Origin of the sequence: Streptosporangium subroseum (genome assembly GCF_900188345.1) — a bacterium.
In the GTDB taxonomy this organism is placed as follows: Bacteria; Actinomycetota; Actinomycetes; order Streptosporangiales; family Streptosporangiaceae; genus Streptosporangium; species Streptosporangium subroseum.
The window spans coordinates 1-83,993 of sequence record NZ_FZOD01000044.1 but is presented as its reverse complement, the minus strand read 5'-3'; the positions used below and the strand labels follow the sequence as shown (position 1 = coordinate 83,993).

Here is an 83,993-nt window from a genome sequence, read left to right as displayed (position 1 = left end):
GCCAAGGCCGGGCGCCTGCTGACCATCCGCCCGCACCATGGCCTGATGGCCGCCGCCCGCCACCAGGCCGCCACCGATGCGCCCTGGCAGGCCGACTACCGGCGCTGGCGAGCACCCGTCGAACGCGCCGTCGCCTGGGTCGTGGCCCGCGGCAACCGCCGCCTGCGCTACCTCGGCGCCATCAAAAACGACGCCTGGCTGCACACCCGCGCCGCCGCCCTCAATCTCCGCACCCTGATCAGCCTCGGACTGACCCGCACCAACGGCACCTGGGCGATCGGCCCTTCCAGCGCATAGCGATGAGGGGCATCCCGGCTCGAGACACCCCTCTACCAGCAAGATTTTCAGTGCGCTTCTAGGCGGAATCTCGTACCAGTTTCCGCAGGCGGCGGGTGGCGCGGCTGAGGAACGAGCGTTCCTGCGCCTTGCGCAGGGCCACGGCCTCCAGCCGGCGCTGTTCGGCCTTCTCCCGCCATCTGGAGGTGTCGCGCTGGCCCCTGGCCACCGAGGCGCGCAACTCCTTGAGCTCGGCCCTGAGCGCCGCGACCTGCCGCTGGGCCCGTTCGGTCTCCCGTTTGCGGGACTCGGCCTCCGCGCGCCAGCGCACGGCCTCGCGGTTGCGGTTAGAGGCCCAGGCCGGATAGGCCCGCGCGGCGGGCCGGAACTTCCACGACTCGGCGTCCAGCCAGGTCGCGCCGTAGAGGTCGGCGATCACGTCGTCCAAGGACTCGTCGTCGCGGGTGAAGCGCATCGCACGGGCGACGGCGGCCGTCCGTTCCAGGCGGGCGGTCACGACCCCCGACTCGTTCTCCTCCAGCGCCACGAGAAGCAGGCCCTCGTCGTCCTTCTCCGCCTGCTCGACCAGCAGGGCCAGCGACTCGGCGCCGGGAACCCATCCGGCCGGGCAGGTGAGGCGGAACGGCGCGGGGGCCGAGGTCGGGGGAACCTCCTCGGCGAAGGAGACACGGCTGTCGTGGGCGTACTGTCCCTGGATCAGCCGCAGGTCCAGCAGCGGATCGTCCAGCGGCGCCCGGCGTCCGCCGGTCAGTGACGACCACGGGCCGACCACCGTGACCCGCAGGTCGGGCAGGGTGCTCGCCAGCGCTCCGTCCACGCTCGCCCGGACGTCCTCGAAGGCGGCGCCGAGGGTGTCGACCACGACCTCGACGTAGGGGACCAGCCACTGGCGGCCCGGGTCCGAGCGCAGGTGCCGCCGGTAGGGCACGCGGTCGGCGATGAAGGGGTCGTTGTGCCGCCGGACGTCCTTGGCCCTCCTCATCGCCGTCGTCGTACCCAGGTGCCAGCTCAGCGCGCCGGTCTCCGGGACGAACACCGCGCCCGTCTGGGTGAGCCGGTAGCCGAGCTCGGTGTCCTCACCGAGCGTCAGCGACGGGTCGGTCCCTCCGACGGCCCGGAACAGCGCCGCAGGCAGCGAGACGGTCGCGCCCACGTGGACCCGGTGGAGGAGCGCGCTGGGCGCGTCGCGGAAGCCGCGGTGTCCGGCGACGAGCTCGTCGATCCAGTCGTGCCCGTGGTCGGGATCGGCCTCGAAGAGGGAGGCGGCCCTGTCCTTGGCGACGGCGATCTGGACCTCGGAGGGGGTGGGCGGGGTCCCGGCCATGGCGGTGAAGCGCAGCGTGCCCATGACCACCAGGTAGTCGGCGAGGTGGTGCCAGCGCATGTGCGCCTCGATGTGGTCCCGGTAGGAGACGATGTCGGAGTCCATCCGGTGGATCACCTCGCCGTCCGCGACGGCCGTGCCGGACTCCAGGGCCCAGGCGATGCCCCAGCCGCCGGGAGCGCCGCCGATGAGCCGGGTGCGCTCCGGGGCGATCTCGGGAAGGCGGAGCGGGGGCGCGCTGCCGTCGTCCACGACGATCACTTCGAGAAGGTGCGCGGGGTAGGTCTGGGCGGCGAGGGCGGCCAGCGTGAGGTCGAGCTTCTCCTGGTTCTGCCTGGCGGGGATCACCACGCTCACCGACATGCGCGGCTCCCACGCGCCGATGGCGGGCGGGTCGAGCACGCCGTAGTCGTTGCCGGGGATCCGCGGTGCGCTCACGCCGGGGTGGCCGGTGCCCATGCCGTGGTGGCCGGGAGTCGGTGGTGGTGTGCTCACGCCGTGATGGCCGGAGGGTGGTGCGCTCATGCCGGGGTGACGGGGAATCGGCGGTGTGCTCACGCCGTGATGGCCGGGGGGCGGCGGTGTGCTCACGCCGTCTCCACCGGGAGCTCCATGAGGGCGTTGGGCCGGAAACCGCGCCACTGGCGTCTGTTGCGCCGCAGGAACGTGCCGATCGGCTCGCGCCAGGTGTGGTTGGCGGCGTTGCCGCGACGCAGGATGTATCCCAGACCGTGGGTGCGGTAGATCTGCCCCCCGGCGGCCTGTACGGCGTGCTGGAACTGGGCGTCGATCGTGCCCGGCATCGGCCTGAAACCGCCTACGGCCTCGAAGGTGGAGCGTTCGGCGAAGATGGTTCCCCCGGCGATGAAGTTGGTGATCTGCTCGGTGACCTGCTCCCGGTGGACGGTCACCCCGATCGACGCCAGATAGACGAACTCCGGGACCATGCCCACGACCTCGGCCCCCGAGTACGAATGAGCCAGGAGCAGATCCGACAGGAAGTCCGGCCCGTACCAGTCGTCGTCGTCCACCTTGACGAGGAATGTTCCCGAGGCCCTGGAGGCGGCCTCGTTCAGCACGGTCCCGAACACGGTCTCCTTGCCCGCCTCGAACACGGTCACCGGCCGGTCGAAGGAGGCCAGCGCCGCCACCACGTCGGGATGCCCAGAGGGGATCCCGTGCAGGGTGAGGATCATCTCGAATTCGACGCCGCGCTGCCTGGCCATCTGCTCCAGCGCGAAGCGCACCATCTCCGGGCGGCGGGTGGTGAGCAGTACGGAGATCAGCGGTGTGGGCGCGGCGGGGGCGCCGAGCTGCTCCCAGCGTGCGCGGACACCGTGGGCGCGCAGCGCCTCGCGCCGGAGCCGGATGCTGTGCTCCTCGCGTTCCAGGTCGTCCGCCAGGCCGGGCTCGCCGACCGAGGTCAGCAGCCTGTCCAGTTCCGGCCCGAGAGCTCCCGCCCACCTCGGCACGGCGTCGGAGATCAGGGGCACGCCGGCCGCCGCCAGTCCGGTGACGACCCGGAGCGCGGCCACGGGGCCGCTGTGGCTCCGCCGCCAGTCCACGCGGACCCCCCGGAGCCGCCTGATCCGGTTCACGTCCACGTCGGTGACGCACCCGGAGGTGGCGAAACGGACGAGCGTCTCGCCGTCACAGGTGATCGCCCAGCGGCCGGATTCGACCGACAGGTCGGCCATGCCGAGGGACGGCACGGTGAGGAAGCCCATCGGGTTGACCGAGCGGTCGTCGACGGGCGGGATGGTCCGGGGCTCGGAGAGGTCGCCGAAGGCGGTCTCCAGGATCTTGGCCCCGCCGGGACGGCCGAGCTGTTCCCAGCTCATCAGCTCGGCGACCGGGCGATCCGCCGGGATCTCGTCGCCGGCCCAGGGATCCGGATCCTGACCGGTGACGCGCAGGACCAGGTCGCTGCCGCGGGCGCCGAACCGTTCGGGGACCGGGCCGCTCGCGCCGGCCGGGGCCGCGTTCGGGTCGCCGGGACGCCAGTGGGCCGCTCCGGGACCGGACAGGCCGGCCACGGGCGCCGCGACGACGTCCAGCCGGTGCGCGGCGAACGCCCTGGCGGTCGCGGCGAGGGGCCGGCCGGCGGGCGTGGGCTTGGAGAACCTCGCGTGCACCACCCACGACGGCCGTTTCGGCTGGTGCACGCGTAGCTCGGTCAGCGCCCGCCAGCGATGGGCGGGGGTGGGGGACAGGACCGGCGCGGTGTACCACGGGGGAGTCTCCTCCACGGCGACGACGACCCGAGACGCCAGGGGGAGCAGGGACTGCAGGGTCGCGGCCCTGCGGAGATCGGTCGGCGTCCGGGCGAGCACCAGGATCTCGGCGGCGCTCCCGTCCGGCCGCGGGGCGCCGTCGAGGTCCCCGTCGAGGTCCACCACCTCGTACGGTTCCAGCTCGGTGAACGTCTCGAAACCGGCGTGGTAGACGAGGACGCGCTGCTTGCCGTTGCGCTCCACGGCGGCGCGGACAAGGTCGATCAGAAGAGACATCAGCCGGTTTTCCCCTGGCTTATGGCCGTCGCGATGATCTCTCGCAGAGGGCCGCGCGGCCGCTTGCCCTCCAGCTGCCCGATCTCCGCCCGGAGGCGCTCGGCCTCGGCGCGAAGATCCTTGACCTCGCCCTCCAGCCGTTTCGCCTCGCGCCGCCACCGCGCTGAGTCGGCCCGCCACTTCGCGGGATCCCCGGTGACGGGCTCGGCCTTCCCCGTGGTCGTGAGGTCGAACTGGTCCGCGCCCGCCCAGAACGAGCCGAACAGCTCGTGCACCACGCTGTCGGTGGCATCGGTGGTGAGGGTGTCGTCACCGTGACCGCCGGCGATCAGCAGGGCCGCCCTGGCGAAGGCGGCCGTGCGTTCGAGCCTGATCGCCCTGACTCCCTCGGCTCCCTCGTCGAGCACCACGCTCAGCAGGCCGTACTCCTCGCGCTCGGCGAGTTTCACCAGTTCGGCCAGGCTGTCCGCCCCGAGCACCCACCCGGCGGGGCAGGTGAGGCGGAACGGGGCGGGGGCCGAGGTCCGGGGCGCCTCCTCGGCGAAGGAGACGCGGGGCTCGTGGGCGTAGAGGTTGTGCGTCAGGCGCATGTCGAGCAGCGGCTCGTCCAGGGAGGAGCGACGCCCGCCGGTGAGCGCCGTCCACGGGCCGACGACGGTGACGGCGACGTCGACGACGGTTCCGGCGAGCGCGGCGTCCACGGTTGCCCGGACGTCCTCGTAGGAGGCGTCGCGGGCGTCGACGACGACGTGGACGTAGGGCACCAGCCAGTGTCTGCGCGGGTGGGAGCGCAGCCAGCGCAGGTCGGGGATGAGGTCGGGCAGCACCGACCAGTTGTGCCGGTGCACCTCCTTCTCCCGGCGCATCACCGTGGACGTGCCGAGATGCCAGCCGCGGGCCTGCGGATCGGGGATGAAGACCGCGCCCGCCTGCGCGAGGCGGAAGCCGAGGTCGGTGTCCTCACCCATGTTCAGGGTGGTGTTCACCCCGCCCACAGACCGCAGGAGGGCGGTGGAGACCGAGGTGGTGGCGCCGGAGTGGAGCCGGTAGGCCCCCGCGCCCGCGTCCCGCAGCCACCGGGTCTCCTCCAGCACGCCCGCTCTCCACGTGTGCGGAGCCGACGTCGCGAACAGCTTCTCCGCGTCGCCGGACTCGACGGCCGAGAAGACCTCCTGCGCGGAGGGCCCCGCCTCGTCGGGGGTGAAGCGGACATCGCCGAGAACAACGGCGTAGGAGGCGAGATGGTGCCAGCGCATGTGCGCCTCGAGGTGCTCCCGGTCGAGGATCATGTCGGAGTCGATCCAGTGCAGGACGTCGCCGCCCGCCGTCGCCGCGCCGGTCTGGCGGGCCCAGCCCCGCCCCCAGCGGCCCTCGGGCACCCGGACGAGCCGGGTGTTCACCGGGGCGAGCTCGGGGATTCGCAGCGGCGGATCGCTGCCGTCGTCGGCGACGACCACCTCGGTCAGATGCGAGGGGTAGGTCTGCGCGGCCAGGCAGGCGAGCGTGCGGTCCAGCGCCTCCTGGCAGTCGTACGCCGGGATCACCACGCTGACCGTCAGCCGCGGCTCCCCGTCGCCGAGATCGTGCGGCCGTAGCGATCCGTAGTCGTTGTGCCTGATCCGGGCGTCGGCAGCGGCGTCACGACCCTCCCGGGGGAGATGGGGGGCAGGGGTGCCGGGGGGAGCCTCCGTCATGCCTTCCCCTCTGCTTCGGCCCTGGCCTCGACCGCTTCCAGACGTGGCAGCAGCTCGTGGACCATCTCCTCCATCTCCTGACGCTGGGGCAGGGAGGTGAGCCGGTCCTCTCCGAGGGAGATCAGGATCGCCTGCAGATCCTCGTCGCGCTTGAGCTCACGGTTTCTGAGCAACTCGACGATCTCGTCGAGCCGCCGGTCGAGCCGCTCTGTCACCGCCTTGACATCGGCCAGCTCGGTTTCGTACCGCTTGACTCGGTTGTCAATGCGCATGGCCTTGCCGTCGACTCTGCGGACGCTCATGACCGTCAGAACCTGACAGGCGAGCACTACCGCGATCGCGCCGAGCACGACGGCCGCCGTCGCCGAGATGACATCCGCGCCCGTGAGCAGCGTCAACGCGATCAGCGCACAGAGGCCGATGCTTGCCGCCAGGATTGTCAGTTTTCTGGGCGTGGGCATCCGCGCTTACCTTCCGTACCGCTTCTATCTAAAGATCGTCGACGAGGTAATAATCGAGGCTATCTGCTGTTGAAGTGGAAATATGGCCGTAAAGCGGAAACTCTGAGCTTCCCGTGACCTGGGTAACAGCTGTGAGTGATCGTTTGTAAGCTCCCGCGTCAAATTGCGGGCACTCACGTCAAGTCGAAGTAGGACGAGACGGACTCCTCGGGCATCGCTATCCTTCGCTCGTGCCTGTACAGCCGACTTTCCCCCTTCCGACGCCCGTCGGTTTCCTGCGGTCGGCGGCCGAGGGGGCGGCCGAGCTTTCGTGGACCGGGCAGGGCTGGCTGGCGGCCGGCGAACCGCTCGGTGACCGACTGGACGCCGACGGCGTCGCCCGCCTGAGGCCGCTGCGGGGACTGAACGTCCGATGGCCCTCCTCCCGGGTTCCGGTCGAGGTGATCACGGACCTGGTGGCGGCCGGGGTTCCGCTGCACGCCGCCGACACACCGGCGTGGGTGGAACCCGAACTGGCCGGCCTGCTCGCCGCGTGGACGCCCGAGGAGGGTGACGGCAGCCGGCGGTCCGTGACCGACCTGCGGCGGGAGGAGCACAGCGTACGGCTGCGCCGCCACGGGCTCCGCAGCCGGGCGGGGGCGGCCGCGGAGCCCGTGGCGGCCCTGCCCACGGTGAGCGTCGTCATGTCGAGCATGCGTCCGAACCTGCTGGCTTCGGCACTCGGCCAGATCGCCCGGCAGCGGCGGGTGGAGGTCGAGGTCCTGCTGGGCCTGCACGGCGTCCCCGCCGAGCACGAGGCGGTACGGCGGGCGGTGCGGGAGTTCGACCTGCCGATCACCGTGGTCGAGGCCGGAGCGGAGATCCCCTTCGGGGAGGTGCTCAACCGGGCCGCGTCCAGGGCGAGCGGCGATCACATCACCAAGTGGGACGACGACGACTGGTACGGCCCCGAGCACCTGGCCGATCTTCTCCTCGCGCGGTCCCACACCGGCGCGGACATCGTGGGCACCACGGCCGAGTTCTTCTATCTGGAGCCGCTCAACGCCACGATCCGCCGTACCGACTACACCAGCGAGATCTGGTCCGAGCACGTGGCCGGAGGCACGATCCTGCTCGACCTGGCCGCCTTCCAGGAGCTCGGAGGGTTCCCAGCGCTGCGCGGCGGGGTGGACGCCGCGTTCCTGAAGGCCGCGCGCGGGGCGGAAGCGCGCATCTACCGGACCCACGGCCTCGGCTACATGCTGCGACGTTCGGTGAGCACCGAGCACACCTGGCAGCTCTCACTCGCCCATTTCCTGCGCGTCGCGTCGAACCAGTGGCGCGGTTTCCGCCCGAGCCTGATTCTGGAAAGACCATGACCGCACGGATCACCGGTAACGACTACCGGAGCCTCACGCCCCCCGAGATCGGCGCCTGGACGCCGTCGCTGCGGGTCAGCGTGGTGGTGCCCGCCTACGGCGGCCAGGACAAGCTCGACCTGGTGCTCGCCGGGCTGGCCGGACAGACCTACCCCGCCGCGCTGACCGAGGTCATCGTGGTGGACAACGGCAGCCGACCGCCACTGCGCCTGCCCGACCTTCGCCCCGCGGGGACCCAGTTGATCGTCTGCCCGGTGCCCGGCCGGGCCCACGCCCGAAACGCCGGTCTCCTGGCGGCCACCGGCGACGTGATCCACTGGCTGGACTCCGACGTGGTCCTGGACCGCAGGTCGGTCGAGGCGCACATGCGCTGGCACCACGCTGCGCCGTACCTCGTGGTGACCGGCTACCTGCGCTTCACCCCGGCGGAGCTGCCCGCGCCCGGCGTGGTGGCCGCGGCCGACGACCTGGCCAAGATCTTCGAGCCCGCCGAGCCGCACGCCTGGCTGGTCGACCTGGTCGAGCGGACCGGCGGCCTCGTCGACAATCCGCACCGCGCCTTCAGCCTGCACGTGGGCGGCGCCACCTCGGTCAACGCCGCGCTGCTCGCCCAGGCGGGGCCGATGGACGCCGACCTGATCCTCGGCCAGGACACCGAGATGGGCTACCGGCTGGCCCAGGCGGGCGCCGTGTTCGTGCCCGAGCCGCTGTCCCGCGCCTTCCATCTGGGCCCCACGATGCGGATGCGCGACAAGGCCTCGATCGACCGGGTCAGCCACGCGTTCGTGGCCGACCGGATCCCGGCCTACCGCTGGCTCCGTTCCCACCCGGCCAGGCAGTGGAAGGTGCCCTATCTGGAGGTGGTCGTCGAACTCACCGGCCGGCCGGGGGACGAGTTCGGCTACGACGAGGTCCGCGCCACCGTGGACGCCGTGCTCGCGGGCACCCTGCCCGACGTCGTGATCACCCTCACCGGTCCCTGGGACCGTCTCGGAGCCGAGGGGCGCGCGCCGCTGAAGGACCCGGACCTGGACCTCGTGCTGATCCGCGGCCACTACGCCCACGAGCCCCGGGTGCGCTTCTCGCTGGAGGCCCCCGATTCGGTACGGCCGGCTCCGCCGTACCCGGCGACCGGCGACGGACGGCAGACGGCCGCGGTGCCGTACCGGCTGAGGCTGCCCGCGGGATGGGTACCGGGCGAGGACAGCCTGGCGCGACTGCTCGACCTGGCCAGGGACGACGGCTACGGCCTGGTCTCGGTGCTGCTGGCCGAGGGTTCCGTGAACACCGGTGGAGCCAAGGGCGTCGAAGGTGCCGAGAGCATCGGGGATTCCGCGAACGCCGGGGGCGTCAAGAGCGCTGAGGGTGTCGCGGACGCCGGGAGCACCAAGAGCGCTGAGGGTTCAGGGAACCCCGGGAACGCCCGGGATACCGAGGACCTCGGGGACGCGGGAAAGGCCGGTGACGCCGGGGGATCGGTCCGGGGAGATCGGCGGATCGTCGCGGCCCGGCTGGAGCGGGCGGCGGCGTTCGCCCGCGCCGAGATCGTGCTGGCGGAGGGCGAGGACCTCGACGACGCCGTGGATGACGTCTTCGGGGTGCTGTGGGTGGACGGCGAGACCTACGGGTTCCTGCCCGAGGCCCGGCCGATCGTGGGCCGTCGCGGCTCCTACCGGGCCAGGACCGAGGCGGAGGCCGAGGTGGCCCGGCTCACCAAGGAGGCCGAACGGCTCCGCGGCCAGGTGACCAAATGGCGCGGCGAGGCGGGAACCTGGCGCAAGAGCGCGGTCGAACTGCGGCGCGAGGTCGGCGGCCTGCGCAGGGAGCTGGCCGCCGCGAAGAAGGTCGTCCAGTACGGCCTGCTCTCCTCCGTCAAACGGGCGATCACCCGTCGCCGATGACCACGCCGGCCCCGCCGGGAAGCTCCTCCACGGGTTCGGCTCGGTCGCTCAGCCGGATCGGGGCCTGGTACGGAGCCTGCCGAGCCAGGACTCCGGCCTGGCCTGAGCGGGCTTCTGCGCCGAAGAACGGGCCGGGGAACCGGTTGGCGAGGGCGCGTTCTGGGCCGGGGCGTCCTTCACCGGTTTCCGCACGGGGGGCACGGGCTCCTTCACGGGAGCCGGGGGCGCGGTCTTGACCGGCCAGAACTCCGATCGGTCGCCGTGCCGTACGCCGTGGGTGGCCTTGATCGAGGTGGCGACGTCGCCGGCGCCGAGCAGCTTCGCCCGGCCCAATGCCTCGGTCCGCTCCAGCGTCGCCGTGCCGTCGCCCGCGAGGTCGACGACGAGCATGCCCGGCCGGTCGCTCCCCTGCATCGCGCCGATCATCCGCTCCAGCGAATCGGCTCCCAGCGGGACCGAGACCGGGCCCGTGTAGCGGAACGGGATCGGGGCGGGGGTGTCCGCGACCGTGTCGGCCAGCCGTACCCGCTCGTCGTGGGAGAAGTGCTCACGCAGCAGCCGAAGATCGAAGAAGGGGTCGTCGATCACCGGGTGGCGGCCCTCGGGCAGCTGTGACCACGGGGCGACCAGGGTGACGATCACGTCGCCGACCGTTCCCTCAAGGGCCGCGCTCACCGCCTCGCGCACCCGATCCCCGGGCGCGTCGACGTGGAGCACCACCTCCACGTACGGCACCAGCCACCGCCTGCCCCGGTCCTTGCGCAGGTCACGGCGGAGCGGCACGCGCTGGGCGAGGTAGGGGGCGACGACCTCGACCGCTCGCTCCCTGTCCAGGCGCTGCGCGGGAAGCCCCAGATGCACGGCCTCGGCCGCCATGTCGGGAATGAAGACCACGCCCGCCTGGGCCAGCCGGTAGGCGAACTCGGTGTCCTCACCCCTGAGCACGCCGGGGTCGACCCCGCCCACGGCGTGGAAGGTCTCGCGCCGCATCGACACCGTCGGCCCCGTGCACACGTGGTAGGGGTTGCGGCTGGCCCGCAGGCCGTTGGTGCGCTGGATCGTCTGCTCGGTGGAGCTGGCCAGGGCGTTCGACAGGTCGAAGATCGCTTCGAGCGAGCCTCCGCGCACTCCGTCGTGCACCCGGGAGGCCGAGATCACCGGCTCCTCGACGAACTTCTTCGCGCCGATGGTCACCAGGTAGTCGGCCAGGTGATGCCAGCGGGCCAGCGCCTCGATGTGCTCCCGGCAGACGACCATGTCGGCGTCCAGGCGCTGGATGATCCGGCCCTCCGAGAGGTCGGCGCCGGTGTTGACCGCGTTGGCGGTGCCCCAGCCCGCGGGGTCGGCCATCTCGATCCGGGCGCCCGCCGGAGCGATCTCCGGCAGTCGTAACGGCGGACCGCTGCCGTCGTCGACCACGATCACCTCCATGAGGTGATCGGGATAGGTCTGCGCGGCCAGGGCGGCGAGGGCCAGGTCAAGCCTGTGCTGACCGCCGTACGCCGGAATGATCACGCTGACCGAGAGGCTCGGATCCCATTCGCCGAGTGCGGGCGGATCCAGGGGGGAGTAGTCGTTGTTCCGGATCGGCGGCTGGTCGATCACCGCTTCGTCCGTCATGGTGGGGTGCCCCTTTTGCGCGTATAAGTGTCTGTCAACTCCTGTCAAGGGCTGATGACCCTACCGACCGTTGCTTAGAGTTTCCTGATAGCAAGACATCCGACTTGTCCAATTGGTGGACAACGCATCCCGCTGCCGAGACCGTTGCCCGTAGACTCTTTTCTCAATACCGCAGGTAGTAGGTCGCGCACGGTCTGTCCGCGCGCGGGAGGAGTAATCATGACCAGGGCGTGGCGTGGCCTCATCGAGGAGTACCGTGACCGACTTCCGGTGACCACGGCGACGCCCGTTGTCACGCTTCTGGAGGGCGGCACGCCGCTCATCCCGGCGAACAGGGTTTCGGCGCTGACCGGCTGCGAGGTCTATCTCAAGGTCGAGGGCCTGAACCCGACCGGCAGTTTCAAGGACCGTGGCATGACCATGGCCATCAGCAAGGCCGTCGAGGACGGCGCGAAGGCCGTCATCTGCGCCTCCACCGGCAACACCAGCGCCTCCGCCGCCGCCTACGCGGTCCGTGCGGGCCTGACCTGCGCCGTGCTGGTGCCCCGAGGCAAGATCGCGATGGGCAAGCTGGCCCAGGCGCTGGTCCACGGGGCCAAGCTGCTCCAGGTCGAGGGCTCGTTCGACGACTGCCTCGACATGACCAGGAAGCTGTCGGAGAACTACCCGATCGCGCTGGTCAACTCGGTGAACCCGTTCCGGCTCCAGGGCCAGAAGACCGCCGCCTTCGAGATCGTGGACACCCTGGGCGACGCCCCCGACATCCACTGCATCCCGGTCGGCAACGCCGGCAACATCTCGGCCTACTGGATGGGCTACACCGAGTACGCCGGGGACGGCATCGCGTCCAGGACGCCCCGGATGTTCGGCTTCCAGGCCAGCGGCGCCGCGCCGATCGTCAACGGCGCGCCGGTGACCCACCCGCACACGATCGCCACCGCGATCCGCATCGGAAACCCCGCCTCCTGGCAGCTCGCCGAGGCCGCCCGTGACGAGTCGGGCGGAGTCATCCAGGCCGTCACCGACCGCCGGATCGCCGCCGCCTACAAGCTGCTGGCCCAGGAGGAGGGCGTGTTCGTCGAGCTCGCCTCGGCCGCCAGCGTGGCGGGCCTCCTCCAGGCCCACGAGCAGGGACTGGTCGAGCCCGGCCAGCGCATCGTGTGCACGGTGACAGGAAACGGCCTCAAGGACCCCGACTGGGCCATCTCGGGCGCTCCCACCCCGGTGACGATCCCGATCGACGCCTTCGCCGCCGCCACCGCCCTCGAACTCGCCTAAGCGTTAGGCCTGAGCGTTAAGGAGTAGGGGCGTGATCCTCCTTTCGGAGGGGTCACGCCCCGGAATCTCGATGACCGACAGCAGCAGAGTCGTCGTCCGGGTCCCGGCGACGTCGGCCAATCTCGGACCCGGGTTCGACACGCTGGGGCTGGCCCTCAGCCTGTACGACGAGGTCGAGGCCTCGCTCTTCGAACCCTCGGAAGATCCCGCCTCCCCGGGCGTCGTCATAGAGATCGAGGGCGAGGGGGCGGGCGAGCTCGACCTGGGCGAGGGCCATCTCATCGTGAGGACGATGCGCGTGACCTTCGACGAGATGGGGGTTCCGCAGCCGCGCGGCATCCGGCTGCGCTGCCTGAACCGCATCCCGCACGCCCGCGGCCTCGGATCCTCCTCGGCGGCGATCTGCGCGGGAATCCTCGCCGCACGCGCGCTGGCCGGCACGTCGTATCCGGCGGGTTCGGGCCGGCCCCTCGTACGGCCCGAGTTCACCGATGACGACGTCTTCGCGCTGGCCACCGAGATCGAGGGCCATCCCGACAACGTGGCGCCGTGTCTCGCGGGCGGGCTGACCATCGCATGGACGGATCAGTCGGATGCGCCGCATATGGTGAAGCTGATTCCACATGCCGACATCCGGCCCGTGGCCATCATTCCCCGGAACAGGCTCTCCACAGAGGTCGCCCGGGGGCTTCTCCCCAAGGACGTGCCGCACGTCGACGCGTCCGCCAACGCCGGCCGGGCCGCGCTGCTGATCGCCGCGTTGACCGGAAGGCCCGAAGCGAAGCTGCTACTGGCCGCGACGGAAGATCGTCTCCATCAAAATTACCGCGCGCCTGCGATGCCGCGGACCGCGGATCTGATAGAACGATTGCGCGGGATCGGCGTTCCCACGGTTGTCTCGGGAGCCGGTCCCACGATTCTTGCGTTTTCGACTGCGGATACGCAGGATTTGATCGCACCAGAAGTGGGTACTGACTGGCACATCCAGCCACTGGATGTCGAAACCCGCGGTGCTTGCGTTGTTTCTCCCGAGACACGCTGATACCTCTTCGACCTTCAGGGAATAGCTGTGTGCGCTGGTGATGTTAGGCTGATAGCCGCACCAGGTGCCCCGTGTTGGGTGCGTGCTTGTCAGTCACACATCGCTGCACCATGCCTCACTTCGTGAGACATGAGCGCCGCAGTGGCCTCCCCGAATCCGTCGCCTCCGAATGCTCCACATTCGGTTGGGGCAACGAGAGGCGGCGTTTTAGGGGACATGCGCGTTCGATCTACCTCGACATCTGGTTGCCGGTAACAATCCGGGGGGTGTCCTCCAAACCCCACCGCCGGCGAATCTCGCTGGTGGCGGTCTGGACAAGCCCTTCTCCGACAGTGGCGGCGGTTCTCATGGACCGTCGAGGATCGCAACGTGCAACCCGACCCGGTCTGTCCCACCGGGTTGATCGCACCACCGGGACGATTGGCTGATCATGGCCACGCCCGACCCCTGGGAAGGACCCATTAGTGAGCGACACCACCGAACTCCTCTCCGACACCGGCACACTGCCGGCGGCCGGCGACACCCCCATCCGCGCCGCGGCCAAGCCGCGTCGTCGCTCCGGCACCGGCCTGTCCGCCATGGTGCTGCCCGAGCTGCAAGCCATGGCGTCAGGCCTTGGCATCAGCGGGACCGGGCGGATGCGCAAGAGCCAGCTCATCGCGGCCATCCAGGAGAAGCAGGGCGTATCCACGGAGAGCGCCCCGGCTTCCACCCCCGCTCCCGCCACCGTCAAGGAGACTCCGGCGGCCCCGGCCGCCGTGGCCGAGCCTGCGGCCGAGCGGGTCACCGAGCGTCCGGCGCGCACGCGGAGGGAACGTTCCCGCCCCGTCGCCGCCGTCGCCGAGCCCGTCGTGGAGCAGGCGCCCCTCGCGCCTGAGCCCGTGGCCGCGGTCGTCGCCGCCGAGCCCGTCGTGGAGCAGCAGCAGCTCGACACCGGCCAGAACGAAGGCCGCGCCGAGCGTGGCGAGGGCCGTCGCGAGCGTAGCGACCGTCGTGGTCGCAACAGCGAGCGTGGCGAGCGGACCAACGACCGGCGTGAGCGCGGCGACAGCCGCACCGACCAGCGCGCCGCCGACCCCGGCCAGAGCCGCGGCGACCGCGGCAGCGACCGTGGCGAGCGCCTCAACACCGACCGTGGTGACCGCCTCAACGACCGTGGTGACCGCGGTGACCGCCTCAACGATCGCGGTGACCGTGGCGAGCGCCTCAACACCGACCGCGGCGAGCGCCTCAACGACCGTGGTGACCGCGGTGACCGCCTCAACGACCGTGGCGACCGTGGCGACCGTGGCGAGCGGACCGGCGACCGTGGTGACCGCCTCAACGATCGCGGTGACCGTGGCGAGCGGACCGGCGACCGTGGCGACCGTCTCAACGACCGTGGCGACCGCGGCCCGCAGAACCGTGGCCCGCAGGACCGCAACGACCAGCACGGCATCGGCGAAGACGACGACCGTCGCGGCCGTCGCGGCCGGTTCCGTGAGCGGAACCGTCGCGGCCGTGACCGCTTCGACAGCAACGAGCCCGTGGTGGGCGACGACGACGTCCTGATCCCGATCGCCGGCATCCTGGACATCCTCGACAACTACGCGTTCGTCAGGACCAGCGGCTACCTGCCGGGCTCCAACGACGTCTACGTCTCGCTGGCCCAGATCCGCCGCAACGGCCTGCGCAAGGGTGACGTCGTCACCGGCGCCGTCCGCCAGCCCCGCGACGGTGAGCGCCGCGAGAAGTTCAACGCGCTCGTCCGCCTCGACACGGTCAACGGCATGGACCCGGAGCAGGCGCGGCAGAGGCCCGACTTCAACAAGCTCGTCCCGCTGTACCCCCAGGAGCGGCTGCGTCTGGAGACCGAGCCGAACATCCTGACCACCAGGATCATCGACATGGTGGCGCCGATCGGCAAGGGCCAGCGCGGTCTCATCGTCTCCCCGCCCAAGGCCGGCAAGACGATGGTGCTCCAGGCGATCGCCAACGCGATCGCCCAGAACAACCCCGAGTGCCACCTGATGGTCGTCCTGGTGGACGAGCGTCCGGAAGAGGTCACCGACATGCAGCGGTCGGTGAAGGGCGAGGTCATCCACTCGACCTTCGACCGTCCGGCCGAAGATCACACCACGGTCGCCGAGCTCGCCATCGAGCGTGCCAAGCGTCTGGTGGAGCTCGGCCACGACGTCGTCGTGCTGCTCGACTCGATCACCCGTCTGGGCCGGGCCTACAACCTGGCGGCCCCGGCCTCCGGCCGGATCCTGTCCGGTGGTGTCGACTCGACCGCGCTCTACCCGCCGAAGCGCTTCTTCGGTGCCGCCCGCAACATCGAGAACGGCGGCTCGCTGACGATCATCGCCACGGCACTGGTCGAGACCGGTTCCAAGATGGACGAGGTCATCTTCGAGGAGTTCAAGGGCACAGGAAACCTGGAGCTCAAGCTCAACCGCTCGCTCGCGGACAAGCGGATCTTCCCGGCGGTGGACGTCGACGCGTCCAGCACCCGTAAGGAAGAGATCCTCATGGGCAAGGACGAGCTGCAGATCACCTGGAAGCTGCGGCGCGTGCTGCACGCTCTGGACATGCAGCAGGCTCTGGAGCTTCTCCTGGAGAAGATGCGGGAGACCAAGTCCAACGCGGAGTTCCTGCTCCAGGTCCAGAAGACGACGGTCAGCTCCGAGCGCGACTGACGGTCCCGCAACACCGATCATCCTGACGTACGGCGAACGCCCCGGTCACCACGACCGGGGCGTTCGCCGTCTCCGGGGTCTTGTGTGACCGGAGACTTCGGGATATCCCTACTTCAGAACGCCCGCCTGCCTCATTCTGCCCAGCCGGCACCCTCCAACAGGCTTGGATGGTCCGAGGCGAGGTCCGGGCGTCGGCCATAGCCGTGATCGCAGCTCGTGAAGACGGAGGGTGAGCGCATGGTGGCCGAGACCGCAGCAGGCCGACCGGTGACAGGGACGCCGCTCCGCCGACGCGTCCCGCTGGGGCCGAACGGGCCCGTGGGGATGCTCGTCGATCCGATGACCTGGCGGGCGGTGCCTTACCTCCTGGTGAGCATGTTGTACGGCATCGCCTGCTTCGCCGTCCTGGCATCGGCGATCCTGCTCTCCCTGGTCCTGGCGATCGTGTGGGTGGGGGTGCCGCTGCTCGCACTGACCATGCTGGCCTGGCGCGGCGCGGCGACGCTCGAGCGCCGGTTCCTCCGGCTGGCCTTCGGGGTCGAGATCCCCGTTCCCTACCGGCCCTCCGAGGGCGACAACCTGTTCCTGCGGTGGAAGGACATGTTCGTCGACCCCGCGACCTGGAAGGACCTTCTCTATCTTCTGCTGTTGCTGCCGATCGGGATCGGGGAGTTTGTCGTCTCGGTGGTCCTGTGGTGCTTCGCGCTCGGCCTGACCCTCGCGCCGTTGCCCCTGCTGCTCCTCGGCGAGCCGATGACGCCCGGCGGTGAGTTGCTGATCGACACCGTGCCCGAGGCACTGCTGTGCATGGTCGTCGGGACCGGGTTCTTCCTCGCCGCGCTCTACGCGACCCGGGGGATGGCGTGGCTGCACGCGCTGTTCGGCCTCGCGTTGCTGGGGACGGGGGAGAAGAACCGGCTGGTCGCCCGTGCGGCGTATCTGCGGGCCAGCAGGGCTCGCGGGGTCGACGCGGCCGAGGCCGAGCGGCGCAGGATCGAGCGCGACCTGCACGACGGCGCTCAGCAGCGGCTGCTCTCCGTCGCCATGGACCTGGGCCGAGCCCAGGCCAAGATGGACTCCGACCCCGAAGGGGCCAGGGAGCTCCTGGCTCAGGCGCACACCGGCACCAAGGCCGCCATCGCCGAGCTACGTGATCTCGCGAGAGGGATCTACCCGGCGATCCTCACCGACAGGGGGCTGAGCGCGGCGCTCTCCTCGCTCGCGGCCCGTGCGCCCGTGCGGGTGGATCTGTCGGTGGAGGTGTCCCATCGCCCGCCGGCGGCCGTGGAGAGCATCGCCTATTTCATCGTGGCCGAATGTCTGACCAACCTGGCCAAGCACTCCGAGGCCACCGAGGCGTTCATCCGGGTCAGCCGCCAGGATCAGCGGGTGATCGTCGAGGTGTACGACAACGGGGTCGGTGCCGCGGTGCCGCGTTCCGGGGGCGGTCTCGCGGGGCTGGCGGACCGGGCGGCGACCATCGACGGCACCCTGAGCGTGGACAGTCCGCTCGGGGGTCCCACGATGATCCGGGCCGAACTGCCCTGCGAGTGGTGAGGGCCGAGCGCATGCGGGTAGTGATCGCCGAAGACTCGGTGCTGCTGCGTGAGGGATTGGCCAGGCTGCTGGCCGACGGTGGGATCGAGACCGTCGGGGTGGCGGGGGACGGCCCGGGGCTGGTGACCGCGGTGGCCCAGTATGATCCCGACCTGGCGATCGTGGACGTGCGGATGCCGCCGACCCATACCGACGAGGGCCTGCGCGCGGCCCTGGAGGCCAGGTCGCGGCGGCCGGGGCTGCCGATCCTGGTGCTGTCGCAGTATGTGGAGGAGCAGTACGCCACCGAGCTGATCGGCGGGGGCGCCGCGGCGGTCGGCTACCTGCTCAAGGAGCGGATAGCGGACGTGGCGGAGTTTCTCGACGCGGTGCGCCGGGTGGCGGCCGGAGGGACGGTCATCGACCCCGAGGTGATCGGGCAGCTGCTGAGCCGCCAGCGCAAGGGGGACCCGCTGGAATCCCTGACCGTCAGGGAGGGAGAGGTCCTGGCCCTGATGGCCGAGGGCCGCTCGAACACGGCGGTCGCCGGGCGCATGCTCGTCACCGAGGGCGCGGTGGAGAAGCACATCTCCAGCATCTTCACCAAGCTCGGCCTCGAACCCGCCTCCGACGACCACCGCCGGGTTCTCGCCGTGCTCGCCTATCTGGGCAGGTGACCTCGGGCCCGCCTCCGACGGCCGTCGCAGGGTCCTCGCCTACCCGGGCAGGTGGCCAAGATGAAGAACAGGCAAAGATGAGGTGCGGGGATCTGCGCCCGATGCCGCCCGTGCGACCCGCCTGCGGACACGGGTCATGGCCGCCGGGGAATGTCTTGTGGCCTGGGATGGTTGGAGGATCTGGCACACTGGTAGCCGAACTGCAGTGGTTCCGGTTCCCGCCCGCGCGCACCTCGGTGTGCTCAGCGCGCAAGCCTTACAGGCGAGAGACAGTGGCGACCCGGCGACCGTGCTTTGGAGAGGATCGAAAAGACATGAAGCCCGACATTCACCCGGAGTACATCACTACCGTGGTGACCTGTACCTGTGGTAGCTCTTTCACCACCCGTAGCACCGCCAAGGGTGGCGCGATCCACGCTGACGTGTGCTCGGCCTGTCACCCCTTCTACACCGGCAAGCAGAAGATCCTCGACACCGGCGGCCGGGTGGCACGCTTCGAGAAGCGCTTCGGCAAGAAGCCCACGGCGGAGGCAGCAGCAGAGCCCACGCCGGGCCAGTAGCCTCGTCTCGACGCCGGCTCGGAACCACCCCTCCGTTTTCTGGAGGGGTGCACCCGGGTCGGCGTTCGTGGTGATTAGGCAGGCTTCAAAGCGCTTTCAAGGAAGGACGCACGGTGAACCTCGACGAGCTACTCAGTGAGTACGCCGAGCTGGAACTCAAGCTCGCCGATCCCACCGTGCACGCCAACCAGACACAGGCCCGCACCTTCGGCAGGCGCTACGCCGAGCTGACCCCGATCATCACCACCTATCGGGAGCTCGAAGGGGTGCAGGACGATCTCGGAACGGCCAGGGAGCTGGCGTCCGAGGACCAGGCCTTCGCCGAGGAGGCCAAGGAGCTCGAAGCCCGGATCCCCGAGCTGGAAGAGAAGCTCAGGCACCTGCTGATCCCGCGTGATCCCAATGATGACAAGGACATCATCATGGAGATCAAGGCGGGCGAGGGCGGCGAGGAGTCCGCGCTGTTCGCCGGTGACCTCCTGCGGATGTACCTGCGGTACGCCGAGCGAATCGGCTGGAAGACCGAGCTCATCGACGCCACCTACTCCGATCTCGGCGGCTACAAGGACGTCACGGTCGCCCTGAAGGCCAGGGGCGACGAAGGCGTCTGGTCGAGGCTGAAGTTCGAGGGCGGCGTTCACCGCGTCCAGCGGGTGCCGGTCACCGAGTCGCAGGGCCGCATCCACACCAGCGCCGCCGGCGTACTGGTCTACCCGGAGGCGGAGGACGTCGACGTCCAGATCGATCCGAACGACCTTCGCATCGACGTCTACCGGTCCAGCGGCCCCGGCGGCCAGAGCGTCAACACCACCGACTCGGCCGTGCGCATCACGCACGTCCCGACCGGCGTGGTCGCCTCCTGCCAGAACGAGAAGAGCCAGCTCCAGAACAAGGAGTCGGCCATGCGCATTCTGAGGGCCCGTCTTCAGGCCATCGCCGAGGAAGAGGCCAACGCCGCCGCGATGGCCGAGCGCAAGTCCCAGATCCGGACGGTCGACCGCTCCGAGCGGATCCGCACCTACAACTTCCCCGAGAACCGCATCTCCGACCATCGCGTCGGCTTCAAGGCCTACAACCTCGACCAGGTGCTCGACGGTGACCTCACCGCCGTCATCCAGTCCCTGCTCGACGCCGAGATGGCGGAGAAGCTCGCCGCTCACTCATAGAACGCGCCCATGACCTTTCTGCTGGACGAGATCGCCCTCGCCACCGCCCGGCTCGCCGAGGCAGGTGTGCCGTCGCCGCGCACCGACGCCGAGGAGATCGCCGCGTGCGTTCACGGTGTGCGGCGCAGTGAGCTGCACATGGTGAAGGACTCGGACTTCGACGCGCTGTTCTGGGAGGGCGTCGCCCGGCGGGAGTCCCGCGAGCCGTTGCAGCACATCACCGGGCGGGCGTACTTCCGCTACCTGTCCCTGGAGGTCGGGCCGGGCGTTTTTGTGCCGCGCCCGGAGACCGAGGTCGTGGCCGGTTGGGCCATCGAGCGGCTGCGGGAGATGGACGTCGCCTCGCCGGTGGTCGTAGATCTCGGCACCGGTTCCGGCGCCATCGCGCTGTCCATCGCCCAGGAGGTCGCCCTGGCCACGGTGCACGCGGTCGAGGTCGATCCGGACGCCTACCGCTGGGCCAAACGCAACATCCTGGAGCACGGTCAGGGCCGCGTCCACCTGCATCCCGAGGATCTGGCCGACGCTCTGTCCGAGCTCAACGGCCAGGCCGACCTGGTGATCTCCAACCCGCCCTACATCCCGCCGGGCGCCATTCCCCGCGACCCCGAGGTCCGTGACTACGACCCGCACCGTGCTCTGTACGGCTCGGGCAGCGACGGCCTCGACGAGGTCAGGGCGGTCGAACGGACCGCCAGGCGGCTGCTCCGCCCCGGTGGGTTCGTCGCCGTGGAGCACGCCGACCAGCAGGGCACCCCGGTCTATCTGATCTTCTCCGAGGACAACGGATGGCGCGACGTCCGCAGCCGCCAGGACCTCACCCGCAGGGACCGCTTCGTCACCGCCCGTTTTGGCCAGGAATAGGATGGCACGACGTGAGTGACCGTAGTGAGCCGGTGGACACCGCAGCCCTTGGCTCACTGACGGCGAGCCTTCAGGCGAGGAGGCGCGCGAGATGAGCGGACCAGTAAACACAGCAGCCCTAGGCTCACTGATGACGAGCCTTTAGGCGAGGAGGCGCGCGAGTGAGCGTAGCGAGTGAACCAGTAAACACAGCAGCCCTAGGCTCACTGATGGCGAGCCTTTAGGCGAGGAGGCAAAGTGAGCCGTAGTTATGACTGCACAGACCCCGAGCAGCGAGCCGCAGGTCTGACCGACGCCGCGTCAGCCGTACGGCGGGGCGAGCTCGTGGTGCTCCCGACCGACACCGTCTACGGCATCGGAGCGGACGCCTTCACCCCGGCGGCGGTCGCCTCGCTGCTGGAGGCCAAGGGACGTGGCCGGGACATGCCGGTGCCCGTGCTGGTCGGGACCGTGCGGGCCGCCAACGCCCTCGTGGAGAACCTCGGCCCGTACGGCCAGGATCTCATCGACGCCTTCTGGCCCGGCCCGCTCACGCTGATCTGCCGCGTGAACCGGTCGCTGTCGTGGGACCTGGGCGACAGCAAGGGCACCGTCGCCCTCCGGATGCCACTGCACTCGGTCGCCCTCGACCTGCTCAAGGAGACCGGCCCGATGGCGGTCTCCAGCGCCAACCGGTCCGGCGCCCCGGCCGCGACCACGGCCGGTGACGCGGAGAAGCAGCTGGGCGACTCGGTCTCGATCTATCTCGACGGCGGCCCGTGTGACGACAACACCCCGTCCACGATCCTCGACCTGACCACGGCGGTGCCCCGGCTGCTACGCCGCGGGGCCATCTCGGTGGAGAAGCTGCGTGGCGTGATCGGTTACGTCGCCACCGACGGCGGATCCGAGTCCGACGGGTGACGTAGACCCGGGCGCTCCACGCCGGCGTTCGGCCGGCGGGACCGGCCCGGGACGCCGGCCGTAACGCCTGGTCGGCAGGATCGGCGCGGGACGCCGGCCGTGACGCTCGGCGGCGCGCCGCCGAGCGCCGCCCGGCCTGTGCCCGTGATCCATGCCGTCTGATTATCACCGTGACGCGCGGCGTTCTCCCCGGTACCGTGAAGTGGGCCGACACCCTCCGGGAGACGTCCATGGGCAAGTTCGAAGGAATGGACCCCAAGCTGGTCCGTGACCTGCTGTCCGAGGTGCAACAAGCCGCGGTGCGGATGCGGACCGCCGAGGACCGGGTCAACCACCTGATGCGTGGCGCCGGCCTGCCCGCGCTGTCCACTCACCACCCGGCCCAGATCGCCGACGACTGCGAAAAAATGGTCCGTGACGTCTCCACCCGCGTGGAGTTGCTGGAGAAAAAGGTCAAGCAGGAGACCGGGGCCCCTCCCGGGGCACCGAAGGCCGGAGACGCGGGATCCGATTCACCCAAGACCGAGACCGGGTCCCAGGGCGGTGACGACAAGCCCCGCGTCGGCGACCAGTCGGCCGAGACCGTGCCACGCGACGATGCCAAGGACCAGCCCAGGGCGGGTGCCCCCAAGGGCGATGACGCGAAATCCGAGGCCGGTTCCAAGGGTGACGATGCGAAATCGGAGACCGGTTCCAAGGATCAGTCCACATCGGACACGCCCAAGGGCGACGACGCGAAATCCGGGTCGCGCGACGATCCCAAGGATCAGCCCAGAGCGGACGCCCCCAGGGGCGATGATGCGAAATCCGAGACCGGTTCCAAGGGCGACGAGTCCTCTCCACGGGATGACACGAAGGAGCCCTCCCGAACCGATCCGCGAGACGACTCGAAGGCGCCTTCTCACACCGACGACCCCAAGGATCAGCCCCGATCGGACGCCCCCAAGGGCGACGACGCAAAACCCGAGACCGGTTCCAAGGACGAGTCCTCTCCACGGGACGAGGCGAAGGAGTCCCCTCGAACCGATTCTCGGGATGACTCGAAGGCGCCTTCTCAAACCGACGATCCCAAGCCGGAGACCGGTTCCAAGGGCGACGAGATCTCCCCACGCGAGGGAGACGAGCCCAAGGAGATCGTGACGCCGGAGACGCCGAGCCCTGAGGCCGCGCAGGAGGAGCCGAGGGCGGACGACGTGCAGCCTCCGGCTCCGCGGGACGAGGATTCGGAGCCGGTGCTTCCGAGGCCGGATGAGAGTTCGCAGGGTGACGGGCAACCTGTCGACACCGCGCCTCGGGAGACGCCGAGCCCCGATGCCGGGCAGGAGCAGCCGAGGACGGACGAGGCGCAGCCTCCGGCTCCGCGGGTTGAGGATCTGGAGCCGGCGGTTCCGGGGCCGGGAGAGGACCCGCAGGGTGGAGCGGTTCCGGGGCCGGGAGAGGGTCCCCAGGGCGGGACGGCTCCGGCGCCGGGCGAAGGTCCCCAAGGTGGAGCGGCTCCAGGACCGGTTCCGGGGCCGGGCGAAGGTCCCCAGGGTGGAGCGGCTCCAGGACCGGTTCCGGGGCCGGGAGAGGGTTCTCAGGGTGACGGGCAACCTGTCGACACCGCGCCTCGGGATACCCCGGCGCCGAGTCCCGATGCCCCGCAGGAGCAGCCGAGGGCGGACGACGGGCGGACGCAGGTCGACCAGGTCGACAACCCGTCGCCGGGCACCGGAGACACCCCGACCGATGCTCCCGCGAACGACCCCGACGGCAAGGGCGATACCGGCTCCAAGGGCGACGAGCGCTCGCCCAGGGAGAACGGCGGCACGTCTGGCACCGACATCTTGGACACCGCGCAGAAGGACCATCCCGACGACATCGACCAGAGCGGCGACCTGAAAGCGAGGGTCGTGGAGGTCGACGGGGTGAAGGTGCTGCAGATCCCGCTCGACTCGCCCACGGCGGATGAGGTCAGCGAGCTGCTGAAGAACATCGAGGACATCCCGCCGCTGGAGATGCCCGGAGTCGACGGCGTCTCCGACATCGGGGGCCAACCCGGCTGGGTCGAACCGAACGAACCGCTGGCTTCCGCGAAGCCCGACTACCCCCTCCTCGACACCGCCGAGCCGGCCCCCGGCCAGACGGTCCAGCCGCCGGACACCGGCGGGGACGTGGGCACGCAGTCGGCAGGTGCGGCTCCGGGGGGTGCCCCGACGCAGTCGATCGGAACGGCCGCCCCCGGTGACACCGGGACACCGTCGATCGGGACGGCTCCGGGGGGCGCGCCGGCCCAGTCGATCGGTACGGCCGTTTCCGTGGATCCCGGGACGCAGCAGGTAGGGGCGGCTCCGGGGGATGTTCCGGCTCAGTCGATCGGTACGGCCATCTCTGTGGATGCCGGACCGCAGCCGGCAGGGGATGCCCCGGCTCAGTCGATCGGTACGGCCGTTTCCGTGGATGCCGGGACGCAGTTGATGGGAACGGCCGCTCCCGGGGACATCGGGACGCAGGCCGCGGGGGCGGCTCCGGGGGATGTTCCGGCGCAGGCCGTCGGGTCGGGGGGCGAGGGGTCGGTCGCGCAGTGGGCGAACGACGGCAGCGATGTCGTCTCGGCCAAAGCCGACCCGCTGAACGTGGAGGCGTTCAGGACGCTCGTCGACAATGTCAGCGATGTCGAACCGCTGGACATGCCGGGCGTGCAGGTCGGCGGCGGAGAGACCGGGGGCGGGGGGTCGGTTGAGCAGTGGGCGAACGACGGCAGCGACGTCGTCTCGGCCGAAGCGGGCCCGCTGGACATGGACGCGCTGAGGACGCTCGTCGACAATGTCAGTGAGATCGAGCCGCTGGACATGCCGGGCGTGCAGGTGCCAGACGGCGAGACGTGGGGTGAGGGCGCCTGGGTGCCCAGGGACATCGCTCCCGACGGCCCGGCGGACGATGTGGATCCGGGTGATCCACTGCGGTCGATCCCGCCACTCGGCGGCGGGCAGTGAGGCCGGCAACGAGGCGGACAACGAGGCCGGCAATGAGGCGGACAGTGAGCGTGAGGAGCCTGTGATGTTCGTGGATCCACCCGCACCGCAGCCGCTGCAGCCGGGGGAGACCCCACCGGTCTCGGGAGGTCTCGGGCTGCCGTCTCCGGATACCGCCATGGCATGGGAGTTCAACCCCGACTACCAGCGGCTGGTCATGATGTGGAGACAGGTGATCCCCGTGCTCGACACGCTGACCGCCTCCCTGGACAAGGCCTACCAGCTCGCCAGGAGCAGGGACGTCTGGGACGCTCCTGTCTCGGGTCGCTACGTCGAGGACATGACCGCGTGGCGTACCCGTCTGGGTCTCTACCGGCAGGCGATTCTCACCTCGATCAGCGATCAGGCCGCCGACACGCCCAGGTGGATTCCCGCCGCCGCAGGGGCACCGCACGCATTCTCATGACGACGCGCGTCTGACGTGGGAAAATGGGGCCGATCAGGCTTACAGTGGGGATGAGTCGTCATCCCCAGGATGTGAGCCATGGGCGCAGAGCCGTACTACGGGCCCGATTTCGGTCTCCTGCAGAGGCAGGACCCGGAGATCGCGCGTGTTCTCCTCGATGAGCTGGACCGGCTCCGCGGCGGCATCCAGCTCATCGCGAGCGAGAACCTCGCCTCGCCCGCAGTGCTCGCCGCGCTCGGCTCGACGCTCACCAACAAGTATGCCGAGGGATATCCCGGCAGGCGTTACTACGCGGGCTGCGAGGTGGTCGACCGGGCCGAGCAGCTCGCGATCGACCGGGCCCGGCAGCTCTTCGGCGCCGACCACGTCAACGTGCAGCCCCACTCCGGCGCCTCGGCCAACCTCGCCGCGTACGCCGCCCTCCTCCAGCCGGGCGACACCGTGCTGGCCATGGCGCTGCCGCACGGCGGCCACCTCACTCACGGATCCCGGGTCAACTTCTCCGGCCGATGGTTCGACGTCGTGGCGTACGGCGTGCGCAGGGACACCGAGCTGATCGACTACGACGAGGTCAGGGAGCTGGCGCTGCGGCACCAGCCCAAGATGATCATTTGTGGCGCCACGGCATACCCACGCGAGATCGACTTCACGGTCTTCAGGGGGATCGCCGACGAGGTGGGCGCCTGGCTGCTGGCCGACGTCGCGCACACCATCGGCCTGATGGCGGGAGGCGCCCTGCCGTCCGCGGTGCCGTACGCCGACGTGGTGACCTTCACCACGCACAAGGCGCTCCGCGGTCCGAGGGGCGGCGGCATCATGTGCACGCAGGAGCTGGCGGGCAGGATCGACCGGGCGGTTTTCCCGTTCGTCCAGGGCGGTCCGCTCATGCATGCGATAGCGGCCAAGGCGGTGGCGTTCGGCGAGGCGCTCCAACCGGAGTTCGCACAGTACGCGCGGCGGGTGGTGGAAAATGCCCGGGTGCTGACCGACGCCCTGGCGGCCGAGGGCATGCGGCCCGTCTCCGGGGGCACGGACAGCCATCTGGCGTTGATCGATATGCGGGACGCCGGGGTCTCGGGCGCGGTGGCCGAGCAGCGATGCTCCGCGGCGGGGATCACACTGAATCGCAACGTGATCCCGTATGATCCGGAGCCTCCAACGGTGACGTCCGGAATCCGGGTCGGCACCCCCTCCGTCACGACGCAGGGGATGGGACCCGAGGAGATGAAAGAGGTGGCCTCGATGGTGGCGCAGGTCATCCGCAGCCCGGACACTGTTGGAGAGATAAGAAGGCGGGTCACGGCGCTGACGCAGGCCTATCAGGTATATCCCAGGGAACTATGAGCTGTTCTGTGTCGTTTTCCGGTCACAGTTGGCCGGACTATCCGCGAAACTAGGTCCGTGCGCGAATATCTACTTATGGCGCTGGTGGCGGCGGCGATGACCTATCTGCTGGTCCCGCTGGTCCGCGTTTTCGCCATTCGCATCGGTGCTATGCCCGAGGTCCGTGACCGTGACGTGCACACCACGCCCACGCCGAGGCTCGGTGGCCTGGCGATGTACGGCGGGCTCGTGGCCGGCCTGCTGATCGCCAACGAACTGCCCTACGCCGGAGGCAAGCTGGCCGAGGGCAAGACCGTGATCGCACTGATCGTCGCGGGCGGCCTGATCACGCTGACCGGCTTCCTGGACGACTGGTGGGGCATGGACGCCCTTATCAAGCTCGCCGGACAGATCGGCGCCGCCGGCATCCTGGTCGCGTTCGGGATCAATCTGCCATGGATTCCGCTGCCCTCCTCGCTCGGAGGGACGGTGATCCTGGACTCCACGCTCAGCCCTCTGATCACGATTCTGATCGTGATCGTTATGATCAACGCGGTCAATTTCGTCGACGGACTGGACGGCCTGGCGGCCGGCATCGTCGGCATCGCCGCGATGGCCACGTGGACGTACTCCGTCGCCCTGTCCAAGGACTACGGGGACAGCAGCATCAACGTCACGGCCGTGATCACCTCGGTGCTCATCGGCATGTGCCTGGGCTTCCTGCCCCACAACTTCCATCCGGCGAAGATCTTCATGGGTGACACCGGCGCGATGCTGATCGGCCTGGTGCTCGCGTCCACGATGATCACCGTGACGCCGCTCGACTCCAGCAACATCAACCGGTTCCCGGTGGTCCTTCCTCTCATCGTGCCGATCGCGATCCTGGTGCTGCCGCTGCTCGACCTGATCATGGCGGTGGTCCGGCGCACATCCAACGGCCTGTCGCCGTTCGCCCCTGACCGGGGCCATCTCCATCACCGGCTCCTGGACGTCGGCCATTCGCACCGGCGCAGCGTCCTGATCATGTACACCTGGACCTTCCTGTTCGCCTTCACGGTCGTGGGGCTGTCCATCGAGGGCGTCCCGCTCGTCCTGTTCCCGCTGACCGTGCTGCTGGCCGTCGGCGTGCTGGTGATGATGTCGTTGCCGCGCTGGCGTGCGCGCCGCGAGGCCAACGGGGGCGGGGGCGGGGGCGGGGCGCACACCACCGGGCGTCGCTCGCGTCACGACGCGGTGCCGGCCCAGTCTCCTCCGCTTCCCCCGGAGGCGCCGGGTCCCAGGCCGGCCGCCGCCGACGGTGACACGGCGATGCTGTCCGCGCTCCCCGACCTGTCGCTCACCGCTCCCCGGCAGACTTTCTCAAACCCTGAGACACGGCGCTGAACACCTTCTGGTAACCCAATGATCGTTTACTTGAAACGGCAGGTAAAGGCGGTCTTCCAGGAGCTTGTGATAGCTTTCACTAACAACGGCTCAACCAGATGAGCTTTGCAAGGTAGCAATCGCTCGCTTGATAACCGAACCAGGAGCGCCGATGCAGGACAACGATCTCCGAATTCTCAGGGCCGCTGCGATCCCCACGGCCCTGGTCGGTCTGATCGCTGTCATCGTCGCCGCGTTCCTCTCGGGAACCAAGGGGGCGCTGGGCGCGGGTATCGGAGTCTTCGTGGTGGCGGCCTTCTTCACCATCAGCCTGACCGCCGTCGCGTACGCGGCGCGGATCTCGCCCACGATGATGATGGCCGCGGCGATGGGCACCTTCTTCGCGAAGATCCTCGTGCTGGCCGTGCTCCTGGAGTACTTCCAGGACGCCACGGTGTGGAATCCGAGGGCGTTCGGTCTGACCGTCATCGTCTGCACGATCTGCTGGACCATCGGTGAGGCGCGTGGCTTCATGCGACTGCGCATGCTCTACGTCGACCCCGAGGGTAAGGTTCCCGGACAGCTCGGGGAGAAGCGATGACAAGACATCGCATCCTGTCCCAAATGTCACATAGGCTCACCCTGGCAGACGGAGCGAGACAAGTCACCGCCGGGCATCCCGGGGCGAAAGCCTCTGAGGACTGGCTCGATATGACTAGTCACAGTTGCGCCTGCTATTGTCGCGTGCGCGATAAACGAAGGTAGAGGAACGTCCGCCGGAGCCGTCGCGCCCTGGCCTCTCCGCCCTTTTCGCGCCCTCCAGCCGGCTGACCTGTCCAAGGTGAGGCCGCTGGATCACCTCTTGACCAATCAATACGACGAAGGGACCGCCGAGTGAGCGCCGCGTTGACGCCTCTCGCCTCCGAGGAGTTCCAGGCTCCGGGGCTCGGCCTATTCGACTGGCCGCCGCTCGTCGAGGGTCAGGCCTGGTTCAACAAGCCGGCCCTGCTCGCGCTGATCGGCGTGGTGGTGGTCGTCATTTTCGCCTACAGCGCGTTCTCCAGGCCGAAGCTGGTGCCGAAGGGCATGCAGAACGTCGGCGAGATCGCCTACGAGTTCGTCCGCGAACAGATCGCCAAGCCGAACCTGGGCAAGGACAGCGACCGGTGGATGCCGCTGCTGGTCAGCATGTTCCTCTACGTGTTGGTCGTGAACCTGTTCGGTTCCCTCATATTCGTCCAGTTCCCCGTGATGTCGCGGATCGGTTTCGCCGCGATCCTCTCGATCGGTGTGTGGGTGCTGGTGATGTACCTGGGCATCAAGCACCAGGGTCCCATCGGCTTCTTCAAGAACGTGATGTTCCCGCCCGGCCTGCCGACGTGGATCTACTTCCTGGTCGCGCCGATCGAGCTCATCTCGACCTTCTTCCTGCGCCACATCACGCACGCGGTGCGACTGTTCGCCACGATGATGGCCGGTCACCTGATCATTGCGCTGTTCTCCGAGGTCGGCTGGCACTTCCTGTTCGTTCAGCTGACCCCCCTCGGCGCCCCGATCGGTGTGCTCGGGTTCATCATGACGATCCTGCTCACCGCCTTCGAGCTGTTCATCCAGGCGCTGCAGGCCTACGTGTTCGCACTGCTGGCCGCCATGTTCATCAATGACGCGCTGCACCCCGCGCACTAAGACCTTTCGTTCCCACCGCTAAAACCCTCCGGTGGACACTCCACTGGTCGATAGAAAAGGAAACCTCAGCATGTCTGGTCTGCTCGCCGAAGTGACAGGCAACCTCGGTTCGATCGGCTACGGCCTCTCCGCGATCGGCCCCGGCATCGGCATCGGCATCATCTTCGGCCAGGGTGTGCAGGCAATCGCCCGCCAGCCCGAGGCCTACGGCCTGATCCGCCAGAACATGATCCTGGGCTTCGTGTTCGCCGAGGCGCTCGCGCTGATCGGTATTGCGCTCGCGTTCGCCTTCCGAGCCTGACACGACCAGCCTCGACGGAAGGCAGTACTTATGAATCTGCTAGCGGCAGAGGAAGCGACGAACCCACTCCTCCCACACGTGTCGGAGATGGTCGTCGGTGGAGTCTCATTCCTGATCGTCCTGTTCTTCGTCGGACGTCTCCTGGTGCCCCGTATCCAGAAGACGCTGGCTGAGCGTGTCGACGCGATCGAGGGCGGCCTGAAGCGGGCCGCGGACGCACAAGAAGAGGCTCAGCAGGCTCTCAAGCAGTACAGGGACCAGCTGGCCGAGGCTCGTCACGAGGCGTCTCGTCTCCGTGAAGAGGCTCGTGAGCAGGGCGCGCAGATCAAGGCCGAGCTCCGCGAGGAGGCGCAGGCCGAGGCCCGCCGTCTCATCGAGGCCGCGCACCTTCAGATCGAGGCCGACCGTCAGCAGGCGTTCACCCAGCTTCGCTCTGAGATCGGCCGCCTGTCGACCGACCTGGCCGGCCGTATCGTCGGTGAGTCCCTCGAAGATGAGGCGCGTCAGCGTCGCACCGTCGACCGGTTCCTTGAGGAGCTTGAGTCGACGAGCAACGCGGCGGTCCGCTGATGATGGAGCGAATCCGACGCAGTGAGCGGAGTGGTTCGCGAGTTACGAGCGGGCCGCGTAGTGAACGAGGAGCGGTGAGCGACCGATGAGAGGTCTGAGCAGGGCTTCGCTGGCCGAGGTCGAAGAGCACTTCAACGCGGTGGCGGGAAGTGCCGACCTCGGCACGCTGGCCGACGAGCTTTTCTCGGTCGCCGACCTGTTCGACCATGAGCACGGGCTCCGCCGCAACCTGTCCGACCCCGCCCGTCCGGCGGCCCAGAAGGCGCAAGTCGTACGGGTCCTGCTGGAGGGCAAGGTCAGCAACGCGGCGCTGGAGACGGTCGTCGCGGCCGCGTCCGCGAAGTGGGCGCGTTCCGGCGACCTGACCGACGCGCTCGAGCGTCTCGGCGTCATCGCCGCGGCGGCCGAGGCCGAGGCGCAGGGCAAGCTCGACGAGGTCGAGGACGAGCTGTTCCGGTTCGGGCGCATCGCCGCCTCGAACCTGGAACTGCACCGGACCCTGACCGACCCGAGCATCTCCGCTGAGCGCAAGAGGGAGCTTCTCGCCTCGCTGCTCGATGGCAAGGTCGCCCCCACCAGCCTCCGTCTGGTCACGCAACTCGTGGTTCATCCCCGAGGACGTAGCCTGGACAGAGGTCTGGAGGAGTTCGGCAAGCTGATCGCCGCCCAGCGGCAGCGGCTCGTCGCGGTGGTGCGCAGCGCCATCGAGCTCTCCGAGGAGCAGAAGCAGCGTCTCGCCACGTGGCTGCGCACCTCGTACGGCCGCGACGTTCATCTGAACGTCGAGGTGGATCCGCGAGTGATCGGAGGGTTCTCGGTTCACATCGGGGACGACCTCATCGACACCACCATCGCGGGACGAATCGAAGAAGTCCGCCGCCGGTTGGCCGGCTAGGCGAATAGGGAGACTGAAGAGAGATGGCGGAGCTTACGATCCGGCCGGATGAGATCCGGGACGCACTTGAGCGCTTCGTCCAGGCGTACGAGCCGGAAGGCGCCGCGCGCGAGGAGATCGGGACCGTCGTCGACTGCGGCGACGGTATCGCCCATGTCTCCGGCCTTCCCTCGGCGATGGCGAACGAACTGCTTGAGTTCGAGGATGGCACGCGTGGCCTGGCACTGAACCTGGACGTCCGGGAAATCGGTGTTGTTGTTCTGGGCGACTTCAGCAAGATCGAGGAAGGTCAGTCGGTCCGCCGGACGGGCGAGGTCCTGTCCGTGCCGGTCGGCGACAACTTCCTCGGCCGAGTGGTCGACCCGCTGGGCGTACCCCTGGACGGCAAGGGCGCCATCGAGTCCGAGGGCCTGCGTGCCCTTGAGCTCCAGGCCCCCTCCGTGGTCCAGCGCCAGCCGGTGAAGGAGCCGCTGCAGACCGGCCTCAAGGCGGTTGACGCCATGACGCCGATCGGCCGTGGCCAGCGCCAGCTGATCATCGGTGACCGTGGCACCGGCAAGACCGCCATCGCCGTGGACACCATCCTCAACCAGCGGGAGAACTGGCTCTCCGGCGACCCCGACAAGCAGGTTCGCTGCGTCTACGTCGCGGTCGGTCAGAAGGGTTCCACGATCGCCCAGGTCAAGGGCCGCCTCGAGGAGGCGGGCGCGATGGAGTACACCACCATCGTCGCCGCTCCGGCGTCCGACCCGGCCGGTTACAAATACCTCGCCCCCTACACCGGTTCGGCCATCGGCCAGCACTGGATGTACCAGGGCAAGCACGTCCTCATCGTCTTCGACGACCTGACCAAGCAGGCCGACGCCTACCGCGCCGTCTCGCTGCTCCTGCGCCGCCCGCCGGGCCGTGAGGCCTTCCCCGGCGACGTCTTCTACCTACACTCCCGTCTGCTCGAGCGTTGTGCGAAGCTCTCCGCCGACATGGGCGCGGGCTCGATGACCGGTCTGCCGATCGTCGAGACCAAGGGCAACGACGTCTCGGCGTTCATCCCGACCAACGTCATCTCCATCACCGACGGCCAGTGCTTCCTCGAGACCGACCTGTTCAACTCGGGTGTGCGTCCGGCCATCAACGTCGGCGTCTCCGTCTCCCGAGTGGGCGGTTCCGCGCAGATCAAGGCGATGAAGACGGTCGCGGGCACGCTGCGCCTGTCGCTGTCGCAGTTCCGTGACCTGGAGGCCTTCGCCTCCTTCGCCTCCGACCTGGACGCGGCCTCCCGTGCCCAGCTGGAGCGTGGCCAGCGACTGGTCGAGCTGCTCAAGCAGGCCCAGTACAGCCCGTTCCCGGTCGAGAAGCAGGTCGTCTCGGTCTGGGCCGGCACCACCGGTGAGCTCGACGACGTCCCGGTCGAGGACATCCGCCGCTTCGAGACGGAGTTCCTGGACCACCTGTCGCGCGAGAACAAGGGCATCTTCGACAGCATCCGCGAGACCAAGGCCCTTTCTGACGACACGGTGCAGGCGCTCAAGGACGCCATCACCGAGTTCAAGAAGGGCTTCGAGACCTCCTCGGGCGATCTGCTGATCAACGACGAGCCCGTCGAGGCGCTCGGTGCCGACGAGGTCGGCCAGGAAAAGATCACCAAGCGCGTCCGTACGGCAGAGAAGAAGTAGCCGATGGGTGCCCAGCTAAGAATGCTGCGGCGGCGGGTCAGGTCGCTGAAGTCCATGGCGAAGATCACGCGCGCTCAGGAGCTCATCGCCTCGTCGCGCATCGTGAAGGCGCAGCAGCGGATGCAGGCGGCCGTGCCGTACGAGCGCGAGATCATTCGCGCCGTCACGGGTGTTGTCAGCAACACCGGCAGCATCGACCACCCACTGACCGTGGCGAAGGAGCAGTCCACCAAGGCGGCCGTTCTCATCGTCACCAGTGACAGCGGTTTCTGCGGCGGCTTCAACGTGAACGTCCTGCGTGAGGCCGAGGCCCTGAGCAACCTGCTGAAGGACAGGGGCATCACGCCCACGCCCTTCGTGACAGGACGCAAGGGTGTCATCTGGCACACCTTCCGCGATCGTGAGATGGGCGGGCAGTGGACGGGATTCTCCCGTAAGCCCTCGTACGCAGACGCCAAGGAGATCGCGAACGCGCTGATCCAGACGTTCTCGGCGGACGACGGCGTCGACGAGATCCACATCGTCTCCACCGAGTTCGTGTCCATGCTGACGCAGGAGGTCGTGGTCCGGCGGATCCTTCCCCTGGAGGTCGAGGAGACCACCGAGAAGCCCGGCGACACGCCGTTGCCGTACTTCGAGTTCGAACCCACCGCGGGAGACGTGCTCGACTCGTTGCTGCCGCGGTACGTGGAGTCGCGCATCTTCACCGCGCTGCTCCAGTCGGCGGCCTCGGAGGAGGCCGCGCGGCGCCGGGCGATGAAGTCGGCGACCGACAACGCCAATGACCTCATCGGGGACTTCACCCGTCAGATGAACCAGGTCCGTCAGGCCGAGATCACCCAGGAAATCAGCGAGATCGTCGGCGGCGCGAACGCGCTGGCTGACTCCGCAGCGGGGAAAGAGTGAAATGACTGCACAGACTGTTGAGACCGGCGTGGGCCGCGTCGCGCGCGTCACCGGTCCCGTCGTCGACGTGGAGTTCCCCGTCGATGCGATGCCCGAGATCTACAACGCCCTGAAGGTCGAAGTCGTCCTCGGCGGCGAGACCAAGGTGCTGACACTGGAGGTCGCCCAGCACCTGGGTGACAACCTCGTCCGCGCCATCTCCATGCAGCCCACCGACGGTCTGACCCGCGGTGCGGCGGTGTCCGACACCGGCAACGCCATCTCGGTGCCGGTCGGCGACGTCGTCAAGGGCCACGTGTGGAACACCCTCGGTGAGTCGCTGGACGTCGAGACCGCGTCGCTCAAGATCAACGAGCGCTGGGGCATCCACCGTCCGTCGCCCGCCTTCGACACCCTCGAGTCGCGCACCGAGATGCTGACCACCGGCATCAAGGTCATCGACCTGCTCACCCCGTACGTGCAGGGCGGCAAGATCGGCCTGTTCGGCGGCGCGGGCGTCGGCAAGACCGTTCTGATCCAGGAGATGATCCGCCGGGTCGCCCGTAACTTCGGTGGCACCTCGGTGTTCGCCGGCGTCGGCGAGCGCACCCGTGAGGGCAACGACCTCTGGCTGGAAATGGAGGAGGCCGACGTCCTCAAGGACACGGCGCTCGTCTTCGGCCAGATGGACGAGCCCCCGGGCACGCGTCTGCGCGTCGCGCTCTCCGCCCTCACCATGGCGGAGTACTTCCGTGACGTGCAGAAGCAGGACGTGCTTCTGTTCATCGACAACATCTTCCGGTTCACCCAGGCCGGTTCCGAGGTCTCCACCCTGCTCGGCCGTATGCCGTCCGCGGTGGGTTACCAGCCGACCCTGGCCGACGAGATGGGCGTTCTGCAGGAGCGCATCACCTCGACCCGCGGTCACTCGATCACCTCGATGCAGGCGATCTACGTCCCCGCGGACGACATCACCGACCCGGCCCCGCACAACGCGTTCGCGCACCTTGACGCGCAGACCGTTCTGTCGCGGCCGATCTCGGAGAAGGGCATCTACCCCGCGGTGGACCCGCTCGACTCCACCTCGCGGATCCTCGACCCGCTGATCGTCGGCGAGGAGCACTACCGCGTCGCCCAGGAGACCAAGCGGATCCTGCAGAAGTACAAGGAACTGCAGGACATCATCGCGATCCTCGGTATCGACGAGCTGTCCGAAGAGGACAAGGTCACCGTCAACCGGGCCCGTCGCATCGAGCGTTTCCTCTCCCACCCGATGTACGCCGCCGAGGCGTTCACCGGCCAGCCCGGAGAGAACGTGCCGCTGGACGAGACCATCGCCTCGTTCAAGGGTCTGTGCGCCGGCGACTACGACCACCTGCCCGAGCAGGCGTTCTTCATGGTCGGCGGCATCGAGCAGGCCGTCGCCAAGGCCAAGGAACTCGCCCGCTAGTCGCCTTCGGTGCCGGTACGGCTTGCCGTACCGGCACCTGGTTCGAAAGGAACTGGAGAGAAAGTGGCGAAGCTGCGAGTAGGCGTCGTCTCGCCGGAACGTGAGATCTGGTCCGGCGAGGCCGACATGGTGATTGCCAAGACTGTCGACGGCGAGATCGGTATCATGCCTAGGCATGCACCCGTGCTCGGCGTTCTCGTCGAGGGTGGCGTGTTGACGGTCAAGCGCGGCGATGGTGAGTCCGACCTCGTCGCCGCGGTCCACGGCGGGTTTCTCTCGGTGGCCAACGACGAGGTGTCGATCCTGGCCGAAATAGCCGAGCTCGGCTCCGAGGTGGATGTCTCCAGGGCAAGAAACGCCCTGGAGCGTGCGCAGTCCTCGGTCGAGGCCAACCAGGAGGACGCGGACGCCGCTGTCGAGGCCAAGCGTGCCAAGGCCCGGTTGCGAGCGGCCGGCGAAGAAGTCGGATAAATTCTGCTTCTTAGCGGTACGGGTCTTGGGGGCGCGACATGGTGGTGCTGGACGTACTCATCGTGGTAGTGCTGCTCGTCGCCCTTCCGGCCTCCCGGGTGCTCGTCCTGACCCGATCTCGTGGCTCGGTGCTGTGTTGTCTGCGCCCGATGTCGGGAGAACGAGGCTGGCGGGTGGGGGTGGCCCGATACGCCGACGGGCAACTCAACTGGATTCCGCTCATAGGTTTGCTTCCAAGGCCGCGCCACGTCATCGTGAGGCGCGGCCTTGTTGTTTCCGGGCGTCGCAAGGTCGGGCCCGGAGAGTTCTACGGGTTCATCGAGGGCGTGACCGCGCTGGAGTGCCGGAACGGGCAGAGCGCGTTCGAGCTCGCCATGGGCTACCGCGCCCTCACCGGCTTCGTCGCCTGGCTGGAGTCCGCCCCGCCCAGTGCCTACCTCGACGTCGCCTGACTCCTTCCAGCGCCTGTTCCGACGTCGCCTGACTCCTTGCCGTACGGCTCGCAGGCCGATCGGGCGTGCCATCGGGACAAGATCCCTTCCTCTCGGTTACCGTGGATCTTCGTTGACTACCGAGAGTGTCTAATATCTGACACTCGGTGTGTCGTGCGCGCCGGCCCCGTCATGGTCGGCCCCGTCATGCCGGCTCCTCGTCCTGTCGCGAAGCGGACCGCACAACAGGAGGAAGGTCATGAACGTTCCGACGGCTCGTCATCCGAAACCGGCCCGGCTGGCGGCCTGCGCCCTCGTACTCTGCTTCTGCGCCTTTTCGCCGGCGGTGGAGGCCCACGCCCTGTCCTCGGCGGCCCCGGTGGCCCCGGTGGCGCCGCCGGTCGGCAACGGCGGGTTCGAGACCCCGCCGACGACCGGACAGGCCTTCCAGGACACGGGCAGCAGCCTCGGGGCGTGGAAGGTCACGGCGGGATCCGTCGATCTCATCGGCGTCGGCGGCCCGTTGCTGCCGGCCAAGGGGAAGCAGTCCCTCGACCTCACGGGCTACAGGCCGGGGACGATCGAGCAGACCATTCCCACGACGGCCGGGCGCTGCTACACCGTGAGCTTCGCCCTGGCCGGGAACACGTTCGGCCCTCCCGTCGTGAAGGCGGGATATGCGCGGGTCACGCAGGGGCCCCTCACCGTCCAGAAGAACTTCACCTTCGACATCACCGGGAAGACGCCGCTGAACATGGGCTACGTCCGGGAGAGGCTTCACTTCTGCGCGGAGGGCCCGGAGGCGACCCTGAGCCTGGTGTCCACCACCAACGGGGCGTACGGCCCGGCGATCGACGACGTGACCGTCACTCCGCGACTCCGCTTCGCCGAGGCGGAGACCGAGGCCGGGGCCAGGGCTGAGACGCCACGGCAGAACGGCTGACACGGACGACGCACGGGAGTCCCGGCGGTGCCGGGGCTCCGGCGCGAAGGGATCTACCGGGTACCGCCGGGCTTCCAGAGGATCTCGTCGCCACCCGCGGCCACCCGGCAGAGGATGAACATCAGGTCACTCAGCCGGTTGAGGTATTTCGCGGTCAGCGGGTTGACGTCGTCGTGCGCCTCCAGGGCGGACCAGACGGTCCGCTCGGCTCGCCGGGTCACGGTCCTGGCCACGTGGAGCTGGGCGACGACCGGGGTGCCGCCCGGCAGGATGAAGCTGCGCAGCGGCTTGAGCCGCTCGTTGAACTCGTCGCACCGCTCCTCCAGCCATTCGACGTAGGAGGGCTCGACCCGCAGCGGCGGGAACTCGGGGTTCTCCACGACCGGGGTGCACAGGTCGGCGCCGACGTCGAACAGCTCGTTCTGGATCCGGACGAGGACCCGGGCGATGTCCTCGTCGAGGGAGCCGTCGACGGAGCCCATGGCCAGGGCCACGCCGATCGCCGCGTTGGCCTCCTCCACGTCCGCGTACGCGGCCAGACGGGGGTCGGTCTTGCGGGCGCGGCTCATGTCGCCGAGCGCGGTGGTGCCGTCGTCGCCGGTGCGCGTGTAGATCTTTGAGAGCACAACCGGCTGGTCTCTGTCAGCTCGCGTCATAAGGCCCAGCGTATCGGCCGGTAAAATACTCTGTTTAACCCGATAGTGGACAATATGATTTACCGATGGCTTCTGGTTTCTACCTGCGATTCCCTCACATAGCCCGTGAGACGCTGACGTTCGTCGCCGATGACGACGTCTGGGCGGCCCCCGTGAACGGCGGCCGAGCATGGCGTCTCTCCTCGGACCGAGCTCCCGCGGGCCATCCCCGCCTCTCTCCCGACGGTACGAAGGTTGCCTGGACGAGCGTTCGGGAGGGCGCTCCCGAGGTGTTCCTGGCCGATCTGGAGTCCGTCTCGGCCGAACGGCTGACCTACTGGGGCGATTCCCGGACCCGTACACGCGGCTGGACGCCGGACGGCAAGGTCCTCGCGATCAGCGCGACCGGGCAGCCGTTCGCCTCGCAGGCGTGGGTCTACGCGCTGAGTGACGGCCAGGCAGAAAAGCTGCCCTACGGCCCGGTCAACGACCTTTCGGTCCTTGAGGACTCCGTGGCGCTGCTCACCGCCTCCCTCACCCGCGACCCCGCGGCCTGGAAACGTTATCGAGGCGGTACGGCGGGGCGCCTCTGGGTCCAGCAGGCGGGCGGTGACTTCACCCGGCTGCTGGCAGAGCTGAACGGTAACTTCGCCAGCCCGATGCTCGTCGGCGGGCGTCTGGCCTTCCTCTCCGATCACGAGGGCGTCGGCAACCTCTACTCCTGCGCGCTGGACGGCACCGGACTGCGTCGCCACACCGACCATGACGTCTTCTACGCCCGGCACGCCACCACCGACGGCACCCGGATCGTCTATCAGAACGCCGGTGACCTCTACCTTCTGGACGGCCTCGACGACGAGGGGCGCAAGCTCGACGTCACGCTCGGCTCCCCGCCGCGCGGGCGGCAGCCGTACCAGGTCAACGCGGGCAGGCGGCTGCACGACCTGGTCGTGGACGCGACCGGGCGGGCCAGCGCGGTGGAGATCCAGGGTTCGGTGCACTGGGTGACCCACCGGGACGGTCCGGCGCGCCAGCTCAGCACCGGCCTGTCGGCGGGGCGGCCCCGCGTCCTCGGCAAGGACCGGGTGGTGTGGGTCTTCGACGACGGCGAGCAGCAGGGCCTGGAGATCGGCCCGGTCGGCGGCGGGGAGAGCCGCAGGATCGCCGCGGGGAAGCTGGGCGAGGTCGGCGATCTGGCCGTCGCGCCCGACGGGAACACGATCGCGGTGGCCACCAGGGACGGGCGGATGCTCCTGGTGGACGTGGCCTCCGGCGAGGTCACCGAGCTGGTCAAGGCCGAGGGTGAGATCGACGGGCCGACCTGGTCGCCCGACTCCGCCTGGCTGGCCTGGTCGCAGCCGGAGGGCCCGCAGCTCCGCAGGATCCGGCTGGCCAGGATGGCGGACCGGGTCGTCACCGACATCACCGACGGCCGGTTCGTGGACATCTCGCCCGCGTTCACCGGCGACTACCTGGCGTTCCTGTCACGCCGCGGCTTCGACCCCGTCTACGACGCGCACTCCTTCGACATGTCCTTCCCGTTCGGCTACCGCCCCTATCTGGTGCCGCTGGCCGCGGCCACGCCGTCGCCGTTCGCGCCCAGCTCCGACGGCCGGTCGGCGGGGGACTCCGACGACTCCGAAGGCTCCGGCGAGGCCGGTGACGACAAGAAGGACAAGAAGGAAGACGGCACCGCGCTCACCGTCGACCTGGACGGCATCGCCGCAAGGGTCGTGCAGGTGCCGGTGCCCGAGGGCCGCTACTCGAACCTGCAGGCGGTCAAGGGCGGGTTCGTCTGGCTTCGCGAGCCGCTGGCCGGGGAGCTCGGCGAGGACAGGGATCGGGTGGGGGGCGACTCTCCCAGCCCCGCACTGGACCGCTACGACCTCGGCAGGCGCAAGTGCGAGGAACTGGTGGAGAAGCTCGACTGGTATCGGGTGAGCGGGGACGGCACCCAGCTTGTCGTCAGCGACAAGGGAACGCTCACGGTCCGTTCGGCCACCGGAAAGTCGTCCAACGGCAAGAACGGCGACGACACGACCATCGACCTGTCGCGAATCCGGATCACCGGTGACCCGCAGGCCTACCGGCATCATGCCTACACCCAGGCGGGCCGCCGGATGCGGGCCGACTTCTGGGTCGACGACATGGCCGACGTCGAGTGGGACGCCGTCCTGGAGGAGTATCGGCCGCTGGTGGATCGCGTCGCCACCGCGGACGACTTCGCCGACCTGCTCTGGGAGGTCCTGGGAGAGCTGGGCAGCTCGCACGCCTACGTCTTCCCCGCTCCCTGGGAGCACAGGGGGTTCGAGCCGGTCGGCATGCTCGGCGCCGACCTGTCGGTGAACGGCGACGGCCGCTGGCAGGTGGACCGGATCCTTCCCGGCGAGTCCTCCGACGTGTACGCCCGCTCGCCGCTGGCCGCGCCGGGGGCCGGAGTCCGGCAGGAGGAGACGCTGCTCGCGGTCGACGGTCGCCCGGTGCCGCCGGAGGGGCCCGCGCGGCTGCTGGTCGGCGCCGCGGACAAGCCGGTCGAACTGACCCTGGGAGGCGGCCGGCGAGTGGTCGTCACCCCGCTCCGCGACGATCGGCGCCTCCGCTACCAGGACTGGGTGGCCTCGCGCCGGGCGCACGTCAGGGAGCTCAGCGGCGGCCGTCTCGGCTACCTGCACATCCCGGACATGGTCGCCGAGGGCTGGGCGCAGTTCCACCGTGACCTGCGCAGGGAGATGACCTTCGAGGGGCTCGTCGTGGACGTCCGGGGCAACCGGGGCGGTCACACCTCCGAGCTTGTCATCGAGAAGCTGATCCGCCGGGTCATCGCCTGGGACCTGCCCAGGGGCATGGCGCCGATCACCTACCCCGAGGACGCCCCGCGCGGGCCGCTGGTCGCGGTCACCGACCAGAACGCCGGATCCGACGGAGACATCGTCACCGCCGCCTTCAAGATCCACAAGCTCGGGCCCGTGGTGGGCACCCGTACCTGGGGCGGCGTCATCGGCATCGAGAACGGCCACCGCCTGGTCGACGGGTCGCACATCACCGTGCCCAAGTACTCGTTCTGGTTCGAGGGACTCGGCTGGGGAGTGGAGAACTACGGCGTCGACCCGGACGTCGAGGTCGACATCACTCCCGATGACTGGGCGGCCGGCCGGGATCCGCAGATCGAGGAGGCGGTACGGCTCGCGCTGGCCGCCCTGGAGGAGCGCCCGGCGGCGACCCCGCCGGACCCGGCGACCCGCCCCTCCCGCCGTCGTCCGGCGCTGCCGCCCCGCCCGTAGTTGACATTTGTCATGTCGATCACCTGAGAGATACGGATCTCTCCGGTGATATCGGCGTCTACCTGCAAAAAGGCAGGAAGGCAACGATTGTCCACATGACATTGCGACAGGGTGTGGACGCGACGGGCACCGAAGCCGCCGGCCTCGACAACGTGATCGAGGTCGGCGGGCTCCGGCAGAGGTACGGTGACTTCGAGGCCGTGCGCGGCGTCTCCTTCACCGTCCCGAGGGGCGAGATCTTCGCCCTGCTCGGCACGAACGGCGCCGGTAAGACGACCACGATGGAGGTGCTGGAGGGCTTCACGCCCGCCACCGACGGCACCGTCCGGGTGCTCGGCCTCGATCCGATCCGGCACCGGCGCGAGCTGCGCCTCCGCGTGGGGATCATGCTGCAGGAGGGCGGATTCCTCGGCGACCTCACGGTGGCCGAGACCGTGGACCTGTGGAAGGGGCTGAGCGAGGACGGGGGGCGTCCCGTCACCCTGTCCGGCACCACCACGTTGCCCGGAAGCTTCAATCTCATGGGCCGGGTCAGGGGAGTGGACCGGCGGACCATGGGGGCGCTGGAGTTGGTCGGCCTGGAGAGCAAGGCCAGGACCAAGGTCCGGCAGCTCTCCGGCGGGCAGAAACGTAAGCTCGACCTCGCGCTCGCGGTGCTGTCGGCCCCCGAGGTGCTCTTCCTGGACGAGCCGACCACGGGAATGGACCCCGAGGCCCGCCGGACCACGTGGAAGGTGATCGAGAACCTGCGGGCCGGCGGCACCACCGTGCTGCTCACCACCCATTACCTGGAGGAGGCCGAGCGCCTCGCCAGCCGGTTGGCCATCATGCACGAGGGCCGGATCCATACCTACGGCACGGTCGAGGAGGTGGTGGCCGGCTCCGGTGACACCGTCGCCTTCCGGCTCGCCGGTGTCACCTGGTCCTTCGGTGACCTGCCCTCTCTGGACGGCACCGTTCCCACGCTGACCTATGCGGGCGGCGGCACCGAGGTCACCTACACCCTGACCGGCGGACGGGCCGAGGCCCGCGCGCACGCCGCGCTCCGGCCGCTGCTGAAGTGGGCCGACGAGCGCGGCGAGACCCTGGAGCGGCTGGCCGTACGCAGGGGAACCCTTGAGGACGCGTTCATGCGTGTGGTCGGAGAGGTCCGATGAGGCGGGCAGGATCCGTCGGGGAGAGCGGAGCGATCCGCGAAGAACGAACGGCCGCGGTGGCGGCGGACACAGCGGACACAGCGAACACAGCGCAGGAGAAGTGGGGAGCGATCATGAGGACCGACGTCCTGCACGCCGTACGGCTGGCGAGGCTCGACCTGACCCTGGTGTTCAGGAACACCACCGTGCTGTTCACCGTGTTGCTGCTGCCGCTCCTGATGGCCTGGTTGTTCACACAGGTCCAGGGGGGCGCTGAGATCTCCGGGGTGCCCAGCACGCTCTACGTGCTGACCGGGGTGCCCGGCCTGATGCTGGGGTTCGCGGTCTTCACCAACCTGGTCAACACCTTCACGGCCCGGCGTGAGGAACTGGTGCTCAAGCGGCTGCGCGGGGGCCAGCCGTCTTCGGTGGCGGTCCTCGGCGGCAGCGCCCTCGGCGCGCTCGCGCTCTTTCTCGGCCAGGTGGCGCTGCTGGTGATCTGGATCAACCGGTCCGACGGGGTGCTGCCGGCCAACGTGCCGCTGCTGGTGCTCGCGGCGGTCCTGGGGGTCGTGCTGTTCGGTCTGTTCGCCGCCGCCTTCTCCGGAATCACCCCCAACGCCGAGCTGGCCCAGGTCACGGTGCTTCCGGTGATCCTGCTCATGATGGTCGGCGCGCCGGTGGCCTTCTCCGTCGACATGCTTCCCGGTCCGCTGGGCACGGTCGCCACCCTGCTTCCGGTGACCCCGGTCGTGACGATCATGCGTACCGCTTTCCTTGGCCAGGATCACTTCTCCGGGAGCGGCGAGGCGCTGGGCATGGCCGGGCAGTGGGTGGCCGCGCTGCCCTCCCTGGGGATCCTGCTGGCCTGGATCGCGGTGGCGGCCCTGCTGGCCAGATGGCTGTTCCGCTGGGAACCCCGACACGGCTAACGTTCGTTGCGAAATGGCGATAAATGATGATGAGGGAGCGACGGGGCGTCTCAGGCGCTCCGTCCTTCGTTTTTTCCCCCGGGGCGGGAAGCGAACGCCCGTCGAGCGGCTCCGCCGGTTGACCTTCTGGTCGTTGATCATCGGCATTCCCCTGGCCTGGGCTGGTGCCTTCAACGGAATCGCGGCAGGCGGGAAGGCGGATTCCGAGGCCCTCCCCACTCTCGTTCTCGGGTTGCTGGGACTGATCGCCTTCAGCGCCGTCTATATGAGAATGGTGAAGGCGGCCGTCGCCGGGACCACGGCCAATCGTGAGATCGTGGTCTCGGGCGTGCTCGTGATCGTCCTGCTGCTGACCCAGGAGACCCACCTGTGGACCTGGGGACTGCTCGCCCCGGCCTGGGCGACGGGAGCGGCGCTCCTGCTGAACAGGGTCGGCACGCTCGTCGCCAGCCTGGGTGCGACCGTGGTCCCATTGTTTCTCGTATCGATCGGGGACGGTCTCTTCCCCGGCTTCGACCGCATGATGGTCGCACCGTACGAGGCCGACGAACAAGGCCTGATCGGCACCTTCGTCGGGGTCGCCCTGGTGATGCCTTCCACCAATCGACTCCAGCTCTGGTTCTGGCAGGTCGTCAAACTGGCGGAGGAGGGCAAGGAGGCTCAGGCCCGGCTGGCCGTCACCGAGGAGCGGCTCCGGTTCTCCCGCGACCTGCACGATCTGGTCGGGCACAGCCTCTCCGCGATCGCGGTGAAGAGCGAGGTGGCCGTCAAGCTGTCGAGCGTCGACGCGGCGCGGGCCGTCGCGGAGATGGACGAGGTGCGAGGGCTGGCGCGGCAGGCGCTGAAGGAGATCCGTACGGCGGTGCGCGGCTACCGGGTCGTCGATCTCGACGCCGAGCTGCGCAGCATGACCGCGGTGCTGGAGGCGGCCGGCATCCGCTGCACGCTGGAGACGCCCCGGGAGCAGGTGCCCGACGAGCTTGCCACGCTGCTGGCCTGGGTGGTCCGCGAGGGCGCCACTAACGTGCTGCGGCACAGCTCGGCGACCCGCTGCCGGATCGCGGTCGCGCTTCGCGACGGTACGGCCGTGCTGGAGATGACCAACGACGGGGTGGCGGGGACGGGCGGGCGCGGCGGCACCGGGCTTGCCGGGCTGTCGGAGCGGCTGGCGACCGTGGGGGGAGCCGTCACCGTCGGCGGCGACGGTAAAGGTGACGGTGAGTTCAGGCTGCGGGCGACGATCCCGCTGGAGGGAATGCGATGATCCGGGTACTGCTGGCCGACGACGAGCACCTGATCCGGGGGGCGATCGCCACCCTGCTGGGCCTGGAGCAGGACATCGAGGTGGTGGCCGAGGTGGCCAGGGGAGACCTGGTGGCGCAGGCCGTACGGGATCGTCGTCCCGACGTGATCGTGCTGGACATCGAGATGCCGGGAATGGACGGGCTGAGCGTCGCCGAGACGCTGCCGGGCCACGCGATGGTGATGCTGACCAGTTTCGGGCGGCCCGGATACCTGCGGCGGGCGCTCGCGGCGGGAGTGCGTGGCTTCATCCCCAAGGACGCCTCCGTGGACGAGCTGGCCGCCGCGATCCGCAGGGTCCATTCCGGCGGCCGCTATCTCGACGCGGAAATGGCGGCCTCGGCGATGATGGCGGGGGAGAGCCCGCTCACGGAACGGGAGCGCGGTGCTCTGGCCCTGGCCGCGCAGGGCGCGCCGGTCGGTGAGATCGCCGCATCGCTGCATCTCACCGAGGGCACCGTCCGTAACTACCTATCCAGCGCCATCACCAAACTGGGCGCCACCAACCGGATCAACGCGATCCGGGCGGCCCAGGAAAAGGGGTGGCTCTGAACGGCATCTTCTCTTCCTCTTCGGGAAAGGGAAAGTCATGGCCGTAATGAGTGTGAATCGGGACGCGTGTGGGGGACGCACCCACGTTCATACTGTGACATCGTACGAATACGGTGCGTGACCTACTGGCTGTGGTGGCGCATCGCCGTTGTGCCTGGACGTGTCGGTTACACGACCAGGTTTGAGGAGGAGGCATGCGCGTCCCTGGTAACCCCGAGGCCCAGGTGGTCAGCGTCGGGCACCGTCTCGACGTGGGCACCGTCGCCGGGGTACGCCCGCGGCTGCACGGAGCAGTCGACTCCGGCGAGGGTGACCTGATCGTAGATCTTTCCGGGTTGGAAATGATCGACGCCACCGGTCTCGGAGTGCTGGTGGGCACGCATCGCCGCGCTGTGGGCGCGGAACGCCGCCTTATTCTGCGAGGGGTGCCACCGCGAGTGATGCGGGTGCTGGCGGTGACCCGGCTCAACCGGGTTCTCACCGTCGAGCTCCCCGTGGCGGCGGTGGCCTGATCCCGGCCACCGCCGGTCTTCGGGACGCCGGCGGACCGGGCATATCGAGGAGGACGGGTTCATCCGAGCCCGTCCTCGTCCTCGCGGCTCGCGCGGGCGATCAGGTCGCGAAGGACCGGTGGAAGATGTGCACGGCGGTGCTGATCAGGCGGTCTGTCTCGGGAGGGTCGTCGGCCAGCACCCATTCGATGAGCAGTTCCTGAAGCGCCCCGATCATGCCCAGCGCGAGCAGATGCCGGTTGATCCTGACCGCTTCCGGCCGGTCGGCGACGATCGTCTCGATCATGTTGGTGAAGGCCTTCACCGCCTGCTGGCGCGAGGTGATGAGGCAGTCTCCCGCCCGGCGCACCTCCAGGTGCATGATCCGGGCGCGGCGCCGGTCCTCGGTGACGAAGTCGATGTATCCGGTGATGCCCGCCTCGACCCGGTCGAGTAGCGTGTCGGGGGCCTGTTTGACGGACTTCGCCACCGAGAGCAGAGTCTCGTGCACGCACCGGTCGTGGACCACCTGCATCAGTTCTGTGCGTCCGGAGAAACATTCGTAGAAGGCGCGATTGGAAATGCGCGCGGAGGCGCACAGCTTCTCAATCGTGGTCTCCGGAAAACCAGGGTCGGAGTAAAGGGTGTACGCCGCGGAGATCAGGCGCTCCCGACGCTCCGTCAGCCGCTCCTCCGCCGACATTCCCCTGTATGACCGTCCATTCATGTCAAGCCCCTGCCTTCAGTGTGGGGTTGACAAATGCTCGCTCTATCACTTCCACCTCATGGTCATGGCCCCCGGAATCCACCATTATGGGTGCAAGATCCTTTTTGTGGAAGGGTCAATGCGCTATTGCTTGCGTCGTCCATGCAAGAAGGTCACAAGCCTGACTAGTCGGTCAAGTTCCTTCCGGTCGCGAATGAACGAGGCGGGGGCCATTCCGGCGATGCGGGGCGCCGGTCCCGGACGTTCAACGGATGAGCAGGCCCCTGTCGAGAGCCGTGGTCACGGCGGCGGTGCGGTCGGAGACACCGAGCTTGCCGAAGACGCGCAGCAGGTGGGTCTTGACCGTGGTCTCGCTGATGAACAGGGCCTTGCCGATCTCCCCGTTGGTCAGTCCCCTGGCCACCAGGGAGAGCACCTCGGCCTCGCGCGGCGACAGCGACTCGGTCACCGGGGCTCGCATCCGGGTGACGAGCCGGGTCGCCACCGAGGGCGACAGCACGGTCTCGCCGCGCGACGCGGAGACGATCGCGGCCAGCAGGTCGGCTCTGGAGGTGTCCTTCAGCAGGTATCCGGCGGCCCCCGCCTCGACCGCCCGCACGATGTCCTGGTCTGTCTCATAGGTGGTCAGCACGATCACCCGGCTCTCCGGCCGGTTCGCGAGGATGCGCGAGGTGGCGCTCACCCCGTCGCCGTCCGGCATGCGCAGGTCCATCAGGATCACATCCGGTCTGAGCTCCCCGGCCCGCACGACCGCCTCGTCCCCCGACGCCGCCTCGCCCACCACGGTGATCCCCGGATCGGCCTCCAGCATCCCCCGCAGGCCCTCGCGAACCACGGGGTGGTCATCGACGATCATCAGACGCAGCACTGTGATGCTCCTTGGCGGGAGGGTCGGAATGGTCGGACGGGGCGGGGCCGCCGGGCTGGTCGGCGGGGATGGCGGCCTCAAGGAGGGTGCCCCCGGACGGAGGGCCGGTCAGCGTGAGGGTGCCGCCCACCTGCTCGATCCGGGCGCGCATGCCGCGCAGGCCGTATCCCTCGGTGGCGGCCGGATCGAAGCCCGTGCCGTCGTCGCGGACGGTCAGCCGGGTCGCCTCGGGGGTGTATTCCAGCGTCACCGCGACGGCCCTGGAGCGGGCGTGCTTCCGTACGTTGGCCAGCGCCTCCTGCGCCGCGCGGAGCAGGACGACCTCGCCCCTGGTCGAGGTCGTCCTGAAGTCGCCCCTGACCTCGAAGGTGGCGGACACCGCGAGCTCCTCGCCGAACTGCGCGGTGATCCGGCCGAGCGCCTCCTCCAGGGTGGCGCCCGACAGGGGCGCCGGGCTCAGCGCGGTGATCAGCGTGCGTGCCTCGGCCAGGTTCTCGCGCGCGGTCTGTATGGCCAGCTCGATCCGCCGTGCCTCGGGCTGCTGGAGCAGCATGATGATGCTGGTGAAGCCCTGGGCCAGGGTGTCGTGGATCTCCCCGGCGAGGCGTTCGCGCTCGGCCAGGGCCCCGCGCTCGGCCGAGAGCCGGGACACCTCGGCCCGGCGTGCCTCCAGTTCCTCGATGAGTGAGGCCCGCTCCCTGCTCTGGCCGATGATGCCGACGAGCCAGGGGCCGAAGATCAGCCCGAAGGTGACGGCGATGACCGTCACCCCCAGGAAGGTGACCAGCTCCTCCGTGGACGGCGTGACGAAGAGAAACTCCAGCGCGGGGATCGCATTGAAAATGATCACGGCGACTTTCGCCTGGTTCATGGGGAGCATCATGAAACACTGCGCGCACAGGGCGAAAAGAAGGAACCGCGTGGGCGGACAGATGATCGTCACCGGGGTGAACAGCACGATCAGCAGGACGACGTACGTTCGGCCCTCCCACGAGCGGTATCCCACGCCGACGGCTCGTCGCCCGAAACGCAGGTATGCCGCCAGGCACCCGCTGATCAGCGCGATGGAGATGACCCGCTCGGCGGTCCCGAGGGTGTCGTCGAAGACGATGAAAACAAGGGCGGCCAGGAAGGTGACGAGATAGAGCAACTCCCACCCGTTCAGACGCATGAAGGCGTGCTGGCGCGAGGGTGGGGGGTTGTCCTGAAATATCACGACGGTCACTCTGCCATCTCGACGATCAGCGTCGTTCCCCCTCCCGGCGAACTCCGCACCCGCATCGAGCCGCTCGCCTGCTCCACCCGGCTCCGCATGCCGCGCAGGCCGTATCCGCCGGTGGCAGCCGGGTCGAAGCCGCACCCGTCGTCGTGGACCTCCAACGCCACCGTCTCCGGGCCGTAAACCACCGAGACGTCCACCCGGCTCGCCGCCGCGTGCCTGCGCACGTTCGCCAGGGACTCCTGGGCGGCGCGGATGAGCACCACCTCGATGGGCGGCGGCAGCGGGCGTGACTCTCCGCGGACGGTGAAGGTCACGGTCATCCCCATGTCCTCCCTGAGCCGGTCCGCCAGCCGTACCAGTGCCTCGTCCAGGGTGGAGCCGTCCAGCGGCGCCGGGCTGAGCGCGGCCACCAGCGCGCGGGCCTCGGCCAGGTTCTCGCGCGCGGTCTGTACGGCCAGCGCCAGGTGGCGGGCCGGGTCGGACCGGGCCTCGGCGGCCTGGATCAGCATGATGATGCTGGTGAAGCCCTGCGCCAGGGTGTCGTGGATCTCCCCGGCGAGGCGCTCGCGCTCGGCCAGGGCCCCGCGCTCGGCCGAGAGCCGGGACACCTCGGCCCGGCTGCTCATCAGTTCTTCGATGAGCTCGGCCCGTTCCCTGCTCTGTCTGGAGACCCCCTCCATCCAGACGCCGAACACCCAGGAGAAGACGATCACGATGAGGGTGACCGTCAGAAAACCGAACCAGCTGGGTTCCGGCTCCAGGAACAGGTAACTGATGGCCGGGACGAGGTTCAGCACGATCACCGCGATCATGGCCTGCCTGGTCGGGAACACCATGAAGCACTGCGGGCAGAGCCCGAACAGGGCGAAGGTCACGTCGGAGGTGATGAACGTGGCCGGGATGAACAGCAGGATCAGGAGCGCGATGTAGACCGCACCGCGCCGCCGGTTCTCGGCCATGATCGCCGGGCGGCCGAGCACAAAATAGAGCGGCAGGATCGAGACCAGGCATACCGCCACGATCACCCTGTCGCGTACGGGCAGGTCGCCGAGCAGGATGATCGTGGCGGGGGCGAGGGTCGCCACGAACAGGAGGATCTCCCAGATGCGCAGCGAGTCCCATATGTGTGGCCCGGCTGGGTTGGTGACATAGCCGGGCCGACCCACATGGTTTATCCGTCGCGGCGGCTCTTCCAGCGGAACGTCATCAGGCACAGCACCAGTCCTCCGATGACCCAGGCTCCGAGGACCAGGGCGACTCGGTCCAGTTCGTATGATTTCGCGATTTCCAGCGTGGCGCCGGCATCACCGAGGAAAACCGAGCGGAAACCCTGGCACATCCACTTGAGGGGGAACACCGAGGCGATGTTCACCAGCCAGGACGGGAGCTCGCTGATGGGGATGAACACCCCGGAGATGAACTGCAGCACCACAAACGGCATGGAGATCACCGCGCTGGCGCTCTTGGCCGATCGGGGCAGGCTGCTGACCGCGATGCCGAGCAGGGACGAGCCGAGCACCCCGAGAACGAACACCCAGGCGAAGGTCACCCACCTGCCCGCCTCCGACGGCAGCTCCAGGCCGAACATCGTGACCCCGATCGCCAGCAGGATGACGACCTGGAGGAAGGAGATGAACAGGGTGTTGAGCGCCTTGCCGACGAAGTAGGAGCCGGGAGGCAGCGGCGTGCCGCGCAGCCGCTTGAGCGTGCCGTCGTCGCGGTCCCCCGCGATGTTGATGCCGAGGTTCTGGAAGCCGGTCATCGCCGCCGAACCGATCAGCGACGCCACGTAGAGCTGGGAGACGGTGAGCCCCGTCCCCTCCAGATCGCCCGCGAAGATCGAGCCGAAGATCACCAGCAGGACGATGGGGAAGGAGAAGGTGAAGATGACCGCGTCCTTCTCGCGGAAGAACATCCTGGTCTCGATGGCCGCCCGCGACAGCCCCAGCTGTGTCGCGGAAGGCTGCCTGGTACGGAGGGGAGGAGCGGGGGTTCGGGTCACGGTTTCGCTCACGGGACGGTCACCTCGGGGGGTCGGTCGACGCTGGATCGGGGGGATCGGGCTCGCGGGATGAGGCTGGTCACCCATCAGGCGGGAGCCTCGATGAGCTGGAGGTAGACGTCCTCCAGCGAGGGGCGGGTCACGGTCAGCTCGGGAACCTCGCCGTCGAACCGCCGGGTCAGCTCCAGCACGGTCCTCGTCGGGGTGTCGGTCTCCAGCGAGCGGCGCTCACCCTCGTCGAACCAGCTCACCTTGGCCTTGGCGGTCGCCCGGCCTCCCAGGGTCTTGGGCTCGCCCTCGGCGACGATCAGGCCTCCGGCGACCACGGCCACCCGGTCGGCGAGCGCCTCTGCCTCGTCCAGGTAGTGGGTGGTCAGCACGATCGTGGTGCCGTTGTGGGCCAGGCCCCCGATCAGCTCCCAGAACTGCCGGCGGGCCTCGGGGTCGAACCCGGTGGTCGGCTCGTCGAGGAAGAGCAGCTCAGGATTGCCGATCACGCCCAGGGCGACGTCCACCCGGCGCCGCTGGCCGCCGGAGAGCTGACGGATGCGCTTGCCGGCCTTGTCCGTCAGGCCGACCTGCTCGATCACCTCGTCCGGATCCTTGGCGTCCGGATAGTAGCCCGCGAAATGCCGGACGGTCTCCCGCACCGTCGCCTCGGCCACGTCGTCGGCCGTCTGGAGCACGATGCCGAGCCGGGAGCGCCACTCGCGGGTCGGCTTGTCCGGGTCGATGCCCAGGACGCTCACCTCTCCGGTGTCCCGGGTGCGGTACCCCTCCAGGATCTCCACCGTGGTGGACTTCCCCGCCCCGTTCGGGCCGAGGATCGCGAACACCTCGCCCGCGCGAATGTCCAGGTCGATTCCGCCGACCGCCTGCACGTCGCCGTAGCGCTTGGTCAGGCCACGAACTCTCACCGCTGTCGTCATGGTTCAAATGTCGCGTCCGTACGGCTTTGGCGACACCAACGACCGGTGGAACCGGCTGTCCTCCATTCGGAGGACAGCCGAAGAACATTCGGAGGACAGCGGAGGACACGACCGAGGCGGGCGGCCCCTAGAACAGGGTGTCGTTGCGCTCGATGCCCCGTAGCTTGTCGTAGTCGAGGGTGACGCAGCCGATGCCCCGGTCGGCGGCGAGCACGCGTGCCTGGGGCTTGATCTCCTGGGCGGCGAAGACGCCCTTCACCGGGGCCAGCAGGGGGTCGCGGTTGAGAAGCTCCAGGTAGCGGGTGAGCTGTTCGACGCCGTCGATGTCACCGCGCCGCTTGAGCTCCACGGCCACGGTCGCGCCCGTGTGGTCGCGGCAGAGGATGTCGACCGGGCCGATCGCCGTCATGTATTCGCGGCGGATCAGCGTCCAGCCGGCGCCCAGTGTGGTGATGTGCTCGGCGAGGAGCTCCTGCAGGTGGGCCTCGACGCCGTCCTTGATGAGACCGGGGTCGACGCCCAGCTCGTGGCTGGAGTCGTGGATGATCTCCTCCATGGTGAGGACGAGCTTCTCACCGGTCTTGCCGTGGGTCACCGTCCAGGTGCCGTCCTCCTCGCGGAGCTTGCACGGCGGATTCATCCAATTCAGTGGCTTGAATGCCCGATCGTCGGCATGGATCGAGACGCTGCTGTCGGCTTTTATGAGGATGAGCCGGGGCGCCATTGGAAGATGAGCAGTGAGCTTTCCCACGTAATCCACGCTGCACCGCGCGATGACCAGACGCATGAGCGAACCCTACCGGCCGGACGGGACCCAGATCTCCAGGATACGTCCGGCCGGGGAGCGGACGCCGGGTTTCCCCGGCGTGGGGGTCAGCGCACGACCTCGGAGAGCTTGACGCGGGCGCCCGTACGCAGGACCGCGCGCTGGTAGATGCGGGATCCGAGGGCGAGGGTGCCCACGGTCGCCAGGAGCATCAGGACCGCGGCCAGGGCGATCTCCCAGGCGGCCACCTCGCCGCCGGCCATCCGGACCGGCATGACCATCGAGGAGAACGGCGGCACCAGCGACAGGATGCGGGCCACCGGACCGCCGGGCTCGAAGGCCGCGTAGTAGGCGACCAGATAGGCGACCATCATGATCATCGTCATCGGGGTGAGGACGCTGCCCACATCCTCCTGCCGGGACACCAGCGAGCCGAGCGCCGCCGCCATCGCGGCGAAGAACCCGTAGCCGAGGAGGAACCAGAACAGGGTGCTGATCACGATCCCCGTCATGCCCGGAGGCAGGTCGGCGGCGAGGCCGGTCGCCGCGGCGGCGCCGAGACCGGCCACGATGACCACGACGAGGTTGACCAGCGCGAGCACGCCCAGGCCCACGATCTTGCCGCCGAGCAGCTGCCAGGGGCGGATCGAGGTCAGCAGGATCTCGACGATGCGGCTCCCCTTCTCCTCGACCACTCCCATGGCGACATACATGGAGCCGTAGATGATCAGGAAGAACAGCAGCATGACCAGAAGTGACGCGATGCCGATTCGCACGCCGGAATAGCGGGTGTCCGTCCCGACCGAGACCTGCTCCAGGGGCGCGACCCGCATCGCCTGGGCCACCTTGGCCGGGTCGAGGCCCGCGTCGGCGAGTTGTCTCTGGACCTGGGCCGCCTGGTGCGCATTCTCCAGCAGCAGGCCGAGCTCCCGGTCGACCTCGCCGTCGGCGAGCACCTTGCGATCGGCCACCAGTGCGGCGTCCACGTCGCCGGCGAGCACCGCCTTGCTCGCGGCGGCCTCGTCGGGGAACTGCCTGACGGTGATCTCGATGTCCTTCGCCGTCTGGGGGAGCGCGGCCTGCAGCGACTGCGAACCGGTGACCCCCACCGTGTAGGAGTCGGGCCCGGCGAAGATCCGGGGGAGGAACGCGAGTGCGGCGACCAGCACGGCGCTCACCACGAGGCCGATGACGAAGGCTTTTGTACGGCCGCGCGTGACGATCTCCCGCCGCGCGACCAGCCACAGGCTGCTCATGCCACCGCCTCTCTGAAGATTTCGGTGAGTGTGGGCCGCTGCCAGCCGAAGTGCTCGACCCTTCCCGCCTTGGCGGCGAGGTGGAGGATCTCCTGGCCGTCGCCGGTGACGCCGGTGAGGAGGACTTCGTCACCGTTCTCGGTGATGTCTCCCGGCAGGCCGGAGGTCCAGCCGGGGGTCGCGTCGCGGACGATCACCCTGAGCCGGCCGCGCCCCTCCCTGTCACGCAGGTCCTCGACCGCGCCGCTGGCCACCATGCGACCGGCGGAGATGATGCCGACCGAGTGGCAGAGCCGTTCCACCAGGTCCAGCTGGTGACTGGAGAAGAGCACCGGCACGCCGGAGCGGCACCGTTCGGCGAGCACGTCGGCCAGCGCGTCGACGGCGAGCGGGTCCAGCCCGGAGAAGGGCTCGTCCAGGACGAGCACCTCGGGCTCGTGCACCAGGGCGACCGCGAGCTGCACGCGCTGCTGGTTGCCCAGGGAGAGCGTGTCCACCGCGTCGTTGCGGCGCTCGGTGAGCGAGAGGCGCGTCAGCAGGCCCTCGGTCGCCCGCCTGGCGTCGCCCGAGCCCATGCCGCGGAGCCGGCCGAAATACTCGATCTGCTCGGTGACCTTCATCTTCTGGTAGAGGCCGCGCTCCTCCGGCATGTAGCCGAACCTGCGCCGGTCCTCGAACGTCAGCGGCCGGCCGTCCCGGAGCACGGACCCGGAGTCGGCGGTCAGCACGCCCATCAGGATTCGCATCGTGGTGGTCTTCCCGGCGCCGTTGGCTCCCACGAAGCCGAACATCTCGCCGGGTTTCACGGAGAACGTGACCCCGTCCAGGGCGGTCTTGTCGCCGTAGCGTTTGTGCAGATCGTCAATTTCGATCACGGGGGGGATCCTTCGGTCAGCCGTCTCAGTACGGAGATGTATTCCTGGAATGCCCGGTGTCCCTCGTCGGTGAGCGCCAGCCAGGTGCGCGGACGCTTGCCGACGAAGACCTTCTCCACCCGGACATAGCCGGCCTCTTCCAGGGTGATGATGTGTTTGGAGAGCAGGGAGTCACTGACCTCGATCGTGTCGCGCAGGAAACGGAACTCCGCCTTCTCCGTGGCCGACAGGGCGGCCATGATCGACAGGCGGACCGGGGCGTGGATGACGTCGTCCAGGGCGTGCCGCGGATGCGAGCCGGCGCCGCTCATCGCCCCGCCCTCAGGATTCGCCAGCCGCCGTAGAGCGCCGGGAGGCCGGAGAGCACCGCCAGCACGATCAGCGCCGCGACCCAGCCGCCGCCCGGATTCTCGGGGCGGAAGAACATCCCGAAGATGAACGTGACCACGAAGAAGATCACGTAGGCGACGGTCACCGGAGAGGTCGGCTTGTTGACCCAGGTGACCTCGCGGTCCTGGACCTTCATCGCGCCCAGATAGAAGGTGCTCGCGACCGCGAGCGCCACCCAGATCACCCCTGCCGTCGCCTGTGCCCACACCGGGCCGAGGGACATGGTCGGCCAGTACAGCATGGTGCACAGTCCCAGGGTTACGAAGATCCATCCGGCGACCCGCGCCGGCCGCCGGATGCGGCGGTCGATCTCGCCGATCTGCCGGAGCGCGTCCGTCGGGTCAAGTTTGTCCTCCACGAACTCCTCCTCCGCTCATCTCCTCAAATGATAATTACTACTCAACTATCGTTCAAGTACTTTCCAAAGGTTCTCACAAAGACGAGTGTCGGAGGGGTGAGCCGTCCCCGGCTTTGGGGTAGGCGGGGGGTCTCTGGGAGACTGTTGCGGTGCCGAAGCGGGCGGTCGCCGGCACGGAGTGGATTTCGCGGGTGCGATGGGGAGAGCGATGACGAGCATCTATGGGACGGCCGGAGTGGTCGGGCTCGCCACGACAGGCCTCGGGAGCCCCGATTCCTCCGTCCGTACGGGGTCCGCCGTGATCGGCGCCGAGGCCGGACCGGCATCGGCGCGCGGCCGGAGCTCCACCACCCGCCACGACCCCCGTACGTCCCGCGCCCCGCACCGTCGATCTCCCCTCACCCCCGCGTCGCTGCTCGACCAGCTCGTCACGGCCAGGGTGCGGAGTCTCCGAGACCGGCCGTGAGCCCCCGCAAGGCTCGTCGGGCCGACCCCTTCGACAGGGGCGGAAACCGGGGGTCCTCCCGTCCCGTCGGCCAGTTCGTGCCCGGGGTCGACCAGGTGGAGGAGTGGCCCGACGGCGACTGGCACGTGCGCCGGGTCACCGGCGCCGGGGCGGACAAGGTCTACCGGTGCCCCGGCTGCGACCAGGAGATCAGGCCCGGCCTGCCCCACCTGGTGAGCTGGCCCGCCTGGTCCGGCGGAGAGAACGAGCGCAGGCACTGGCACACCGCGTGCTGGCGCAACCGGGTCAAGCGTGGTCCCGGCCGCAGCAGATATTGAGGAGACACATGGAGATCAGGGCCTCTACGGTGCTGCCCGCGCGCAGGGAACCGATCGAGTTGCACACCGGTGACGGGCTGAAGCTCGTCGGTGAGCTGGCCCTTCCCGCAGACAGGCCCCCGGTGGCCACACTGATCTGCCTGCACCCGCTGCCCACCCACGGCGGCATGATGGACAGCCACGTCTTCAAGAAGGCCTCCAACCGGCTGCCCGCCCTCGCGGATCTGGGCCTGCTGCGGTTCAACACGCGCGGCACCACCTCCGAGCGGGGCACCTCCGAGGGCGCCTTCGGCGGCGGCGAGGCGGAGCGCCTCGACGTCGCCGCCGCGCTGGAGTGCGCCGACTTCAACGACCTGCCCCGGGTCTGGCTGGTCGGCTGGTCCTTCGGCACCGAGCTCGCGCTCAAGTGGGGTCGCGACCCGCTCGTGGAGGGCGCCATCCTGCTCTCCCCGCCGCTGCACCGGACCACCGACGCCGACCTCGACGGGTGGGCGGAGTTCGGACGGCCGCTGATCGCGCTGGTCCCCGAGTTCGACGACTACCTGCGCCCGGAGGAAGCCCGTGAGCGCTTCGCCCGGGTGCCCCAGGCCGAGGTCGTCGGCGTGGACGGCGCCAAGCACCTGTGGGTCGGCGAGCCGTACGTGCGGATCGTCCTCAACGAGATCGTCCGCAGAGTGAATCCGGCCGCCCATCCCCTCCCCACAGAGGTCGCCGACTCGTAGAATCTTGTTCGGTTCCAGCTCGCCGGCGTGTGCCGGGCCTGGCAGCCGATGGCGCATGTCAACGAGGAGGCAGCCGTGCAGGCGTTCGATCTTTCCGGCAGGAAGGCGTTCATCACCGGGGCGTCGAGGGGCATCGGACGGGCGATCGCCCTCGCCTACGCGGAGGCGGGCGCCGACGTCGCGCTCGTCTCCCGGTCGGCCGAGTCACTGGCCGAGGTGGCCTCCGAGGTGAAGGCGCTGGGGCGGCAGGCCGCCGTCATCCCCTGTGACGTCACCGACAGAGAGGCCGTGGCGGCAGCCGTACAGCGGGGGATCGAGGAGCTGGGCCACGTGGACATCGTGGTCAACAACGCGGGCGGGTCCAACTTCCTCGTGCCGTTCAAGGACCTGAGACTGTCCGGCTGGGACAAGCTGATGAGGCTCAACCTCGACTCCGCCATGTCGGTCTGTCACGCGTTCGCGCCGCACCTCACCGAGCGAGGCACCGCCTCGGTGATCAACGTGGCCTCGGTGGCGGCCAAGGGCGCCCCCCTGCTGGCGGCCTACGCCGCGGCCAAGGCCGGCCTGGTCGCGCTGACCAAGACCCTGGCCCTGGAGTGGGCGGAGAGCGGGGTGCGGGTCAACGCCCTGTGCCCCGGCTGGACCGCCACCGACCTCAACCGCGGGCTCTGGGAGGACGAGAACGCCGGCCGGGCGACCGTCCAGACCGTTCCCATGCGCCGCTGGGGCACCCCCGAGGAGATGGCCCACCCCGCGGTCTTCCTCGCCAGTACGGCCTCCGCCTACATCACCGGCCAGGTCCTCTTCGTCGACGGCGGCGCCACCGCGATGTCCTGACGTCCTCCCCGGCCGTGAGAACCGGGGATTCCAGCACCCGGCCCTCCGGCCGGGTCCGTCGGTTCATCGGCCCGGGCGACCCCGAAGCCTCCCCCCGCGGCACGGCACGCCCCGCCGCGCTCAAGCGAACACATTCCGCTTGGCTATCGCGGAACACCCCGACCCCGCCGAGCCCGACCCGCGCACCCAGGGAAAACACAGGAATCGCCTCCTCCCCGCCCTGAAGGACGGGCCCTCCGCCCTGAATGCCCGGTGAATCAAGGGGTGTCAGACGAGGAGTACGGGAATACGGTGGACAGCGTGCACCTGTACACGCGATCGGCGGGCGAGGGACTTCCGGTCGTCCTCCTCCACGCCTTCCCCCTGTCATCGGCGATGTGGCTGGCCCAGCGTGAGGGCCTGGCGACCACCTGCAAGGTCATCACCCCCGACCTGCGCGGCTTCGGCGGCTCGGTGCTGGGCGAGGACGAGCCCTCCCTCGACGTCATGGCCGACGACGTCGTGCGCCTGCTGGACCGCGAGGGGATCGAGCGCGGGGTCGTCGGCGGCCTGTCCATGGGCGGCTACGTGACGATGGCCCTGTGCCGCCGCCACCCCGACCGGGTGCTGGGGGTGATCCTCGCCGACACCAAGGCGGACGCCGATCAGGAGGCGGCCCGGTCGAACCGCGAGCGGATCGCCGCCACCGTGCTCGACAGCGGCTCCTCGGTCCTGGTGGAGGAGGTGCTCCCCGGGCTGCTCGGGCAGACCACCGTACAGCGCAGGGCGATGGTGTTCGGCCGGGTGCGCGGGCTGGTCCAGGCGGCTCCGCCGGGCGCCGTGGCCTGGGCGCAGCGGGCCATGGCGGGCCGCCGGGACTCCTTCGACACCCTGCGGGCGCTCAAGGTGCCCGTCCTGGTGATCGTGGGGGAGGAGGACGAGATCTCCCCGCGCGCCGACGCCGAGGCGATGGTCGAAGCCGTGCCCGACGGGCGGCTGGCCGTGATCGAGAAGGCGGGTCACCTGAGCGCGATCGAGCAGCCCGAGGCGTTCAACCGCGTCGTGGCCGGCTTCATTGGCGAGCTTGCCGGGGGATCACCACCTCGCGGATGAGCAGCGCGATCGCCGCGGCCACCGGGATGGCCAGCAGCGCCCCGACGATGCCCATCAGCGCGCCGCCGAACAGCGCGGCGATGACGGTGACCGCCGGGGCCACGTCCACCGAGCGCTTCATCACGCGAGGATAGATCAGGTAGTTCTCGACCTGCTGGTAGACCAGGAAGAAGATCGCGCAGGCGATGCCGAGCGTTCCCGACTGGAGGAGCGCCACCAGGGTCACCAGCGCCGCGCCGATCGTCGCGCCGACGAGCGGGATCAGGTCGGTGACCGCCACGATCAGGGCGAGGGCCAGCGCGTACTCGACGCCCAGGACGGAGAGGAACACCCAGGTGACCACGCCCGCGATCACTGAGATCAGCAGGTTGCCGGCCACGTAGCCGCCGATGCCGTCGAGGATCTCGTCGCCGAGCGCTCGGGACCGTTCCCTGCGGCTGCTGGGCACGAGCTTGAAGAGATAATCCTTGATCGAGGGCAGCGAGCCGAGGAAGTACAGGGTCAGGACCAGCAGCGTGACCCCGGAGAAGAACGCGTTGAACACCACCGCGCCCGCGCCGAGCAGGCCCCCCGCCACGGTCTGGGCGAGACCGCCACTGGTGATGTAGTCGCCGGCCCTCGTCAGGATCTGGTAGTCGCTGTCCAACCCCTTGAGCGTGGGGTTGGCGAGCAGTTCCTTCGTGTAGCCGGGGACAGCGCTGACAAACGCGGCCGCCTCCTGGGTCACCGGCGGGACGATCGCCAGGCCGAAGAGCACAAAGAACAGGATCACCGCGCCGAAGACGATCGAGATCGCCCCGCGCCGGGCCATCCGCCGCCGCTGCAGCGCCTCGACGGCCGGATTGAGCCCCACGGCGAGGAACATCGCCACCACGATCAGGACGATCACACTGCGGGAGGTGACCAGCGCCTGGGAGAGCGCCCACGCGGTCAGCAGGCCCAACCCGCCGGTCAGGCCGATCAGGAAGGGGTTGCTGGCCAGTGGCTTACCCGGCTCGCCGTACAGCGCCTCGTGCGCGCCGGTGGTGCTCTGCTCGCCGCGTGCCCCGTGTCCGCCCGGCCTGTCGTGCCTCCCATGACCGCCGAAGGCGAGCGGCCTGCCGTGCGCCGCATGCCCGCCGGAGGTGACCGGCTCGTCGTGTACGGCAGAGCTCGCCGGTCCGCCGGAGGTCTCCGGTCCGCCGGAGACCTCGGGGGAGGAGGGCGGGCCCGGGACGGAGACCTGGGGATCGTCGGACACCTGGGACGCTTCGGGCACAGCTGCTCCTAGCGGAGTGGAGAGAGGTACGCAGAACCGTGAGGACGGTGGGAAGACAAGAAGAGAGCCTAGCGACCGTCAGGTCACCAGGCTCTCTCGTAGCCGTCGCCAACGCCCCGGAATCAGCGGTGCCTACTCCTGCCACCACTCCGCGTCGTCGTCCTTCGTCTCCGCCTTGGCGGGAGCCGGGACCGGCTTCTCGCTGCCGTTGGCGGCAGGGATGGCCGGCTTCGGCGGGGCCGCGGTGATCGCGGGCTCCGGCTCGGAGGCCGGGAGCGGGGCGCCACCGAGCAGCTGGCGCAGCTGCGCGAGGTGGCTGGTGATGCTGTCGCGCTGGCGGGTCAGCTCGTCGACCTGGCGCTGGGCGACCGAACGGCTCCGCTCGGCCTCCGACTTGGCCTCGGAGACGATCGACTCGGCGCTCGACTTGGCCTCGGAGACGACCTGGTCGGCGTTCTTGCGCGCGTTGGCGACCAGCTGCTTGGCGTGGCTGTCGGCCTCGCGGCGGGTCTGCTCGGCCTGCTGGGTGGCCTTGGTGGCGCGCTGCTCGGCGGTGGCCGCACGCTGCTCGGCCTCGGCGACCAGCTTCTGGGTGGCGGCCTGCGCGGTGGCGTGGCGCTCGGCTTCCTGACGCTCGGCGTCCTCGCGGCGGGCGGCGAGCTGGATGTCGAACTCGGCCTCGTCCTGGGCACGCTTGGCCTCGGACTCCTCCAGGACCCGCTGAGCCTGGGCGCGCATCTCGTCGGCCTGGCGCTTGGCCGTGGTGAGGACCTCGTCACGCTCGCGCTTGGTCGAGGCGCGCAGCTGGGCGACCTCGCGCTCGGTGGTGGTGCGCAGCTTGGCGATCTCGCGCTCGGCGTCGGCGCGCTTCTCGGCCACCTCGTGGTCGGCGGTGGCGCGCAGCTTGGCGACCTCGCGCTCGGTGGTGGAGGTCAGTTCGTCCGACTCGCGGCGGGCGGTCGAGCGGATCTCCTCGGCCTCGCGCTCCGCGCTGGTGCGCATCTCGTCGGCTTCGCGGGTGGCGAGGGCGCGCTTCTCGGCCGCCTCGTTCTCCGCGGCGGCGCGCAGGTCCGCGGCGTCGACCTTGGACGCGGCCTTGATCTCGTTCGCCTCGGACCGGGCGGCCTGGACCAGCTCGGTGGCCTGCTCCTCGGCGAGACGGAGCAGCTGCTCGATCCGGGCGCCAAGGCCGGAGTAGGTCGGACGCTCCTGCTCCTGCAACTGCCGCTGGGAGTCGGACAGGTCTCGCTGCAGACCCTGAAGCTGCTCCCGGGTCTGGCGCAGCTCGCCGTCAATCTGCTTCAGATGGTCGTGAACCTGGTGCCGGTCGTAGCCACGGAGCACCACGTCGAATTCCCGAGCGGGGGCGTCTTCAAAGAAATTATTGAGCTGGGCATCGATGTCGGACTGCATGGAGGCTCGATCCTGGGTTGTCGAGACGGCTACACGGGCCGGACGGGGGATTCGGACATCCGAGGCGGGAGCCGTGGCGGGATCCACGTCCGGTGGTAGGCCAGCGTACTCCGGTGACGCGGCCTTGGAGGTCTCGTCCAATTTTATGCACGACTTGTTACGTATGAACGTTTCTTGCATTTGACACGGCGCGTTTTTAATGATCTGGAGCCTGAACGAGCTCCGTGAGCATTCCCGCCACGTCCTTGGGGTGGAGGAAGGCGATGGAGGAACCCATCGAACCATGTCGCGGTTTTTCGTCGAGCAGCCGGATGCCCTTGCCGCCTATTTCCTCCAGGGCGCGCGCGACGTCCGGGACACCGAACGCGACGTGGTGCACCCCTTCTCCGCGCTTGGCGAGGAACTTGCCGACCGGCGTGTCGGGGCCGAGCGGTTCGAGGAGCTGGATGTAGGACCCTCCTCCGTTGCCGTCGGCGATGTGCAGCATCGCCTCCTTGACGCCCTGCTCCTCGTTGATCTCCCGTGCCACCACGGTCAGCTCGAAGGTCCGCTCGAAGAACGCGATCTTCTCTTCCAGGTTGTGGCAGGCGATTCCCACATGGTCGATGCGCATGAACATAGGTCCAACCTCCATGGCGGTCGCTTGGGTACTCATGGGTATGGTGGCAAAGTCGCCGCAAGCCCCGTCAGGGAGGCCCCTTCTATGTCTGGTTCCGTCATTGTCGCCGGAGCTCGCACGCCCATTGGCCGGTTGCTCGGCTCATTATCCGGTCTTTCGGGCGCCGAGCTGGGTGGCCTCGCCATCAAAGCCGCGCTGGAGCGTTCCGGTGTCGCCCCCGAGGCCGTGCAGTACGTGATCATGGGTCAGGTGCTCCAGGCCGGAGCCGGTCAGATCCCTTCCCGCCAGGCCGCGGTCAAGGCCGGGATCCCGATGTCCGTGCCGTCGCTGACGATCAACAAGGTCTGCCTGTCCGGGCTGGACGCCATCGCCCTGGCCGACCAGCTCATCCGGGCCGGTGAGTTCGACATCGTGGTCGCGGGCGGCATGGAGTCCATGTCGAACGCCCCGCACCTGCTGCCGGGTCTGCGCAGAGGCGTGAAGTACGGCGACGCCGGCGTCGTGGACTCGATGGCCCTCGACGGTCTGACCGACGCCTACGACCAGGTGGCCATGGGCGAGTCCACCGAGCGGCACAACGCGCGCCTGGGCCTGACCCGCGAGGAGCAGGACGCCTTCGCCGCCCGCTCCCACGAGCGAGCCGCCGCCGCGATCAAGAACGGGACGCTCGACGCCGAGATCGTCCCGGTGTCGATCCCGCAGCGCAAGGGTGAGCCGGTGGTCTTCTCCGCGGACGAGGGCGTGCGCGCCGACACCACCGTCGAGGTCCTGTCGCGGCTGCGGCCGGCGTTCACCAAGGACGGCACGATCACGGCCGGCTCCGCCTCGCAGATCTCCGACGGCGCCTGCGCGGTGGTCGTGATGTCCAAGGCCAAGGCCGAGGAGCTGGGCCTGGAGTGGCTGGCCGAGATCGGCGCCCACGGCAACGTGGCAGGGCCGGACAACTCGCTCCAGTCCCAGCCCGCCAACGCGATCAAGCACGCCCTCGGCAAGCAGGGGCTCACCGCCGCGGACCTCGACCTGCTGGAGATCAACGAGGCCTTCGCCCAGGTTGTCCTCCAGTCGGCCAAGGAACTCGGCGTCTCCCTCGACAGGATCAACGTCAACGGCGGCGGCATCGCTCTCGGCCACCCGATCGGCGCCTCCGGTGCCCGCATCGTCCTCGCGCTCGCCCACGAGCTCAAGCGCCGGGGCGGCGGCCTCGGAGCCGCCGGGCTCTGCGGCGGCGGCGGCCAGGGCGACGCCCTGATCCTCCGCGTTCCCTCGGCCTGATCGTGGAGGTCTCCGACCTGATCGCCCGGGCCAGGGACGGTCAGCCACGGGCCGTGGCCCGGCTGATCTCCATGGTGGAGAACGGCTCGCCCCGGCTCAGGGAGATCATGGCCGAGCTCCGCACGGACCGGCCGCACCGGGCCCGGATCATCGGGCTCACCGGTTCTCCCGGCGTGGGCAAGTCCACCTCCACCGGGATGCTGGTCCAGGCGTTCCGCAAGCGGGACAAGAAAGTCGGCGTGCTCGCCGTGGACCCGTCCTCGCCGTTCACCGGAGGGGCGCTGCTGGGCGACAGGGTCCGCATGCAGGACCACGCATGCGACCCCGAGGTGTTCATCCGGTCGATGGCCAGCCGCGGCCACCTGGGCGGGCTGTCGTGGGCCACGCCCCAGGCGCTGCGCGTCCTGGAGGCGGCCGGATGCGAGGTCATCCTCATCGAGACCGTCGGGGTCGGCCAGGCCGAGGTGGACATCGCCTCGCTGGCCGACACCACCGTCGTGCTGCTCGCCCCGGGAATGGGCGACGGCATCCAGGCGGCCAAGGCGGGCATCCTGGAGATCGCCGACGTGTTCGTGGTGAACAAGGCCGACCGCGACGGGGCCCAGGCGACGATTCGCGAGCTCCGCAACATGCTCGCCCTGGTCGAGCGGGTGTGGAGGCCGCCGATCGTGCCGACCGTCGCCTATCGGGGCGAGGGCGCCGAAGACGTGGTCAACGCCCTCGACGAGCATCTGGCCTACCTCGAGGAGTCGGGCGAGCTCGCCCGCCGTCGCCAGGTCAGGGCTCGCGACGAGATCGAGGCCATCGCCCTCGCCGCTCTCCGCTCCCGTTTCGCCCACCTGCACGGCGACAGGCGCCTGGACGTCCTGGCCGACCGCGTCCTGGACGGCGATCTCGACCCCTACACGGCCGCCGACGAGCTCATGGAGGCCATCGGCTGACCGGCCTCGCATGCCCCGGTCCGGTCTCCGTTCGAGGTCACGGGTCGAGGCCCTCAGGCGAAGGCAGGGCCCCCGGGCCCGTCGTCACCTGGGCCTCGACGCCGGTCCGTCCTGCCATTCCAGGGGCGTTCTAGGGCTCGTCGGCGAACTTGACGGTGACCTTGTCGAAGCCGAGGGTGCCCAGCATGCCCTGGAGCATGGCCTTGGTGTTCTGGTCGGCCCGGTTGCGCAGGTCGCTGGCCTGGGCGGCCTCGGCGATCTTCTTCTCGGCCAGTACGTAGAGCTCCTGCTGGTCGGCGGGAGAGGAGGACAGGAAGTCCTCCACCCGGTCGAAGAGACCGCGCTGCTGGGCGTAGACGTAGGAGCGCTTGTTGTCGAGGTTGGGCTTCTCGAGCTGGGCGCGGGGCAGCTTGATCGTGACTTCCTTGCGGTCGGGAGACATGGTCAGCGCGCCGTTGGGCAGGCCGCCGAAGTCCACGTAGGCGTCCACGCCGCCCGCACCGACAAAGAGGGTCCGGCTGCCCTTGACGGCGTCGGGCAGGAAGGAGGCGTCCTTCTCCAGATCCACGACGACCTGGAAGTTGCCGGTGGCCGCCTCGAAGCGGCTGAGGTTGTGAATGGACTGCAGCAGCACGGGCTGGCTGCGGTCGATCGAGGTCTCGCCGAAGGGGTTGAGCCACGACCAGGTCAGCCGGGCACCCACGGCAAGGATGATCACGACGACGAGCAGCCCGGCGAGGAAGCGCCAGGGGCGCCTGCGAGGCTTCTGAGGCGCCTCGGGCGGTGCTTCTAAGGGGGCTTTCACGCCGGTCCCCTTCCCTGGGAGGGTGCTTTCTCACGCGGAGCCTATGCTGATCTTGTCAGCTGCGTGGGAACGGGACCGTATCGGGTTTTCCCGAGGGGGACTTCCACGGGGTCGACGGCGGGAGCGTCGGGATCGGGGGAGTGACACCGGGCGCCTGGTAGGACGGTTCGGCCTGTGGAATCCGCGGGAACGGCACCGCCCGGCCGCCCCCGGCCCCCTGGCCCGGCGGCACTGTCTGAGTGGTCTGCCCCGCCTGCCCCCCGAAGTGAGTGCTTTGTAGCCGGCACTCGGTGAAGTCGGCGTAGTACAGCCGGAGCCAGTCGCGCCGCTGGTCCTCCGTGAGACCGGAGAACCACGCGGCGGCGTACTGGTGCTCGGGGAGCGGTCCGCCGGGGAGCGGCTTGCCGCGCAGCCACGCGATCACGATGTCGCGGTATCCGCTCGCCGAGGTGCCCCCGCACTTCGTGCCGAGACCCTCGACGAACTCGTCGGCCGCCCTTTCCGCGAATCCGGCGGCCAGGTCGTCCACGTGGATCGGGACCGTCCCCGGAGCCAGGGGCGCCTGGTCACGCCGGGGGTGCTGCTCCAGCCGGGAGAACTCGCCGGGCGTCCCCGCCAGCCGGGATGCGATCTTGATGAACGCGGAGCCGAGCTCGGGGAGCCCCGCGTGCATTCCCGGGTGCACGCAGACCATGATCGGCCATTCCTGGCAGCTGTAGACCACCTGCTGGGCGGAGCCCGGTCCCGGCTCGGTGAACAGCCGGGCCACCCCGGTCCCGGCCGCCAGCACCGCGAGCAGGGCGGCGGCCAGGACCAGCGCCTGGCGGGTCACCACCGCGGCCCAGCCGAGCAGCAGGGCGGCGCTGATTCCCAGCAACCAGAGCGTCTGGTCGGTGAACGCCGCCGCGCTCAATCCACGGAACAGGTCGTACGGCTCCCGCGTGGCCGGGGTGAGCCGGTCGGCCCAGGGCGGCCCCTGGGCCAGCCCGGCGAACAGGCCGTAGCAGCCGAGCCCCGCGAGCGCCGGAGTGATCGTCCACGGCAGCAGCCAGCCGGTCACCCAGCCGATGACGACGTACAGGGCCAGCCCGGCCACGCCCATGACCAGACCGCTGGGCAACAGCCGCCCAGCCTGCTCGGTGATCATCGTCCTGATCGCCAGGACCAGCACCGTGGCGGTGAAGGCGCCGCCGGCCACCACCAGGACCGCCAGTGGTGCGCGCACCGCCTGCCAGGGGGTCAGGGACCGCCCGCCGGTCCCGCGCCGCCTGCGCACCGCCACCCAGGCGGCGAACGCGGCGGCCACGGGTCCGGTGAGCCGGAGCGAGCCGATCACCGCGACGATGATGTTCTCCCACGCGCTGACCCCGGGAATCAGGACGCTCCACGCCGCGGCCACCCCCAGCACGAGCAGGACGGCGACCGCCATCAACCCACTCTGCTGGAGCTCCTCGCGCGAAACGCCCCTGTGCTCACGCACCGGCGGGCGTGGAAGGGATCCACGCCGTGCCGGCTGCGCCGAAGTCCGTGTGGCGTCTGAACGCCATTGAGTTGTCGTTCACCAAGCACCCCCCGTGCCGTGAATGTGCGGAAGCCGGTCCCCTCGGCACCGGTCCGGACCGCGTCCCCCGCAGGCCGGACTGAGTCTGCGCGGCCACTTGGCCACGGCCTCACCATTCGATGTGGGAACCATAACTGAGCGTGACGTTTGGCGTTGGTGTTCTTGGTGAAGCCGTCAATTTGATGACGCTACGTATATGGGCGAACCGGGATGAGGCCGCGCTACCGTAGCCCTGTGGCTACAGGTCAGCTGAATTTGCCGTTCGACCCCATCGAGCGCGCCGCGGAGACATGGCGCGTTCATTTCGGGCCTTCCTCCGCCATGGCCGCCGTCACATCGATCATGAGAGCGCACCAGATCCTGCTGTCGCAACTGGACACGCTGCTCAAACCACATGACTTGACCTTTGCCCGGTACGAGGCACTGGTTCTGCTGACGTTCAGCAAGACGGGGGCGCTGTCTCTGTCCAAGATCGGTGAGCGGCTGATGGTCCATCCGACAAGCGTGACGAACACCGTGGACCGGCTGGAGCGCGCCGGCCTGGTGCGCCGCCTGCGCAATCCCCGGGACGGCCGCGGGGTGCTGGCGGAGATCACCGACCAGGGTCGCGAGGTCGTGCGCAAGGCGACCGCCGATCTGACGGAGGCCGATTTCGCCATGACGATGTACGGCGAGGCGGAGCGGGAGCAGATGTTCGGCCTGTTCCGGACCCTGCGCGTGGCCGCCGGGGACTTCGAGGGCTGACGCCCGGCTTCCCGGGCCGTCGCGGCCCCGGCCGGTGCCAGGGTTACCCCATCGGCATAACCCTGGCCAAAAATTACTAGGACGTCCTAGTATTTCTCTGAGGCCACAAGCCGTGTAGGAAGCCGCAAGCCGTACAAGGGAGTTGGCTGATGGACGCCGAGAAGATCGAGGCGGGGCGTGCGCGCTGGCAGGCGCGGTTCGACAAGGCACCCAAGCGAGAGTCCGAGTTCCGGACGCTCTCCGGTCTCGACGTGGAGCCGGTCTACGGGCCCGAGGGCGACGACCCCCGTCTGGAGCGCATCGGCTGGCCGGGGGAGTATCCCTTCACCCGGGGCCTGCACCCCACCGGCTACCGGGGCAAGGCGTGGACCATCCGGCAGTTCGCCGGGTTCGGCAACGCCCGGCAGACCAACGAGCGCTACAAGATGATCCTCGGCGCGGGCGGCGGCGGGCTGAGCGTCGCCTTCGACATGCCGACGCTGATGGGCCGCGACTCCGACGACCCGCGCTCGCTCGGCGAGGTCGGCCACTGCGGCGTGGCGATCGACTCCGCGCTGGACATGGACCTGCTCTTCGAGGGCATCCCGCTCGGCGACATCACCACCTCGATGACGATCAGCGGGCCGGCCGTCCCGATCTTCTGCATGTACGTCGTCGCCGCCGAACGGCAGGGGGTGCCGGTCGGCAAGCTCAACGGGACCCTCCAGACCGACATCTTCAAGGAGTACATCGCGCAGAAGGAGTGGCTGTTCACCCCCGAGCCGCACCTGCGGCTGATCGGCGACCTGATGGAGTTCTGCACCGCCGACACCCCGGCCTACAAGCCGCTCAGCGTCTCCGGCTACCACATCCGCGAAGCGGGCTCCACCGCCGCGCAGGAGCTGGCCTTCACCCTGGCCGACGGGTTCGGCTACGTGGAGCTGGGCCTGTCGCGCGGGCTGGACATCGAGACCTTCGCCCCCGGCCTGTCCTTCTTCTTCGACGCGCACATCGACTTCTTCGAGGAGATCGCGAAGTTCCGGGCCGCGCGGCGGATCTGGGCGCGCTGGCTGCGTGACGTCTACGGCGCCAAGACCGACAAGGCGCAGTGGCTCCGCTTCCACACCCAGACGGCGGGGGTCTCGCTGACCGGGCAGCAGCCGTACAACAACGTGGTGCGCACCGCGGTCGAGGCGCTCGCGGCGGTGCTCGGCGGCACCAACTCGCTGCACACCAACGCGCTGGACGAGGTCCTGGCGCTGCCTTCGGAGAAGGCCGCCGAGATCGCGCTGCGCACCCAGCAGGTGATCATGGAGGAGACCGAGGTCGTCAACGTCGCCGACCCGCTCGGCGGATCCTGGTACGTGGAGGCTCTGACCGACCGGCTCGAGGCCGAGGCCGAGGCGATCTTCACGAGGATCCGCGACATGGGGTCGGACGGGTCGATGACCTCGGGAATCCTGCGCGGCATCGAGGACGGGTGGTTCATGTCCGAGATCGCCGAGGCCGCCTTCGACTACCAGCGCAAGCTGGAGAAGGGGGAGAAGCGGATCGTCGGGGTGAACTGCCACACGGCCTCCATCGACGAGCCGCTGGAGATCCTCCGGGTCAGCCACGAGGTCGAGCGCGAGCAGAACCGCGTCCTCGCCGACCGCCGCGCCGCCCGCGACCAGGCGGCCGTGGACGCCGCGCTGGCCGCGATGGTGCAGGTCGCCAGGGGTGAGGGCAACATGATCCCGTCCATGCTCGACGCCGTCCGCGTCGAGGCCACCCTCGGTGAGATCTGCGATGCGCTCCGCGACGAATGGGGCGTCTACACCGAGCCCGCCCGCTTCTAGTGAGGGGGCGTCGGCGCAGTGACTGGGATACGGCAGGATTAGGGGTATGAGCCCAGCGGACTTCACTCGACCCGGATCGCTATACGGTGCCGTGGATCTCGGCGCCCGCAAGCAGGCGCTGGAGGCGCAGGCACGGCGGGAGAGCGTCGCACAGGAAACCGGTGGCGTTCCGGCGCCGGTCATCGATGTCGACGACGCCAACTTCGCGGCGGAGGTCGTCGAACGCTCCATGAACAGCCTCGTGCTGCTGGAGCTCACCGTGACCCGCGCCGAGCAGGCGAAGGAGTACAGCCTCCTGCTGGAGAAGCTGGCCGCCGAGAACGTGGGCCGGTGGATCCTGGCCCGGGTGGACGTCGAGATCAACCAGCAGATCGCGCAGGCGCTCCGGGTGCAGAACGTGCCCGCCCTGTACGCCATCTTCCAGGGCCAGCCGGTGGCGGTCGTCCCCGGCATCGCCACCGAGCAGCAGCTGCGGGAGTGGTTGGTCCAGCTCATGGAGGCGCTGGCCCAGTATCTCCCGCCCGGCGAGGAGGCTCCCGAGTCCCCCGACGCGGAGGGGCAGCCGCAGGAGCCCCCCGTCGACCCGGACGTGCTCGCCGCCGAGCAGGCCATCGACGCCGGTGATCTCGAGGGCGCCGTGGCCGCCTACGAGCGGCTGCTGGCCCGTTCGCCGAACAACGAGGACGCGAAGCTGGGCCTGGCCGGACTGGGCCTGATCCGGCGGACCCAGGACGTCGACCCCGCCGACCTGGAGCGTCGCCTGAACGACCCGGCCGACGTCGAGGCGCACCTTTTGGCCGCCGACTTCGAGATGCTCTCCGGCGAGGTGGACAGGGCCTTCGACCGGCTCGTCGACGTGGTGCGCAGGACCTCGGGCAGCGAGCGTGACAGGGCACGGATGCACCTGCTCGCCCTGTTCGACACGCTCCCCGCCGACGACCCGTCCATCGCCAGGGCCCGGAGAAACCTGGCCAACGCACTGTTCTGAGCCCGGCGGCCCGGCCTGCTTCTCGCCACGGGGCGACGGGCCGCTCCGGCATGCCGGTCGCCAGGAGGGGGAGCCCGATTGTGACCGCATTGGCAGCCTCGGGCCGGCCGACCTCGGCGCGCCCACCCGTCAGGGGATGGCACGATGGAGATATCCCAACCAAGTCAGTCGCAAAGGAGCGGATTGACTGTGGCCACCGTGCCGAGTGTGTCTTACTCCATCACCGTGCGCCTGGAGGTGCCGGCCGGCGGTAAGGCAGTCAGCCAGCTCACCCACGCAGTAGAGTCCGCCGGGGGTGTGGTCACTGCGCTCGACGTGACCACCGCCGGGCACGAGACCCTGCGCATCGACGTCACCTGCGCCGCGCGTGACACCGATCACGCCCAGGCGATCGTGGACAAGCTGGAGGGCGTCGAAGGCGTCGTCATCCACAAGGTCTCGGACCGGACCTTCCTCATGCATCTCGGAGGCAAGATCGAGATGCGGTCGAAGGTGCCGCTGCGTAACCGTGACGAGCTCTCCATGGCCTACACCCCCGGCGTCGCCCGCGTCTCCATGGCCATCGCCCGCAACCCCGAGGACGTCCGCCGCCTGACCATCAAGCGCAACAGCGTCGCCGTCGTCACCGACGGTTCGGCCGTGCTCGGTCTCGGCAACATCGGCCCGGCCGCCGCGCTCCCCGTCATGGAGGGCAAGGCGGCCCTGTTCAAGCGGTTCTCCGACATCGACGCCTGGCCGATCTGCCTGGACACCCAGGACGTCGACGAGATCGTACGGACCGTGCAGATCATCGCCCCCGGGTTCGGCGGCATCAACCTGGAGGACATCTCGGCGCCGCGCTGCTTCGAGGTGGAGCGGCGGCTGCGCGAGCTGCTCGACATCCCGGTCTTCCACGACGACCAGCACGGCACCGCGATCGTGGTGCTCGCCGCGCTCACCAACGCGCTGCGCGTGGTCGGCAAGGAGCTGGGAGACGTACGGATCACCCTCGCCGGCGCCGGCGCCGCCGGTACGGCGGTGCTGCGCCTGCTGTTCGCGGCCGGCGCCCGCAACGTGATCGTCTGCGACTACCTGGGCGCGGTGCACCGCGGCCGTGACGACCTGGACGACTCGCTCCAGTGGATCGCCGACCACACCAACGGCGAGGGTTACTCCGGTGACCTGCGCGGTGCGGTCAAGGGCGCGGATGTGTTCATCGGGGTCTCGGCCCCCGGCATCCTCAACGGTGACGACATCGCCACGATGGCCAAGGACGCCGTGGTCTTCGCGCTTGCGAACCCGGAGCCCGAGGTCTCACCCGACGCCGCCCGCGAGCACGCCGCGGTGGTCGCCACCGGCCGTTCGGACTACCCGAACCAGATCAACAACGTGCTGGCCTTCCCCGGGGTCTTCCGCGGTCTGCTCGACGCCCAGGCCACCGTGGTCAGCCAGGAGATGCTTCTGGCCGCCGCCAAGGCGCTGGCCGCCGTGGTCACCGCGGAGGAGCTCGGCCCGAACTACATCGTCCCCAGCGTGTTCCATCCGGACGTGTCGGGCGCCGTCGCGGCGGCGGTCCGGGAGTCGGCCGGGGGGCGGGCACGCACCGGCATGACCGAGGCCTGACCACTTCCCGATTGACCGCCTCTCCGGTCTTCAGACCGGAGAGGCGGCCCGCGATCCGTTGGGCCGTAAGGGCAGGCGACGGGTCGTCAGGGCTCGAGGCCGGAGTGCCGGCGGCGGCCGTACGGCGACCGCCGGATGGCGATCGGCCCGCTGGGCGTCCGGCGGGGCCAGATGGCGCCGTACCACCAGAACAGTCCGCCGGTCAGCACCAGGCCTCCGGCTGTGGCGATCTTGCCGATCAGGTCGGCGGGCGGCCCCGTATAGGGAAGCCACCCGCCGGCCGTACGACGCTCCGCGCGGTAGTCCGTGTGCTGGTCGGACCGGCGCTTGCCGCACAGGGACCTGACGGTGCGGCTCGCGGTGCTCTGCTCCTCGACCTCGGCCGCGATCTGCGCCGAGGCGCCTCGCGTGGCCCCGAGGGCCACACTCCGCTCGCCGCTCGCGTCGATCAGATCGTTCGGAACGGCGGGCTTCTCGCGGTAGACGGCGAAGGCGGCCCTGTCGCCCGCATCTTCTCCGGCGGGCTTTCCGTCCGGACAGGCTGCGGAGTCCACCCCGGACGGTGAGGGCGTGCTCGCCGTGAACGCGAGGGCCATGCCGAAGAACAGCGCGAACAGCATTATGGAGCCCTTGGACATCTGCAGCATTTTCCCTCCGATTCGCGATCTATGCTACCCAGAGTTTCGCATTGAGCACTCCGAGTAACATAACGCGAGGTTTGAAAGATCCGAAGAAGGAGGGGAGCAGCGCGATCCGGGGTTCACCCCTCATGATGGAGGTATGGCGGAGGCGATCTACGTCGGTGGACTTCTGGTGGCGACGCCGCAACTCGACGATCCCAACTTCCGGCGCAGCGTGGTTCTGGTGCTGGAACACGACCTCGACGGTGGCACCCTGGGCGTGGTGCTCAACCGGCCGAGCGACATCGCGGTGACCCAGGTGCTGCCCACCTGGGACACCATGGTCACCGGCCCGTCCGTGCTGTTCCAGGGCGGCCCCGTACAGACCGACAGCGCGCTGGCGCTGGCCGCGGTTCCGAGCGGGCAGGAGCCGCTCGGCTGGCGGCGACTGCACGCGGGCACCCCGGCGGTGTCCCGGCTCGGCACCGTCGACCTCGACGCGCCGCCGGAGATCCTCGCCGGAGAGATCGCCCAGATGCGGATCTTCGCGGGTTACGCCGGGTGGTCGGCCGGGCAGCTCGAAACCGAGATCGGCGAGGGTGCGTGGTACGTCGTGGACTCCGAGCCCGGCGACACCTTCCACCAGGAGCCGGAGTCGCTGTGGCGCGCGGTGCTCCGCCGCCAGCGCGGTGAGCTCGCCTACGTGGCCACCTGTCCCGACGACCCCTCGATGAACTGACGCCGCGTCGCCGCGAGTCGAGGAGTTGAGGCCGCCTACTCCCAGGGCAGCCGCCTGAGGACCAGCTCGATCATCGCGTCGAGCTCGTCGTGGGACACTCCCGACGCCGCCTCGACGGCGATTCCCTGGGCCAGCGCGGAGACGTACGTGGCGAGGGCGCCGGGCGAGACGTCCTCGGGCAGGGAGCCGTCCTCCCTCGCCTGGTCGAATCGCCTGCGGAGCTGGATCTCCCCGGCCGCTCGCCGTCTGGCGGTCTCCTGCCGCGCGCGGTCCGCCTCGGCGCCGGAGACCAGGGCGCCCTGGACCAGCAGGCATCCGGCGGGCGTGTCCGCGCCCGCGGTGGCGTGGACCGCGCCGCGCAGCCACACCTCGATGACGCCGCGGACCGTGGGCTGGGGCAGGGCGTCGGCGGGGTAGGTGGAGACGGTGTCGACGTAGCGGTCGAGGACCTTCTCGTAGAGCCCCTCCTTCGAGCCGAACGCGGCGTAGATGCTGCCCGGCTTCAGGTCCATCGCCGCGGACAGGTCGGCCATCGTGGTCCCCTCGTAGCCCCTGGACCAGAACAGATCGAGTGCCGCGTCGAGCGCCGTCGTCGTGTCGAAGGCCCTCGGGCGTCCCCTGGCCATAACCGCCTCCACCAATTATTGAGCAGGCAATCAAGATATCACTTGACGGGCGATCCGTCATCTGATTTATTGAGCGCATGCTCAATAAATCAGAAGGAGACATCGTGCAGCCCACCCTGACCGGCAAGGTCGCCCTCGTCGCGGGCGGTTCGAGGGGCATCGGAGCGGCCATCGCCCGCACCCTGGCCCGCCAGGGCGCATCGGTCGCGATCACCTACAACGCCTCCGCCGACCGGGCCAAGACCCTGGCGGAGGAGATCAACGCCGAGGGTGGCCAGGCGATCACGATCAAGGCCGACGCGACCGACCGCGCAGCCGTCCGCGAGGCCGTCGAGGAGACCGTGCAGCGCCTGGGCCGGTTGGACATCCTGGTCAACAACGCCGGAGTGGGCGGGGTCGGCCCGATCGAGGAGATCACCGAGGAGGGTTACGACCACACGGTCGCGGTCAACCTGCACGGTGTCTTCTTCGCCACGCAGGCGGCGCTCAGGCACATGGGCGGCGGGGGCCGGATCATCATCATCGGCAGCATCAACGCCGACCGCATCCATTTCGGCGGTGGAAGCGTCTACGCCCTGACCAAGGCCGCGGTGGCCGGATTCGCGCGCGGCCTGGCGCGGGAGATCGGCAGCCGGGGCATCACCGTCAACACGATCCAGCCGGGCCCGACGAACACCGAGATGAACCCCGAGGACGGGGCCTTCGCCGCGATCACCAAGCCCTTCATCGCCGTGGACCGTTACGGCACCGTCGACGAGGTCGCCAGCCTTGTGGCCTACCTCGCCGGGCCCGACGCCGCCTACATCACGGGCGCGACCATCAACGTCGACGGCGGGTACGCGGCCTGATCGCCGGCATCCCGCCGAGGCGACGGGCACTGATCAACTGCAGGGTCGCCGTCGTCGGCGCCGCGGAACTACGGGCGGTCCCAGCCGGGGCGCAGGGAACGCTCGGCCAGGGCCAGCGTCGCCTCCAGCCGGGCCGCGAGGGCGGCGAGGTCGTCGACGCCCGTCGGCGGGCAGAACTCGAAGCCGACCCGGGCCACGGTGGTGGCGAGGGCGACGACGAAGTGGGGGAGGAGGTCGTCGCCGCCGGAGCCCTCGCGCCGGGCGATCTCGGCGATCAGTTGCCGCTCGTTCTCCATCACCCGCCGCATGCTGCCGGCGAAGAGCGCGGGGGTGTTGTCGATCACCTCGCGTGCCTTGAGGAACCTCGCCCGCTCGGCGAGGTCCTCCTCCTCCAGCATGGTGACCATCGCGCGCACGGCGTGCGAGAGCGCCGTGAAGGGCGACTCCTCTCCCGGGCGGCAGGCCAGCTCGGCGAGCATGGCCTCCTGCCCGTCGACGTGCAGGGAGAGGGCGACGTCCTCCTTGGTCGCGAAATAGCGGAAGAACGTGCGGGGTGAGACGTCCACGGCCGCCGCGATCTGGTCGACGGTCGTCGCCTCGTACCCCTGCTCAAGAAACAGGTCGAGGGCCGCGTCGATGAGTGCCAGTCGTGTCTTCTGCTTCTTGCGCTCGCGTAGGCCGGGCTGACCCATGCTTGTCACCCCTTCGAAACGTGTAGTTCACAGTCTGCCATATGTCATCCTCTGTCTCATAAAAGGATTTGTCACATGTCATGAGCTGACATAAATTACCTGAGGTTGACGCCTCACGCGGGGGCAGATCGAGATCACGAGGGGGACCCTTCCATGGCACAGGCCCAGACGGTGGCGACACCACCGCCGTCGCATACAGGCAAGTCATCCAGGCAGGGTCACCCGTGGCTCACACTGCTCGCGGTGTCGCTCGGCGTGATGATGGTGATGCTCGACGGCACCGTCGTCTCCATCGCCAACCCCGTGATCGGCAAGGAGCTCAACGCCTCCCTCGCCGACCTGCAGTGGGTGACCAGCGGCTATCTGCTCGCGCTCGCCGTGTTCCTGATCACGGCCGGCAAGCTCGGCGACCTGTTCGGGCACAAGCGGATCTTCGTGATCGGCATCGCCGGCTTCGCGCTCACCTCCCTCGCCATCGGCCTGTCCGACTCCATCACCTGGCTGATCGCCTTCCGGGTGCTCCAGGGACTCTTCGGCGCGCTGCTGCAGCCCGCCGCGCTCGCGCTGCTCCGCGCCGCCTTCCCCGCCGAGAAGCTGAACATGGCGATCGGCGTCTGGGGAGCGACGATCGGTCTCTCCAGCGCCGCCGGCCCGTTCATCGGCGGTCTCCTGGTGGAGAACGTGAGCTGGCAGTCGGTCTTCTTCATCAACGTCCCCGTCGGCATCGTCGCCCTGATCGTCGGCCTCCTCGTGGTCAAGGAGAGCAAGGCCGCCTCCCTGTCCAGGATCGACTGGCTCGGCGTTGTCCTGCTCTCCGGCGCCATGTTCTGCCTGATCTGGGCGATCATCAAGGCGCCCGAGTACGGCTGGGGCGACGCCAAGACGCTCGGCTTCCTGGTCGCCGCCGCGCTGCTCGGCGCCGGGTTCGTCTACTGGCAGACCAAGGCCGCCGAGCCGCTGATCCCGCTCAGCCTGTTCAGCAACATCTCGGTCGCGGTCGGCACGGTCCTCATGATTCTGATGGCGTTCTCGATGTTCGGCGCGATGTTCTTCCTCACGTTCTACTTCCAGGGCGTGCACGGGCTCTCGCCGCTCCAGTCGGGCCTGCGGATGCTCCCGATGAGCGCCGGAATGATCGTCGCCTCGCCGCTGGCGGGCCTCGCCATCGGCAAGCTCGGCCCGAGGATCACGATCTCCGCGGGCATGCTGATCACCGCCGTGTCGATGTTCCTGCTCTCCCGCCTGGGGCTGGAGGCCAGCTATCTGGACAGTGCGATCCCGTTCGCCCTGCTCGCCTTCGGCCTGTCCCCGGTGATGGTCGGCGCCACGGAGATCATCGTGGGTAACGCCCCCGAGGAGCTCAGCGGTGTCGCGGGCGGCGTGCAGCAGTCGGCGATGCAGGTCGGCGGCTCGGTGGGCACCGCGGTGCTCGGTGCGATCGTCGCGGGCAAGGTGGCCGACGTGCTCCCGGGCTACTGGGCGGACGCCAAGCTGCCGGCGCTCTCCGCCGGCCAACAGGAACTGGTCAACCAGGGCGCCTCGTTCGCCCAGGCCGGCGCCGCTCCCGGGACGCCCGAGCCGATCATGCGGGCCATCGAGGGCGTCGTGCACCTGTCCTTCCTGGACGGCATGCACGTCGGCTTCACGGTCAGCACGGCGGTCGCCGTACTCGCGGCGCTGCTCGCGCTGTTCGTCAAGGCGGGCCGCAAGACCGACGGCGCCCAGGTCCACCTGGGCTGACGGCCCTCCCCGTACGACCGCCGTCCCCGCGAAGGCCCGGCCTTCGCGGGGACGGCGGCGCTCTCACGCGATTCAGGTGAGTACCGACGCCGAAACCGCGGTGGCGGGGGCTTAAAATCGGCAGGATGAGCACGAAGATTCTCCCAGAGACCGAGAGCGACATCCGGCCGGATCTGTCGCACGGCGACGGCGATCACGAGCGGTTCGCCCACTACGTCGAGAAGAACAAGATCATGGAGAGCGCGTTCAGCGGCACTCCGGTGCGCGCGCTCTGCGGCAAGGTCTGGGTGCCCAACCGCGATCCGCAGAAGTTTCCGGTCTGCCCCGAGTGCAAGGAGATCTACGGAGGGTTGCCCAAGGGCGAAGACAACAAGGAATGAGCTTTGTTCATGGGTGATCGCCACCGATGAAGTCACCGAGATGCGGGCCGACACTCCGGGTTTCACACCGGAGGTGAGAGCCCGCATGAGAGTGCTCTTCAGGACACGATCGTGCTTTCGACGCAACTCCTTGAAGCGAAGTGATCTCACAGGGTAATGTTCGTCCCGGTCAAACGGGCGCACGAAAACCAAGTCGCCAAGTGAGATCGCGTTTCATTGGTACAGCGAGGCCGCTGGATCGGCGGTGACAGCGCGTGGAGCCTTGCCGTCGGGCAGGGCTGTGAAGCGCGAACCCCCGCGCCCGGTGCGACGGGAAGCATCTCCGGCATTCACACCGGAGAGGAGGTCAAGGTCTGGGTGTCGCTGGGGAGCGGCAACCGGTCGATGGATGTGATTTCTCGGGGGAATTCATGGTTCGGCGTGCGACCGCCGTCATTTCGGTATGCCTGCTCGCAGCGGGCGCCATTCCTCCCGCCCCAGCCTTGGCGTCCGCTGTGTCCGGTATGTCAGAGCTGCATGGATGTGTCCGCGCCGCACGGGTCATGGTCCCCGGACGAGGGTTCGAGCCGCATGCACCGCCCCCGGCGGAGGTCGCCGAGATGCTCGCCGACTCGAGGTCACACCGGTCGAGACCGAGCGGGCACCGGATTCCCATCACGGTCCCCACCTGGGTGCACATCATCACCGACGGCCTGCTGGGGGCGTCGGACACCGCGGCGCGCGACCAGATCGCCACCCTCAACGCCGCCTACTCCGGACACTTCGGCGGGGTGGACACCGGAATCCGGTTCAGGCTCGACGGGCTCACCCACACCACCAACGCGCTCTGGTTCCGTGACCCGCTCACCAACGAGCGGGCGATCAAGCGGATGCGCAAGGGCGGTCCGGAGACCCTCAACCTCTACATCGCCCAGCTCGGCCAGCTGGTGCTCGGCTACTCCACCTACCCGGTCTGGTACAAGGCCGAGCCCATGCTCGACGGCGTGGTCATCGACTGGCGCAGCCTGCCCGGCGGATCGCTGCGCAGCTTCGACCGCGGGTTCACGGGAGTCCACGAGATCGGCCACTGGCTCGGGCTGCTGCACACCTTCGAGAACGGTTGCGCGTCGCCGGGCGACGGGATCGCCGACACCTCACCCGAGGCAGAGGCCACCGATGGCTGCGTGATCGACAAGGACACCTGCGAGGGCGGCGGGCCGGACCCGATCCACAACTTCATGGACTACTCCGACGACCGTTGCATGTCGGAGTTCACCGCCGGCCAGGCGCTCAGGATGCAGGAGACGTGGGCCGCCTACCGGAGCGTGAAGACGGACATTACCCTTGACAGGTGACAGCACCGAAGACACTTGACGCTCCATACACCCCCCCGCGGATCTTCGGTTCCGAATACCGTACGGCGTCCCTTGGCATACTGCTCGTCGTCACGCTGATCGCCTTCGAGGGCATGTCCGTCGGCGCTGTGATGCCCGCCGTATCCAAGGACCTCAACGCGCTCGACCTGTACGGCATGAGCTTTTCCGCCTTTCTCATCGCCGGTCTGCTCGCCAACGTCGTCGCCGGACTGTGGTCCGACCGGCGAGGCCATGCCCTGCCCTTCCTCCTCGGCGTGAGCCTGTTCGTGGTCGGAATGGCGCTGGCCGGCGCGGCCGGGTCCAAGGAACTGTTCATCCTGGCGCGCGCCGTCCAGGGACTGGGCGGCGGTGCGGTCATCGTGGCGATCTACGTGATGATCGCCCGTGTCTACGTCCCGGCCGCCCGGCCCAAGGTGTTCGCCGCGCTGTCGGCCGCCTGGGTGCTCCCGGCCCTGATCGGGCCCGGCGTCGGCGGACTCATCGCCGAGACGGTCGGCTGGCGGTGGGTCTTCTACGGCATCGTGCCGCTGGTGATCCCGGCCATGGTGATGCTCCTGCCCGCACTGCGCACCGGGCAGGGTCCGGCGCCCGAGCCCGGGACGGGCCCCCGATCCCGGCCGCTGGCGATGACCCTGTCGGCGATGGCCACGGCGGGCGGTGCCGGGGTGCTGCTGTACGGCGTGGACCGGCTGCACACCACCCCGGTGTCCGGCGGGATCGCCACCGTCGCCGGACTGGTCGCGCTGGCCGTGGGCCTGCCGAGGCTGCTGCCCCCGAAGGCGCTCAGGTTCGGCCGGGGTCTGCCCAGCACGGTCATGATGCGCGGCGTGCTCTCGGCGGCGTTCTTCGGGGTCAACGCGTTCATCCCGCTGTTCCTCACCGAGGAGCGGGACTTCTCGGTCCTGAACGCGGGGATCGCGCTCACCCTCGGCGCCCTGGGCTGGACGGCCGGCTCCTACCTGCAGACCCGTCGCGTCTACGACCGGCCCCTGCTCGTACGGCTCGGCGCCACGGCGGTCACCACGGGAATTCTGCTGACGTCGCTCGCACTCGTTCCCGGGGTCACCGGATGGGTCGTCGTGCCCGCCTGGGTCGTCGCAGGATTCGGCATGGGCATCGGCATCACCAGCGTCAACGTGACCGCGATGCTCCAGTCGCCCGACGCGGAGCAGGGCGCGAACTCCGCGGCCCTGCAGGTCGTCGACACCCTGGGCAGTGCGCTCACGATCGGCTTCGGCGGGGTCCTGGTCAACCTGATCGGCCACGACGACATCGCCACCGGCTACACCACGATCGTCGTCCTGATGGCCGCCGTAGGACTGCTCGGAGTGACCGTCGCCGGACGCATGCGGGACGTCTCCTGACTCATTGATCCTCCTATAACGGCGAGCACCCATAGCCGGACCGCGCCCCGGCATGCATGGTAGGACGGTAGGACCGTGACCGCCGGGAGGAGGCGTCGTGCACGAACGACCTCGCCGGGCACGCCCACCGGATGATTCCGGGCGGAGCGACGAGTGGCAGCGATCGCCGGAGGAGTCCGCTCAGGCGGGAAACCGGTCCGGCATGTCCTGGCCTCCCCGGATACCCGAGCCCGGGGACGACCTTCCGCCCTCGGCCCGCTGGTACGGCATGCCCGTGCCTCCGCCGCCGCGCCGGACCGGCAACCGCATGCGGCGCGTCCTGCTCGCGTCGCTCGCCCTGGCGGTCTGCGGGGGGATCGTCGCCGGAGCGGTCGTCCTGGTGCTGCGGGTCCTGCCCTCTCCCTCCTCCCCGGCCGGCAGGGTGATCGACACGGCCGCGGGCGTGAGCTACCCGCTGCCCGACGGCTGGCTCGCGGGGACGGTTCCGCCGGTCACCGCGTTCACCTCGGCGGCGGGCAACGGCGGGACGGCGACGGTGATGGTCAGGCCGGGAGAGCCGGTGGCCGATGTGCGCAAGGCGACGGTCGAGCTCAGCGAGCTGTATGCGCGGCTGCTGCTCCACGGCGACGAGGTGGAGGTCCTGGACGACCAGCCGATCACGGTGGGCGGGCGGACCGGCCACAGCCGCTCCCTGCGCGCGGTGTATCGAGACGTGGTCAATCGGCCCGCCTACCTCAATGTGGTATTTCTCACGGGTTCCGGAGGACGCCCGGTCGTCGTGGTCGCCGTGGCCCAGCCGGACGACCTCAGGTTGCGGGCCGCACTCGATCTGGTGGTCATAGGAATTCGCTGACGGCGCCGGGCCGCCGGGCGGGGGCGTTCGCGGACGGTTCACACCGGCGTCCTCACGGCGCCCGCAGGCGTCCTGGCGGCCGTGCGCCGGGACTTGGGCCACGTCTCCGTCAGCGGCTGCCGAGGAGCGTTTCCGGGGTCGTCGGGAGGTGCTGCGGGCGCGGGGAGGTTCCGGGTCGGCGGAAGACGCCCGGGGCGCCGCAATGTTCGGGGTCGCCGAGGGCGTCGAGGGCGTGGCGTCGAGGGCGTCGAGGGGTGCCGGGGGCCCAGCCGTACAAGGTCTGAAAATCCGTAGCACGCGGAGGCGACCTTGGCGAGGATCTCAGCGGATCGGCACGTCTTGTCGGTCACGCCGATTACGCTGATGACACTGTGAGCACTTTCGCCGCATCCCATCTGTCGCCCTCATATCCGGACCGTGCCGCCTGGGGCACCGCGCCGAAGCTTCGCGCATGGCAGCAGGAGGCATTTGACCTGTACTCCAGCCGTGAGCCGCGAGACTTTCTCGCGGTCGCCACGCCGGGCGCGGGCAAGACGACCTTCGCGCTCCGCATCGTCAGCGATCTTCTGGCGCGGGGGATCATCCGGTCCGTGACCATCGTCACACCAACGGAGCACCTGAAGCAGCAGTGGGCGGATGCCGCGGCCAGGGTCGGCATCGCCATCGATCCCGAGTTCAAGAACAGCCAGGGCACGACCTCCCGTGACTACGTCGGGGTGGCCATCACCTACGCCCAGGTCTCCATGCACCCCGCCCTGCACCGCGCCCGGACCGAGGCCCGCAAGACTCTCGTGATCTTCGACGAGGTTCACCACGCCGGCGACGCGAAGTCCTGGGGCGACGGCGTGCGTGACGCGTTCGAGCCCGCCGCGCGGCGTCTCGCGCTGACCGGCACCCCCTTTCGGTCCGACGTCAACCCGATCCCGTTCGTCACCTATGCGGAAGACGGCGACGGCGTCCGCCGCAGCGTCTCCGACTACTCCTACGGATACGGCCCCGCCCTCGCCGACGGCGTCGTCCGGCCGGTCATCTTCCTCGCCTACGCGGGTGAGATGCGCTGGCGGACCCGCGCGGGCGACGAGATCGCCGCGACCCTCGGCACCCCGCTGACCAAGGACCAGCTCGGCCAGGCGTGGAAGGCCGCGCTCGACCCGAAGGGCGACTGGATCCGGCAGGTGCTCACGGCGGCGGACAGGCGGCTGACCGAGGTCCGCAGGGGCGTTCCCGACGCGGGCGCCCTGGTCATCGCCACCGACCACGAGACCGCCCGCGCCTACGCCAAGCACATCCGGGCGATCACCGGAGAGGGCGCCACCGTCGTGCTCTCCGACGATCCGGAGGCGTCAAAGAAGATCAAGCAGTTCGCCGACGCCCCGGACCGCTGGATGGTCGCGGTCAGGATGGTGTCCGAGGGCGTCGACATCCCGCGCCTGGCCGTCGGCGTCTACGCCACGAGCATCTCGACCCCGCTGTTCTTCGCGCAGGCCGTCGGCCGTTTCGTCCGCGCGCGCAAGCGAGGGGAGTTCGCCTCGGTGTTCCTGCCCTCGGTGCCGACCCTGATGGGGCTGGCAGGGGAGATGGAGACCGAGCGCGACCACGTGCTCGACCGCAAGCTGCCCGAGGAGGGGCTCGACGACCTCCTCCTCGAAGACGCCCAGCGCCAGAAGGACAATCCGGATGTCCTGGGTGACGAGCTGCCGTTCGAGACCCTGGAGGCGGTCGCCACCTTCGACCGGGTGCTCTTCGACGGCGGCGAGTTCGGCAGCGCCGCCGAGACCGGCTCTCCCGAGGAGGAGGATTTCCTCGGACTCCCCGGGCTGCTGGAGCCCGACCAGGTGCGGACCCTGCTGAGCAAGCGCCAGTCCGACCAGCTCAAGGCCAAGCGGAACAAGCCCGAGCCCAAAGAGCCCCAGATCGCTCCGCATGAGCTCATCGCCAACCTTCGCAAGGAGCTCAACGGCCTGGTCGGCGCCTGGAACCACCGCACCGGACAGCCTCACGGCGTCATCCACGCCGAGCTCCGCCGGGCCTGCGGCGGCCCGGCCATCGCGCAGGCCTCCGCCGAGCAAATCCAGGAGCGGATCGGCAAGATCCGCCAATGGGCCACCCAGCGGTCCCACTAGGAGTCACCCGGCGGGCCTCAACGGGCCACCCAGCGCGGTCCCACCAGGAGTCACCTCAGCGGTCCCATCAGGGATGTGACCTGCTCAACGCAGGGCGATCGGCCTGCCGCTCCGGCCGTCGATCGCCCTGAGCGCCCCCGTGTCGGGCAGTGGCGGTGCGAGGGGCACCTTCATGGAGGCCACCCCGTCCGCCACGCTCACCGGGAGCGTCCTGGCGCCGGTGGGCCTGCGTTTCATGTCTCCCTCGTGCATCCAGACCTTGATCGCACGCTTCCCGTGGCGCAGGACGACGGTCGCCGTGCCACACTCGTCCGTCCTGGCCGCCCAGAACAACGTCATGCTGCGCAGGGTGCCATGGTGCCGGGCCAATCGCGCCCGCTCAGGGGCGGGCAGCCGGGTGGGGCAGGACGCCGCCTGCCGGATACCTTTCGTCGCAGGAGCCGCAGGAGCCGCAGGAGCCGCAAGGAACGGGGACGCGGCGACCGGAGTCGGCTCGGGGGGCTGGGCGGACGAACTGGCCCAGACCGTGGCCGCCTCCAGCGAGACCAGCACCATGACGCTCGTCAGCCGGATCAGCGTCCCGCCTCTGAACAGATTCCACAGGCACAGAGGGGTCAGGATCAGCCATGAGATACCGAGCACGAACACGTGAGATCACCACCGGTGGTATGAGGATTGCAACTCTCCGTGATACTCCTGTCGCACCGGGTCGCGACGGTGTTTAACCTTTCATATCCAATCGGTGATCGTGCGCATTCCAAGCGTTACGATCCTTGAAGTCGTCTGGCCCGCGACCACCTCCGGCCCCCTCCACCGGCGTCCGAGTACTTTCTCTGAAAAGAGGATGCGTGTTGTCAGAGCTGGTTCGCGCGGAGATCAGGGAGTACGTCGCGCCCATGTTCGAGCAGATCATGGTGAGGATGGACACCCTCGCCACCAAGGAAGACCTCAAAGAGGTCAAGGCAGACGTCTCCGAGCTCAAGGTCGGTCTCAATGAGGTCAGGGCGGATGTGTCCGTGCTCAAGACGGACGTCTCCGAGCTCAAGATCGGGCTCAATGAGGTCAGGGCGGATGTGTCCGTGCTCAAGACGGACGTCTCCGAGCTCAAGATCGGGCTCAATGAGGTCAGGGCGGACGTGTCCGTCCTGAAGACGGATGTCGCCGGCCTTAAGACGGATGTGTCCGAGCTGAAGACGGA

General features: G+C 69.2%; 79 protein-coding genes. 53 read left to right on the top strand and 26 right to left on the bottom strand.

Translation table 11 applies throughout. From position 1 onward, the window contains the following. Positions 1-297 (top strand): transposase (locus CHC08_RS32695; protein WP_179282341.1); only part of this gene is annotated, 297 nt, incomplete at its 5' end. 58 nt (positions 298-355) lie between these two features. On the opposite strand, the gene CHC08_RS32690 is transcribed toward CHC08_RS32695, so the two are convergent. The 4 genes from CHC08_RS32690 to CHC08_RS32675 all read right to left on the bottom strand — a co-directional run bounded on the left by CHC08_RS32690 (position 356) and on the right by CHC08_RS32675 (position 6,286). Further along, positions 356-2,116, bottom strand: a complete 1,761-nt coding sequence (locus tag CHC08_RS32690; protein WP_179282340.1) for a glycosyltransferase family 2 protein — start codon at positions 2,114-2,116, stop codon at positions 356-358. A 92-nt stretch (positions 2,117-2,208) separates the two neighbouring features. Then, complete coding sequence (locus CHC08_RS32685) at positions 2,209-4,131, bottom strand: glycosyltransferase family 2 protein (RefSeq protein WP_089211239.1); 1,923 nt, start codon at positions 4,129-4,131, stop codon at positions 2,209-2,211. Then, complete coding sequence (locus CHC08_RS32680) at positions 4,131-5,825, bottom strand: glycosyltransferase (RefSeq protein ID WP_089211238.1); 1,695 nt, start codon at positions 5,823-5,825, stop codon at positions 4,131-4,133. The genes CHC08_RS32685 and CHC08_RS32680 overlap by 1 nt, the downstream gene beginning before the upstream one ends. Continuing rightward, the gene (locus CHC08_RS32675) at positions 5,822-6,286 is read right to left on the bottom strand and encodes a hypothetical protein (RefSeq protein WP_089211237.1); all 465 of its coding nucleotides are present in this window, start codon (positions 6,284-6,286) and stop codon (positions 5,822-5,824) included. The genes CHC08_RS32680 and CHC08_RS32675 overlap by 4 nt, the downstream gene beginning before the upstream one ends. Positions 6,287-6,516: 230 nt before the next feature. Here CHC08_RS32675 and CHC08_RS32670 point away from each other — a divergent pair, with 230 nt between their 5' ends. Continuing rightward, a complete protein-coding gene (locus CHC08_RS32670) occupies positions 6,517-7,644 on the top strand; it encodes a glycosyltransferase (protein WP_089211236.1) in 1,128 nt (375 codons plus the stop codon). Further along, entirely contained in the window at positions 7,641-9,545 is a 1,905-nt protein-coding gene (locus CHC08_RS32665; protein ID WP_089211235.1) for a glycosyltransferase family 2 protein, read from the top strand. The genes CHC08_RS32670 and CHC08_RS32665 overlap by 4 nt, the downstream gene beginning before the upstream one ends. 48 nt (positions 9,546-9,593) lie before the next feature. On the opposite strand, the gene CHC08_RS32660 is transcribed toward CHC08_RS32665, so the two are convergent. After that, positions 9,594-11,165 (bottom strand): glycosyltransferase, encoded by a 1,572-nt coding sequence (locus CHC08_RS32660; protein WP_089211234.1) that lies wholly within the window; start codon positions 11,163-11,165, stop codon positions 9,594-9,596. 219 nt (positions 11,166-11,384) lie between these two features. Between CHC08_RS32660 and thrC the strand changes: the two genes are divergently transcribed. The 24 genes from thrC (at position 11,385) to CHC08_RS32540 (ending at position 37,279) form a co-directional block, all read left to right on the top strand. After that, positions 11,385-12,443 carry a threonine synthase gene (gene thrC, locus CHC08_RS32655; protein ID WP_089211233.1) on the top strand — a complete coding sequence of 353 codons (1,059 nt, stop codon included), beginning with the start codon at positions 11,385-11,387 and terminating at the stop codon, positions 12,441-12,443. A gap of 70 nt (positions 12,444-12,513) precedes the next feature. After that, positions 12,514-13,485: a homoserine kinase gene (thrB, locus tag CHC08_RS32650; RefSeq protein ID WP_089211249.1), complete on the top strand. Its 972-nt coding sequence runs from the start codon at positions 12,514-12,516 to the stop codon at positions 13,483-13,485. Positions 13,486-13,949: 464 nt separating this feature from the next. Further along, a complete protein-coding gene (rho, locus tag CHC08_RS32645) occupies positions 13,950-16,163 on the top strand; it encodes a transcription termination factor Rho (RefSeq protein ID WP_089211232.1) in 2,214 nt (737 codons plus the stop codon). Positions 16,164-16,400: 237 nt separating this feature from the next. Next, complete coding sequence (locus tag CHC08_RS32640) at positions 16,401-17,720, top strand: sensor histidine kinase (protein ID WP_089211248.1); 1,320 nt, start codon at positions 16,401-16,403, stop codon at positions 17,718-17,720. 11 nt (positions 17,721-17,731) lie between these two features. Then, positions 17,732-18,376: a response regulator transcription factor gene (locus CHC08_RS32635; protein WP_089211247.1), complete on the top strand. Its 645-nt coding sequence runs from the start codon at positions 17,732-17,734 to the stop codon at positions 18,374-18,376. A 314-nt stretch (positions 18,377-18,690) separates the two neighbouring features. Then, positions 18,691-18,936, top strand: coding sequence for a 50S ribosomal protein L31 (rpmE, locus tag CHC08_RS32630; protein WP_089211231.1), 246 nt, complete (start codon positions 18,691-18,693; stop codon positions 18,934-18,936). Positions 18,937-19,049: 113 nt separating this feature from the next. Next, positions 19,050-20,102 carry a peptide chain release factor 1 gene (gene prfA / locus CHC08_RS32625; RefSeq protein ID WP_089211230.1) on the top strand — a complete coding sequence of 351 codons (1,053 nt, stop codon included), beginning with the start codon at positions 19,050-19,052 and terminating at the stop codon, positions 20,100-20,102. 9 nt (positions 20,103-20,111) lie between these two features. Continuing rightward, positions 20,112-20,966 carry a peptide chain release factor N(5)-glutamine methyltransferase gene (gene prmC / locus CHC08_RS32620; RefSeq protein ID WP_089211229.1) on the top strand — a complete coding sequence of 285 codons (855 nt, stop codon included), beginning with the start codon at positions 20,112-20,114 and terminating at the stop codon, positions 20,964-20,966. A 237-nt stretch (positions 20,967-21,203) separates the two neighbouring features. Continuing rightward, positions 21,204-21,869 (top strand): L-threonylcarbamoyladenylate synthase, encoded by a 666-nt coding sequence (locus CHC08_RS32615; RefSeq protein ID WP_089211228.1) that lies wholly within the window; start codon positions 21,204-21,206, stop codon positions 21,867-21,869. Positions 21,870-22,099: 230 nt separating this feature from the next. Further along, on the top strand, positions 22,100-24,844 hold the full coding sequence (locus CHC08_RS32610; RefSeq protein ID WP_218825598.1) for a hypothetical protein: 2,745 nt from the start codon (positions 22,100-22,102) through the stop codon (positions 24,842-24,844). Positions 24,845-24,908: 64 nt separating this feature from the next. Next, positions 24,909-25,289 carry a hypothetical protein gene (locus CHC08_RS32605; protein WP_089211246.1) on the top strand — a complete coding sequence of 127 codons (381 nt, stop codon included), beginning with the start codon at positions 24,909-24,911 and terminating at the stop codon, positions 25,287-25,289. Positions 25,290-25,367: 78 nt separating this feature from the next. Next, positions 25,368-26,633 (top strand): serine hydroxymethyltransferase, encoded by a 1,266-nt coding sequence (locus CHC08_RS32600; protein ID WP_089211226.1) that lies wholly within the window; start codon positions 25,368-25,370, stop codon positions 26,631-26,633. Positions 26,634-26,690: 57 nt separating this feature from the next. Further along, positions 26,691-27,995 carry a glycosyltransferase family 4 protein gene (locus tag CHC08_RS32595; protein ID WP_179282339.1) on the top strand — a complete coding sequence of 435 codons (1,305 nt, stop codon included), beginning with the start codon at positions 26,691-26,693 and terminating at the stop codon, positions 27,993-27,995. A 151-nt stretch (positions 27,996-28,146) separates the two neighbouring features. Then, a complete protein-coding gene (locus CHC08_RS32590) occupies positions 28,147-28,575 on the top strand; it encodes a Cg1360 family ATP-synthase-associated protein (protein ID WP_089211224.1) in 429 nt (142 codons plus the stop codon). A 293-nt stretch (positions 28,576-28,868) separates the two neighbouring features. Then, complete coding sequence (gene atpB, locus CHC08_RS32585; RefSeq protein ID WP_089211223.1) at positions 28,869-29,660, top strand: F0F1 ATP synthase subunit A; 792 nt, start codon at positions 28,869-28,871, stop codon at positions 29,658-29,660. Positions 29,661-29,730: 70 nt separating this feature from the next. Continuing rightward, positions 29,731-29,961 (top strand): ATP synthase F0 subunit C, encoded by a 231-nt coding sequence (atpE, locus tag CHC08_RS32580; RefSeq protein WP_089211222.1) that lies wholly within the window; start codon positions 29,731-29,733, stop codon positions 29,959-29,961. Positions 29,962-29,991: 30 nt separating this feature from the next. Next, positions 29,992-30,531: a F0F1 ATP synthase subunit B gene (locus tag CHC08_RS32575; protein ID WP_089211221.1), complete on the top strand. Its 540-nt coding sequence runs from the start codon at positions 29,992-29,994 to the stop codon at positions 30,529-30,531. Between the two features lie 85 nt (positions 30,532-30,616). Further along, on the top strand, positions 30,617-31,426 hold the full coding sequence (locus tag CHC08_RS32570) for a F0F1 ATP synthase subunit delta (protein WP_089211220.1): 810 nt from the start codon (positions 30,617-30,619) through the stop codon (positions 31,424-31,426). A gap of 23 nt (positions 31,427-31,449) precedes the next feature. After that, positions 31,450-33,099 carry a F0F1 ATP synthase subunit alpha gene (gene atpA, locus CHC08_RS32565; protein WP_089211219.1) on the top strand — a complete coding sequence of 550 codons (1,650 nt, stop codon included), beginning with the start codon at positions 31,450-31,452 and terminating at the stop codon, positions 33,097-33,099. Positions 33,100-33,102: 3 nt separating this feature from the next. Further along, complete coding sequence (locus CHC08_RS32560) at positions 33,103-34,005, top strand: F0F1 ATP synthase subunit gamma (RefSeq protein ID WP_089211218.1); 903 nt, start codon at positions 33,103-33,105, stop codon at positions 34,003-34,005. 1 nt (position 34,006) lies between these two features. Continuing rightward, positions 34,007-35,434: a F0F1 ATP synthase subunit beta gene (gene atpD, locus CHC08_RS32555; protein WP_089211217.1), complete on the top strand. Its 1,428-nt coding sequence runs from the start codon at positions 34,007-34,009 to the stop codon at positions 35,432-35,434. Positions 35,435-35,497: 63 nt separating this feature from the next. Further along, the gene (locus tag CHC08_RS32550; protein WP_089211216.1) at positions 35,498-35,905 is read left to right on the top strand and encodes a F0F1 ATP synthase subunit epsilon; all 408 of its coding nucleotides are present in this window, start codon (positions 35,498-35,500) and stop codon (positions 35,903-35,905) included. Between the two features lie 38 nt (positions 35,906-35,943). Beyond that, a complete protein-coding gene (locus CHC08_RS32545; protein ID WP_245878693.1) occupies positions 35,944-36,357 on the top strand; it encodes a DUF2550 domain-containing protein in 414 nt (137 codons plus the stop codon). Between the two features lie 238 nt (positions 36,358-36,595). Beyond that, a complete protein-coding gene (locus CHC08_RS32540) occupies positions 36,596-37,279 on the top strand; it encodes a choice-of-anchor C family protein (RefSeq protein ID WP_089211215.1) in 684 nt (227 codons plus the stop codon). 53 nt (positions 37,280-37,332) lie between these two features. On the opposite strand, the gene CHC08_RS32535 is transcribed toward CHC08_RS32540, so the two are convergent. After that, complete coding sequence (locus CHC08_RS32535; protein ID WP_089211214.1) at positions 37,333-37,935, bottom strand: cob(I)yrinic acid a,c-diamide adenosyltransferase; 603 nt, start codon at positions 37,933-37,935, stop codon at positions 37,333-37,335. A gap of 65 nt (positions 37,936-38,000) precedes the next feature. On the opposite strand from CHC08_RS32535, the gene CHC08_RS32530 reads away from it, so the two are divergent. From CHC08_RS32530 to CHC08_RS32505, 6 genes are all read left to right on the top strand, one after another. Then, a complete protein-coding gene (locus tag CHC08_RS32530) occupies positions 38,001-41,195 on the top strand; it encodes a S41 family peptidase (protein WP_089211213.1) in 3,195 nt (1,064 codons plus the stop codon). A gap of 95 nt (positions 41,196-41,290) precedes the next feature. Beyond that, positions 41,291-42,352, top strand: coding sequence for an ABC transporter ATP-binding protein (locus CHC08_RS32525; RefSeq protein ID WP_089211212.1), 1,062 nt, complete (start codon positions 41,291-41,293; stop codon positions 42,350-42,352). Between the two features lie 113 nt (positions 42,353-42,465). Beyond that, entirely contained in the window at positions 42,466-43,263 is a 798-nt protein-coding gene (locus CHC08_RS32520) for an ABC transporter permease (protein WP_179282338.1), read from the top strand. A gap of 133 nt (positions 43,264-43,396) precedes the next feature. After that, entirely contained in the window at positions 43,397-44,527 is a 1,131-nt protein-coding gene (locus CHC08_RS32515; RefSeq protein WP_179282337.1) for a sensor histidine kinase, read from the top strand. After that, positions 44,524-45,117, top strand: a complete 594-nt coding sequence (locus CHC08_RS32510; RefSeq protein WP_089211209.1) for a response regulator transcription factor — start codon at positions 44,524-44,526, stop codon at positions 45,115-45,117. Before CHC08_RS32515 ends, CHC08_RS32510 begins: the two co-directional genes overlap by 4 nt. A gap of 194 nt (positions 45,118-45,311) precedes the next feature. Further along, on the top strand, positions 45,312-45,629 hold the full coding sequence (locus CHC08_RS32505) for an STAS domain-containing protein (protein ID WP_089211208.1): 318 nt from the start codon (positions 45,312-45,314) through the stop codon (positions 45,627-45,629). Between the two features lie 100 nt (positions 45,630-45,729). On the opposite strand, the gene CHC08_RS32500 is transcribed toward CHC08_RS32505, so the two are convergent. From CHC08_RS32500 to CHC08_RS32450, 11 genes are all read right to left on the bottom strand, one after another. Further along, entirely contained in the window at positions 45,730-46,335 is a 606-nt protein-coding gene (locus tag CHC08_RS32500) for a TetR/AcrR family transcriptional regulator (RefSeq protein ID WP_089211207.1), read from the bottom strand. Positions 46,336-46,579: 244 nt separating this feature from the next. Beyond that, positions 46,580-47,203 carry a response regulator gene (locus CHC08_RS32495; RefSeq protein ID WP_089211206.1) on the bottom strand — a complete coding sequence of 208 codons (624 nt, stop codon included), beginning with the start codon at positions 47,201-47,203 and terminating at the stop codon, positions 46,580-46,582. Beyond that, entirely contained in the window at positions 47,178-48,374 is a 1,197-nt protein-coding gene (locus CHC08_RS32490) for a sensor histidine kinase (RefSeq protein ID WP_143653421.1), read from the bottom strand. The genes CHC08_RS32495 and CHC08_RS32490 overlap by 26 nt, the downstream gene beginning before the upstream one ends. Before the next feature lie 50 nt (positions 48,375-48,424). Further along, positions 48,425-49,591: a sensor histidine kinase gene (locus CHC08_RS32485; RefSeq protein ID WP_089211204.1), complete on the bottom strand. Its 1,167-nt coding sequence runs from the start codon at positions 49,589-49,591 to the stop codon at positions 48,425-48,427. 5 nt (positions 49,592-49,596) lie between these two features. Continuing rightward, positions 49,597-50,439 carry an ABC transporter permease gene (locus CHC08_RS32480; RefSeq protein WP_089211203.1) on the bottom strand — a complete coding sequence of 281 codons (843 nt, stop codon included), beginning with the start codon at positions 50,437-50,439 and terminating at the stop codon, positions 49,597-49,599. Between the two features lie 74 nt (positions 50,440-50,513). Continuing rightward, the gene (locus CHC08_RS32475; protein WP_089211202.1) at positions 50,514-51,356 is read right to left on the bottom strand and encodes an ABC transporter ATP-binding protein; all 843 of its coding nucleotides are present in this window, start codon (positions 51,354-51,356) and stop codon (positions 50,514-50,516) included. Positions 51,357-51,483: 127 nt separating this feature from the next. Beyond that, positions 51,484-52,143: an endonuclease NucS gene (nucS, locus tag CHC08_RS32470; RefSeq protein WP_089211201.1), complete on the bottom strand. Its 660-nt coding sequence runs from the start codon at positions 52,141-52,143 to the stop codon at positions 51,484-51,486. Between the two features lie 86 nt (positions 52,144-52,229). Next, on the bottom strand, positions 52,230-53,378 hold the full coding sequence (locus tag CHC08_RS32465) for an ABC transporter permease (RefSeq protein ID WP_089211200.1): 1,149 nt from the start codon (positions 53,376-53,378) through the stop codon (positions 52,230-52,232). Beyond that, on the bottom strand, positions 53,375-54,253 hold the full coding sequence (locus CHC08_RS32460; protein WP_089211199.1) for an ABC transporter ATP-binding protein: 879 nt from the start codon (positions 54,251-54,253) through the stop codon (positions 53,375-53,377). The genes CHC08_RS32465 and CHC08_RS32460 overlap by 4 nt, the downstream gene beginning before the upstream one ends. Further along, a complete protein-coding gene (locus CHC08_RS32455) occupies positions 54,250-54,564 on the bottom strand; it encodes a winged helix-turn-helix domain-containing protein (RefSeq protein ID WP_089211198.1) in 315 nt (104 codons plus the stop codon). Before CHC08_RS32455 ends, CHC08_RS32460 begins: the two co-directional genes overlap by 4 nt. Then, the gene (locus CHC08_RS32450) at positions 54,561-55,001 is read right to left on the bottom strand and encodes a hypothetical protein (protein WP_089211197.1); all 441 of its coding nucleotides are present in this window, start codon (positions 54,999-55,001) and stop codon (positions 54,561-54,563) included. Before CHC08_RS32450 ends, CHC08_RS32455 begins: the two co-directional genes overlap by 4 nt. 208 nt (positions 55,002-55,209) lie before the next feature. Here CHC08_RS32450 and CHC08_RS32445 point away from each other — a divergent pair, with 208 nt between their 5' ends. The 5 genes from CHC08_RS32445 (at position 55,210) to CHC08_RS32425 (ending at position 58,435) form a co-directional block, all read left to right on the top strand. Then, positions 55,210-55,467: a hypothetical protein gene (locus CHC08_RS32445; RefSeq protein WP_143653420.1), complete on the top strand. Its 258-nt coding sequence runs from the start codon at positions 55,210-55,212 to the stop codon at positions 55,465-55,467. After that, the gene (locus CHC08_RS32440) at positions 55,464-55,784 is read left to right on the top strand and encodes an ATP/GTP-binding protein (protein ID WP_089211195.1); all 321 of its coding nucleotides are present in this window, start codon (positions 55,464-55,466) and stop codon (positions 55,782-55,784) included. The genes CHC08_RS32445 and CHC08_RS32440 overlap by 4 nt, the downstream gene beginning before the upstream one ends. Before the next feature lie 8 nt (positions 55,785-55,792). Continuing rightward, complete coding sequence (locus tag CHC08_RS32435) at positions 55,793-56,506, top strand: alpha/beta hydrolase (RefSeq protein ID WP_089211194.1); 714 nt, start codon at positions 55,793-55,795, stop codon at positions 56,504-56,506. Positions 56,507-56,581: 75 nt separating this feature from the next. Further along, a complete protein-coding gene (locus CHC08_RS32430; RefSeq protein WP_089211193.1) occupies positions 56,582-57,343 on the top strand; it encodes an SDR family NAD(P)-dependent oxidoreductase in 762 nt (253 codons plus the stop codon). A 300-nt stretch (positions 57,344-57,643) separates the two neighbouring features. Then, positions 57,644-58,435 carry an alpha/beta fold hydrolase gene (locus CHC08_RS32425; protein ID WP_089211243.1) on the top strand — a complete coding sequence of 264 codons (792 nt, stop codon included), beginning with the start codon at positions 57,644-57,646 and terminating at the stop codon, positions 58,433-58,435. On the opposite strand, the gene CHC08_RS32420 is transcribed toward CHC08_RS32425, so the two are convergent. The 3 genes from CHC08_RS32420 to mce all read right to left on the bottom strand — a co-directional run bounded on the left by CHC08_RS32420 (position 58,395) and on the right by mce (position 61,725). After that, entirely contained in the window at positions 58,395-59,693 is a 1,299-nt protein-coding gene (locus CHC08_RS32420; RefSeq protein ID WP_245878692.1) for an AI-2E family transporter, read from the bottom strand. The genes CHC08_RS32425 and CHC08_RS32420 overlap by 41 nt on opposite strands. 132 nt (positions 59,694-59,825) lie before the next feature. Then, positions 59,826-61,106: a DivIVA domain-containing protein gene (locus CHC08_RS32415; RefSeq protein ID WP_089211192.1), complete on the bottom strand. Its 1,281-nt coding sequence runs from the start codon at positions 61,104-61,106 to the stop codon at positions 59,826-59,828. A gap of 196 nt (positions 61,107-61,302) precedes the next feature. Beyond that, on the bottom strand, positions 61,303-61,725 hold the full coding sequence (gene mce, locus CHC08_RS32410) for a methylmalonyl-CoA epimerase (RefSeq protein ID WP_089211191.1): 423 nt from the start codon (positions 61,723-61,725) through the stop codon (positions 61,303-61,305). A gap of 84 nt (positions 61,726-61,809) precedes the next feature. On the opposite strand from mce, the gene CHC08_RS32405 reads away from it, so the two are divergent. After that, complete coding sequence (locus tag CHC08_RS32405) at positions 61,810-62,997, top strand: acetyl-CoA C-acetyltransferase (protein WP_089211190.1); 1,188 nt, start codon at positions 61,810-61,812, stop codon at positions 62,995-62,997. Between the two features lie 2 nt (positions 62,998-62,999). Next, a complete protein-coding gene (meaB, locus tag CHC08_RS32400; RefSeq protein WP_218825597.1) occupies positions 63,000-63,938 on the top strand; it encodes a methylmalonyl Co-A mutase-associated GTPase MeaB in 939 nt (312 codons plus the stop codon). Positions 63,939-64,068: 130 nt separating this feature from the next. Here the strand turns inward: meaB and CHC08_RS32395 are convergent, their stop codons facing one another. Together CHC08_RS32395 and CHC08_RS32390 are read right to left on the bottom strand one after the other, a co-directional pair. Continuing rightward, entirely contained in the window at positions 64,069-64,743 is a 675-nt protein-coding gene (locus CHC08_RS32395; RefSeq protein WP_089211189.1) for a DUF4230 domain-containing protein, read from the bottom strand. 55 nt (positions 64,744-64,798) lie between these two features. Further along, positions 64,799-66,172, bottom strand: a complete 1,374-nt coding sequence (locus tag CHC08_RS32390) for a hypothetical protein (RefSeq protein WP_089211188.1) — start codon at positions 66,170-66,172, stop codon at positions 64,799-64,801. Between the two features lie 342 nt (positions 66,173-66,514). On the opposite strand from CHC08_RS32390, the gene CHC08_RS32385 reads away from it, so the two are divergent. The 4 genes from CHC08_RS32385 to CHC08_RS32370 all read left to right on the top strand — a co-directional run bounded on the left by CHC08_RS32385 (position 66,515) and on the right by CHC08_RS32370 (position 71,455). After that, positions 66,515-67,048, top strand: a complete 534-nt coding sequence (locus tag CHC08_RS32385; RefSeq protein WP_089211187.1) for a MarR family winged helix-turn-helix transcriptional regulator — start codon at positions 66,515-66,517, stop codon at positions 67,046-67,048. Between the two features lie 149 nt (positions 67,049-67,197). Continuing rightward, a complete protein-coding gene (locus tag CHC08_RS32380; protein ID WP_089211186.1) occupies positions 67,198-68,865 on the top strand; it encodes a coenzyme B12-dependent isobutyryl-CoA mutase large subunit in 1,668 nt (555 codons plus the stop codon). A 46-nt stretch (positions 68,866-68,911) separates the two neighbouring features. After that, complete coding sequence (locus CHC08_RS32375) at positions 68,912-69,853, top strand: tetratricopeptide repeat protein (RefSeq protein WP_089211185.1); 942 nt, start codon at positions 68,912-68,914, stop codon at positions 69,851-69,853. 189 nt (positions 69,854-70,042) lie between these two features. Then, positions 70,043-71,455, top strand: coding sequence for an NAD-dependent malic enzyme (locus CHC08_RS32370; RefSeq protein ID WP_089211184.1), 1,413 nt, complete (start codon positions 70,043-70,045; stop codon positions 71,453-71,455). An 86-nt stretch (positions 71,456-71,541) separates the two neighbouring features. Here CHC08_RS32370 and CHC08_RS32365 read toward each other — a convergent pair whose 3' ends face one another. Continuing rightward, entirely contained in the window at positions 71,542-72,102 is a 561-nt protein-coding gene (locus CHC08_RS32365) for a hypothetical protein (RefSeq protein WP_089211183.1), read from the bottom strand. A gap of 133 nt (positions 72,103-72,235) precedes the next feature. Between CHC08_RS32365 and CHC08_RS32360 the strand changes: the two genes are divergently transcribed. After that, complete coding sequence (locus tag CHC08_RS32360) at positions 72,236-72,814, top strand: YqgE/AlgH family protein (RefSeq protein WP_089211182.1); 579 nt, start codon at positions 72,236-72,238, stop codon at positions 72,812-72,814. Between the two features lie 35 nt (positions 72,815-72,849). On the opposite strand, the gene CHC08_RS32355 is transcribed toward CHC08_RS32360, so the two are convergent. After that, the gene (locus tag CHC08_RS32355) at positions 72,850-73,440 is read right to left on the bottom strand and encodes a TetR/AcrR family transcriptional regulator (RefSeq protein WP_089211181.1); all 591 of its coding nucleotides are present in this window, start codon (positions 73,438-73,440) and stop codon (positions 72,850-72,852) included. Between the two features lie 104 nt (positions 73,441-73,544). Between CHC08_RS32355 and CHC08_RS32350 the strand changes: the two genes are divergently transcribed. Next, positions 73,545-74,288, top strand: a complete 744-nt coding sequence (locus tag CHC08_RS32350) for an SDR family NAD(P)-dependent oxidoreductase (protein ID WP_245878691.1) — start codon at positions 73,545-73,547, stop codon at positions 74,286-74,288. Positions 74,289-74,356: 68 nt separating this feature from the next. Here CHC08_RS32350 and CHC08_RS32345 read toward each other — a convergent pair whose 3' ends face one another. Continuing rightward, positions 74,357-74,980, bottom strand: coding sequence for a TetR family transcriptional regulator (locus CHC08_RS32345; protein ID WP_089211179.1), 624 nt, complete (start codon positions 74,978-74,980; stop codon positions 74,357-74,359). Positions 74,981-75,133: 153 nt separating this feature from the next. Between CHC08_RS32345 and CHC08_RS32340 the strand changes: the two genes are divergently transcribed. From CHC08_RS32340 to CHC08_RS32315, 6 genes are all read left to right on the top strand, one after another. Next, positions 75,134-76,720, top strand: coding sequence for a DHA2 family efflux MFS transporter permease subunit (locus tag CHC08_RS32340; protein ID WP_089211178.1), 1,587 nt, complete (start codon positions 75,134-75,136; stop codon positions 76,718-76,720). A gap of 125 nt (positions 76,721-76,845) precedes the next feature. Then, complete coding sequence (locus CHC08_RS32335) at positions 76,846-77,100, top strand: DUF3039 domain-containing protein (protein ID WP_089211177.1); 255 nt, start codon at positions 76,846-76,848, stop codon at positions 77,098-77,100. 503 nt (positions 77,101-77,603) lie between these two features. After that, positions 77,604-78,434: a zinc metalloprotease gene (locus tag CHC08_RS32330; protein WP_179282335.1), complete on the top strand. Its 831-nt coding sequence runs from the start codon at positions 77,604-77,606 to the stop codon at positions 78,432-78,434. Further along, the gene (locus tag CHC08_RS32325) at positions 78,431-79,819 is read left to right on the top strand and encodes an MFS transporter (RefSeq protein WP_089211175.1); all 1,389 of its coding nucleotides are present in this window, start codon (positions 78,431-78,433) and stop codon (positions 79,817-79,819) included. The genes CHC08_RS32330 and CHC08_RS32325 overlap by 4 nt, the downstream gene beginning before the upstream one ends. A 97-nt stretch (positions 79,820-79,916) precedes the next feature. After that, positions 79,917-80,672 carry a DcrB/PsbP domain-containing protein gene (locus CHC08_RS32320; RefSeq protein ID WP_143653419.1) on the top strand — a complete coding sequence of 252 codons (756 nt, stop codon included), beginning with the start codon at positions 79,917-79,919 and terminating at the stop codon, positions 80,670-80,672. Positions 80,673-81,043: 371 nt separating this feature from the next. After that, on the top strand, positions 81,044-82,795 hold the full coding sequence (locus tag CHC08_RS32315; RefSeq protein WP_179282334.1) for a DEAD/DEAH box helicase: 1,752 nt from the start codon (positions 81,044-81,046) through the stop codon (positions 82,793-82,795). Between the two features lie 84 nt (positions 82,796-82,879). On the opposite strand, the gene CHC08_RS32310 is transcribed toward CHC08_RS32315, so the two are convergent. After that, on the bottom strand, positions 82,880-83,443 hold the full coding sequence (locus tag CHC08_RS32310; protein WP_089211173.1) for a hypothetical protein: 564 nt from the start codon (positions 83,441-83,443) through the stop codon (positions 82,880-82,882). A gap of 203 nt (positions 83,444-83,646) precedes the next feature. On the opposite strand from CHC08_RS32310, the gene CHC08_RS32305 reads away from it, so the two are divergent. Then, positions 83,647-83,993: coiled-coil domain-containing protein (locus CHC08_RS32305; protein WP_218825596.1), on the top strand; the 347-nt coding region annotated here is incomplete at its 3' end.

Excerpts from the sequence above, each read along its gene's own strand:
- CHC08_RS32610 (WP_218825598.1), top strand. The coding sequence starts at position 22,100 with ATGGGCAAGTTCGAAGGAATGGACCCCAAGCTGGTCCGTGACCTGCTG.
- CHC08_RS32660 (WP_089211234.1), bottom strand. The coding sequence starts at position 11,165 with ATGACGGACGAAGCGGTGATCGACCAGCCGCCGATCCGGAACAACGAC.
- CHC08_RS32530 (WP_089211213.1), top strand. The coding sequence starts at position 38,001 with ATGGCTTCTGGTTTCTACCTGCGATTCCCTCACATAGCCCGTGAGACG.
- CHC08_RS32590 (WP_089211224.1), top strand. The coding sequence starts at position 28,147 with ATGCAGGACAACGATCTCCGAATTCTCAGGGCCGCTGCGATCCCCACG.
- CHC08_RS32365 (WP_089211183.1), bottom strand. The coding sequence starts at position 72,102 with ATGCTGCAGATGTCCAAGGGCTCCATAATGCTGTTCGCGCTGTTCTTC.
- CHC08_RS32635 (WP_089211247.1), top strand. The coding sequence starts at position 17,732 with ATGCGGGTAGTGATCGCCGAAGACTCGGTGCTGCTGCGTGAGGGATTG.
- prmC (WP_089211229.1), top strand. The coding sequence starts at position 20,112 with ATGACCTTTCTGCTGGACGAGATCGCCCTCGCCACCGCCCGGCTCGCC.
- thrB (WP_089211249.1), top strand. The coding sequence starts at position 12,514 with ATGACCGACAGCAGCAGAGTCGTCGTCCGGGTCCCGGCGACGTCGGCC.
- CHC08_RS32535 (WP_089211214.1), bottom strand. The coding sequence starts at position 37,935 with ATGACGCGAGCTGACAGAGACCAGCCGGTTGTGCTCTCAAAGATCTAC.
- atpA (WP_089211219.1), top strand. The coding sequence starts at position 31,450 with ATGGCGGAGCTTACGATCCGGCCGGATGAGATCCGGGACGCACTTGAG.
- CHC08_RS32575 (WP_089211221.1), top strand. The coding sequence starts at position 29,992 with ATGAATCTGCTAGCGGCAGAGGAAGCGACGAACCCACTCCTCCCACAC.
- mce (WP_089211191.1), bottom strand. The coding sequence starts at position 61,725 with ATGTTCATGCGCATCGACCATGTGGGAATCGCCTGCCACAACCTGGAA.
- CHC08_RS32525 (WP_089211212.1), top strand. The coding sequence starts at position 41,291 with ATGACATTGCGACAGGGTGTGGACGCGACGGGCACCGAAGCCGCCGGC.
- CHC08_RS32355 (WP_089211181.1), bottom strand. The coding sequence starts at position 73,440 with ATGGCCAGGGGACGCCCGAGGGCCTTCGACACGACGACGGCGCTCGAC.
- CHC08_RS32475 (WP_089211202.1), bottom strand. The coding sequence starts at position 51,356 with ATGACGACAGCGGTGAGAGTTCGTGGCCTGACCAAGCGCTACGGCGAC.
- CHC08_RS32375 (WP_089211185.1), top strand. The coding sequence starts at position 68,912 with ATGAGCCCAGCGGACTTCACTCGACCCGGATCGCTATACGGTGCCGTG.
- CHC08_RS32385 (WP_089211187.1), top strand. The coding sequence starts at position 66,515 with ATGAGGCCGCGCTACCGTAGCCCTGTGGCTACAGGTCAGCTGAATTTG.
- CHC08_RS32570 (WP_089211220.1), top strand. The coding sequence starts at position 30,617 with ATGAGAGGTCTGAGCAGGGCTTCGCTGGCCGAGGTCGAAGAGCACTTC.
- CHC08_RS32665 (WP_089211235.1), top strand. The coding sequence starts at position 7,641 with ATGACCGCACGGATCACCGGTAACGACTACCGGAGCCTCACGCCCCCC.
- CHC08_RS32445 (WP_143653420.1), top strand. The coding sequence starts at position 55,210 with ATGACGAGCATCTATGGGACGGCCGGAGTGGTCGGGCTCGCCACGACA.
- CHC08_RS32345 (WP_089211179.1), bottom strand. The coding sequence starts at position 74,980 with ATGGGTCAGCCCGGCCTACGCGAGCGCAAGAAGCAGAAGACACGACTG.
- CHC08_RS32490 (WP_143653421.1), bottom strand. The coding sequence starts at position 48,374 with ATGCGTCTGAACGGGTGGGAGTTGCTCTATCTCGTCACCTTCCTGGCC.
- CHC08_RS32360 (WP_089211182.1), top strand. The coding sequence starts at position 72,236 with ATGGCGGAGGCGATCTACGTCGGTGGACTTCTGGTGGCGACGCCGCAA.
- CHC08_RS32560 (WP_089211218.1), top strand. The coding sequence starts at position 33,103 with ATGGGTGCCCAGCTAAGAATGCTGCGGCGGCGGGTCAGGTCGCTGAAG.
- CHC08_RS32685 (WP_089211239.1), bottom strand. The coding sequence starts at position 4,131 with ATGTCTCTTCTGATCGACCTTGTCCGCGCCGCCGTGGAGCGCAACGGC.
- CHC08_RS32435 (WP_089211194.1), top strand. The coding sequence starts at position 55,793 with ATGGAGATCAGGGCCTCTACGGTGCTGCCCGCGCGCAGGGAACCGATC.
- CHC08_RS32405 (WP_089211190.1), top strand. The coding sequence starts at position 61,810 with ATGTCTGGTTCCGTCATTGTCGCCGGAGCTCGCACGCCCATTGGCCGG.
- CHC08_RS32505 (WP_089211208.1), top strand. The coding sequence starts at position 45,312 with ATGCGCGTCCCTGGTAACCCCGAGGCCCAGGTGGTCAGCGTCGGGCAC.
- CHC08_RS32540 (WP_089211215.1), top strand. The coding sequence starts at position 36,596 with ATGAACGTTCCGACGGCTCGTCATCCGAAACCGGCCCGGCTGGCGGCC.
- CHC08_RS32465 (WP_089211200.1), bottom strand. The coding sequence starts at position 53,378 with ATGAGCAGCCTGTGGCTGGTCGCGCGGCGGGAGATCGTCACGCGCGGC.
- CHC08_RS32600 (WP_089211226.1), top strand. The coding sequence starts at position 25,368 with ATGGGCGCAGAGCCGTACTACGGGCCCGATTTCGGTCTCCTGCAGAGG.
- CHC08_RS32545 (WP_245878693.1), top strand. The coding sequence starts at position 35,944 with ATGGTGGTGCTGGACGTACTCATCGTGGTAGTGCTGCTCGTCGCCCTT.
- nucS (WP_089211201.1), bottom strand. The coding sequence starts at position 52,143 with ATGCGTCTGGTCATCGCGCGGTGCAGCGTGGATTACGTGGGAAAGCTC.
- atpE (WP_089211222.1), top strand. The coding sequence starts at position 29,731 with ATGTCTGGTCTGCTCGCCGAAGTGACAGGCAACCTCGGTTCGATCGGC.
- CHC08_RS32415 (WP_089211192.1), bottom strand. The coding sequence starts at position 61,106 with ATGCAGTCCGACATCGATGCCCAGCTCAATAATTTCTTTGAAGACGCC.
- rpmE (WP_089211231.1), top strand. The coding sequence starts at position 18,691 with ATGAAGCCCGACATTCACCCGGAGTACATCACTACCGTGGTGACCTGT.
- CHC08_RS32340 (WP_089211178.1), top strand. The coding sequence starts at position 75,134 with ATGGCACAGGCCCAGACGGTGGCGACACCACCGCCGTCGCATACAGGC.
- CHC08_RS32640 (WP_089211248.1), top strand. The coding sequence starts at position 16,401 with ATGGTGGCCGAGACCGCAGCAGGCCGACCGGTGACAGGGACGCCGCTC.
- CHC08_RS32510 (WP_089211209.1), top strand. The coding sequence starts at position 44,524 with ATGATCCGGGTACTGCTGGCCGACGACGAGCACCTGATCCGGGGGGCG.
- atpD (WP_089211217.1), top strand. The coding sequence starts at position 34,007 with ATGACTGCACAGACTGTTGAGACCGGCGTGGGCCGCGTCGCGCGCGTC.
- CHC08_RS32500 (WP_089211207.1), bottom strand. The coding sequence starts at position 46,335 with ATGAATGGACGGTCATACAGGGGAATGTCGGCGGAGGAGCGGCTGACG.
- CHC08_RS32390 (WP_089211188.1), bottom strand. The coding sequence starts at position 66,172 with ATGGCGGTCGCCGTCCTGCTCGTGCTGGGGGTGGCCGCGGCGTGGAGC.
- CHC08_RS32675 (WP_089211237.1), bottom strand. The coding sequence starts at position 6,286 with ATGCCCACGCCCAGAAAACTGACAATCCTGGCGGCAAGCATCGGCCTC.
- CHC08_RS32330 (WP_179282335.1), top strand. The coding sequence starts at position 77,604 with ATGTCAGAGCTGCATGGATGTGTCCGCGCCGCACGGGTCATGGTCCCC.
- CHC08_RS32335 (WP_089211177.1), top strand. The coding sequence starts at position 76,846 with ATGAGCACGAAGATTCTCCCAGAGACCGAGAGCGACATCCGGCCGGAT.
- CHC08_RS32380 (WP_089211186.1), top strand. The coding sequence starts at position 67,198 with ATGGACGCCGAGAAGATCGAGGCGGGGCGTGCGCGCTGGCAGGCGCGG.
- CHC08_RS32520 (WP_179282338.1), top strand. The coding sequence starts at position 42,466 with ATGAGGACCGACGTCCTGCACGCCGTACGGCTGGCGAGGCTCGACCTG.
- CHC08_RS32605 (WP_089211246.1), top strand. The coding sequence starts at position 24,909 with ATGTTCGTGGATCCACCCGCACCGCAGCCGCTGCAGCCGGGGGAGACC.
- thrC (WP_089211233.1), top strand. The coding sequence starts at position 11,385 with ATGACCAGGGCGTGGCGTGGCCTCATCGAGGAGTACCGTGACCGACTT.
- CHC08_RS32680 (WP_089211238.1), bottom strand. The coding sequence starts at position 5,825 with ATGACGGAGGCTCCCCCCGGCACCCCTGCCCCCCATCTCCCCCGGGAG.
- CHC08_RS32455 (WP_089211198.1), bottom strand. The coding sequence starts at position 54,564 with ATGAGCGGCGCCGGCTCGCATCCGCGGCACGCCCTGGACGACGTCATC.